The sequence below is a fragment of the Lewinellaceae bacterium genome (assembly GCA_020636105.1).
In the GTDB taxonomy this organism is placed as follows: Bacteria; Bacteroidota; Bacteroidia; order Chitinophagales; family Saprospiraceae; genus BCD1.
Map to the genome: position 1 here is coordinate 1,038,089 of JACJYL010000002.1, position 115,343 is coordinate 1,153,431.

Annotated in this window: 83 protein-coding genes, 1 tRNA gene and 2 pseudogenes; 29 read left to right on the forward strand and 57 right to left on the reverse strand. The window is 43.2% G+C overall.

Annotation, left to right across the window (positions count from 1 at the left end):
* Positions 1-277: 277 nt before the first annotated feature.
* From H6571_21220 to H6571_21230, 3 genes are all read right to left on the reverse strand, one after another.
* Positions 278-1,045 carry a hypothetical protein gene (locus tag H6571_21220; GenBank protein MCB9326276.1) on the reverse strand — a complete coding sequence of 256 codons (768 nt, stop codon included), beginning with the start codon at positions 1,043-1,045 and terminating at the stop codon, positions 278-280.
* A 711-nt stretch (positions 1,046-1,756) separates the two neighbouring features.
* The gene (locus H6571_21225; GenBank protein ID MCB9326277.1) at positions 1,757-2,194 is read right to left on the reverse strand and encodes a hypothetical protein; all 438 of its coding nucleotides are present in this window, start codon (positions 2,192-2,194) and stop codon (positions 1,757-1,759) included.
* Between the two features lie 12 nt (positions 2,195-2,206).
* A complete protein-coding gene (locus H6571_21230) occupies positions 2,207-3,712 on the reverse strand; it encodes an RHS repeat-associated core domain-containing protein (GenBank protein ID MCB9326278.1) in 1,506 nt (501 codons plus the stop codon).
* 904 nt (positions 3,713-4,616) lie between these two features.
* Here H6571_21230 and H6571_21235 point away from each other — a divergent pair.
* Genes H6571_21235 through H6571_21245 form a run of 3 tightly spaced genes read left to right on the forward strand, consistent with a single transcriptional unit; the run spans position 4,617 to position 6,147 of the window.
* Positions 4,617-5,210, forward strand: a complete 594-nt coding sequence (locus H6571_21235) for a type IV toxin-antitoxin system AbiEi family antitoxin domain-containing protein (protein ID MCB9326279.1) — start codon at positions 4,617-4,619, stop codon at positions 5,208-5,210.
* Positions 5,207-5,545, forward strand: a complete 339-nt coding sequence (locus H6571_21240) for a nucleotidyl transferase AbiEii/AbiGii toxin family protein (protein ID MCB9326280.1) — start codon at positions 5,207-5,209, stop codon at positions 5,543-5,545. Before H6571_21235 ends, H6571_21240 begins: the two co-directional genes overlap by 4 nt.
* The gene (locus H6571_21245; protein ID MCB9326281.1) at positions 5,545-6,147 is read left to right on the forward strand and encodes a nucleotidyl transferase AbiEii/AbiGii toxin family protein; all 603 of its coding nucleotides are present in this window, start codon (positions 5,545-5,547) and stop codon (positions 6,145-6,147) included. Before H6571_21240 ends, H6571_21245 begins: the two co-directional genes overlap by 1 nt.
* Here the strand turns inward: H6571_21245 and H6571_21250 are convergent.
* The 15 genes and pseudogenes from H6571_21250 to H6571_21320 all read right to left on the reverse strand — a co-directional run bounded on the left by H6571_21250 (position 6,144) and on the right by H6571_21320 (position 19,312).
* The gene (locus tag H6571_21250) at positions 6,144-7,010 is read right to left on the reverse strand and encodes an IS3 family transposase (protein MCB9326282.1); all 867 of its coding nucleotides are present in this window, start codon (positions 7,008-7,010) and stop codon (positions 6,144-6,146) included. The two genes, H6571_21245 and H6571_21250, sit on opposite strands and share 4 nt — an antisense overlap.
* Positions 6,980-7,276, reverse strand: a complete 297-nt coding sequence (locus tag H6571_21255) for a transposase (protein MCB9326283.1) — start codon at positions 7,274-7,276, stop codon at positions 6,980-6,982. Before H6571_21255 ends, H6571_21250 begins: the two co-directional genes overlap by 31 nt.
* Positions 7,277-7,753: 477 nt before the next feature.
* Complete coding sequence (locus tag H6571_21260; GenBank protein ID MCB9326284.1) at positions 7,754-8,812, reverse strand: hypothetical protein; 1,059 nt, start codon at positions 8,810-8,812, stop codon at positions 7,754-7,756.
* Positions 8,813-8,940: 128 nt separating this feature from the next.
* Positions 8,941-9,327 (reverse strand): hypothetical protein, encoded by a 387-nt coding sequence (locus tag H6571_21265; protein ID MCB9326285.1) that lies wholly within the window; start codon positions 9,325-9,327, stop codon positions 8,941-8,943.
* Positions 9,328-9,401: 74 nt separating this feature from the next.
* Complete coding sequence (locus H6571_21270; GenBank protein ID MCB9326286.1) at positions 9,402-10,016, reverse strand: HNH endonuclease; 615 nt, start codon at positions 10,014-10,016, stop codon at positions 9,402-9,404.
* Between the two features lie 147 nt (positions 10,017-10,163).
* The gene (locus H6571_21275; GenBank protein MCB9326287.1) at positions 10,164-10,799 is read right to left on the reverse strand and encodes a hypothetical protein; all 636 of its coding nucleotides are present in this window, start codon (positions 10,797-10,799) and stop codon (positions 10,164-10,166) included.
* A gap of 350 nt (positions 10,800-11,149) precedes the next feature.
* Positions 11,150-12,178, reverse strand: a complete 1,029-nt coding sequence (locus H6571_21280) for a DUF3427 domain-containing protein (protein MCB9326288.1) — start codon at positions 12,176-12,178, stop codon at positions 11,150-11,152.
* A 120-nt stretch (positions 12,179-12,298) separates the two neighbouring features.
* Positions 12,299-13,240: a hypothetical protein gene (locus H6571_21285; GenBank protein MCB9326289.1), complete on the reverse strand. Its 942-nt coding sequence runs from the start codon at positions 13,238-13,240 to the stop codon at positions 12,299-12,301.
* Between the two features lie 47 nt (positions 13,241-13,287).
* On the reverse strand, positions 13,288-13,488 hold the full coding sequence (locus H6571_21290; protein ID MCB9326290.1) for a hypothetical protein: 201 nt from the start codon (positions 13,486-13,488) through the stop codon (positions 13,288-13,290).
* A 421-nt stretch (positions 13,489-13,909) separates the two neighbouring features.
* Entirely contained in the window at positions 13,910-14,470 is a 561-nt protein-coding gene (locus H6571_21295) for a hypothetical protein (GenBank protein ID MCB9326291.1), read from the reverse strand.
* A gap of 337 nt (positions 14,471-14,807) precedes the next feature.
* The gene (locus H6571_21300; GenBank protein MCB9326292.1) at positions 14,808-15,854 is read right to left on the reverse strand and encodes a hypothetical protein; all 1,047 of its coding nucleotides are present in this window, start codon (positions 15,852-15,854) and stop codon (positions 14,808-14,810) included.
* Positions 15,855-16,039: 185 nt separating this feature from the next.
* A pseudogene (locus H6571_21305) lies at positions 16,040-16,237 on the reverse strand (site-specific integrase).
* Between the two features lie 470 nt (positions 16,238-16,707).
* Positions 16,708-17,883: a phage integrase SAM-like domain-containing protein gene (locus H6571_21310; protein ID MCB9326293.1), complete on the reverse strand. Its 1,176-nt coding sequence runs from the start codon at positions 17,881-17,883 to the stop codon at positions 16,708-16,710.
* Between the two features lie 190 nt (positions 17,884-18,073).
* Positions 18,074-18,147, reverse strand: a tRNA-Ile gene (locus H6571_21315).
* 355 nt (positions 18,148-18,502) lie between these two features.
* Positions 18,503-19,312 (reverse strand): mechanosensitive ion channel, encoded by an 810-nt coding sequence (locus H6571_21320; protein MCB9326294.1) that lies wholly within the window; start codon positions 19,310-19,312, stop codon positions 18,503-18,505.
* A 155-nt stretch (positions 19,313-19,467) separates the two neighbouring features.
* Here H6571_21320 and H6571_21325 point away from each other — a divergent pair, with 155 nt between their 5' ends.
* Complete coding sequence (locus H6571_21325) at positions 19,468-19,953, forward strand: RecX family transcriptional regulator (GenBank protein MCB9326295.1); 486 nt, start codon at positions 19,468-19,470, stop codon at positions 19,951-19,953.
* Positions 19,954-20,103: 150 nt separating this feature from the next.
* On the opposite strand, the gene H6571_21330 is transcribed toward H6571_21325, so the two are convergent.
* The 6 genes from H6571_21330 to H6571_21355 all read right to left on the reverse strand — a co-directional run bounded on the left by H6571_21330 (position 20,104) and on the right by H6571_21355 (position 26,180).
* A complete protein-coding gene (locus tag H6571_21330) occupies positions 20,104-21,375 on the reverse strand; it encodes an alpha-hydroxy-acid oxidizing protein (GenBank protein MCB9326296.1) in 1,272 nt (423 codons plus the stop codon).
* Positions 21,376-21,499: 124 nt separating this feature from the next.
* Positions 21,500-22,300 (reverse strand): FkbM family methyltransferase, encoded by an 801-nt coding sequence (locus H6571_21335; protein ID MCB9326297.1) that lies wholly within the window; start codon positions 22,298-22,300, stop codon positions 21,500-21,502.
* Positions 22,301-22,573: 273 nt separating this feature from the next.
* Positions 22,574-23,698, reverse strand: a complete 1,125-nt coding sequence (gene hppD / locus H6571_21340) for a 4-hydroxyphenylpyruvate dioxygenase (GenBank protein MCB9326298.1) — start codon at positions 23,696-23,698, stop codon at positions 22,574-22,576.
* 297 nt (positions 23,699-23,995) lie between these two features.
* Positions 23,996-25,150 carry a homogentisate 1,2-dioxygenase gene (locus H6571_21345; GenBank protein ID MCB9326299.1) on the reverse strand — a complete coding sequence of 385 codons (1,155 nt, stop codon included), beginning with the start codon at positions 25,148-25,150 and terminating at the stop codon, positions 23,996-23,998.
* A 1-nt stretch (position 25,151) separates the two neighbouring features.
* Complete coding sequence (locus H6571_21350) at positions 25,152-25,613, reverse strand: MarR family transcriptional regulator (protein MCB9326300.1); 462 nt, start codon at positions 25,611-25,613, stop codon at positions 25,152-25,154.
* A 144-nt stretch (positions 25,614-25,757) separates the two neighbouring features.
* Positions 25,758-26,180 (reverse strand): OsmC family protein, encoded by a 423-nt coding sequence (locus H6571_21355; protein ID MCB9326301.1) that lies wholly within the window; start codon positions 26,178-26,180, stop codon positions 25,758-25,760.
* A 170-nt stretch (positions 26,181-26,350) separates the two neighbouring features.
* Between H6571_21355 and H6571_21360 the strand changes: the two genes are divergently transcribed.
* The 4 genes from H6571_21360 to H6571_21375 all read left to right on the forward strand — a co-directional run bounded on the left by H6571_21360 (position 26,351) and on the right by H6571_21375 (position 35,166).
* Positions 26,351-29,110, forward strand: coding sequence for an insulinase family protein (locus H6571_21360; protein ID MCB9326302.1), 2,760 nt, complete (start codon positions 26,351-26,353; stop codon positions 29,108-29,110).
* 191 nt (positions 29,111-29,301) lie between these two features.
* Entirely contained in the window at positions 29,302-30,939 is a 1,638-nt protein-coding gene (locus tag H6571_21365; GenBank protein ID MCB9326303.1) for an NAD+ synthase, read from the forward strand.
* A gap of 401 nt (positions 30,940-31,340) precedes the next feature.
* Positions 31,341-32,327, forward strand: a complete 987-nt coding sequence (locus H6571_21370; GenBank protein ID MCB9326304.1) for an AAA family ATPase — start codon at positions 31,341-31,343, stop codon at positions 32,325-32,327.
* A gap of 127 nt (positions 32,328-32,454) precedes the next feature.
* Positions 32,455-35,166, forward strand: a complete 2,712-nt coding sequence (locus H6571_21375; GenBank protein ID MCB9326305.1) for a bifunctional YncE family protein/alkaline phosphatase family protein — start codon at positions 32,455-32,457, stop codon at positions 35,164-35,166.
* Positions 35,167-35,712: 546 nt separating this feature from the next.
* Here the strand turns inward: H6571_21375 and H6571_21380 are convergent.
* The 11 genes from H6571_21380 to H6571_21430 form a co-directional block, all read right to left on the reverse strand.
* Positions 35,713-36,948, reverse strand: a complete 1,236-nt coding sequence (locus H6571_21380; protein ID MCB9326306.1) for an imidazolonepropionase — start codon at positions 36,946-36,948, stop codon at positions 35,713-35,715.
* A 323-nt stretch (positions 36,949-37,271) separates the two neighbouring features.
* A complete protein-coding gene (locus H6571_21385) occupies positions 37,272-38,726 on the reverse strand; it encodes a glutamate synthase subunit beta (protein MCB9326307.1) in 1,455 nt (484 codons plus the stop codon).
* Positions 38,727-38,845: 119 nt separating this feature from the next.
* Positions 38,846-43,372, reverse strand: coding sequence for a glutamate synthase large subunit (gltB, locus tag H6571_21390; GenBank protein MCB9326308.1), 4,527 nt, complete (start codon positions 43,370-43,372; stop codon positions 38,846-38,848).
* A gap of 517 nt (positions 43,373-43,889) precedes the next feature.
* Positions 43,890-44,531 (reverse strand): peroxiredoxin, encoded by a 642-nt coding sequence (locus H6571_21395; protein ID MCB9326309.1) that lies wholly within the window; start codon positions 44,529-44,531, stop codon positions 43,890-43,892.
* Positions 44,532-44,570: 39 nt separating this feature from the next.
* Entirely contained in the window at positions 44,571-45,818 is a 1,248-nt protein-coding gene (locus tag H6571_21400) for a 50S ribosome-binding GTPase (GenBank protein MCB9326310.1), read from the reverse strand.
* Positions 45,819-45,858: 40 nt separating this feature from the next.
* Positions 45,859-46,764 (reverse strand): sulfate adenylyltransferase subunit CysD, encoded by a 906-nt coding sequence (gene cysD, locus H6571_21405; GenBank protein MCB9326311.1) that lies wholly within the window; start codon positions 46,762-46,764, stop codon positions 45,859-45,861.
* A gap of 11 nt (positions 46,765-46,775) precedes the next feature.
* Entirely contained in the window at positions 46,776-47,405 is a 630-nt protein-coding gene (locus H6571_21410; GenBank protein ID MCB9326312.1) for a phosphoadenosine phosphosulfate reductase family protein, read from the reverse strand.
* Positions 47,402-47,656, reverse strand: a complete 255-nt coding sequence (locus tag H6571_21415) for a DUF2061 domain-containing protein (protein ID MCB9326313.1) — start codon at positions 47,654-47,656, stop codon at positions 47,402-47,404. Before H6571_21415 ends, H6571_21410 begins: the two co-directional genes overlap by 4 nt.
* A gap of 176 nt (positions 47,657-47,832) precedes the next feature.
* Positions 47,833-48,240, reverse strand: a complete 408-nt coding sequence (locus H6571_21420; protein MCB9326314.1) for an Rrf2 family transcriptional regulator — start codon at positions 48,238-48,240, stop codon at positions 47,833-47,835.
* 320 nt (positions 48,241-48,560) lie between these two features.
* Positions 48,561-49,985, reverse strand: a complete 1,425-nt coding sequence (locus H6571_21425; protein ID MCB9326315.1) for a Glu/Leu/Phe/Val dehydrogenase — start codon at positions 49,983-49,985, stop codon at positions 48,561-48,563.
* Positions 49,986-50,367: 382 nt separating this feature from the next.
* The gene (locus H6571_21430) at positions 50,368-50,619 is read right to left on the reverse strand and encodes a 30S ribosomal protein S20 (protein ID MCB9326316.1); all 252 of its coding nucleotides are present in this window, start codon (positions 50,617-50,619) and stop codon (positions 50,368-50,370) included.
* Between the two features lie 204 nt (positions 50,620-50,823).
* On the opposite strand from H6571_21430, the gene H6571_21435 reads away from it, so the two are divergent.
* Positions 50,824-53,565: a 2-oxoglutarate dehydrogenase E1 component gene (locus H6571_21435; protein ID MCB9326317.1), complete on the forward strand. Its 2,742-nt coding sequence runs from the start codon at positions 50,824-50,826 to the stop codon at positions 53,563-53,565.
* Positions 53,566-53,728: 163 nt separating this feature from the next.
* On the opposite strand, the gene H6571_21440 is transcribed toward H6571_21435, so the two are convergent.
* Together H6571_21440 and H6571_21445 are read right to left on the reverse strand one after the other, a co-directional pair.
* Positions 53,729-54,283 carry a thioredoxin family protein gene (locus H6571_21440; GenBank protein ID MCB9326318.1) on the reverse strand — a complete coding sequence of 185 codons (555 nt, stop codon included), beginning with the start codon at positions 54,281-54,283 and terminating at the stop codon, positions 53,729-53,731.
* Between the two features lie 94 nt (positions 54,284-54,377).
* Entirely contained in the window at positions 54,378-57,041 is a 2,664-nt protein-coding gene (locus H6571_21445; protein ID MCB9326319.1) for a S8 family serine peptidase, read from the reverse strand.
* A 219-nt stretch (positions 57,042-57,260) separates the two neighbouring features.
* Between H6571_21445 and H6571_21450 the strand changes: the two genes are divergently transcribed.
* From H6571_21450 to H6571_21480, 7 genes are all read left to right on the forward strand, one after another.
* Complete coding sequence (locus H6571_21450; protein MCB9326320.1) at positions 57,261-57,500, forward strand: hypothetical protein; 240 nt, start codon at positions 57,261-57,263, stop codon at positions 57,498-57,500.
* Between the two features lie 54 nt (positions 57,501-57,554).
* The gene (locus H6571_21455; GenBank protein MCB9326321.1) at positions 57,555-57,938 is read left to right on the forward strand and encodes a hypothetical protein; all 384 of its coding nucleotides are present in this window, start codon (positions 57,555-57,557) and stop codon (positions 57,936-57,938) included.
* Between the two features lie 1,034 nt (positions 57,939-58,972).
* The gene (locus H6571_21460; protein ID MCB9326322.1) at positions 58,973-60,268 is read left to right on the forward strand and encodes a hypothetical protein; all 1,296 of its coding nucleotides are present in this window, start codon (positions 58,973-58,975) and stop codon (positions 60,266-60,268) included.
* Between the two features lie 27 nt (positions 60,269-60,295).
* Positions 60,296-61,510 (forward strand): gliding motility-associated C-terminal domain-containing protein, encoded by a 1,215-nt coding sequence (locus H6571_21465; protein MCB9326323.1) that lies wholly within the window; start codon positions 60,296-60,298, stop codon positions 61,508-61,510.
* Positions 61,511-61,627: 117 nt separating this feature from the next.
* Positions 61,628-63,352 (forward strand): PorP/SprF family type IX secretion system membrane protein, encoded by a 1,725-nt coding sequence (locus H6571_21470; GenBank protein MCB9326324.1) that lies wholly within the window; start codon positions 61,628-61,630, stop codon positions 63,350-63,352.
* A gap of 203 nt (positions 63,353-63,555) precedes the next feature.
* Positions 63,556-64,422 carry an RNA polymerase sigma factor RpoD/SigA gene (locus H6571_21475; protein MCB9326325.1) on the forward strand — a complete coding sequence of 289 codons (867 nt, stop codon included), beginning with the start codon at positions 63,556-63,558 and terminating at the stop codon, positions 64,420-64,422.
* Between the two features lie 70 nt (positions 64,423-64,492).
* Positions 64,493-65,578, forward strand: coding sequence for an SH3 domain-containing protein (locus tag H6571_21480; protein ID MCB9326326.1), 1,086 nt, complete (start codon positions 64,493-64,495; stop codon positions 65,576-65,578).
* A 198-nt stretch (positions 65,579-65,776) separates the two neighbouring features.
* Here H6571_21480 and H6571_21485 read toward each other — a convergent pair whose 3' ends face one another.
* Positions 65,777-67,633 (reverse strand): tetratricopeptide repeat protein, encoded by a 1,857-nt coding sequence (locus H6571_21485; protein MCB9326327.1) that lies wholly within the window; start codon positions 67,631-67,633, stop codon positions 65,777-65,779.
* A gap of 430 nt (positions 67,634-68,063) precedes the next feature.
* Here H6571_21485 and H6571_21490 point away from each other — a divergent pair, with 430 nt between their 5' ends.
* Complete coding sequence (locus tag H6571_21490) at positions 68,064-71,108, forward strand: PD40 domain-containing protein (protein MCB9326328.1); 3,045 nt, start codon at positions 68,064-68,066, stop codon at positions 71,106-71,108.
* A 211-nt stretch (positions 71,109-71,319) separates the two neighbouring features.
* Here the strand turns inward: H6571_21490 and H6571_21495 are convergent, their stop codons facing one another.
* Complete coding sequence (locus H6571_21495; GenBank protein ID MCB9326329.1) at positions 71,320-73,362, reverse strand: T9SS type A sorting domain-containing protein; 2,043 nt, start codon at positions 73,360-73,362, stop codon at positions 71,320-71,322.
* Between the two features lie 159 nt (positions 73,363-73,521).
* Complete coding sequence (locus tag H6571_21500; protein ID MCB9326330.1) at positions 73,522-73,713, reverse strand: T9SS type A sorting domain-containing protein; 192 nt, start codon at positions 73,711-73,713, stop codon at positions 73,522-73,524.
* A 389-nt stretch (positions 73,714-74,102) separates the two neighbouring features.
* On the opposite strand from H6571_21500, the pseudogene H6571_21505 reads away from it, so the two are divergent.
* Positions 74,103-74,195, forward strand: a pseudogene (locus H6571_21505) (isocitrate dehydrogenase).
* Positions 74,196-74,285: 90 nt separating this feature from the next.
* On the opposite strand, the gene H6571_21510 reads toward H6571_21505, so the two are convergent.
* The 3 genes from H6571_21510 to H6571_21520 all read right to left on the reverse strand — a co-directional run bounded on the left by H6571_21510 (position 74,286) and on the right by H6571_21520 (position 80,191).
* Complete coding sequence (locus tag H6571_21510; GenBank protein MCB9326331.1) at positions 74,286-76,643, reverse strand: T9SS type A sorting domain-containing protein; 2,358 nt, start codon at positions 76,641-76,643, stop codon at positions 74,286-74,288.
* 388 nt (positions 76,644-77,031) lie between these two features.
* Positions 77,032-78,954, reverse strand: coding sequence for a PQQ-dependent sugar dehydrogenase (locus tag H6571_21515; protein ID MCB9326332.1), 1,923 nt, complete (start codon positions 78,952-78,954; stop codon positions 77,032-77,034).
* A gap of 247 nt (positions 78,955-79,201) precedes the next feature.
* Positions 79,202-80,191 carry a DUF547 domain-containing protein gene (locus H6571_21520; GenBank protein ID MCB9326333.1) on the reverse strand — a complete coding sequence of 330 codons (990 nt, stop codon included), beginning with the start codon at positions 80,189-80,191 and terminating at the stop codon, positions 79,202-79,204.
* 389 nt (positions 80,192-80,580) lie between these two features.
* Between H6571_21520 and H6571_21525 the strand changes: the two genes are divergently transcribed.
* The 5 genes from H6571_21525 (at position 80,581) to H6571_21545 (ending at position 88,907) form a co-directional block, all read left to right on the forward strand.
* A complete protein-coding gene (locus tag H6571_21525; GenBank protein ID MCB9326334.1) occupies positions 80,581-82,326 on the forward strand; it encodes a CHAT domain-containing protein in 1,746 nt (581 codons plus the stop codon).
* A gap of 116 nt (positions 82,327-82,442) precedes the next feature.
* Entirely contained in the window at positions 82,443-84,314 is a 1,872-nt protein-coding gene (locus tag H6571_21530; protein MCB9326335.1) for an ATP-binding protein, read from the forward strand.
* A 74-nt stretch (positions 84,315-84,388) separates the two neighbouring features.
* On the forward strand, positions 84,389-86,800 hold the full coding sequence (locus H6571_21535) for a hypothetical protein (protein ID MCB9326336.1): 2,412 nt from the start codon (positions 84,389-84,391) through the stop codon (positions 86,798-86,800).
* Positions 86,797-87,909, forward strand: a complete 1,113-nt coding sequence (locus H6571_21540) for a hypothetical protein (protein ID MCB9326337.1) — start codon at positions 86,797-86,799, stop codon at positions 87,907-87,909. The genes H6571_21535 and H6571_21540 overlap by 4 nt, the downstream gene beginning before the upstream one ends.
* On the forward strand, positions 87,909-88,907 hold the full coding sequence (locus H6571_21545) for a DUF1028 domain-containing protein (GenBank protein MCB9326338.1): 999 nt from the start codon (positions 87,909-87,911) through the stop codon (positions 88,905-88,907). Before H6571_21540 ends, H6571_21545 begins: the two co-directional genes overlap by 1 nt.
* A gap of 6 nt (positions 88,908-88,913) precedes the next feature.
* Here the strand turns inward: H6571_21545 and H6571_21550 are convergent, their stop codons facing one another.
* The 3 genes from H6571_21550 to H6571_21560 form a co-directional block, all read right to left on the reverse strand.
* Positions 88,914-89,480: a DUF1572 family protein gene (locus tag H6571_21550; GenBank protein ID MCB9326339.1), complete on the reverse strand. Its 567-nt coding sequence runs from the start codon at positions 89,478-89,480 to the stop codon at positions 88,914-88,916.
* Positions 89,481-89,646: 166 nt separating this feature from the next.
* Positions 89,647-90,942: a hypothetical protein gene (locus H6571_21555; protein MCB9326340.1), complete on the reverse strand. Its 1,296-nt coding sequence runs from the start codon at positions 90,940-90,942 to the stop codon at positions 89,647-89,649.
* A 31-nt stretch (positions 90,943-90,973) separates the two neighbouring features.
* Complete coding sequence (locus tag H6571_21560; GenBank protein ID MCB9326341.1) at positions 90,974-91,570, reverse strand: hypothetical protein; 597 nt, start codon at positions 91,568-91,570, stop codon at positions 90,974-90,976.
* 293 nt (positions 91,571-91,863) lie between these two features.
* On the opposite strand from H6571_21560, the gene H6571_21565 reads away from it, so the two are divergent.
* The gene (locus H6571_21565; GenBank protein ID MCB9326342.1) at positions 91,864-94,704 is read left to right on the forward strand and encodes a VCBS repeat-containing protein; all 2,841 of its coding nucleotides are present in this window, start codon (positions 91,864-91,866) and stop codon (positions 94,702-94,704) included.
* A 173-nt stretch (positions 94,705-94,877) separates the two neighbouring features.
* On the opposite strand, the gene H6571_21570 is transcribed toward H6571_21565, so the two are convergent.
* Entirely contained in the window at positions 94,878-96,827 is a 1,950-nt protein-coding gene (locus H6571_21570) for a T9SS type A sorting domain-containing protein (GenBank protein ID MCB9326343.1), read from the reverse strand.
* Between the two features lie 167 nt (positions 96,828-96,994).
* Between H6571_21570 and H6571_21575 the strand changes: the two genes are divergently transcribed.
* On the forward strand, positions 96,995-97,465 hold the full coding sequence (locus H6571_21575; protein ID MCB9326344.1) for a nucleoside triphosphate pyrophosphohydrolase family protein: 471 nt from the start codon (positions 96,995-96,997) through the stop codon (positions 97,463-97,465).
* 38 nt (positions 97,466-97,503) lie between these two features.
* Here H6571_21575 and H6571_21580 read toward each other — a convergent pair whose 3' ends face one another.
* From H6571_21580 to H6571_21605, 6 genes are all read right to left on the reverse strand, one after another.
* Positions 97,504-98,496 carry a glycosyltransferase family 4 protein gene (locus H6571_21580; GenBank protein MCB9326345.1) on the reverse strand — a complete coding sequence of 331 codons (993 nt, stop codon included), beginning with the start codon at positions 98,494-98,496 and terminating at the stop codon, positions 97,504-97,506.
* Positions 98,486-98,857, reverse strand: a complete 372-nt coding sequence (locus H6571_21585) for a 6-carboxytetrahydropterin synthase (protein ID MCB9326346.1) — start codon at positions 98,855-98,857, stop codon at positions 98,486-98,488. The genes H6571_21580 and H6571_21585 overlap by 11 nt, the downstream gene beginning before the upstream one ends.
* Before the next feature lie 129 nt (positions 98,858-98,986).
* On the reverse strand, positions 98,987-99,943 hold the full coding sequence (locus tag H6571_21590) for a zinc-binding alcohol dehydrogenase (GenBank protein ID MCB9326347.1): 957 nt from the start codon (positions 99,941-99,943) through the stop codon (positions 98,987-98,989).
* A gap of 88 nt (positions 99,944-100,031) precedes the next feature.
* Positions 100,032-100,973, reverse strand: coding sequence for a RibD family protein (locus H6571_21595; GenBank protein MCB9326348.1), 942 nt, complete (start codon positions 100,971-100,973; stop codon positions 100,032-100,034).
* A gap of 79 nt (positions 100,974-101,052) precedes the next feature.
* Positions 101,053-101,643, reverse strand: a complete 591-nt coding sequence (ribA, locus tag H6571_21600) for a GTP cyclohydrolase II (GenBank protein MCB9326349.1) — start codon at positions 101,641-101,643, stop codon at positions 101,053-101,055.
* 200 nt (positions 101,644-101,843) lie between these two features.
* A complete protein-coding gene (locus H6571_21605; protein ID MCB9326350.1) occupies positions 101,844-103,604 on the reverse strand; it encodes a hypothetical protein in 1,761 nt (586 codons plus the stop codon).
* 192 nt (positions 103,605-103,796) lie between these two features.
* Here H6571_21605 and H6571_21610 point away from each other — a divergent pair, with 192 nt between their 5' ends.
* The 3 genes from H6571_21610 (at position 103,797) to H6571_21620 (ending at position 106,744) form a co-directional block, all read left to right on the forward strand.
* Entirely contained in the window at positions 103,797-104,801 is a 1,005-nt protein-coding gene (locus H6571_21610; protein MCB9326351.1) for a zinc-binding dehydrogenase, read from the forward strand.
* 140 nt (positions 104,802-104,941) lie between these two features.
* Positions 104,942-106,144, forward strand: coding sequence for an ATP-binding protein (locus H6571_21615; GenBank protein MCB9326352.1), 1,203 nt, complete (start codon positions 104,942-104,944; stop codon positions 106,142-106,144).
* Positions 106,145-106,147: 3 nt separating this feature from the next.
* Positions 106,148-106,744, forward strand: coding sequence for an RloB domain-containing protein (locus H6571_21620; protein ID MCB9326353.1), 597 nt, complete (start codon positions 106,148-106,150; stop codon positions 106,742-106,744).
* Position 106,745: 1 nt separating this feature from the next.
* Here the strand turns inward: H6571_21620 and H6571_21625 are convergent, their stop codons facing one another.
* The 4 genes from H6571_21625 to H6571_21640 all read right to left on the reverse strand — a co-directional run bounded on the left by H6571_21625 (position 106,746) and on the right by H6571_21640 (position 111,925).
* Positions 106,746-107,678, reverse strand: coding sequence for a M48 family metallopeptidase (locus H6571_21625; GenBank protein MCB9326354.1), 933 nt, complete (start codon positions 107,676-107,678; stop codon positions 106,746-106,748).
* 466 nt (positions 107,679-108,144) lie between these two features.
* Positions 108,145-108,855, reverse strand: coding sequence for a M23 family metallopeptidase (locus H6571_21630; protein MCB9326355.1), 711 nt, complete (start codon positions 108,853-108,855; stop codon positions 108,145-108,147).
* 22 nt (positions 108,856-108,877) lie between these two features.
* A complete protein-coding gene (locus H6571_21635; GenBank protein MCB9326356.1) occupies positions 108,878-109,225 on the reverse strand; it encodes a helix-turn-helix transcriptional regulator in 348 nt (115 codons plus the stop codon).
* 183 nt (positions 109,226-109,408) lie between these two features.
* Entirely contained in the window at positions 109,409-111,925 is a 2,517-nt protein-coding gene (locus H6571_21640; protein ID MCB9326357.1) for a PIG-L family deacetylase, read from the reverse strand.
* A 315-nt stretch (positions 111,926-112,240) separates the two neighbouring features.
* Here H6571_21640 and H6571_21645 point away from each other — a divergent pair, with 315 nt between their 5' ends.
* Positions 112,241-115,228, forward strand: a complete 2,988-nt coding sequence (locus tag H6571_21645) for a pyruvate, phosphate dikinase (protein ID MCB9326358.1) — start codon at positions 112,241-112,243, stop codon at positions 115,226-115,228.
* Positions 115,229-115,343 lie beyond the last annotated feature (115 nt).

The following is a 115,343-nucleotide window of genomic DNA, read 5'->3' on the forward strand; positions in this document are numbered from 1 at the left end:
TTTTGCGACAAAAAATGACTTTTTTCCAAAACCCAAACACTTTTAAATTTTAAATTCCTTGTTTTACATTTTACATTTAAAAAATACTTCAAATAATCAAAAAATTTCTATTTCAGACAGTTTTTGATTATTCGGGATGAACTCATGTTTTGTGTTTCTTTGTCAATGTATTTGATAACGCCCGGACTACAAGTCCTACAAGCGTAGCCCGCTTAAGCGATGACGCTTAACCGATCGACAGATTTTTTTTTATCGATACGCTTCGGCCATCAGAGAGTTATCTATTTAGGTGTAATTCTACGATTTCATCATCTTCTGTTGGAATCAATCCCATAATATACTCTTTTCTATCTTTAGCATCATTTTTGTTATAAATATCAATATAACCATAAAACGCTTCCCATTTCTTTGAACTCAAAAAATAATCTGAATAAGCCAATAATCTCAAATTATAATAGATAGTGTCATTATTAATCACCCCTACATATGATTGAAAAAAATTATATGAAAAACTGCATTTAACCCGAGAACATTGGGTGATTTTTACTTGATTGTCAGCTTTATATTCTAAGGTATTTGCCATATTCCATCGATTTAATGGTGTATAATCAATACCTTTATAAATCCCCTTTTCTTTTGAAAAACACCCTAAATGAAAAAAAATAGTAAACAAATTTTTAAAATCATGTCTAGCTGATTTTGGATTAACATTTCCATATTTATCCATTTCAGCTCGAATGATTTCATACCTATTTGCTCCTTTCAAACTTAAAATATCAGAAACAATTGATATTAAACTTATATCAATTGTACCATCCCCTCTTTGACTTAACACAATATATTGTTTAGAATTGCTGATTTTCTTATTAATGATATCTTCTAATTCTTCTAAGCTAGGATCATTCATTAATTCAATACTATGATTATACACTACTTTATAAACTAGAGCTTTAGAACTAGGAATATGCCATTCAAACTGCCTACAATTAGAGGCAAAATAACATGAATTCAGCAATAATATCACGCCAAAAAAAAAATATTTCATGCCCTAATTTTTTATTATTTCAACATTTTGTTTTTGCCCGTCAGGGCTAATAAACTTTGTATTAGTAGATACCCCCCGATGGCCAAAGCATGCCCCCCAAAAGAAAAAAGTCGATGGTCGCAGCCTGCCTGGTGACGCAGGAGACAGGCTTTTAGCTTCGCCCGAATGCGCTCATCCTATCACCTGATCAAAAATAACCAATTCCCAATCACATATCAATATATCCAATATTATTCCGGAAATCCAAAATTTCCACATTCTACCAAAGCACAAAAATCCAATGCCCAAGGTGGTCAGCCTTATGTTTTTGTTTCAGTATAAAAGGAATTCAGATCGCCCAGGTTTACCTGGCTTTAGACAGGCTGCAAGCCTTACATGCATATTCCGGTCAAAGCTATAAGCCTTGACCATCGACTAGAGCGACATGCTTCGGCCATCAGGGGTCGGTTGCTCTAACTGATCCGATAATGATTTAATATCGGCTATAACAGCCATCCCGAAAAAACGGGCCGTTGTATAGCTTGGCCATTATACCTCATGCACCAGACGCAAAAAGCCCGACGCGCGGCCAGGCTTTTTGCTTTCGTTTCTTTGTCTGTGTATCTTATGACGCCCAGGCTGCAAGCCTTACAGGCATATTCCGGTCAAAGCTTTAAGCCTTGACCATCGACCTTTTTTTATTTTTTGTCGACATGCTTCGGCTATCAGGGGTTATAGATTTACATAATGGTAATGTAGTTTGCATTTATTTACATCAAAATATGCTACTAAATATTTAGTTTTATCACCTCTAAATTTCACCCATTCTCTGTCTAAAGAAAGAATACCATCTAAATTTAGATCTGACATATAAAACTCATAAAAAGTATCATCAGGTTCAATTGAAGATTCTAATTGGAGAAATAAGTCAGCAAATCTTTGACATCTTTTATTATCGAATTGCAAAACAACATCATCATCATAATCTCCAGCAAAAATTGAATTTTCTTGATAAGAAAGTACCTCAAATTCACCATAGATTGTTTCTATTCCTAAAAACTGAGATATATGTTGCTTAGTCCAAAACAAATGTCTATTAAAATAAAACAATGTGACGACAAAAACCAAAAAAAGGCTAACTATTCCAGAAATAATGATTGCTCTTTTCATGTATCATCTTAGTTAATCGGAAAAATACCCAGTATCGTTATAGGGTATCTTTTCAGAATTAATAATAAAATCGCGTCCCTTATCTGTAAGAATTTGGAACAACCTTGCTTTCCTTACAGCACTTTCACCACTTCTACTTCTAAGGTCTTTTAAATTAAATACTCTGACATCAAAATCATATTCATCATAAAAACTAAACTCCCCTTCAAATGAATAGCCATTCTTGGATGTTCTTGTCAAGGTTCCCGAAATTTCAATTGAAAATTGTCCCAAAGTTCCAGAAGCTTTAGCTCCTCCACTTATTATTGTGTTATAAGGGGCGGATTGCCCAACTTCCATTTTAGATAATTTATCTCTTAATTTTTTATAAGCTTCAGATTTTACATTTTTAGTTCTTTTTTTCCATGAAACATCATTTTTCCCTCCTGAAGATTTGGGAAATTCAGTTCCCTTTAAAAAAAACGGATAAATATTTACACCTTTCATTTCTTCTTTCGTCATCATATATTCATTCCCCATTCCTTTTAACCAATGAGAAAAAAACCTCTTTGCTACATAATTTTTATTTCTTGCATTTGCTTTGTCTGAAGCCCATTGTTCTACCCAATCCAATTTTCTTTCTTCAACTGCATCAGACTCTAAATATGCCAAAAAGTATTTATATGGTGAATTATTATTTCTTTCGTTTGCATCAATTATTAATCTTGTATCAGTCGGAAATGTTATTATACCAGGCTCCAATTTAGTATCTCCTTCATCCACTGATTCCCACGAATATGAATATTCGACTTCCTCCAACCCATCCAAATCAATCGCCCAAATCGGCCTATTCCCCGCAAACTGATAAGGCGTATACCAGGGATAACTACCCGTCAACGGATCAATAGAAAGGAACCGTGCTATCCCCGGATTATAAATCCTAAACCCATAATCATAATGCGTCAAACCACCCCATTCCCCCTCCTCATCTTTCTCCTTGCCATTAAACCCAAACCGGTAACGGTCTGCATTTGCAATTATGCGTTTTGGCATCTCCTGACCGAATGGGAAATAATCAGTTGCAGAAACAGCTTCAGCCTCGTAAAACTCGACAATACTTCCAGAACTCACTTGTCCAAGGCGACGATCTGTATAGGTCGTTAAAACATTTCCAAGGTGGTTAGAAGACTCAAAGAACTTACTACCTCGTCGAGATTTATGCAATATAGGGATATTCTCTACAAAAAGATCAGGGGATTCCTCGGAAGGACTTAATTTATCTAATCCTAAGCGTGAAGAACCATAAATTGGTACTTCTGTTTGGAAAATTACTTCAGGTTCATTATTCGGAATATCTTTTTCATATACAGACATAACATTCCCGGAAGCATCTCTCACATAATAAGTTTGATGGATTCCAGTGTCTGTTGCTTTTTCTTTTATTACCCTATTACCACTACCATCATAATAAAAGTTAATTTCACTATCATTCAAACCAAAACCACCAGTCTTTGCTACTTTTATTGGTTTTCGATACACATCCCACTCAACTGTTACATTTTCTGCCTGGTCAGCAACAAGATTACCAATTTCATCATAGGGGCTGAAAGCTTTGACGAACGGTTGTTTTTTATTTTTTGGTCAGTATGCTTCGGTCATCAGGGGATTTTTTTTATCGATACGCTTCGGCCATCAGAGGCCATGCACCAAAACGCAAAAAGCCCGACCTTCCGGCCAGGCTTTTGTTTTAGGCCCAGGCTGCAAGCCTTACAGGCATATTCCGGTCAAAGCTATAAGCCTTGACCATCGACTTGAGCGACATGCTTCGGCCATCAGGGTGGCTTTTTGAATTGATTTGACTTGCAGTTGGAGTGAATTTAATTTTTTCATGGTTAGAATTTTTTTAGTAAGCAGGAAGGAGGGGATTTAATAAAAATTTTAAATTAATTTTCTGATCCTCTTCCGGAAAGAATCGAAAAGGATAGTTTTTTCTATCTGTATCGGCCAAAGGAACCCCATGGAAAAGCCAATAAAAAACTCAGGATCAATAAGGAAAAGAGGATGGAAATATGGTTGGAGGATTTCATTATGGCTTGACATTTAATATAATAATCTACCTGCGTCAAATGGTGATCTTTATTAATGTCAAATCGGGGTTTATCAATCAAACCAATATGGTAAATTATTCAGTTTTAAAAAACAATGATATTTGTCAGAGGAGACGCAAATATTGGGAAAAACAGGAGCATTATATATTAAAACCCAGGTTAATATCATCCATCTTTTGATTTCAGAAACCACCCAAAATTTCAGACAGATTTCAGATAGTTTTTAGACGAGAATTTTCCAAAAAACTGGCATTTAAGGACTTAAAAAATAATATTTGATTCACAATAAAAAATTTCATAAATTTACGGCTATCAAATCTAATGGCCGTTAATTTGTGAAAAATAAATTAGACATAAAACAATTATTTGAATCCAACCATGGAGTTCTTACCATAAACCAGTTACAGGACCGGGGAGTCACTTATTATGCCCTGAATAAATTAATTAAGGCAAATAAAGTAGAGCGAGTCAAGCCCGGGCTGTACCGCTGGACAGACTTTATAGGAGATGAGTTATTTGAAGCACTGAAAATTGTTCCAAATGGCATTATCTGCATGTATTCTGCCGCAGCTTTTTTCGAATTAACAACTTTTATTCCTTCTCAGATTCATATTGCAATTCCCAAAAAAAGAAAAATCAGGTTACCGGATTACCCTCCCATAAAATTATATTACTGGAGTGAGTCACAACTTTCCTGCGGTCAGGAGCAAATAAAAAATAACCTGGGAAACCCGATTACCATTTACAATAAAGAAAAGGTTGTATGTGATTTCATTAAATTCAGAAGCAAAACAGGCCAGGATCTTTCCAAAGAGGTTTTGAAGAACTATTTGAATCGGGAAGATAGAAATATAACAAAGTTGATGGCTTATGCCAGGGAATTAAACATTAACTCCCCTTTAAAAAAATACTTAGAAGTACTCCTATGAATGACAATACACAGTCTATCCAGATGAAACTAAAACATCTTTCGAAAACCCAAAACAGGAACCATCAATTAACCCTGACCCGTTATTTTCAGGAGCGATTATTGTTTCGATTATCCATTTCGAAGTACAAGAAAAATTTCTTTTTAAAAGGCGGCGCATTAATATACGCATTGGAAGCAGAGTTGAGTCGTCCGACTTTGGATCTGGATCTGCTTGCCAAGAAAATAAAATCGGATACCCTGATAATTCATAATATATTCGAAACCGTTTGCAATATTGAATTCCCGGAAGACGGAGTCATTTTGATGCAAAAAAAATTGAAACGTCTGAAGTAGTGAAAGAAGAAAAGTATTCGGGAATAAGGATTAAAGTACCTGTAAGCTTGGGCAAAATAAATCAAAGAATGCAAATTGACATCGGCTTTGGAGATATTATTTTTCCGGCACCGGTTGAAATGGACTACCCTACCCTTCTGGATATGGAGTCTCCGGTTATCAAGGCCTATTCTATAGAATCGCTGGTTTCAGAAAAATTTGAAGCCATGATCGATCTATCGGAATTAAACAGCAGGATGAAAGACTTTTACGATGTCTTCAGAATTCTCAGCAAAGGAAACTTTGACAAGAACAACCTCAAAATAGCTATCGCCCAGGTGATACAAAAAGTGGATGCAAAAGTCATTGATATCCGGAAAGAGCAAAACAAACCTCCCGGAGCTTCTTATGATCTTTTGCACAAAGAAATCCATATTCTTTTCAGGAAAAAAGAAGATGAACCAAACGGCTTTCTTTTTGTCCGCCAAAATCTGAAATACATTAAAAATATTTTGGAAGTGGCCAAAAGGGATAAGGTTCAATTCTCAACTTCTGATGTAATAAAGTTGGGTATTATCATCCAGCCGATTTTACAAGGCGATAAAGCTGTCCTCTTCCCCTAAGCCGCAACCACTGAAAAGTAGAGGTTTTGATTTAAGTCCTCAAACTCATTCGGAGTTTGATAACCAATTGAACTATGCGGTCTGATGGAATTATAAATCTGCCACCATTCCTGCAGCTGTTCATTGAGTTTTGGAATGCTTTGGAACCATTCCAGGTTAAGGCATTCCTTTCTCAGTGTTCCATTCAATCGTTCAATAAGTCCATTTTGACTCGGTTTGCCCGGCTGAATAAATCGTAACTCAATTCCGTTTTTTTCTGCCCATTCTTTCAATTTCTCCGAAATAAATTCCGGACCGTTATCACAACGAATGTAAGCTGGGCATCCGCGCCACTCAATCACTTTATCAAGTACCTCAATCAAGGTTTTTGCTGTAATGTTGGAATATGCCTCTGTCCAAAGTGCCTTGCGCGAGGATTCGTCCATAATATTGATGATCCGGACTTTTTCCTGCCCCGGACCTACAACCCAATCGCTCACAAAATCCATCGCCCAACCTTCATTGACACCATCCGGAGCAAGTAAATCCTGATACTCCCGCCGGATCTTTGATCGCTTGGGAGGCAACCTTAGATGCAAATCCTCCTGCTTCCAGACTCGATACACCCGTTTATGATTCCAACCATGGCCCTGGCGACGCAAAAAATAAAATACCATCCAAAAACCCCACGCAACAAAACGTTTGACCGTCCGGTGCAACAACTCTGCAATCACCGCATCAACCGCTTCCGGACGATGGCCTTGTTTGCGTCGATAATAGGTCTGGCGTCTAAAGCCCAGTATCCGACATCCTCGTCGTATACTTATCTTATCCTCGTTATTGAAATGATCGATCATTTCTTCCTGGCGTCCTGGGCTTGCCACTTTTTTAGCATCTCATATCCTTCGGACAGAATTTCATGGTCTAATCGCAATTCGGCATACATCTTTTTGAGCCGGGCGTTTTCTGCTTCCAGGTCTCGTAATCGACGTTTTTCGTCATCCTGCTCAATGGCAAGATCTTTTTTCCACTTATAAAAGGTCGCCGGACTGATCTGATACTTCCGGCAAATGGCTTCTACTGTCTGACCCGCATCCTGCTCTGCCAGGATCGCCATGCGTTGGGATTCGCTAAAACTACTTTTACGCATCTCTAAATTTTTTGAAAGTTAGTAAATTTTTGCCTAACTCTCTACTTATCTTTGGGTGCGCGATTTGGGAAGAGGACAAACGATGTAGGGCGCTCCAATAAAAGGACACTGGCTCCTACATTCAACAATCTCCTTCGCTGGACGGGAAACCCTGGCAGGTATGACTTGATAGGTGTGGATACTTTTAAAAATGAGAAGCCGACCCTCCTGGCACGCAAGGTCAAAAAAGCACGAATATTTAATCTTTTAGGAATAAAATAAAATTGATATTATGAATACTGAATTATCTACGGGACAGGCTTTTATGGCTTATTTGATTTTGGTGATTGTTATTGCTGTGGGGGTGACGGTTGGGATTGGGGTGAGTAATAAATTGCTTTAGATAACGGCTGCATCTAAGCTATTTGCGACTGCGTTGGGGTTGCGGGTTGGGTTTGCCGCAAATAGGCGCAGATGCTTTGTTGGGCATGGTATTTTCTAATTACTTTGTTCAAAATTAATTCCTCTTTTAATTAATAAAGTTCGTATAGCGTCATCATTAATACTCACGTCATACAATTCACTTTTATAATTATTGGCGGTATCTAAATTCAAGTCCATATCGTTAAAAATATCTGTAATTATCTCTTTATTTGGTGCAAATGAATTAAAATATATTTTTATAGTTCCTAATGCATTGTTCAAAAGGGATTGTTTATCAATGTTTAAGTTTGGAAATAAATCTACAATTTGATCGTAAAAGCCATCAATAATATTAAGTAATCTAACAAGTGGATGGGGATGCGAGTATTTTTTTGTATAAAAATCAATTTTTTGTACCTTCTGCTTGAAATTCCAAGCACCAAAATATGACAATGTCTTTGTTATACAAACACTTCCTAACCCTAAAAATAGTAAACATTTAAAGATATTATCATCTTTAATTTTGTACTCTCGCTTAACTTCAAAAATATATTTCAGAACTTCCCACATTGCAAACCAATCAGCGTCTAACTCCCAAGCGTGCCTTTTAATATCAAATTCAGATAAGTCCAAATTTTCACTTCTATAACTATCAACAATAATTTTTGAACTATTAAACTGTAATATATGCTGAAATTCGTGTCCAAAAGTGAATTGAGTTGAACAATCTAACATAAATTTATTAACTCTAAAATTATTGATTTCGTGTAAATCAGCATACCCATCAGTAATACTCACCTCATTTAGATTTACTAATGAAAGTAGTAATATTGATATAGATGAGAAGTACTTTTCGTCAAATGCTTCAAACATTTGAATAGCATATCCATTCGTAATTCCTATTATGTTATAGCCTCTTTTGTTTCTGGCAAAAGCATTGCAAGAGAAATCATTTTTTATATAAAAAAAACAATCCTTCAACTTGTACTGATTTAATTTACCTAAGTATAACCTTTCAAATTCATCCTCAAAATGTTTGTACTTGGTTAACAACTCATCATCTAAATCTTGATAATCAAAAGGGTCATCTATGATTTTATATTTTGCGAGTTTGTGTATGTGTTTTGAGTCCATAATCTTTTGCGTTGTTTTTTTGTTTGGTCTTCTCATTATCATGCCAAACGTGGGGCTTGCCGCCTGTGCCGCCCAGCGAGGGTAATATAATAAGCGTATCGGGTCGAGTGAGTAATCGGTTCTTGTGATCAGTTAATCCGGGGATCAATATCACCAGATTGCTCAAACATCACGGTTTCATCCAGGTATTCTATGACCGTCCTATTCTGCCGGAACTCAGACATAAATGATTTAGCGAGATCCTCAATTTCATTTTTTAACTGACTTACAGGCAAGGGGAACTTGGGATAATTAATAAAACTCAATTTTAAATGTGGTTCAACCTGACCACTTAAAACAATCTTACATTCAGAAACGGAAGCACTCAAATAGATGCCTTTATTTTTTATCAGATCTTCCTGATAATTTTGAACAAACCGGATTATTTGAGGCTGACTTATTTTAACCTGTTCGTAGCCGGACTCTAATCCAATGGTGATGGTTGCCGAAAAAGGGTTTATGGATTTTTTTATCATAGCCTTATATCAAATGGATTTTTAAATAATCGCCCAAAATAAATCCAGGAGTTGCTCACTTTTAATTAGTTTCCCTAAAACAATTTACCTTGATTTGAAGAATCATTTTTTAAAAGGCTCAAGTCTCCAAACGTTTCCCTTTTTATTTTGGGAATTAGATTTTTAAATATTATCCTTTGTTCTTTTTGAAATTGTTCAATATTTCCCCAGCGTATTATTCTACTTTTGTAGCCATGATTATCAAACCAAAACTCCTTCATAACTTCCTTTGAAAGTAAAAAATCAAGGCATTTATTACAAATCGGAAAACTTCCCCTTCCGTGCGTTACCCCTTTATTCAATTTGAACCAGGCATGCCAACTAAATTCATTACAAATTGCACAAAACCCACTATGCTTTATCCTTAGATCCACCTCCTCTCGATTAAGAGCAACATGCTTTTTTTTATGGCAATTTTTGCACAACCATTCAATTGCATTGTCGGCCAAAAGTTTTTCTAACGGCTTTTCATAATCATTTCCGGTGTATTGCCTGTGATGAATTACCCCTATTTTGGAATTCGCATCAGAACCACACTCTTGACATTTTTCATTAAATATTTTGGACATTACAGGAGTATTCTCCTTGTGCCATTCAGCCTTTTTCTTGTAATGCAGGTTACTCCTTTTTTCAATATCCTCATTTTCCATATTTGGGTTATTTAAAAAGTTTTGCGTTATTATTCAAGATAATCAATACCTAATCTGTCACTAAAAAAATCTTGTCCCCCCTTCAATGAAAAAATTTCAAATCCATCACTTATGTCCAAAAAGGTAAAAAGAGTCTATGACCTCCTATCATATGTTTTCTAATTTTCCGTTTTTCACCATAACATAACTCAACCAAGCAGGCCAGCCTGTTGCATATTTTCCATCGGGTGCTATTTTATCATTTAGGAAAACAAAATCTCCATATGTATAGCCACTTTCAAGTTTCGTTCTAATCTCAAGCTTACCTTTGTCCGTATCAAGCCATGTGGTATTGTAAAGATTTTTTATTCTATAAATTTCGTCTAATTGTTTTCCTGCAATGTTTGGCAATAAATATTTTTTTGTTAGAAAGTTATCAATTTTTTCTATTGAGTTAAGTTCTCCTTCATATTTGTTTTCGTTTACTAAAAAGGCATATTCATTTTTACTATCAACTTTAAGGGCTAGAATATTTTCATCAAGGAAACCATGTTTAAAAAGATAGCTTTCATCTTTTTTGTCAATTAAGAGCGAATTATTCCCTAAGTATTCCCACTTTGCCTTCTCTACCCTTCCATTTTGGGAGATAAGCAAATCACTATTTGCTCTAAAAATATAGACAATTTTGGAATTATCTATTTCATCAACCACAACCCAATGTTGATTAGTTAAAATTGTTAAGTCATCAAGTTTCTGAGAAAATCTTTGTAGGCTTGGAATTATATCTAAAATGTAAGTTCTCATATTTGTATTTCATTTATACCAGACGAATTTATAACCACTTTAAATAATCTATTCCCCATCTAAAAGGCTTGCATTTCAAAAAAATTTAAATGTTATGATATTTCGTAAGGAGATTAAATCAATATTTCTATAATAGGGGTACGAATTATCCACCTAAATGTTTTGAATTTTTCATAAAATTTGAAGCAAAGATTTGAATAGATACCAAGACTAATAAAAAAAGATATTTCCTAAAATACTCCAAATCCTTAGCCACTAGCGCCGAATCCAGTCCCGAAGCCCGCAAATAACTCCTCAAGGTTCTAATATCCGTCCATCCCAAGGAATACACTAATATTCCTGAATGAGTTTTAATTCTTCATCATAAAAACCTGATAACTCAAAGGCTCAAATAAAAAATACGGATCCAAAGTTGGATTCGGGATAATTTCAACCTTAGGCTCTTTGCCCAAACAATCCGCTACCAATAATATTTTAAAATTTTCTTTTATTTTTTTTGCAGCCCTCAGTTCGTTGCTGGTCATTATAAAGTTATTAAATCGCTTTCCCGCTGTCGATTTAACCTCTATGCAGATTTGTTCTCCTGCAAGGTTTTCATAGGAAATATCGTAGCCTGGAGTTTCTCCGATATTTGCATGCCAAACAAGCGTTTCAAGTTTGATATCATTAATGTTTGATCTAATAAATTTTAAGGCAATTTCTTCACCTCTGTCACCTACCTTTTTTGATTCTTGGGAGAACCGGGGACTACTTGATGAGCTATCCCTTACAAGTTGGTTATTCTTTTCATACCAATTCATCAATTCAACCTCCGATTCTTTTGGGATTATTTCTTCTAAAACCGGATATTCAGCAAGTGGTTTTTTAATTTCATCCCAAGATTTAGTTGTGAATTGATCGGCATCAAGTCCTGGATCACCAAGTTTCAAACCTATATTTTCAAATAAATCTTCATTAATTTCCCAATCAAGTATTTGCCATTGAAATTGTACTGGCTTTTCTGCATCTGGATTATGTGATTCATAAGCGAGTTTTCCGAGATAGGTATACTTATCATTTGAGTTTGTCCTAAGCAGTAAGAAAATGTTGTTTTTGTTATGGTCGTGATTTATGAATTGGCTGATCTGAGGATCTTTCAGTTTTTGACCTGGTTTGCTTTGCCAAGTTAAAATTCCATCTTCAGTAATACCTTCTTTAAAAGTATGCCCTGCCTCGGTAGTGCCAAAAGTTACAAAAAAAATAAAGTCCCCTTTTTTTTCAGGGATAGAAACTATCCCATGTAATCCCCATTTTCCAGCTCCTCTCACAAAGAGGGAATCAGGAGAATATAAATTGTGTATTTCTTCCCTGGTGTAACTTTTATATCTTTTTAATTCCATAGATAGTTATCTACAATTATTTGATAAAGAATCAATTTAAACAATTAATTCTAGTTTTGATTGATCTCATTTTTCGAGAGTGGCCACATCCAAATCAATAAAGAACTAAAGATTTGGGTTTTATATTGAACAATTATCTTTCTCCCAATCATAATTATCAAGGGAACTAGGAGGTAAATACTTTTCGTTATCATACCATATTGGTTCCCTTTCTATAATGTAGAATCTTTTCACTCCTTCCTCATATAATATGTTATACCCATATTGTGCAACTAATATAATTACTAACCCTCCGATAGAGTTTATTAAATTTTCAATAGAGGCTGAAGGTAAATGTTTCTCTCTATCATGTTTTATATGGTTATAGGAATTATACCATTCTAAACTTTTAGTAGGAGCTGATGGCTTCCATTTATCGAAGGGGCTGATCACTCCTAGATCAGGGAAATTTCTAAATCGAATCTTATATTGATCTAGTTTTAATATTGGATTTAATTTCACATAATCCTTTGTTGTATATGTTTGTACATTCGGACTATATGAATTAGAGGTCAAAATACCTTTCCATTGCGCTTCTAGTTCTGTACAACATAGTATTATCAAATTTCTTATTTCATTTCCGTAAACAGGCAAATTCTTTAAATCAAATTGAATCACACGTGATAATTTCAAAAGTGCATCTGTAATGAAAGAAACTTGGTTAATAGAATCAAAATAGACCTTATGATCAAAAGGTGGGGTAATATGTGGTTTGTCTTCAATGTAAGGAAGCAAAAATAAAATATGCTGTATTTCAAGAACTGGCCTGAAAATTCTATCAAAATATTTTCCAGGTGACAAACTAGACTTAACTATAGTGAATTCAATTTCATCCTTTGTGAATAGTAATTCATGTCTATGGATATTGACCAACTCTTCTATTTGGGTCGAATCAGGATCATTTACATCGAGGTCAATACTTGCTTTTCCAGTTTGATTGTATGGCTTAGAAATTCTACTTTTCTCGACATTTATTACATTCCTTATTTCAGAATTACTGGCAATAATTATATAGCTTTCCATTTACCATGTTTTTATTGTTCCGATTAAGAAACTGAACATAAAAAAAATTACATAAAAAACTCCAAATCCTTAGCCACCAAAGCCGAATCCAACCCCGAAGCCCGCAAATAAGTCCTCAAAGTCCTAATATCGGTCCATCCACCGAGATCTGCAATTATTTTAACCGAAGCATTTTGCGGGGCTAAATTTGTGGCAGCGCTGCGCCTGGTGTCTGAAGCATGTCGCTCTATAATAGCTTTGACCGGAATATGCCTGTAAGGCTTATTGCCTGAACGTTTGGAATTTTTTCACCTTGGATCTTCGGAATAATAATGGATATATTGATATGTGATGCGAAGTTGGGTATTTTTGGGGGGGGGATATGATGAGAGTAATGGGGCGAAGCTTCAAGCTTCATTCATCGGCCTTTTTTGAGGGTTTACTTCGGCCATCGGGAGGTAATATACCAAAGAAGCATTGCTAGTAAATAGAAGGCACCAACAATAAAATTTTCAGCAATCAAATTTGAACTATTCATTTAATTTTTAATTATGGAATAACAAATAATGTACATATTTAGGCTTTAATCTTAGTCCCTTTTCCAGTCTTCTATTGACATAATTACAAAAAAATATTCGTAATTTTGTCTTAATCCTTAGCTGTTTCAGAAAGGTTGCTTTGATCAATGGCTCAAGATTGCATCATCCAGTATATAACAACCATTAATATGTAAGCCAAAAAAAATCTGCCATTTTTACTTATTACACCATCTTCATCATCAAAATAATTTTTCTCTGGAAATTCTTTTTGCCATTGGTATTTAACTAAATAAGTAAAAATAAAAATAGTAGAAACATTAACAATTAAACCAATTACTCTTTTACCCCAAATTGTAATATTTGTGAATTCTGCAAGAGGACTTTTTATTAACCAGTCAATATTGAAAATAAATATCCATGCAAAAAATAATGCAATTGTAAAAGAATAAATCATTGCGGGGCCTTCCCCATAAGAATCCACAATTACGAATAATTTTGCCAAAAAATTGCCTACAAATACAACCATTAATGTTAACAAAATAAATGAAAAACCTATATTTGAAAAACTAATATTTTGATGTGCTAATTCGAGTCCACTAGGAGTCATTTCGCTCCAAAAAGTGATTGCGAAATTAATTATTGTTAGTAGACTTGCAATTAAATTTATTGGAGACTTAAATTCTGTTTTTATTGATTCATTGAGGTAATTCATAAAGTATCATATTCACATGTTTTTAAAGAATCACGAATTAGAAAAAAGACTACAAATCCATCTACGAAAACCACTATCTTTCAAGCTCCAAAATAACCATGTTTTATTTGCATTCGTCAACTTTATCTAGGATAATAAATTAATAATCCATTATAATATCCGTAGCCTACATTCCCATTAACTAATATTGGAAAAACTCAAACATAAGACCATCCCAAGAAGTTTTTTCACTCTTTTTCTAAACCTAGAAAGGTTGGTTTACATTATTCGATTATTTTGAAAGTTTTTGGTAATAACAGCCTTTTTGTATAAACTTGATTTATTACATTTCCCATAACTATCTACCCAACCATGTCATTACATCATCAATACTTCCATTATAATCATCATAGCTACCAAGTTGACCGTCTGTTAAAGCATTAAAGGTATCTCTATCATAATCATGATTATCGTAATTCTCTCTCGAGTCTTCATCGATATATTCAAAGTCATCATTATCGTCACCTATTTCCCATTCATCAGTTATAAGTTTTACATTACTTAAGGATCTTTTGCATATTTCAATATTTCTTTTTGCTGCCCAATTTTCAGGATTTTCCCTTAAATACTTTTGAAAATGATAAATAGCAGCATCAAAGTATTCTAATCTTGCATTAAAGATTCCTAAACGAAATAAATATCTTTCATTAGAAGGATGATATTTTGTAGCTAATTTTGCATACTTCAGAGCTTCATAATACCTTCCCTGATTATCTAAATACCGTAAAAGAGGATCGTAAGCCCAATGGTTTGGATCAATTTCTACACAGCGCTTAAAGTCATTAATCGCATTGTTTATTTTCTTTAATTCTAAAAACCTAATTGCCCTGTTGTTAAATGCACATGCAAAGTCAGGTTGAAGCTCAATTGCTTTTTCAAAAAAGAGAATAGATTTTTGTAAATCCTTTTCATCCTTTTTATCAAAGGAATTTGCCAATACAAAGTAATTTCTTGCTGAAGGATTAAGTAAAACTGCATTTTTTGCATCTTCAGAAAAGGCCGAATTAATTTCAGGTTTTATTAATGCTCTTATCGAATATGCTAAGTCAATTGAATCATCTAATTCTATAGAATTTGTTAAATATTTATATGCAGCTTTTTCATTATTATTCCGAAGGTAAACAAATCCTTTCACAAGGCTTAAGTGGAAGTTAGATGAGTCATCTTCAATATTTTCAATGGTATTCAAAAGATTTTTATAAATTAATTGTTTTTGACTATTAAGGAAACAATTACATGTCATTGTTGAATACAATTCAACCAAAGCATTATAAATATTTACAACTCTACCTTCTTCAAAAATTTTAATTTCTTCAATAAACCTGGACTCGCTTTTATTATACATTTTTCTATTCAAATATATTATTAAAAATACTAAAGACTTCCCATGCGGCGGGAACCAGTAGATGTAATATTTCGAAAATTTATTCTTTTTTAATTCATGATTTTTTTTGTATTCAAATATTCTCTAATTAGGGTTTCACATATTTCAAGTGAAAGCAACTTACAAGCTTCAAAAAAGAATACCCCTCACCTAAAAAACTCCAAATCTTTAGCCACCAAGGCCGAATCCAACCCTGAAGCCATTAAATAAATCCTCAAAGACCTAATATCAGTCCATCCACCCAAATCTGCTATAATTTTCACAGAAACATTCTGTAAAACCAGGTTGGTGGCCGAACTGCCCCGAGCAGTGTGAGTAGTGTGAGTAGTGACAAATTTACATTTTGCCCTTTTTAATCCCCTTGAATCTCTTCTTTATCTATACGGACCAAAGCACTCAAAAGTTTCAAATCTCTGTTAATTTACTGGCTGCTGCTATTGTTGAAATCGAAATTCCTTTTTCGAAGGATTTCCCAAGTTTCGATCTTAACTGTAAGTATACATTCCTGACCAGTTTTCTGTTGTTTCTACTTCAGGTAATGCCTTCCAGATTGTTCGAAAAAAATTTCCTGTTTCTCCCTACTAGAATATTGCTCCTTGAGCATCTTGATAATTTGACTTTCTGTGAATTTACTTTTTTTCATAACAGCTCAGTTTAGGATTTTTTTCTCTATTTTTGAACTGACCTTTTTTCGGGGAAGCTTACACATATTGAATTAAAATACGAATGGACTTATATAATTGTTTGAAATTACCTTTAGAATCCTAAAAAATAAGTAAAATAAATAATTAGTCTAAATAATTTCAAAAAACAATTACTTAAAAAACTCCAAATCCTTAGCCACCAAAGCCGAATCCAACCCAGAAGCCCTCAAATAAATCCTCAAAGTCCTAATATCGGTCCATCCACCGAGATCTGCAATTATTTTAACCGAAACATTCTGCAAAGCCAAATTTGTGGCAGCGCTGCGCCTGGCGGTGTGGGTGGTGACAAACTTCCATTTAGGCAATCTTTCTTCTCCCTGGGTTACTTCCGTATCTATCCGGGCCAGGGCGCAAATGGTTTTTATATCCCGGTTACTTTGTGGGTTGCTTCCATAGTTCAAATTAAAACCTCTTTTATTAAGAATCTCCCAGGCCTTATCCTTGACCGGAATAATACATTCTCTTTCTGTTTTTTCCTGCTTGTATTTGAGATAATGTTTTCCTTCTTGCTCAAAGAAAAAGTCTTTCTGGATTGTTCTGGAATCTTCATACCGCATCAAAAAATAATAACTGACCAAAAAGCGATCCCGCTCTCTATCCAATGCCTTGTCAAAGGAAAGATTCAATTCTTCAATGGCTTTTATTTCATCTTCTGTCAGGTAGATTTTGGTGGAAGGTTTGGCGTTGTATCTTTTAAACAGCCTGGTTTTGTAGATATCGTTATGATGCAACCCCAACTCCTGGGCATTACGCATCACCGTTTTTATGACCTTGATATGTTTTCCAAACCCTACCAGGCCGCAATTGCATTCATCACTCAAAAACTTTTGAAAGTCCTTATAAAAGTCCATATCGATATCCTCAAAGGAAATGTCCTTTAACTTTCGATCATCCCGGTATTGGGTTATCCGGGTAATCAGGGAAGTATAATTTCTTGCGGTGCTTTGTTTAAGATCCGTGAAGCCGTTTTTAATTTCATTCCGGTGTTCCACCAGGAAGTCAATAAAACTTTCCTTCTTTTCCTTTCCTAAAGTCCTCAGGTTTTCACCGGGTTTAATGATATGATCCAATATTCGCTTCTTCTCCTCCCCTATTGCCGCATTGATCCGGAGGTGATTCGGGTGGGTTCTTTTGACCAATCCTTTGTTTTTATCAAATTGGGAAGGCAAAACGTGGAATTTTGTCTTGAAGTATTTTTTATCTCCTTTATAGCCGGCATAGATTTTTATATTGCAGGTGCCGTCTTTGCGGGGTTTGTAGGTCCAGATCATTACCTGAGCTCTCATAGGGTAAATTTAAAAAGTTAGAAATCTGTGAAAAAGTTAGAAGAAAGTTAGGAAAAAAACCGCAATTAACCGCAAAAAGAGGCAATAAAACCCAAATAGAAGGTAAAAAAATAAGGCGTGTAAGTCGTTGATAACCAATAAAAAAGCCCTTATGCATTGATACATAAGGGCTTACGCTAAAAACGTTCGGTGGTTCCACAAGGGCTCGAACCTTGGACCCTCTGATTATGAGTCAGATGCTCTAACCAGCTGAGCTATGGAACCTGCTTTTTTTGAGTCTCATTCGACTCATTTATTTAAGCGGATGCAAATTTACAGATAAAACCAACTTTGTGCAAGTTTAGTTCGAAAAAGTTTTGGGTTACTTGTTACTCGTGCTGGTTGCTCGTTATTCATTTTTTTTAACCAGCAACAAGTGGAATTAAATGACATCCCGATACGTAGTGTCGGGGCAACCAGCAACCAGTGGAATTAAATGACATCCCGATACGTAGTGTCGGGGCAACCAGCAACCAGTGGAATGAAATGACATCCCGATACGTAGTGTCGGGGCAACAAGCAACCAGTGGAATGAAATGACATCCCGATACGTAGTGTCGGGGCAACAAGCAACCAGCAACTAGTTCTTCCCCATATGCACATCCATCTGCGGGAACGGGATGGAGACACCTCCTTTGTCAAACGCTTTTTTCACATGCTCATTCATGTAGAAAAATGTATCCCAGTAGTGCTCACTTTTGCAGAATGGACGGGTGTTGAGATTGACAGAACTGGCACCCAGCTCCCCTACAACTACCCCCTGGGCGGGATCGCTCAATATCCAGGGACACTCCTCCCCAACCTTGAGAATAATGGCGCGGGCCTTATCTATATCATCTTTATAGCCTATTCCAAAAGTGAGTTCCACCCCAATGATCCCCTGACCGGATATGTTGGTCATGACATTACTCGTGACGACAGCGTTGGGAATGATGATATGTTTGTTGTCTAATGTTACCAGCACAGTGTTGAAAATTTGAATTTCCTTCACGGTACCTACATTGCCTCCGGCCAGATTAACGAGATCGCCAACTTTATAAGGCTTGAAAATTAAGATAAGTATACCGCTGGCGAAATGCCCGAGGCTTCCCTGGAGGGCCATTCCGACGGCAAAGGCTAACGCCCCAAAGATGGCCACAAAAGAGGTGGTCTCAATGCCAAACATCGAGGCGACACTCAGCAATACAAGGACTTTTAGTCCTACCGAAACCAGCGATTTTAAAAACGGATGGACAGTGGCATCCACCCCCCTTTTTTCCATGGTCCTGCCCAGGAAGGTCGTCAACCTACCGATGATCCAAAAACCAATGACAAAGGTTAAAATCGCCCCCGCAACTTTTGGGGCATAAACAGTGAGTAACTCTGAAAATTTTTCCAAATCAAAATTCATAAGGCTGATTAGTTTTAATAAGTGAGTTAATATTAAATGGTTGAAAAAAATTAGCCGATTTAAGAAGTCTTACAGGAAGACTGAGTGTTTTGCCGAAGAATAACTATTTTTGTTGACGAAAACTTTGGCAGAAAGGTACAAACAAAACATAAATCTTGCATAAAAAGAAACGATATATCTCTAAAGAGGATGCCCTGAAAAAATTGGAAAATTACTGCGCCTACCAGGACCGCTGCCATTCGGAAGTTCGTACCAAACTACTGGACCTGGGCATCTATGGCGACGACCTGGAAGAGATCATCGTTGCCCTCATCAGTGAAAATTTCCTGAACGAAGAACGTTTTGCAAAATCATTTGCCCGCGGCAAATTCCGCATCAAACACTGGGGACGCATCCGCATCCAACAGGAGTTGAAATTCCGCAAAATTTCGGCCTATTGTATAAAAAAGGCCATGGAAGAAATCCCCGATGAGGATTACCTGGACATCCTGACACAGGTGATCATCAAAAAGAAAAATAGCCTCCCGGAAACAGATCCCTACAAATTAAAGGTAAAACTCATCCAATACGCCCTAAGCAGGGGCTTCGAAATGCCATCCATCCAAAAAGTAATCGACCAACAGAATTTATCCACCCTATAATCCCCCCCCTCCTGAAATCGACCGAAGAGAGATCCTCGTTCACGCAGTGCCGGAACCTTTGAACTCCTTGAACAATTTGAACCATTTGAACCATTTGAACTCCTTGAACAATTTGAACTCCTGAAACAACCTGAAACAACCTGAAACCCATTACCCCCTCCTCACACACCCTCTAATCTCCCCCACATTCACACATCCCGACAACCGCATCGTCAACTCAAACTCGGCCAGCATATTTTTGATCACTTCTTCCACCCCGCGCGCACCCGCCAGCGCCAACCCATACACATAGGGTCGTCCAATACAAACCGCCGAAGCCCCCAGCGCCATAGCGATAAACATATCCGCCCCGCTACGGATGCCGCTGTCCATAATCACCGGCACCTTTCCATCAACCACCTTCACGATATCCGGCAAGGCCTCAATGGCAGCAATATTGTGATCGATCTGCCGGCCGCCGTGGTTGCTGACAATGATCCCGTCAACCCCATGATCAAGGGCCTTTTGAGCATCCTGGGGATGTAAAATACCCTTGATCAGTATCGGCAGTTGGGTAGCTTGCCGCAGTTTGGTTAGATCTTCCCAGTTCAGGGCCGGATTAGTGAAAATATCCACAAATTTTCGCACAGCTTTCAGCGGAAGACCAGTGAAAAGGTTTCTGAAAAAATTACCCTCATACCGCCAGTTGAGCGCTATTAAGGTGGCAATGGCTCCAAGACTGGGAGTCGGCTTATCAATGGGAGCCGACAAAGGCTCATCGATAAGGCTCCGGAAAACAGGATCACTCGTATATTGCGCAATGCCCTTGCCCCGCAGGTAAGGCAGGTGCCCCAGGTCGAGATCGCGCACGCGCCACCCGGCCATTTTGGTATCCACCGTCAAAACGATGGCTTCGCAACCCGTGGCCTCAGCTCTTTGCACAAAACTCTCCATCAGGGCATCGGATTTCCCCCAATACAACTGGAACCAACGGGGAGTATCGCCCATTTCAGCCACAATCCGCTCCATCGGAAAAGAAGCCTGACTAGTGATGATCAGCGGAGTACTGGTTTGGGCCGCAGCCTTCGCCACCGCCACATCTCCCTTCTTATGAGCCAGTTCGAGCACACCCACAGGAGCCAGCATCAAAGGCGAAGCCAGTTTCCGGCCGAATAATTCTATGGACAGATCAACGGTAGACACATCCTGGAGCACCCTGGGTACGATTTTCCAGTGGCGGAAAGCCTCCGTATTATTGGCCACCCCCTGCTCCCGCCCGGCCCCTCCGGCTATGCTGGCATAATTTTCTTCAGACAATACCTTTTGAGCCTCAGCTTCCAATTGGCTAAAGGCTACGGGCACGAGAGGTTTTCGGTTGCCCATGCCACGCATGAATATTTCTTTCTGTCGGTCGAGGGCGGAGAATTTATAGGGTTTTTCCATGGACGTTTATTGTAAATCTAAGAGAAGATAATTTCAATCATTAAGCATCATGCCTTCCACTACGTGTTGGCACCGGGCTATCCGCTCTGCTCCTATCCCTTGCTGTCCTCGTCCCTGCGGCGCCCTACGCTTTACGCTCCGGCCACCGTCCACCCTGCACCGCCACCGTATCCGCATCAAAAAAAGTCAAATCATATCCCAGTTCCGTCAAATATTGCTTACACGAACGGTAATCAGCATCCGACAAATGAGTATGTTCGAAAGCCACGACCCTCGGTTTGAATAAATTGAAATCAAACAACTTGATGACCTCATAATCAAACCCTTCGGTATCAATGTGGAGTAAATCTACCTTTTTAACGGCAAATTCTTTGAGCAAGGTGGGAAAATTGATGCATTCTACCTCATCATAGGTAATATAATCTTCCTTGTTTTCAGGCGGGATGATCCCGTATTTTTTGCACTGCCGGTCCACATGCCCGTCAGCAATGCGATCTTCCACATGCTGCCGGAGAAAAGAGCTGATGCCGCTGGCCCAACGCTGATCGGTGAAGGCTATTTTGTAGAGTTTTTTAGGTTCGTTGTTATCCGAAATGGCTTTGTTGACGAGATGGACATTGCCTTTTGGATAGGCGTAAGAGAGCTTTGAGAAAGCTGTTTTCTGAGGTTCCATCATAATCCCTTTCCAGCGGTCCCTTTTGATAAATTTGTACAACGGATCGTGCTGAATGCCATCGTTGCTGCCGACCTGGATGAAAAATATACCCTCGTTTTGGCGGGAAAATCTGTCAAGGAATTCGACAAAGGAACCTGGTTGGGGTTTCCATAACTTTAAGTAATACCAACGTACAATAGCCGGATTGGCAGCCAGTAATTTCACCCTCAGCCCGGTCACAAAGGATTTTACGAGTCGTTTTGCATTCATGGGGCAAAAATAGGGATAAGAATTGATAATTGTTTCACAGCGAGGTGACATCTTAGCGCGAAAGCAAATGTAGGGAAGCAAAAAGGTGTCATCTCGAACACATGCGAGGTGACATCTTAGCGCGAAAGCAAAAGTAGGGAAGCAAAAAGGTGTCATCTCGTGTTGCATGTCCTAACGGTACCGATAGCAAAAAGGTGTCTTCTCGCGTTGCAGTAGGGCGCAAAGTTCGTTGCGTACCTTGCGTAAAACTTTGCGCCCCTTGCGTTTAAATCCTTAGAGCGTCCCCCTCAATTCCTGTTCGCGTTCAATAGACTCAAAAAGAGCCTTGAAGTTTCCTTTTCCAAAAGATTTTGCGCCCGCCCGCTGAATGATCTCATAAAAAACCGTCGGGCGATCCTGAACAGGTTTGGTAAATATCTGAAGGAGGTAACCTTCGTCATCGCGATCGACGAGAATGTTGAGCCTTTTGAGTTCGTCCACTTCTTCCTTGATCTCTCCCACCCTTTCCTTGAGGTCATCGTAGTAAGTCTCAGGCACGTACAGGAATTCAACACCGTTCTTACGAAGCTGGTCCACGGTATAAAGAATGTCATCGGTAGCCAGAGCCACATGCTGTACTCCGGCCGTTTTGTAGAAATCGAGGTATTCCTCGATCTGGGATTTCTTCCGGCCATCGGCAGGTTCGTTGATCGGAAATTTTACATACCCGTTGCCATTGGAAACCACTTTGCTCATCAGGGCAGTGTATTCGGTAGAGATATCTTTATCGTCAAAAGAAAGCAACAAATTGAATCCCATTACTTTTTTGTAAAACTCGACCCATTCGTTCATTTTACCCAGTTCCACATTGCCTACACAATGGTCGATGTATTTCAATCCAATCGGCTTGATCTCCATCAGGCTTTCTTTGGCCACAAAACCCGGCATAAAGGCACCGGTATAGTTTTTACGCTCTACGAAAGTATGGATAGTCTCTCCATAAATATGAATGGAAGCCGTACGCACTTCGCCAAATTCATCCTTCAATACCTTCAACGGTATCGCAGCCTTGGCGCCCCGTTCTACTGCCGTATTGAAAGCCATTTCTGCATCTTCTACTTCAAGGGCAAGTACCTTCACACCGTCACCATGGAGTTTCACATGCTCGGCGATATAGTGATCCGGGGTCAGGGCGGAGGAAAGCATAAAACGAACTTTCCCCTGCTGCAAAACGTAGGATACCTTTTCCTTATTTCCCGTTTCCAGCCCACTATAGGCTACCAGATTAAACCCAAAAGCCGTCTGGTAATAATGAGCCGCCTGCTTGGCATTGGATACATAAAATTCAACATGATCAGTACCGATCAGGGCCATAGGGTCCTTTTTTGTCTCCGGCCTGTTTAATGTTTCTGTCTGCATGGTTTTATTTTTTAGTATTAAAACGATGAATTTTAAAAACACAACATTGAAGATTTGCTTAGGAACAGTTCAAAAAAAAATTGACAATTTTAATCATGTAAATCACTGAAAATCAACACTTTTACATTTTTAATTTATCATTCTAAATTTTACATTTCCCTTAGGTATTGGTTTTTAATTTTTTGTGTTTTCAAAATTCACCGCTCATTAGATTAATAATTAATGAAATAGAGAAAGATTTCCGAACAATTGTAATATTCAATTAAAAATAATTCCGTCTAATAACCGTCTGCCGTTTTATTCCAACCAGCTTTTATAATAATCCGGGTCTTCGATATCAAAGGCATAATTCGTCAGTTGCAGCGGTGCGAAGGCGTCGATCATTACAGCAAGTTCCCTGGTTTCCTTCTGTCCGATGCTGCGCTCCACGGCTCCCATATGCGGCCCGTGGGGAATGCCTGCCGGATGAAGGCTCAGCATACCGGCTTCTACATGGTTCCTGCTCATAAAGTCCCCGTCTACATAATACAAAACCTCGTCACTGTCGATATTGCTGTGATTGTAGGGGGCCGGGATCGCCAGCGGGTGATAATCATACAACCGGGGCACAAAGGAACATATAACAAACCCTTTGGTGGCAAATGTCTGGTGAATCGGAGGAGGTAAATGCACCCTTCCGGTAATCGGTTCAAAATTATGAATGGAAAAAGCATAAGGATAAAGGTAACCGTCCCAGCCCACTACCCCAAAAGGGTGATTGAGATAGGAATAGGGATACATCATATCCTGTTTTTTGATGTAAATCAGGAATTCCCCCTGCACATCATGAGTTTCCAGATCCTGCGGCTTGCGAATGTCCCTTTCGCAAAAGGGGGAATGCTCCGTCAGTTGTCCAAACTGGTTTCTGTACCTGCGAGGCGTAGTGATGGGGGAAGAAGACTCCACGATCAAAAGCCGGTTGTCCTCATCCTTAAACTCCAGTTGATAAACCGTTCCTCTTGGGATGATCAGATAATCACCATAACCAAAGGGCAATTGCCCGTACATGGTTTTCAGGATGCCTTCTCCCTTGTGGATAAAAATCATTTCATCGGAATCCGCATTCTTGAAAAAATAATCGGTCATGCTGCTCTTCGGAGCAGAAAGTATGATCTTGCAATCACTGTTCACCAAAACGGCTTTCCGACTTTTGAGATAATCATCCTCAGGCTTAATTTTAAACCCTTTGAGGCTTCGGTGTTTCAGGTCCTTGCTATGGATCACTTCAGGAGCCACAGAATATGGATCGCCCACCTGCAGGATCTGTGTCGGCGGATTGGAATGATAAATCAAAGAATAGAGGTCATCGAATCCAATGGTGGAAAACAACTCCTCATGGTAAAGCGTACCGTCTTCCTTGCGGAACTGAGTATGGCGCTTCGGTGGTATTTTGCCAAGGCTGTGGTAATGCATTTTATGATTGGTTAGGTTGTTTAATGTTCTCAAAAACCTGGTTCAGGCTTTCGATCAATTGTGAAATGGCCTCATCATCAAGGCCTGCCCAGGCTCTTTCTCGACCAGCCTTCATACACGGCCTCACGGTCTCCACTTTTTCCTTTCCCTGTGGGGTCAATACAATATTGAACCGGCGTCGGTCACTAACATCGGGAATCCTGGCTACCAGTTCCTTATCCACCAGGAGATCGAGAATGCGGGTCACCGTGGGCGCATCCTTAAAAACAGCCTTGGCAATTTCATACTGGTTCAGGCCGTCCTCCTTGTCCAACTGTTGCAGGATCACCCATTGGTCGACCGTTATGCCAGCCTCGTCAGCTACAAGCTGTTCCTGGAAAAATCGTTTCATCCGCTTGGCGGTGCGCTCCAGGATAACGGCAGAAATGGCCACTTTTTTATCTAACAGTACAGCGGTTTCCATAAGTCAGTCATTTTGTTAGTGCAAACATAGTTAGTATACTAATTATTTGCAAACAAAATCAAACTTTTAACTTCAAACGCGGCGGTCAACCGTATTCCGTCCACCGTCTCACCGTCTCACCGTCAAAATACTCCAGCCTAAAAACTACTCCTTCTCATGAAAATTAACGACGATCTCGATTTCGGCAAATTTTCTGAACATTTCCATCACACCGCAATATCTTTCCACAGAAAGATCCACTGCTTTTTGAATTTTATCTTTTTTCATATCCGCCCCGTAGAAGTCGTAGACTACTTTTACGGTTTTATAAAATTTAGGATGTTCGTCGGTCAAATCTCCGCTGACATCAATACTGAAGTCATCCACCTCAGCGCGCATCTTTTTTATCAGGGAAGCTACATCCATTGCGGTGCACCCAGCCAGAGCGGCAAGCATTAAAGGTTTGCTCCTGGCCCCTTGACCTTCCCCTCCAACGGCTTCGTCTGCATCGAGCGGAATGACACCCCCTGGAACGGTGGCATCGAATTGCATTTTTTCCTTCCAATTAACATGAACTGTGTTTAACATTTTTTTGTTGTTTATTGTTTGAGAATGAATTTTTTATTGATCCGGGTATAATTGTTGTCATTTTTTATACAAAAGCCAGGCTTCGCTATATTAAATTGTTTTCTACCTTTGGAATTATCTCTACTTTTGCCCCTGGAAATCATCTTTTAATCATAATAAAAATATTTCAAATGAATTTAACAAAGTATGCTTTTCAAGTGTTGATCGGAATGGCCGTTTTTTTATTACCGGGCTCCGCTTTTTCACAAGAAAAGGAAATAAAAATTCCAGCCGGCATTAGCAAAAGAGCCAGCGTGGAAGGCATTACCGAGTACAAGCTTAAAAACGGGTTGAAAGTATTACTTTTCCCTGACCAATCCAAACCTACGACCACTGTAAATATTACCTATCTTGTAGGTTCCAGGCACGAAGGCTACGGAGAAACGGGCATGGCACACCTGCTCGAGCACATGGTATTCCAGGGCACGTCCAATCACCCGGACATTCCGGCAGAACTCACCGAACATGGCGCCTCACCTAATGGTACGACCTGGTACGACCGGACCAATTATTACGAAACTTTTAAAGCTTCTGATGAAAATCTAATGTGGGCGCTCGACCTTGAAGCCGACAGAATGGTCAATTCCTATATTGCCAAGAAGGACCTTGAAAGTGAAATGACGGTAGTGCGCAATGAATTTGAATCCGGTGAAAACGACCCCGAGGGTGTTTTGATGGAACGCGTTTTATCGACCGCATTCCTGTGGCACAACTACGGAAAGAGCACCATAGGAGCAAGAGCCGACATCGAAAATGTGCCGATCGAACGCCTACAGGCTTTTTACCATAAATATTACCAGCCAGACAATTCGGTTTTGTTGGTGGCCGGCAAATTCGATGTGGAAAAAACACTCGGACTCATCGACCAATATTTCAGTAGCATCCCGGCTCCGGATCGTACCAAAGATCCATTGTTCGAAACTTATACCAAAGACCCCACCCAGGACGGAGAACGCCTCGTTACACTTAAAAGAGTAGGCGACGTTCAGGCCGTTTCGTGCGCTTATCACACACCTCCCGGATCCCACCAGGATTACGCCGCCGTGGCCGTACTTGATGAAGTGCTGACCAATGAACCTTCCGGCCGTTTGTATAAAACTTTGGTGGAAACCAAAAAAGCTTCCAGCCAGTGGGGTTTTGCTCCAGGTTTGAAAGAAGGGGGCTTTGTTTATTTCAGTGCCACCGTGAGGAAAGAAAACTCCCTCGAAGAAGCCAAAAACACCATGCTGGAAACCCTGGACAACATCTCCAAAAATCCACCTACCGCGGAAGAAGTGGAACGTGCCAAGTCCAGGATTCTCAAAAACTGGACTATGCAGTTTACCAATGCCAACCGGGTGGGACTCCTGCTGAGCGAATACATTGCCCAGGGAGACTGGAGATTGTTATTCCTTTTCAGGGACAATATCGAAAAAGTAACCGTGGATGACGTTTTGTATGTTGCCGAGCAATATTATAAGCCATCGAACAGAACCGTGGGTATTTTTATCCCTGAAGAAGCACCGGACCGTGCTGAAATTCCAGATGCTCCAAATCTTATTTCACTCGTAAGAGGATATAAAGGAAAAGAAGCCATCGCCACGGGAGAAGAATTTGATACTTCCCCGGCAAACATTGACAGCAGAACAAAAAAAATAACTGCCGATGGCGGAATGGAAATCGCCCTGTTGAAAAAGGAAAACCGCGGAGATGCCGTTGATGCAAGGATCGTTTTGCGTTTTGGAACCCTCGATGATTTTAAAGGAAAATCTGAGATCTCCAGCATGACTGCTGAAATGCTGACTAAAGGAACGGAAAATCTGAGCCGCGAAGCCATCCAGGACAAACTGGATAAACTGAAGGCTACTGTTAATATTTCCGGTTCATTAAACACCGTTACCGCTACCATAAAAACAGAAAACCAGTATCTGCCAGAGGTGATCAAACTGGTAGGGGAAATGTTGAAACAGCCTACTTTCCCTGAAGAAGAATTCAATAAACTAGTGGAAGAACAACTGTCTGGCATTGAATCACAAATGTCAGAGCCGCAGGCCGTAGCCGGTACGCTTTTCAGCCAGTTGCTTCGCCCTTATGACAAAGAAGATCCTCGTTATACCAAGTCAATGGAGGAATCCATTGATGCCATTAAAGCTTTAAAACTGGAAGAAGTAAAATCTTTCTATAAAGACTTCTATGGCGCTACCGACGCTACCATGTCAGTAGTAGGTGATTTTGATGAAGCGGAAATTGAAAAACTTGCTGTGGAAGAATTCGGTGACTGGAAAAGCCCGAAAAAATTCAAACGTACCGTTTCTGAATATAAAGAAACAGAACCAGCCAATAAAAAACTGATCACTCCGGATAAGGCCAATGCCATGTTCCTCGCAGGAATCACCATGCCCATCAGCCAGGAAAATGAAGATTACCCCGCAATGGTGCTTGGTAATTTCATGCTCGGCGGAGGTTTTCTCAATTCCAGGCTCGCGACCCGTATCCGTCAGGACGAAGGACTGAGTTACGGCGTGGGGTCTTTCTTCAACGCAAGGGAAGAAGATGAGAATGCTATCTTTGGAGCTTACGCCATTTACGCTCCGGAGAACGCCAAAAAACTGGAGCAGGCTTTCAAAGAAGAGATTGCCAAAGTCATCGAATCAGGCTTTACGGCAGAAGAACTCGAAGCCGCCAAAACAGGATGGCTCCAGCAAAGCGAAGTGGGCCGCTCTAACGACAGAAGCCTCGCCTCTTCACTGGAAAACAATCTTTACCTGAAACGGGATATGCAAAAAGCCGCGGAACTGGAAACCAAAGTTTCTAATCTTACCGTGGAACAAGTGAACGCAGCCATGAAAAAATATCTCAAGGATCCGGAAAAATTCATTTACGTGAAAGCCGGTGATTTTGAGAAAAGTTAAATCGTAACCGCCGAACCTGCCTGGCTCCAGGCAAGTTTCATTCGGTTAAAAAATCGAACGGACAGTTTCCCTAAGAGGCTGTCCGTTTTATTTTGGAAAATAAATATACAAGACTTAGTTTTGTTTTTAAACTAAGTGTTGTATATTTGTATCACGATCCCTTTTTTGTAACTCAATGACACGCTACTTGAATGAAAATAGCCATTGCTCAACTCAACTACCACATCGGTAATTTCGAAGGAAATACTGAAAAAATAATCCAGGCCAGCCGCCAGGCCAAAGCCGCCGGTGCCGATCTGATCTGCTTTTCCGAACTCGCCATTTGCGGTTACCCGCCGCGGGATTTCCTGGAATTCGACGACTTCATTCACCAGGCAGACAAAGCCATCCAACAACTGGCGGAAGAGGCCAAAGGAATTGCCATTGTGGTAGGTGCTCCCCGAAAGAATCCTGTCATCGAAGGCAAAGATCTTTTCAATTCAGCCTTTTTCCTGGCCGACGGTGAAGTGAAATTCATTCAGAACAAAACCCTCCTGCCTACCTACGATATTTTTGATGAATACCGGTATTTCGAACCGGCCTCGGAATTCGGGGTAGTTACCTACAAAGGCAAACGCATCGCCCTCACCATCTGCGAAGACATCTGGAACATCGGCAATGAAAACCCTTTGTACACCATTTGTCCGATGGATGAAATGATGCCTTACCAGCCTGATTTTATGCTCAACCTCTCGGCTTCTCCTTTCAGTTACAAACAGGCTGCTGAACGCAAACATGTCGTCAAAACCAACGTGGAACGCTACCGGTTGCCTATTTTTTATGTCAATCATGTGGGGGCCCAAACGGAACTGATCTTCGATGGAGGTTCCCTGGTTTATGCACCGGATGGAAGGCTTTACGATGAACTGCCCTATTTTGAAGAATGCATTCAGTATTACGACCTCGAAGAAGTTCAAAAAGGCAGAGAAAATGCCGGCCAGCAATGGTCCAAGACAGCTTTGATCCATGATGCCCTTGTCTTGGGGGTAAAAGATTATTTTGGTAAACTCGGTTTCAAAAAGACCATCCTGGGCTTGTCAGGAGGAATCGATTCTGCGCTGGTCGCTGTTTTGGCTACCCGCGCGCTCGGTAAAGAAAACGTCAGGGTATTGCTAATGCCTTCCCAGTTTTCCAGTGACCACTCCGTGAACGACGCCCGCCAGCTGGCTGAAAACCTGGGCATTGAATACGACATCATCGAGATCGAACCTATTTACAAAACGTACGAAAAAACACTGGAGCCTTATTTCGAAGGACTACCTTTCAATATTGCTGAAGAAAATCTACAGGCCCGCGCACGTGGAATGTTGCTCATGGCCTTCTCCAACAAATTCGGACACATCCTGCTCAACACCACCAACAAAAGCGAAATGGCCGTTGGCTATGGCACTCTTTATGGCGATTTGTGCGGTGGATTGTCGGTCATAGGCGACGTGTATAAAATGGAAGCCTTTGAACTGGCCCGATATATGAATAAAGACGGAGAAGTGATCCCGAAAAACATCATCACCAAACCGCCTTCAGCAGAACTCCGACCCAATCAAAAAGACAGCGACAGCCTGCCTCCCTATGAAGACCTCGACCAGATCCTTTTCCAGTATATCGAAAAACGTAAAGGGCCAAAAGAGATCATTGCAATGGGTTTTGAAGAAAAACTGGTGCGCAGGGTATTACGTTTGGTAAACATCAATGAATTCAAACGCTACCAGACGGCCCCGGTTTTGCGGGTTTCGCCGAAAGCTTTTGGCATGGGAAGGCGGATGCCTATTGTGGGGAAATACCTGGCTTGATGCGGTGATTCGATGATGAAATGATTCGATGATGAAATGATTCGATGATGAAATGATTCGATGATGAAATGATTCGATGATGTGATGTTACGATGATTTGATATTATGATGGTTTAAGAATTGAGCGTGAAAAAAGGTAGCTGATGGCCTCCAATTACCTGCAAAAATTACAGCCAATAGCACGAAATCTCTCTTTGCTTAGGGCCGGGGCGGAGGTGTGGCAAAAGTGTAAATTTATTTTTACCGCAGAACGTGCTCAAATAACTGTGTCCGATAGTATCTGGATCCTTGATAATCAACAACCATCCCGACAATTTTATCGAGGATGTCGCGATGCTCCATTTGAACCTGCTTCCTGATGTTGTCAGGCAGGTTTTGAACCTAAAACCTTGAACAGTCCTATGATTCATGCTTTTGTTTTTGGAAAATTTTTGCCTTTTCACCTGGGCCATAAGGCTTTGATCGATTTTGCCCTGGAACAATGTGACCGGCTATCGGTGTTGGTTTGTGCCGGGCAGCTCGAAACCATTGAAGCAAAAACGCGGGCCAACTGGATCTCAGACACCTACCCTGCCGCAAAACAGATCAACATCATCGAATTGCCTTATGATGAGAATGAATTGCCCAACACATCCGTTTCCTCCAGGGAAGTATCCAAAATATGGGCTCAAAAATTTAAGGAATTGTTGCCGGATACTGATTTGTTGATCACTTCCGAACCTTATGGAGAATTCGTCGCCGGATTCATGGGCATCCGGCACATCCTTTTTGACCAGGAAAGGACGGGAATGCCCGTTTCCGCCACCGATATCCGAAAGGATGTTTACCATAACTGGCATTTTCTTCCTGATGCCGTCAAACCCTTTTTTCAAAAAAAGATCGCCATCCTGGGTACGGAATCCACCGGAAAAAGTACGCTGACCGAAAAACTACATCGACAATTCAACAGTTCCATCGTCCGGGAAGCCGGGCGGGAAGTAGTCGCCGATTCCAATTCCTTTGACAAGGAAGACCTGTTGCTTATTGCCGTAAAGCATGCTGAATACATTAAATCCGCTGAAGCAGAACGGCAACCTTTCATTTTCATGGATACCGACATCCATATCACCCAATCCTACGCAAAATTCCGGTTTGGAGAATATCTCCAGCTTCCGGAAAACATTTATGAAACCAACCGGGCCGATCTTTATCTTTACCTCGACCCCAATGTCCCCTACCTCCAGGACGGCACCCGGCTCGCCGAAGCGGAACGCAATCAACTGGATGAGATGCACCGGGAAACTTTATCTTTTTTTGGCATCAAATTCGAACATATCACAGGTAATTGGGAAGAAAGATTTAAACAAGCCAGACAGCAAATAAACTTGCTTAAAACCTTAAATTTGTAAAAATTGGCGTAACTATACATACAAATAAACCCAACAAAAAATGCCTTTCAAAATTATTTTCATTTCGTTTGCTCTGCTCCTTTCTGGCTGCAAAAACCTGAATCCTGCCAATGAAGAATCCATATGGATAACCACTGCTCCTGCCGGGGATGAATTCGCTGCCGTCCGTCCTGATGGTAAAACAGTGATTCCCAACGGAAGATTTATCCAACCGCTTGGCAAAAGCATTCTCACCGCGCCTCATCCTTACGGACTGGTGCTTAGCCCTGACGGCAATACCGCCGTTACGGCCAATTCAGGAACCAATCCCATTTCAATAACCATCATACGCCATTTATTATCGGATCATCCGGAAGTACAACAAATTCCGCCTGGCCCCAAATCTGACGAAGGGGTTTTAGCTTCCGTTTTTATGGGATTAGCCATTTCCCCCGACAACCAGACTGTTTATGTTTCCGGAGGGCAGGAAAATAAAATTTACCTGTTCAATTTGTCAGATGGAGCCCCCAAAGGCACCATTGATTGTTCCGGCATCACCCCTGAACAGGATTATAGCCATGGTTATCTTGGCGACCTGAAACTCTCCAGGGATGGAAAAACGCTTTTTGTCGTTGACCAAATCGGTTTCAGACTGGTCATCATAGATACCGATCAGAAAAAAGTAAGCCATTCCGTTTCCGTAGGCCGCTATCCATTTGGCGTATGCCTCTCTCCTGATGAATCCAGGGTATATGTGGCCAATGTAGGCATGTTTGAATATAGCAAGATCAAAGACAGCCGGGATACGACGCAATTTCATTCCGTTGATTTTCCCGCCTCGGGTTATGGCACCGAAGCCATGAAAAGCGGATATATGAACGACTCTGTTTATGTAAAAGGATTGGGTGACCCGAATGCCATTGAGGCTTTTTCTGTTTTTGCGATTGATCTGACGGAAACCCCAACAGTAACCGCTAAGATCAAAACAGGCCACCTGGTAGGCGCCTTGATTGAAGGCATTCCCGCTGTGGGCGGCGCGAGTCCCAACTCTATAGTGGCCACGGATCAATACGTTTTTGTAAGCAATGGAACCAACGACAATATTTCGGTCATTTCACTCGAAAAAGATACCGTGATAAAAACCATTCCCTTAATCCCGGAGGCAAGGCTAAAGCATTTCCGTGGCGTCATTCCATTTGGACTGGCCTTGAGTCCGGACCAAAAAAGATTGTATGTTGCCGAATCAGGAATCAATGCGGTCGGGGTGGTTGACATAGAAACAATGAAAGTTTTAGGCCATCTCCCCACGGGATGGTTCCCATCGAAAGTGGAAGTCAGCCGCGATGGAAAACACTTGGTCATTTCAAATGCCAAAGGATTTGGAAGCGGCCCCAATGGCGGCCAATCTTTCCAAATAGGCCCGGAAGGCAGTTATATCGGGTCATTGATGAAAGGGACGGTCCAGGTTTTGGCCATTCCTTCAGATGATCAACTGGAGCAGTTGACCCAACAGGTGATCGAAAACAACTTTTCATTTGCCCGTTCTTCAGATCCCGTTTTCCAGGGCAGACAAAACAACCCCATTCCCCTTTATCCCGGGGCCACTTCAAGTCCGATCAAACACATCGTTTTCATTTCCAAGGAAAACAGGACCTATGATGAAATTTTTGGCCAAATAGGAAAAGGAAAGGGTGATCCCACCATTGCCCGGTATGGAACAGGAGCCTCTTTTAGAAATGATGCCAAAACGGACTCCGTCGAAAATGCCACCGTTATGCCCAATCACCTGGCGCTGGCGCAGGCATTTGCCATTAGCGATAATTTTTACGTCGATTCAGACGTGTCGGCCGATGGCCACCGGTGGTTGGTGAATACCTACCCGAATGAGTGGGTGGAAACATGCACGGCAGCCAGCTATGGCGGGAACCGGAATTACAAAGAAGGCTCAAAAGCTCCCGGCGTTTATGCCATGAACGGTTCCGCAGGAGCCATTTACCCCGAAGATTATAATGAGGCCGGATCCATGTGGGATCATTTGGAACGCCATGACAAATCCTTTTTCAACTTTGGATTTAGCGTCATGTTTGAACCGGCCTTTTACAAACAGGAATACAAATACACAGGCATCAATCAACAGGTGAACTATCCTTTGCCACAGCCTGTTTACAACAAAACTTCGCATACTTATCCTACCTACAACACAGGCATTCCCGACCAATTCAGGGTAGACCAGTTTCAAAAGGAATTTACAGAAAAATGGATGACAGGCAAAGACTCCATGCCCGAATTGATTACGGTGATCCTCCCGAATGACCACGGCGCCGGGAACCGCCCCGAAGCGGGTTACCCTTTCCGGGAAAGTTACATGGCCGATAATGACCTGGCAGTCGGGCGTATTGTGGAATTCCTTTCTCATACCCCCTATTGGGGAAATATGATGATCGTCATCACGGAAGATGATGCTCAAAACGGCGTGGATCATGTGGATGCGCACAGAAGTGTGCTGATGGTCATTTCCCCCTGGGTAAAGCGAAATTACGTCAGCCATACTCACTACAGTTTCGGCAGTATTTTCAAGACCTTTTGGAATGTGATGGGCATGCCCTACCTGAATCAGTACGATGCAGGAGCGACTGACCTGGGGGACTTCTTTAATGATCACCCGGATCTCAGTCCTTATAATGCGCTGCCGGTGGATGAAAGGATTTTCAACCCACAATTGGCTCTTGATCCTTTTGATGAAAACTTCAACTGGAAAGCGGTGGAAGAATCTCCACAAATGGATCATCCCGGCGATATGCTGAAAGACAGTAAGGAACAGGACAAAGACCGGCTGGAAAATCGGGAACGGAAGCAATAGTTATTTACTGACGTTACGCGGACAGATCCAATAATAAATTATTTTGATTCTTTTTGGAAAATGGTTCTCGCCCGAATATCAGATAGGCACGTTGCTTTTAGCTTTTGAAATGCCTGTTTTAGATGTGTTCATTTTGAATCCTTTATCTTTTTTTCCGGCCAAAAAAAGATAGAAAAAAGGCCTGGAAATGCAAGGCGGCAAGCTCAAACCCGGTATTATCGGATGGCATAATCGAAGATTTTATCAGGCTCTTTCGTTTGATATAAGGCGATTTTCCCGTTAAGTGGCACCGATATCCGTTTACTTGGGAATTGAAATAACTTAAACATCCGCAGATAAGAATCATTTTTTGTTTTTGCCACTTCCCGAAGCCATCTGACGCCTTATATCTCTTTGGGCCGCTGTGCATTTCCAATTTTTGAATTAATCAGAACCCTTCCCGGAATTAATTTAAAACAGAGTTAACGCGTAACGTCAGTTATTTATATCAAATTTGAAAAATTTGGATTGCCGGTCCCCGGGGAAAAATACCTTCAGGATCCGGGTTTAAACCTCCATGCCCCTGACAAAAGCCCGATCCACCACATCACTGCCAAAAGCATAAGGCATATAGGCTACCGAAGGCATAGGTTTTGTGATAAAAAAGTTAGCGAAATTACCCCTTCGGATACTGCCGTGTTCAGCTTCCAGTTCCATGGCGTAAGCCCCGTTGATGGTGGCTGCATTGACGGCTTCTTCCGGCAACATTTTCATTTTGATACAGGCCAGGGAAAGCACAAAAGACATCTTTCCGGAAGGCGAAGACCCCGGGTTGTAGTCAGTAGCCAGCACCACCGGCAAGCCGGCTTCGATGAGCTTGCGGGCCGGGGGAAAAGGATCGTTCAGAAAAAAAGGCGCCGAAGGCAGCAGGACAGGAAGAGTGTTGCTGCCGGCCAGGCAGGCAATTTCCGCCTCGTTGATCACTTCCAGGTGATCGACAGAAAGCGCACCGCCGTTGACGCTGGCTTCAATGCCGCCCATGGAATTAAACTGGTTGGTGTGAATCTTGGCTTTCAGTCCATACTTTGCTCCTGACTCAATGATCCTCGAGGTTTCTTCAGGAGAGAAAAAGCCCTTTTCACAAAAGGCATCAATGTAATCAGCCAGCCCCTCCCCGGCAATCACAGGCAATATTTCCTCAAGGATCAGTTTTATATATCCTTCTCTGTTTTCCCGGTATTCCATGGGCAAGGCATGGGCGCCCAGGAAAGTGGCCTTAATCGTCAACGGTGAATTTTCCTTTAACCGGCGGATAACCCGCAACATTTTCAACTCTCCTTCCACACTCAGTCCATAACCGCTTTTGATCTCAATGGCTCCGGTGCCGTAATGAGCCACCTCTTTCAATCTGCCCATGGCACTTTCAAACAAAGCCTGCTCCGGCATGTCCCTGAGCCGGCGGGCAGAATTGAGAATACCACCGCCTTTGGCGGCTATTTCAGCATAACTTAGTCCGTTGATCTTATCCACAAACTCACCTTCCCTGCTTGCTGCAAAAACCAGGTGGGTATGCGAATCACACCAGGACGGAAAAATCATGCCTCCTTTTGCATCGATGGAAACATCAGCACGTTCCGGGCAAGAGGACATCGGACCAAAGTCTTTGATGCGATCCTCTTCTACCAGGAGCCAGGCATTTTCCAGTTGAGGCAAATGCTTCATGGCTGCCCCTTTCACCACGGAAGGTATTTCATGGTGGACCTGAACGAGCTGTTTGATATGATGAATGAGGGTTGTAGACATGGTGGAATGGTTATTTGGAGGCAAATTTAGGCTTTCTGATGTAATTGCCCAAATTCGTTTAATCTGGGCTCTATTTCACTTCAGGAAGTAGAATGGAAATTCTCCAGGGTACACTTTGGGGGGAAGTCCTGAAAAAACATGGTTGGCTCTCGCAGATGGAAAAAAGTGACATGCCGTATCTTTGGTCTGAAAAACAAGACAATATAACCGAAAATGATCAGCGAAAATCAGCGGAATCAGCGTGACACAAAATAGTGTACGGTAGCGAAAATAGAAAAAGAAGGAGAAGGATCAAACAAATAAGAACCGATTATTTTTACTTTTCACACCTCACCCTTCGTCTCCAGCATACTCTCTCCCATCAGGTAAATATCTACGGCCCGGGCCGCTTCGCGCCCCTCGGATATCGCCCAAACCACGAGTGACTGCCCGCGGCGCATATCGCCTGCGGTAAAAACCTTCTCTATATTGGTCTGATAATTTTTCTCGTCGGCTTTTACGTTACCCCTGTCGGAAAGGTCAATGCCCATTTGTTGCAATACACCGTCCTGCTTTGGGTGCATAAATCCGATCGCCAGCAAAGCCAGGTCGCAGGGAATTTGACGCACGGTACCCGGAACCTCCGTGAACGGAGCCCCGGTGACTGGATCCCTTTCCCATACAATATCCACGATTTCAATGGCTTTTACATTGCCCGCTCCGTCATCGATAAAGGTCTTGGTAAAAATGGACCATTGCCGCTCGCATCCTTCCTCATGGGAAGTGGAAGTACGCAAAATAGTAGGCCAGTTGGGCCAGTTGTTCGGACCACGCTCTGTGGGAGGCTTTGGCAGCAATTCGATCTGGGTGACCGAAGCAGCTCCGTGTCGGTTGGAAGTGCCTACACAATCTGATCCTGTGTCTCCCCCGCCGATGACAACGACGTGTTTCCCTGCGGCATGGATCACCTCAGATTCAGGGATGGTGTCCCCGGCGACCCGTTTGTTGTTCTGGGCGAGGAAGTCCATCGCAAAATGGACGCCCTTTAACTCGCGTCCCGGCATATCCAAATCCCGCGGAATGGTAGATCCGCCACACAAAATGATGGCATCAAAATCGTTGAGCAACATTTGTGGGTCAACATTCCTCCCGACATCCGCATTGGTTTCAAAACGGATGCCCGCAGCTATCATCAGGTTAATCCTTCGGTCAAGGACTTCTTTTTCCAGTTTAAAATCAGGAATGCCATATCGGAGCAATCCCCCTACCCTGTCGGCCCTTTCGAAAACGATGACCGTATGTCCCACCTTATTGAGCTGGGCAGCAGCAGCCAGGCCTGCAGGGCCTGATCCTACAATGGCCACCCTTTTTCCACTACGGGCAGAAGGCGGTTGAGGCCGGATAAAACCTTCTTCAAAAGATTTTTCGGCGATGGTTTTTTCAATGTGCTCAATAGCTACCGGAGGCTGATTGATCCCCAGCACACACGATGATTCACACGGTGCAGGGCAAATCCGACCGGTAAATTCCGGGAAATTATTGGTGGTTTTGAGAATTTTATACGCCCGGTACCAATCTTCATGATATACGGCGTCATTAAATTCAGGAATGATATTGCCCAATGGACACCCGTGGTGGCAAAAAGGTACCCCACAATCCATACATCGTGCAGATTGTTGCAAAGTGCGTTCAATAGGAAACGGACTTTCGATTTCTTTATAATCATTTAGTCTTTCCTCTACCTCCCTTTTTCCAGGAAGTTCTCTATCGTATTTTAAAAAACCTTTCGGATCTGCCATGAAAATATAAAATGTAAAATGTAAAATGTAAAATGTAAAACCTGCCTGCAGAAGCAGGAAGGTAGGTGTAAAATAAAAAACCTCAACAAGTCAACCAGTAACGAGCAACAAGCAACCGCCTACCCCTTCACTCCGATAATCTCCTTCGTTTTGTTGTTTTCGAGTGCTTTTCTATACTCCTCCGGCATCACTTTGACAAAACATCTACAGTATGCTTCCCAGCCGTTGAGCATCCTTTGTGCCTGTTTGCTTCCCGTATATTTTGCATGATTGCCGATCATTTTTTCCAACAAACGGAAATCCTCCTCCAGCATGGGATCCAAAGAAACCATCTCAGTATTGAGGTTCTTTTCAAATGAACCGTCCGGGTTGTAAATATAAGCCACGCCCCCGCTCATTCCTGCAGCAAAATTCTTTCCTGTTTCTCCGAGTACGATGACCAACCCTCCCGTCATATACTCACATCCGTGGTCCCCGATGCCTTCAATAATTGCTGTAGCGCCGGAATTTCGGACACAAAATCTTTCTCCCGCCATCCCGTTGATATAAGCCTCTCCGGAGGTAGCCCCGTAAAAGGCTACGTTTCCAATAATAATATTCTCACTCGGCACGAATTTAGCAGTACGGTCAGGCACGGCGATCAGTCGGGCACCCGAAAGCCCCTTGCCGAAATAATCGTTGGCTTCCCCTTCGACGGTCAACTTGATGCCCTGGGCACAAAAAGCCCCAAAACTCTGTCCTGCGGATCCGCGAAAGTGAAAATCGATGGTATCTTCCGGCAATCCCGCACTTCCGTATTTTTTGGAAACCTCGTTAGAAAGCATAGCGCCCACCGAACGATCGGTATTTCGGATATCAAAGTTTAACTTCACCTGATCCTTGTTATCCAGGGCAGGCTGAGCCGCTTTAATCAGTGTTCTGTCCAGCACATTTTCCAATCCATGATCCTGTTCTATGGCTTTGTACTGCACCACATCAGGATTTTCAGTTTCTTTATAGAGTATCGGGCTGAGATCAAGCCCTTTTAATTTCCAGTGTGGTCTATCCTTTTTAAAACGAAGCATCTCCACTTTTCCAACCATTTCATTGATGGAACGAAATCCAAGTTTGGCCATATACTCTCTAAGATCGTTGGCCAAAAAGGTAAAGAAGTTGATGACGTATTCCACTTTACCGTCAAACCTTTTCCGCAGGTCCTCATCCTGGGTGGCAATCCCCACCGGACAGGTATTGAGGTGACATTTTCGCATCATAATGCATCCCTCAACCACGAGGGCTGCTGTAGCAACGCCCCACTCCTCAGCGCCCAGAAGGGTCGCAATGGCCAGGTCGCGGCCCGTTCTGAGCTGACCGTCGGTTTGGAGTACCACCCGTTCCCTGAGGTTATTTCTCACCAAAGTCTGGTGGGATTCGGCAACCCCCAATTCCCAGGGCAATCCGGTATGCCTGATGGATGACAAGGGAGAAGCTCCGGTTCCTCCGTCATGGCCGGAGATCAAAATAGCATCCGCGTGGGCTTTCGCCACTCCGGAGGCAATGATTCCAACTCCTGCTTTGGAAACGAGTTTTACGTTAATGCGCGCTTTACGGTTTGCATTTTTTAAGTCAAAGATCAGTTGAGCCAGGTCCTCAATGGAATAAATATCGTGGTGCGGTGGCGGTGAGATCAACCCTACGCCTGGGGTAGAATGCCTGACGCGGCCGATCCAGTCGTTGACTTTGTGCCCCGGCAATTGTCCGCCTTCTCCCGGCTTGGCGCCTTGAGCCATTTTTATCTGCAATTCCCGGGCATTGGAAAGGTAATTACTCGTCACGCCGAAACGTCCTGAAGCCACCTGCTTAATGGCTGAACTCTCGGAATCCCCATTTTCGTGCCATTCAAAACGACTTTCATCCTCTCCGCCTTCTCCGCTGTTACTTTTCCCCCCAATCCTGTTCATCGCAATAGCCAGGGTACTGTGTGCTTCATGAGAAATGGATCCAAAAGACATGGCTCCCGTGGCAAATCGTTTGAGAATATTTTCAACACTTTCCACCTCCTCTATCGGAATGGGATTGCCTTTACGAAACTCCAGGAGACTGCGTAAAGTGATGGCTTTTTCACTCTGATTATTGATGACTTTGGCGTATTGTTTATACGTTTCGTAATCATTGGTGCGGGTTGACAATTGCAATAGATGAATGCTCTGTGGGGTAAACAAGTGGGCTTCTCCCCTTCTTTTCCACTGGAAAACGCCCCCTTCATCCAGCATGGGGGTATCCGGCAGGCTCTTTTTGGGAAATGCCCTGTTGTGTCTTTCCAGTGCTTCCCTGGCCAGGTCATCAAAGGAGAGTCCGTTGATCCGGGATACTGATCCCCGGAAACAAAAGTCAGTGACTTCTTCGCTCAGTCCCAATACTTCAAAGATCTGTGCTCCCTGGTAAGACTGAAGGGTTGATATCCCGATTTTAGACATTATTTTCAACAACCCTTTTTCTACTGCTTTTTTATAAATATAAATCAGGTCATCCAATGATTTTCCGGAGTCAAAAATATTGTTTTTCTTCAACCCCGCAATCCCTGAAAAAGCCAGGTATGGGTTAACGGCCGAAGCCCCGTAGCCAATCAAGGTGGCCACGTGATGGGTTTCATAAATATCTCCGGCTTCCACCACGATGGACGTTCTGCTCCTCAGCCCGGCACTCACGAGATGATGGTGGATGGCTCCTACCGCCAGGAGGGAGGGAATCGGTGCATGGAAAGCATCGGCACTTCTGTCGCTCAACACCAGGATATTGCTGCCGTTCCTGACGAAGTCCTCGGCACTGGCACAAATATGATCCAGTGCAGCCTTCAAGCGCCCCTTTTGTCCATCGGCATTAAAAAGAATCTTGATGGCATTGCTCCGGAAATTATTATGGTAAATGAATTTCACTTTAGCCAGGTCGTGATTCGTAAGAATCGGGCTTTCAAGATGGATATAGGCCGCATGTTCGGTCTCCGGGCGCAGAATATTTTTCGATCCTCCAAGCATACTGAACAACGACATCACCGAGCGTTCCCTAATGGGATCGATAGGCGGGTTGGTGACCTGGGCAAACAATTGCTTGAAGTAATTGGCTACATGCTGTGGTTTGTGAGACAAAACCGCCAGGGGAAAATCTGCCCCCATTGAGCCAATGGGATCCGTTCCACCTTTGATCATCGCTTCGAGCATGATATCAATGGATTCCCTGGAATACCCGTGCAACAGCTGGTTTTTGATCAAGGTCTTCCGATCCACTTCCACCTGGCTCTCATTCCTGATGACAGGCAGATCCTTTAGCAATAAACGATGGTCTGCCAACCAGTCGCGATAGGGCAATCTTCGGCAAATCACATTCTTGAGTTCTTTATCACCGATGATGCGATTTTCATTCAGGTCGGCAATCAATATTTTACCCGGCTGCAGCCGGCCTTTGAGCACAATTTTCGACGGATCAATATCGATGACTCCGGCTTCAGAAGCAAGGATAAGGGTATTATCTTCTGTGAGCAGGTATCTCGAAGGCCTCAGGCCGTTTCTGTCGAGTGTTGCTCCAACAAGGATACCATCGGTAAAACAAATGGAAGCCGGACCATCCCAGGGTTCCATAATGGTTTTGTGGTATTCGTAAAAGGCTTTTTTGTAGTCCTCCATATTCGGATCATGCTCCCAGGCTTCGGGAATCATCATCATCATAGCGTGAGGAAGGGAATAACCGTTAAAAGTCAAAAACTCCAGCGCATTATCGAAATTACCGGAATCGGAAAGGTTTCCGCCACAGATGGGCTGCAGCATTTCAAATTCATCATTGGAAAAATAATTAGACTCCAGCTGAGACTCCTTGGATTTCCACCAATTGAGATTACCGGTTATGGTATTGATTTCCCCATTATGGGCCATATAACGGAATGGCTGGGCCAGTTTCCATTTTGGCACCGTATTCGTTGAAAAACGAGAATGAACCAGTGCCAGGCAAGAGGTAAACATAGGATCATCCAGATCCCTGAAATAAGACCTGAGTTGAAAAGTCGTCAGTTGCCCCTTGTAAATAATGGTTTTGTAAGAAAATGAGGTGATATAATAGAGATCCCTTGATTGAGGAAGGATCTTGAAAATATTGTGCGCAGCATATTTCCGGAGGATGAAGAGTTTTCGTTCTAATTCACGGGGCTCCAGGTCTGTTTTGGGTTTTACAAATACCTGCTCCATATTCGGCTCAGTATCGAGAACGGCCTGACCCAGGTTTGAATTATCCACCGGAACGGGGCGGTACCCCAATAATTCAAATCCCACCTCGTCAATATAATCGTTCAACAACAACCGGCACTGCTCGGTAAGGTTTTCATGTTTTGGAAAGAAAACCATCCCAACACCATATTTTGAATACTCCGGGAGTTCAAAGCCCAGTTTCTGACATTCACTCACAAAAAATTCATGAGGGACCTCCAGTAAAATCCCTGCTCCATCTCCTGTATTTGGATCGGCTCCCAGGGCACCGCGATGCTGCATATTGTGCAACATGGTCAGGGCATCCTGCACCAGTTTATGGCTTTTCTTTCGCTCCAAATTCGCAATAAGCCCTATACCACAGGAGTCTTTCTCCATTTGTGGTACGTATAAGCCCCCCTTTTCAGTAGTCATATCAATCAATTTAGTATTGCCGTATCATGCGGAAGCTGGCAAATATATTCAGGCTAAAGGATAAAATCCAAGTCAAAAAACTTAGTTTTATACGAAAGCTAATTATTAAAAAAATAAAGTAAACTCATCAAATGGTTGATGAAATAAGGTAGGCTTTATTTGATTAGACCGGATCCATATTAAAGAAATAATATTCTTAAAAATCCCGATCCGTCCCCAAAGATAATTTAAAGTAGTGCAGTTTGTGAAATATTAAGAAAAATAATTTTAAACTTTCCAAATAAACTACAGGATAAAAGAATGGCACAAGAAGGACTCAATCCGCATTTTCAATTAATTTCCTTGTTACCTCAATAACAACAATTTAAATCAGCCCATAGTTGCGGGTTGCAGGTGAATTCACCTGCAACCCGTAACGTATTGGATGCCAGTCCCTAACAATCAACCCTTTTTGACGCTGCCTAAAAATAAAGAAATTTTGACCTGATTGATGTTTATGCCCTGAAATGAGAGAGGATTAATCCAGGTTGGGCTGTGGAGTGATTCTTAGGTATGGTTTTACCTCAACATGCCCTTTGGGAAAGAGCGCCGGTATTTCTTCGTTTGTAACTGAAGGGGAAATAACGCAATCCTCTCCGTTTTGCCAGTTAGCAGGGGTGGCTACCTTATGATAGGCCGTTAACTGCAATGAATCAATGACCCTTAGGAGTTCATCGAAGTTTCTCCCTGTAGAGGCCGGGTAAGTAATAGTCAATTTCACCTTTTTGTCTGCCCCGATGACAAATACGGATCGTACCGTCAATTTATCATTGGCATTCGGATGGATCATATCATATAAAGTGGATACTTTTTGATCCTCATCGGCAATAATAGGAAAATTGACCGTTGTGTGCTGGGTCTCGTTGATGTCTTTGATCCAGTTATTGTGAGATTCCAGGCCATCCACACTCAATGCCACCACCTTGACATTTCGCTTATTGAAGGCTTCTTTATATTTCGCAACCGTTCCCAGCTCAGTGGTGCAAACGGGAGTGTAATCTGCCGGATGGGAAAACAACACCCCCCAGCTGTCTCCCAGCCATTGATGGAAATTGATCTCTCCTTCAGTCGATTGGGCAGTAAAATTCGGAGCTTCATCTCCTAATCTGATGGTAGCCATAATTTTAAATTTTGTATGGTTAAAAAAGTGTTCAATTTTTTAATGAATAAATCCTACTCCTGCAGTATTTTTTGTTTGTGGATCAATCAAAATGAAGGCCCCAGTGGATTTATGCTCTTCATAGGAATCGTAAAACAAGGGTTTGCTCAATTTCAACCGGACGTTCCCGATCTCATTGAGTATCAGGCGCCCGGGAAAAGGTTGTTCTCCTGAAAAATCAGTATTGATTACCGTTTCAATTTCCTCTACCCTGACAAGTACGTCTTTTACTCCGTGTTGTAAGATATATTTTTCCGCCTCCTGCAATGGCTTTTTATCCATCCAGCAAATGGTCGCTTCTATATCTTTACCCATTTTAGCAACTTCTGACGATTTTACAATCATATCTCCACGGCTCACATTAAGGTCATCCTCCAGGGTCACGGTGATGGAACTTCCCCTTTCTGCGGTGCTGAATTTTTCATCAAAAAAATGGATCCCCTTAATTTTAGAGGTGGTTTGAGAAGGCAATACGATAATCTCATCCCCCACCGAAATTTCTCCACCGTACAATTTTCCTGCATAACCTCTGAAATCGTGGTAACCGGCTGTTTTGGGCCTGATCACCGTTTGCACGGGAAATCGCATGGGTGCCTGTTCATAAACATCCTGTACATCTATCTTTTCAAGGTGTTCCAATAAGGTCTTGCCATGATACCAGGGTGATTTTTTCGACTTACTAACCACATTATCTCCATGTAGTGCACAGATCGGGATGAAGGTTATTTTCTGACCGCGATAGGTGCTTCTTCCAGCGAGTTCCTCTATTTCTTCTTTTATTTCATTGAATTTGTCTTCCGAAAAATCGACCAGGTCCATTTTATTGATCGCCACCACGACATCTTTTATTCTCAACAAGTTATTGATAAAAAAATGACGGTAAGTTTGTTCAATCACCCCGTTTCGGGCATCGATTAAAATGATGGAAACCTGGGAAGTGGAAGCCCCGGTCACCATATTGCGGGTATATTCGACGTGGCCGGGAGTGTCGGCAATGATATAACTCCTGGTTTTGGTGGAAAAATAAATATGTGCCACGTCAATGGTGATCCCCTGCTCTCTTTCTGCCACGAGGCCATCAGTCGCCAGGGAGAAGTCGAGGTAATCAAACCCTCTCAACCTGCTGCTTTGCTCAATGGCCTGCAATTTATCGTCAGTCAGTGAATGGGTATCATAAAGCAATCTGCCGATAAGGGTACTTTTGCCATCGTCAACACTGCCTGCCGTGGCTATTTTTAATACCTCCATAATATTGAATTTTTATTTAAAGCCTGTTTAAACCCAACCCTCAAAAATATCCCTGCTGTTTTCGTTTTTCCATGGCGGCTTCCGATCTTTTATCATCGATCCTTGCCCCCCGCTCTGACAGCGAAGACACCCTGATCTCTTTGACCACCGTTGAAATGTCACTGGCCTCGGAAATTACGGCGGCGGTACAGCTCATATCTCCTACCGTTCTGAACCGGACCACTCGTTCCTCCACACTTTCATGCTCATCACGGTGAACGACAGCATCATTGGCTGACCAGATCAGGCCATCCCTGATGAAAGTAGGTCTTAGATGGGCAAAATAAATAGAAGGAATCTCAATTTTTTCTTTTTCAATATAAGTCCAGACATCGAGTTCTGTCCAGTTTGAAATAGGAAAAACCCTAACATTCTGCCCCAGGTCAATCCGGCCGTTCAGCATATCAAAGACTTCCGGGCGCTGATTTTTTTCGTCCCATTGTCCGAAATCATCTCTGACCGAAAAAATACGTTCTTTTGCCCGGGCTTTCTCTTCATCCCGGCGGGCTCCCCCAATGCAGGCATCAAAGCCAAATTCTTCAATTGCATCCAGTAAGGTTTCCGTTTGCAGCATATTACGGCTGGCGTAACGCCCCGATTCTTCTTTCACTTTTCCGGCATCAATGGTATCCTGTACATATCGAACGATCAGTTCCAGGCCAAGTTCCTTCACCAGCTTATCCCGAAAAGCGATCGTTTCCGGAAAATTATGTCCTGTATCAATATGCATCAGCGGGAAAGGTATTTTGGCAGGGTAAAAGGCCTTTTGTGCCAGGCGTACCAGGGTAATGGAATCTTTGCCCCCTGAAAAAAGCAACACGGGTTTTTCAAACTGGGCCACGACTTCCCTTAAAATATGGATGGCTTCGTTTTCCAGCGGATTTACTTTTAGTATCGATTGAGTCATATGCTGTGGATTTAAGAATGTAAGCCACATTCTCTGTTCGCTAATACTTTTGTCGGATCATAATATTTGAATTCATTCGGCAGGCCGTTTGCGACAAGGTATGCATCCAATTCACTATCTGACCAATGGTAAAAAGGACTAATTTTCAATACGCCGTCACGGCTAACCGAGGCGATGTCAATCTTATCCCGAAATGCCGTTTGACCTTTCCTGAGATTGGTAAACCAAACATCCGGAAGGTGTTCCTTCATCGCACGGTTAAAGGGTTCCAGTTTTACCTGTTCCGTAAATATTGAGTGCCTTGGATCATCGATATCCGGAATGCCAAGCACGACATCCCTATGGGCGACCGTTTGTCCGGGGACATACAGGAACACATTCAGTGCAAGCAGCTCTTTAAGCGCTTCAGCATGTCGATAGGTATTGGGAGTGTTGTATCCCGAATCGCACCAAATGACTTTAATATCTTTTTTACACTCTGCGCAAACATGCAGGATGGCCGCTTCATAGGGTCTGAAATTGGTCGTTACAAGAGGGTGTTCCGCCACAGACAGTGCCCAATCCACGATTTCCCGTGGTGATTTATCTCTTAACTTCTTATTAATGGCTTCCAGATCAGGCCATTGAGTTTTTGCTTTCATGTTTTTCCCCATTTTATATTATTCCACATTCTTTCGTGAAAAAAGTACAATACCATTTTTGAGCACAGTTCTACGGCGCCTATCGAAAAGGCAATGCTCAGCGTCCCGGTGATCAGCCACGAAATGATCACGGTATCCATGGTGCCCAACATCCTCCAGCTAATGGACTTGACAACACTCCGTACCGGTCTTTCTGAATGCTTATCTAAAAGAAAATCCCTGTCGTTTTTCACGGCCTGGTTAAAAATCATTGTCGGTCATTTTACTTAAAACTTAAATCCCATCGGATTAGTAGGAATAAAGTGCAAAAGTATCTTCTTTTTTAACCCGTGCAAATTTTTTTACATTAATTTTTTAGAAAAAATCCGATATGAAAAATCCATTGATAATGAAAATAACATAAAAAGCCAGCATGGAAAAGGAAGATTTAAGTAAGGTCAGCCAGCGTATTATCACGAAAAACTTTGAGGGTATTGTCCCTGACTTTGATCATTAGTTTGTTTACCCTGCATTCATCCTCATCCGGGCAATCTTTACATTTTTCATAATAATTCAGGCTTACACAGGGCAACATAGCGATGGGACCTTCAAGGATGCGGATGACATCTGCCATAGGAATTTCCCCGGGAGGTTTTAGCAGATAATACCCTCCGCCTTTACCTTTCCTGGAGCTTAAAATACCTGATTTTCTCAAAGTCAGCAATATGCTTTCCAGGAACTTTGGAGGGATATTTTCACATTTAGCAATTTCTGAAACGGCAACAGGGTCTCCGCCATAACGGCGGGCAATAAAAGCAAGTGCTTTTAACCCGTATTTTGTTCTTTTTGAAAGCATTAGGCTAAGTTAAGCAAATAACAAAATTTTCCAATTAATTCCTTACGTTTTGTTACGTAAGTATCCGGGCCTTATGAATTTTGATATTTTTGCCGCAGCAATCCCACGAAAACAAGCTAAGGGAAATGTAAAATTTAGAATGATAAATTAAAAATGTAAAAGTGTTGATTTTCAGTGATTTACATGATTAAAATTGTCAATTTATTTTTGAACTGTTCCTAAAGCATGCGCTAGGTGTTTTTTCGTTTTATAAAATTAAGAAGCCGAGACTTCTCGATGAAATTCCGGCTTCTGATTTTATTTATATGTTTTACTAACCGCTATGGGAAAATACCCATGGCGTTGTAATCGTCTGCAATTTTCAGTAAGGCAGTAACGAAGGCTGCCGTTCTGAGGTCTTCGATTTTCTTTTTACGCTTTTGCGTATCGCGTACCTCATTATAGGCAGTGATCATGGTTTCTTCCAACCCTGAACGAACCAGATCTATCTCATCGGCCCCTCTCGCCAGAATATCGCGATCACGATGGCTTACCGTTTTGCCGGTCATTTCTTCCACTTTCGCGAGAATGCCATCAAACTGGTTCTGCTGAAAACGTTTTTCCATTCGGCCAAAACGCATATGAGAAAGGTTTTTCAACCACTCGAAATAAGAAACCGTCACCCCTCCGGCATTGAGATAAACGTCAGGGATAATGAGTTTTCCTGCTTTGAGCAAAACTTCTTCAGCCGCTGCCGTGATAGGCCCGTTTGCCGCTTCAGCTATGATTTTAGCTTTTATACGATGGGCATTTTCTAAAGTGATTTGGTTTTCAAGAGCAGCAGGAACCAGGATATCACATTCAAACTCAAGCCCCAGGTTTCTGTCTTTTTGAGCAAAAGTCTTCGCCCCTGGGTAATTGAGAATGGAGCCTGTTTCTTTTCTGACTTTTAAGAGCTGCTTGATATCGATCCCATCTTTTTTATAAATGGCCCCTTCAAACTCTGTTACCCCTACTATTTTCAAATCTCCTTCTTCCTGGGAAATAATGCCTGAATAAGAACCCACGTTACCCAATCCCTGGATCACCATTGTTTTCCCGGCCACTCCTTTTTCCAGTCCGAGTTTTTTCATATCACTTTCATGGCTGCAAGCTTCGCGAATACCATAATAAACGCCTCTGCCTGTAGCTTCCGTTCTTCCCTGAATTCCTCCTTGAGTAACCGGTTTGCCGGTGACCACTCCTGCCGCGTCAATATCATCCGGATGGAAGGTTCTGTAAGTATCATAAATCCAGGCCATTTCTCTCGGTCCTGTTCCATAATCAGGTGCCGGTACATCAATAGCAGGCCCGATAAATTTTCTGCGAATCAACTCCGTAGTGTAACGCCTGGTGATTTTTTCCAGTTGGCTGGGGGTATATTCCCATGGAGTGATTTTAACCCCTCCTTTAGCGCCGCCAAAAGGAACATTTACGATTGCACATTTATAGGTCATCAAAGTAGCCAGGGCCATTACCTCTTCCTGATTAACATGATTACTGAAACGAATTCCACCTTTTGTGGGAGCCCGGTGGTGACTGTGCTGCACCCGATAGGCTTCAATTACTTTAACTTCTTTCCCGAATTTTACAGGAAAGTACATCTTATAAACGGCATTACACACGTTAATTTGTTCTAACAAACCTGCCTGTAATCCTGTGTGTGCAGCAGCCTTATCAAAGTAGTGCTGAACACTTTCATAAAAGCTCATTGTTTTGTCACTCATGATCTCTAATTAAGTTCAATTAAATGGTTAAGGCTAAAATACTATTTGGATTTTCATCCTTTCAATAATTCGGCCAAAAGTCGCTCTTTTTTTTAAAACAACATACATATTTGATGGATTAATTGGAGACATTGTCTGTTTTTTAACAGAATTGATTTTACCCCTGTCACCCCATTTCTTATTGTCGAAAACACACCAAGACCAAGGAAAATTTTGATATTTCAGTACGTATTTTTTTATTGGAAATAATAAAGATTCAGAACGAACCTGAAGGGAGGTGGCATCCAAGCGGAAAAGGAAGGAAGATTGCACAAAAAAAGTGTATCTCTGATGATCAATTCCAGAGATACACTTTAAAATAAGCAATAAAAGGACAAATGGCCTACAGGCTATTTGTATGTTTCATCAACTTACTTTTGAGGTTAGAAGCTTTGTTGTCATGCCAAATGTTACGCTTGGCTAACTTATCGACCATGCTCAAAACTTTTGGCAGATACGAATCAGCTTCTGTTTTATCAGTCATGCCACGCAATTTTTGGATCGCGGTACGAGTTGATTTTTTATAGTAGCGGTTACGCAGACGTTTTATAGCGTCCTGGCGAATTCTTTTCTTAGAAGACTTATGTTGTGCCATATAATACTTTCTTTTTCTATATTTTTAATGATGGCTAATTTTTCGGAGTGCAAAGTTATGTTTTTTTTGGTTAAAAGAAAACATCCCGCGAAAAAAAAATGTTTTCGAATTATTTTTTGACATTGAAACCCTAATTTTGACCTAAACTTATTCAAACTAAGCCTATATTTGCAGACTTTTTAAAAGAAAATCGGAAAATAAAAAATGAGTGATTATTCATTTATATCAAATGCTCATCCATCCTTCATCGAAGCGATGTACCAACAGTACAAAAATGCCCCGGAAAGCGTGGAGGAAAGCTGGCGCACTTTTTTTTCAGGGTTTGACTATGCCGAGCGTGGAAATGGCATGGAAAAAGGCGTTTATGAAGGAGAAATAGACCCCAAAGAACTCAGAGTTTTTAACCTCATCATCGGTTATCGCAATCGCGGACATCTTTTATCAGATACTAATCCTATCCGTGAAAGAAGGGATCGCCGTCCTAAATTGAGAAAAAGAGATTTCGGCCTTTCAGATGATGATCTGGATATTGTATTTCAGTCCGGGGCGGAGATTGGCATGCCCAACGCCACCCTCAGGCAGATTATCGATAAATTGCAGGAAATCTACTGCGGCCATATCGGTTTTGAATACAATCATGTTCAGGATAGTGAGACCAGGAACTGGATCCGCAATTACGTAGAAACCCATCAGCCTAAAAAAGATTACAATGTTCCCCTTGAAAAGAAAAAGAGGATATTACAAAAACTGAACGAAGCGGTCGTTTTTGAAGAATTTTTAGGCACCAAATACATTGGCCAAAAGCGATTTTCTCTTGAAGGGGGAGAAACGACAATTGTCGGGCTCGACGGGATCATCAATGAGGCTGCCGGATTCGGTGTGGAAGAGATCGTGATCGGCATGGCTCACCGTGGGCGATTGAATGTACTGGCCAATATAATGGGAAAAACCTATCAACAGATTTTTAACGAATTTGAAGGGATGGCTGTACCCGAGCAGATATACGGGGATGGCGATGTGAAATACCATTTGGGATATTCATCACAGGTGGAAACCCTGTCTGGCAAAACTGTGCACCTAAAGCTTGTGCCAAACCCCTCCCACCTGGAATCCGTGAATCCTGTGGTGGAAGGTTTCGCCCGTGCGAAAGGCGATTTGCTTTACAATGGAGAACACAATAAGGTGTTGCCGATCCTTATTCATGGAGACGCTGCCGCAGCGGGCCTGGGAATCACTTACGAAACGGTGCAGATGAGCAAGCTGGCCGGCTACCGCACAGGAGGCACCATTCACTTTGTCATCAATAACCAAATCGGCTTTACCACTGATTTCGACGATGCGCGTTCCTCTACTTATTCGACGGCTGCGGCCAATGCCATCCAGGCACCGGTTTTTCACGTCAATGGGGACGACCCTGAAGCCGTGCTGTTCGCCGTGGAATTTGCCGTAAAGTTCAGACAAAAGTTTAATGAGGATGTGTTTATAGATATGGTTTGTTACCGCAAACACGGGCATAATGAAGGCGATGACCCACAGTTCACACAGCCTGAAATGTATAACTTTATAAAAACCCATCCCAATCCACGCCAGATGTATTCGGAGACATTGATCTCCCGAGGGGACGTAGAGATGGAAATGGCCAATAAAATGGAGGAGGAGTTCAAAGGACTTCTGCAAAACAGGTTGGAGGAAGTTCGTGAAAAACCCCTGCCTTATACCTACCAGGAACCTGAACTTGCCTGGAAGGGGCTTCGTTTCGCCACTCATTATGATGAATTCGAGTTGTCTCCCCCCACGGGAATTTCCAGTGATCGCATGCAAAAAATTCTCGATTGGCTGATGACACCCCCGGCAGGGTTTAACCTGGTGCCCAAAATGAATCGTTTGCTAAAAGCCAATCAAAAATTACTGGACGAAAATAAGCTCGATTGGGGATTAGCCGAATTGATGACCTATGGGAGCATACTCCTCGATGGTAAGGATGTAAGGCTGAGCGGTGAGGATGTTAAAAGAGGGACTTTTTCCCATAGACATGCAGTGCTGTCAGATGCAAAAACCTTCCGGCAAGTCAACCGGCTGGATGGAATGTCTCCTGACCAGGGAAGGTTTCATATTTACAATTCCCTGCTTTCTGAATTTGCTGTAATGGGATTTGAATATGGTTATGCCATGGCTTCCCCTGACCCGCTGGTCATTTGGGAAGGACAGTTTGGAGACTTTTTCAATGGTGCTCAAACCATTGTAGATCAATATATTGTAGCCGGAGAAAGCAAGTGGAGAAGAATGAATGGATTGGTACTTTACCTGCCTCATGGATATGAAGGCCAGGGACCGGAACACTCAAGTGCCCGCCTGGAAAGATTCCTGCAAAGTTGTGCTGAATTCAACATGACAGTGGCCAACCTAACCACTCCGGCGAATTTGTTCCACATCCTGAGAAGGCAGCTCGAGAGACCGTTCCGAAAGCCTTTGGTGCTCATGACCCCTAAATCATTGCTTCGTCATCCTGAAGTGGTTTCTGATCTTTCCGATTTCGAAACAGATACCTGTTTCAAAGAGATCATCGATGATCCGGAAGTCAACACCGCTAAGGAAGTAAAAAAAATCAAAAGGGTTTTACAGTGTTCAGGGAAGGTCTATTTTGACCTCCTGCAGCGCAAACGGGAAGAAAAACGCGACGATATCGCCATTGTGCGTTTTGAGCAATTGTACCCGTTCCCGAGCAAGCAGGTAGATTTGCTTAAAGAAAAATACAAAGGAAAAGAAACCTTCTGGGTACAGGAAGAACCTTCCAATATGGGAGCCTGGCAGTATGTCAATGCTTTTTTCCTCGACCACGATTTTAAACTGGTGGCCAGAAAGTCCAGTGCTTCGCCCGCAACGGGATATAAAAAGTTGCACGACAGACAACAACAGGATATTGTGGATCGTGCCTTTGATGTATAGACAGATGACGGTAAATAGTCTTCTGACCTGTTTCTATTTTAATATTTTGAAATAAAATTTAAGGGTTAAAATAGATGTCAGTCAGTATGTTACGGGTTTCATGTTCATTAATCATGGACATGAAACTCGTAACATAAATATTGACTCAGAATAAGAATTCCCTCTACTTCCACTTAATATTACAGCCGCCGCTGGGGTATTGTTTTGCGGTAACCGGTGTGCCTGAAAGTACTGCATCGAGTGCCGCCCTCAGGTCTGCTCCGTTCAAAAGCACATCATTTCCCGGGCGGGAACCGTCAATCCTCCCGCGATAAACAAGTTTCAGGTCGCCATCAAAAACATAAAAATCAGGCGTGCAGGCCGCGTCATAGGATTTGGCCACTTCCTGGCTCTCGTCATATAAATAGGGGAAATCATACCCCACCGCCCTGGCGTGAACCGCCATTTTTTCGGGGCCGTCCTGAGGATATTTTTCGGCATTATTGGAGCTGATCCCTACGAAACCTACTCCCTTGGCCTTGTATTCCTTTACGATCCTGACGATCTCCTCATTGACATGTATGACGTAGGGGCAATGGTTGCATAAAAACATGATCAAAGTCGCCTTGTCAGACCTGACGTCCTCCAGGCTTACGTCTTTGCCTGAAACGGTATCCGGGAGTTTAAAATCTGGTGCTTTGGTGCCCAGAGGCAACATATTAGATTCGATATAAGACATTTTCTGTTTTTGTTTATTTGTTATTGTTGAAGACAAGATGTTCTCATGGTAAAAATCAACGTAATTCACTATATTGATTGAACCTCAAATCCACCTAAAGCTTCACTACTTTTTTTACAGCATTATTTCCTGCTCCGTCATGAATACTTATAAAATAAAGTCCGGGGGGTAATTGTTCAAGATCAAGTTCAAAAAATTGCTGCCCTGCGCCTGTTTGTCCCTGCACTTTCCTGTAAAGTTCCCTTCCCGTTGAATCATGAACTTTAATGGTAAAAAATTCAATAGGCGTTTTAAAATCCATCTTCAGACTTATATGGTCAGAAAAAGGATTGGGCACTACCTCCCAGTGATTCAAAGGTTTTATATCTTCAACAGCATCGGGCAGCGTGATGATGATACAATAGTCTTCGACCTCTCCGTATTCCTGGAATCCACCAGGACAGGGGCCATCCACCGACTGAAATTGCATAACGATCCGCATTCTTGTAAGTCCGGCAGGTGCATCAAGAGGTATTACTACCGTGGTACTAAAATTACTGTTGAACGTCTGTTCCGTTTCGTAGAAGAGTTCGTCTTCTTCAAATTCTCCATCGTGATCATAATCTATATAAATATGAGCATCCTCACTATATGCAAAACCACTGTAGGCAGGGGTGATACTCATTTCATATGATTGGCCCTGTTTTAATTCAGTAGATTCCAGGAGGGTATAATTCCCATAACTTTCGTTATTGCCGGAAGTGTTTTCCAGGTTTCCGAGAGAAAAATAAGCGATCCATTCACTGCTTCCATTCAGGTCCTCGGGAATACAATAAGGAGTATCTGCACACTCGCCGCAACCGGAGGTCATGAAGGTCCGGATCTCACCGTTTTCCCCATCTGAACTACAATGGGTGCGAATCCTGTACTCGTACTCGGTACAATTTTCCAGCCCGGTAAGCACGATCCCATTATTAAAAGCCTGGGATGAAAACCAGGTGTCCCCTCCGGGCTTCCTGTATTCGATAATGTAACCGGTAGCGGTAAGGACCTCGTTCCAAACCAGGGAAACAGTGCTTTCTGTGATTTCGGAAATTTCGATCACGGTGGGAGGTTCGCAACATCCTCCTGTCCGGAAGACGAAACTAGGAGTATATTCGAGGGTATCCGACTGACAAAACCCTTTCAACTGGATTTCATAATCTGTACAAAGTTCCAGTGCTGCTAAGGCCAGGGGAATACTCACCTCTGACGCTTCTGTCCATATTACTTCATCTGTCTTTTTCCACCGCGCATCAACCCTTAAAATACTATCCGATTGTGCCCAGTTGATATTGGCATTGGAGATGCCAATATTATTGGCTGACAAGGTAACGGGAGGAAAGCAGCCGCTACAGTTTTCCATGAGCAACAAGAGACTGTTGTTAACGTTGAGCCTGCCGCCCGTAACGGTTATGCCATTGAGGGATTCATTGGGGTCCGTGCCGTCGAGGATGACCTGTTTCATGAGTAATGCCGCCGCCGCCGGGGCTGCTTTGGCGAGGGAGATAAAGCCATCACAGGGTACGGAATACAGCAATCCGATGGTTCCACTGACATGAGGAGTGGCCCCGGAGGTTCCCCCGAAGGCATTGTAGGAATTACCGATGGATGTGGTCCAGGTATCGGTACCAAAAGCGCCCAGGTCTATAGAATTCAGTCCATAACCGGCAGCAGTTACCTTTTCGTCGAAACGATTCATATTGGTCACTGCAATGAGAAAATCACTGGTACAGGAGGTGGGCAGATCCCCCATCTCATCGACATTGACTTCCAGGTTGGCGGTGGCCCCACAGTTGAGGATACCTTCATGGCCGAGGGTGTCGTACATGGCACACCAAAGCGGAGCGTCTTCAGGTTGTCCGAAATTGGCGCCCCAGGAAGCGTTGGTAGCTACGACAAAAGCACCTTTTTGGCCATTGGTTTCATTGTATAACCTCCTTTGAATGAGGGGATAGGAATAGGCAGCCAGTACATTGGATTCAGCGGTTGAGCTGTTTCGCACGACCATCATTTTAACGTCCCAGCTTACGCCGGTAACTCCTAACCCGTTATTTCCTTTGGCCCCTACAATACCGGCTACGGAGGTCCCATGACTGGTACCGGCTATATCATCATTCCCGGCTGCCGGATTCCACCCCCGGTAATCATCAACGTAACCGTTTCCATCATCGTCGATATCATTATCGGGTATTTCCTGGTAATTTATCCAAATATTGTCTTCAAAATCCTGGTGGGTAAGGTCTATTCCCCCATCAATCACACACACGACGATGGTATCGCCAAAAGCAGTAAGCCCTCCGGTGGTAATATCCCAGGCCAGGTCGGCATCAATATCCGCACCGGGCAGTCCGCCCCCCTGCCCTGTATTGATGTATTGCCACTGGTTATTAAACTGGGTATCGTTAGGAACAGTCGACCTCATCTCAATGAGGTGGTTAAACTGGGCCAGTTTGACTTCAGGGGTCCTTTTTATCGCGTCGAGGATATTGTATTCGTTGATCGTATTGTGATCAAAAGTAAAAGACCAGATATTCATGGGTTTGGAAACGATTCCATTGACCTTAAAATCTGACTTTTCTCCTTTAAAAGTGTTGAACTGAACAGCCCACGCCCTGACATCGGTTTCCGACTCAAACATAACGAGTACTTCCCCCTGGATGCGATCGAGTTGTTGGGAAAAAAGAGGGAAAAAAGAAAGGCAGAGGAAGAGCAGCGTTGCTAAATTCTGTTTGTTCATACTATCAATTTTGTTTTTAACGAGAGAACGAAATTGCAAATTATTGTTTAATATTTAAAATGGTAAATTTTGCTGCTTAAAAAATGAGAAGTGTCGGTCAGCAGAGCAACGAGGTGACATCTTCGCCGGGTAGGCAAAGCGGGAAAGCAAAAGGTGTCATCTCGCCCCTCAAATGGAACTATTCTTCACAAATAACCGTTGCCGTAAAAAACCAATCCAATGAAAACAAAATCTTCTATTAATTTTTTTGCGCCTTTGCATGCCGGAAAATATTACCATGTTTACAACCGGACCAATAATAAGGAATTACTCTTCCTAGATGATTATGACCGAAGTTCCTTTTTGAACCGGTTGAACAGGTTTATTTATCCCTACCTGGATATTTTTGCCTATTGTTTAATGGGAACTCACTTTCATATGCTTGTCAGGATAAAAAGTGTGGAAACCTTAACTGATTAGGTTAAAAGTTTTCCAGCAAATACCAGGAAAGAAGCTCAAAAAAAATTCCTGGAAATGCCCATAGAAACCCGAACAACCGATGGTTTATTGGAAGGTCAATTTATAAGATTCTTTACTTCTTATGCCATGTATTTTAATAAGAGACATAAAAGGAATGGCAACCTTTTTACCCGCCCCTTTAAACGTGTCGAGATCGAAAACGACGGGCATCTGTTGCATGGTGTCTATTATATTCATGCCAATCCGGTAAAGCATAAAACAAGGAAAGAGTTTTTTACCTACCCATGGAGTTCCTATCAAATTTTACTGTCGGAAGAACCTACCAGACTGGCAAGAACAGAAGTTTTGCAATGGTTTGATGGAAGGGATGGATTTATCAAGTACCACCGGGAGGCATTTGAAAATGATAAAGACGACATAGAATATTTTTTTGAATAACAAAAGCGAGGTGACCTCTTCGCCGGGTAGCTGGAGCGGGAAAGCAAAAGGTGTTATCTCGTTCCTACAATGAATCAAGATGACACCTTTAAGCCCCTGCACAAGCCCTGCACGAAGATGTCACCTTGAACTACAAACGAGGTGACATCTTCGCCGGGTAGCTGGAGCGGGAAAGCAAAAGGTGTTATCTCGTTCCTACAATGAAGCAAGATGACACCTTTAAGCCCAGCACATGCCCTACACGAAGATCTCACCTTGAACTACAAACGAGGTGACCTCTTCGCCGGGTAGCTGGAGCGGGAAAGTAAAAGGTGTTATCTCGTTCCTACAATGAATCAAGATGACACCTTTAAGCCCCTGCACAAGCCCTGCACGAAGATCTCACCTTGAACTACAAACGAGGTGACTTCTTCGCCGGGTAGGCAAAGCGGGAAAGCAAAAGGTGTTATCTCGTTCCTACAATGAATCAAGATGACACCTTTAAGCCCGGCACATGCCCTGCACGAAGATCTCACCTTGAACTACAAACGAGGTGACATCTTCGCCGGGTAGGCAAAGTGAGAGAGCAAAAGGTGTCATCTCGCCCCTCAAGCCCTGCACGAAGATGTCACCTTGAGCCTGACGCACAAAAAACACCCCATTAAAGGTATTTTTTTTCCAGGGGACTGGACACGCATTGAAAAATACCGTACATTTGCGCCATTGAAAACACAAGTCTGTCTTTTTTTGCCAAATACCGATTAATTTGGAACAAAGGTTTTGCCTTGGCTTTATGCCTTGGCCTGTTATCTTTAAGGCCTTATTCCGTTTTGGCAACTTATCTAAGATGAGGAAAATTCATCCTCCAATTTCATTGTTCAAAGGGATTAAAATCTGATTTCACCTCAGTTTTATTCGGAAAAGCTATACTCCCGGGTATTTGGCTTTATTCCGCAACCTTTGAGATTAAGCTATCTACATCCTTTTTCGGTTTCAGGGCATACCTGTCGGTATGGCCTTGTGCATTATTATTTTACCAAAAGAATCATTGAGCAATGAATTACTTAAAACCTGTATTATTATTTTTTGGACTATTCCTGTCCGTTGTATTGATGGCACAAAGTCCCCAGTCTTTCAGTTACCAGGCGGTGGCTACTGATGTCAATGGGGATGAATTGACCGAGCAGGACATTGCCCTCAAGGCTGTGATCCTCAGGGGATCCATTACCGGAACGGTGGAATGGGAAGAACTTCATTATGTGACCACTGACCTATTCGGATTGTTCACCATTAATATTGGGGAGGGCAATCCCAACGGAGGAGCCGTCAGCCAGTTTGCTGATATCAACTGGAGCAACGGTCCTTTTTTTCTGAGAATTGAAATGGATGTTACGGGAGGCAGTTCCTTTGTGACCGTGGGAACCAATCAATTGCTAAGTGTCCCTTTTTCATTATATGCTGATCAGTCAGAAAAGGCCATTACAGCCACCTTTGCCGATAGCGCAGCGGTGAGCCAAACGGCCATTCAGGCTACTTATGCAGACAGTGCCGGCGTTAGTCAGTCCGCTTTGACAGCCCATTATGCTGACAGTTCGGGAGTTACCGGCATTGCCAGCCATGCCCTTACTGCTGATACGGCTCAATTTGCGCAGAATGCTGCATTTGCGCAGAATGCATTTGCGGCGACCAATGCCACGAATGCCATAAATGCCCAAAGCGCTGCATTCGCCCAGGCGGCTTATATCGCCATCAACGATCAGGATCCGGACCCGACCAATGAAATTCAATCCCTTACTTTTTCAGGGGATACGCTGAGCATTTCGGAGGGCAATTTTATTACGCTTTCCAGCAGCAGCATTTTTAATCTTCCCGGGGCTACCCTGAATTTTCCTCAGGGGTATCCCGGAGGCGAAAATTTCATTTTCATTCCCGATCAATATACCGTACCGGCGGATAAGGTTTTTTATATGGTGGCCGGAGAAGATTTGATCAGACTTCCCGGAGTGGGTAGCGGATTCGGGAATCACATCACCCGTCCACACCTTCCTATGTTACCGCCCAACTCAATGATCGACAACTGTCACTGTATAGGATTTCTGGCAGACGAAACTTATGCGATTAGCCCCGTGGTATTGGTACTGCTCCCCAATGGAGGCAGTACTTATACGATCCCAACAGGAAGTTACCTGGTGATCAAAAGCGGCCTGGATGGCAATAACTTCCTGGCATTGAACAATATTGCCATCGACTTTTTCAGTACCGAAATTGAAGCTATCGTTATTCCGGGAGGGATACAAATCAAAAATACCGGAAGTGAAGAAATGATCCTAACCGGTTATCTCGGCGGATAATATTGTTGAACGATCTCAAACATTTTTATGAATAAAATATTTACTTTTCTAATCATAATTGCCGTTTCAGGGATGAGCCATCTGGCCTCGGGGCAGTCGGTGCGCCGAAGCGTGATTTGCAGCATAGGAGCCTCCGAGACTGCAGGTTCCGCAAGGATTCGGAGTACGGTTGGGCAGCCCCCGAATGCAGGGACAATTTTCACCGCCCAAAATTACCTGCGACAAGGGTTTCAGCAACCTTCCTCCTGCGCAACGGCCCCCAAAGCGGCTTTTGCCATTGATCTCCAGGGACAGGAAGTTTGCGGGGGCCCTTACCAGTTTTTTTACCTGGATGATCCCCGTGCAGAGACGACTTTCAACTGGCAATTCGGCCTAGGTTCTATCCCGGATTCGGCGATGGTTCAACATCCACAGGATGTGACTTACCTGTCGGCCGGATTCAAAACCATTACACTAACCGTGACTACAGGCGAGTGTGTGAATGCTGCAAGTTTAAACCTGAACGTTATTCATACCCCTCTCCAGGCTGAAGTGGTTACGATGGATCTTTTGTGCCTTGAAGATGCTGACGGCAGCATCAATTTATTGATTGAAGGAGGAACCGAGCCTTATCAGACGACATGGTCAAATGGAGCTTCCGGAACTACACTGGATAACCTCTATCCCGGAAATTACGCTTATACCATTACTGATATCAACAATTGTGTTATGGAGGATGAAGCTCAAATTTTCGGACCGGCGGATAGTTTACAGGCAACCTTTGAAATTATCGACGAAAGCTGCCACGGCAACCAGGACGGCGCCATCGATGTGGCGGTCACCGGGGGCACTTCGCCTTATGCCTACAGCTGGCCGGGAGGAGCCTCGTCTGAAACCTTATCCCAGTTAAGTGCCGGCATTTACATCCTTACCCTCACCGATGAGAATAATTGCCAGCACATTGAACCCGTGGTGGTTCAGGTGGCCTGCGAGGCCTTGGAATTTTATGACGTCATTACGCCCAATGGCGATGGCCAAAATGAATATTGGGTCGTGGAAGGCCTTCAAAATTTTCCGCAAAATGAGCTGGTTATTTTTGATCGTTGGGGCAGGCAGATTTTTGAAAAGAAAGCCTATACCAACGACTGGTCCGGGACAGGGAACGACGGAAGCCCCCTACCCTTCGGCACCTATTATTTTATTTTGAAACTCAACGATGCCGGCGGAGCAAAATATACCGGGGCAATAAGTGTAGTAAGATAATGACCTGCCTAACTAACATATTGACCCTTGGAACCTGCGGCGAAACAGGTTTGAATGAAGATATTTTACATGAATTTACCGGTTTTCCGGTGGTAAACAAGTTATAATCAAAACGACATGAAAAAGATTTACCTAATATCCATATTAATGATCACCATGGGAATTGGTGTCCTTTGGAGCCAACAATATCCCCTGTTTACAAACTACCTCACCAATGAATTCGGATACAATCCTGCCGTGACGGGGGAGGTAACCGGCATGCAATTCAATTTTTTATACCGTGCTCAATGGGTAGGTATTGAAGATGCTCCGGTGACACAAATGGTGAGCTTTCGCTCACGACTCAATGCCCTGCCGCTGGGCTTGGGAGGCTATTTTTTCAAGGACGAAGCCGGTGCGCTCAAGCGCACCGGTGGCTCCCTGCTGTTGTCGTATTCCCAACAGCTTGGAAAACGATCCTTTCTCTCTGGAGGCGTGGCAGGAGGTTTTTACAACCTGCGCCTGAAAGACGACATTTCCGTCATAGATGAAATGGACGATGTCATCATCAACGGCCGGAACGGAAGTTGGTTTCCTGACTTTAATGCCGGTGTGCAATTGAGGATCGGCGACTTCTTTCTCGGGTTTTCTGTTCCCCAGATCCTGGAGCGGAAGATCAGCTTCGGCAATCCGGAGATAGGTATCAATTCATTAAAAAGGCATTATTATTTCAACACGGGTTATGATATTCCCGTGACCAATGGTTTTAGGATAGAACCCTCCGTATTGGTCAAACTCACGGAAGTGACGACTCCCCAGGTCGATGCTTCTTTGAAAATGACCTTCCTGAATTTGTTCTGGATCGGGGGAACTTACCGGATGGAGGATGCAGCATCTGTCATGGCGGGATTTACCATCCGGGAACTGTTGGATATCAGCTATTCCTATGATATGTCTACTTCTGCCCTGAGGAACGTCAGTGGCGGCAGCCATGAGCTTTCTCTTACCCTGCGCCTGGTCAAAACTACGGATAGTGACGGGGATGGCGTGGCCGATAGTTACGATAAATGTCCGCAGGAACCCGGCCCTCAAAAAAATAACGGATGTCCGCAAGATCTGTTTACGGACAAGGGAGTAGAAAAAGAAGGCAATGACCAGGACGGTGACGGCATCTGGGATGACCTGGATGAATGTCCGGATATTCGTGGGCCTTATGAAAACAAAGGTTGTCCCTGGGCAGACCGTGATTTTGATGGAATAAGGGATGATGTGGACGAATGTCCCGGACTTGCAGGAGTGGAAAGCAACAACGGTTGCCCCGTGGACGACCGTGACCGTGACGGGATCGTCGATCAGTTCGACAGATGTCCCGACCAGGCTGGTTCTTTTGTCAGTCATGGTTGTCCGGACACGGATACTGACAAGGACGGGATTGTCAATGCCATGGACAAATGTCCCAATACCTTCGGGCCGGCAACCAATGAAGGATGTCCTATCGTTTCCACAAAAGAACTGGAAGTCATCCAGGTCGCCATGAGGAATCTTTATTTCGATACCGGACAGGCATCGGTATGGAGAAAATCATATCCCCATCTCGACAGGCTGGCCGAGCTGATGAAAGAACGCGCCGACTGGCAGTTGCGGATTATTGGTCATACCGATAATAAAGGTTCTGAAAAATCAAACCTGGAGGTTTCTCAAAGACGTGCAGAAGCTGTAATGTTTTATCTGATCAACCAGGGGGTACCCAGACAACAACTGATGGTAGAGTATTATGGAGAAACGCGGCCTTTTGCTTCGAACGACCATGAATCCGGTCGTCAGCTCAACCGAAGAGTTGAATTGGAATTTGTTTTTGATTAAATCGGGTTTTATGAAACTTTTTTTTAGCTGTAGTTGTATAATGTAGTAAGCTATATAGTTTTTTTATGAAAAAGTCAAGTTTATTTTTTGGCAGGCAACATTTTTTTTAAAAAAAACGTATATCTTAGGTCTTTCTTTTTAAAAATCATCGATTTTTGATTTTAAAGGCTATTTAAAAATCTGTTATCTCAAAATCCCTAAGTATGCGTCAGCTAAAAATAACGAATAAAATTACCTCGAGAGAAAGTCTTGCATTAGACAAGTACCTCAATGACATCGGGAAAATTCCCTTACTCACCCCGGATGAGGAGGCGGATTTGGCCAGACGCATTCGTGAAGGTGATCAGGAAGCCCTGGAGATTTTGACCAAGTCAAACCTTCGTTTCGTAGTTTCTGTAGCTAAGCAATACCAGAATCACGGGTTATCCCTGAGTGATCTCATCAATGAGGGAAATGTCGGGTTGATGAAAGCGGCCAAACGTTTTGACGAAACAAAAGGATTTAAATTTATCTCCTATGCCGTTTGGTGGATCCGGCAGTCTATCCTGCAGGCTATTGTGGAATATTCACGTATTGTAAGACTACCTTTGAATAAAGTGGGTTCCTACAATAAAGTGAATGAAGCTTATGTGAAATTCATCCAGGATTTTGAAAGAGAACCGACCAATGAAGAATTGGCAGAAGTGCTGGGGTTGACGACGAAGGAAATTTCTAACGTACTGAAAGGCAACGGGCGACACCTAAGCATGGATGCCCCCTTGAGCGGAGAAGACGGTAATTCAACTATGCTTGACGTTATGTCCAGCGAGGGAGATATGTCCCCCGACGGTATGTTGATGGATCAGTCTCTGAAGGAAGAAGTACAGCAAGGATTGTCGATCCTCGCACCTAGAGAATTGGAAGTATTGTCTTCTTATTATGGGCTGAACGGTAAAAAATCACTTACCCTGGAAGAAATCGGAGATCTTTACGGACTTACCCGGGAGCGCGTTCGCCAGATTAAGGAACGAGCCATACGAAGGTTGCGTAAATCTTACAATCGAAATAGTTTAAAATCCTATCTGGGATAAAAAATATCATCTTTTAAATCCCTTCTTCTTGAATAAGAGGAAGGGATTTTTTTATTTTAACCATCTGTTTATGAAAAAATACTGGATTCTTTTTTTGATAGTTACAATAGGTATGCAGTCCTGTAAACCCGATCAAGCCAATGGAAGCAAGGACGGAAAGGAAAATTCTGAAGCACCAAAATATGTTTTGGCCATGGATAATCTGCGGTTGAGGAATGCTCCAACCCAGGAAGGATCAATCCTTGCCACCTTAGCAAAAGGAAGTATGGTTTCTGACCTGGGAGAAGTCAGCAAAAAGCTGGAGGTGATCCAGATAGATTCCCTGGCTTATTGTGAACCATGGATCAAAGTTAAATCAGCTGATGGAATAGAAGGATGGATTTATGCGGCAGGCATTGACTTTAGGGGGGCTATGGATAGTTTATGGGATAAACGACTCATCGCTTTGGTTGGCAGGGAGATGAGAGATTCGGTGATCTCTTTTCAAAAAAAAATAACAAACGTTCAGTTTGATGCAGGCCTGGAAGGCTTATTCCGAGAAGGTCAGGCTCTCAGAGATGAAATCAACACCATTCTCGAAAAAGCCTCTTTTGAACTAAGCGATGCATCCGGATTACCAGACCTTTTCTGGCTGAAGGAAGTCTTCCCTTGTTTTGTCCCACAGGTGGTGGCCGAAGGTACGAGTTACTATTTATTTACAGATTTTAAACAGTTTTTAAAACTCAGCAAGAAGACCACGGAAAAATATGATGATGAATTTATGGATATCTGTACCCATATCTATCCGGTGGATAGTATTGAATACTTTTTCCCCGCATGGAGTATCCAGACCTGGGACTATGGCGGAAATAGCCTATTAGGCCGGGATATCCACCATGACATCCTGGGCAAACTTGACCATTTTCGGAAATCCTATGACTTTTTTGGGCCCGAAGTTTTGGGTTTCAAACAAATGATCGTGGATGATATAACCAATGCGGATGTTTCCTATTGGGAAAGCCAGGAAAATATTCTCAAAGAAGTCAATGCTATCTTAAAGGAAAATTACGCCTTGTTGAATGATTCAGACCGGATTGCGCTCAAGGTACGAAGGGACCAGTTTCTCGAGCCTGCCAGGTTCAATATTGTGTTGAATTTGAGGTCAGGAGAGGAGTGATAAAAACAGAGCGAAGTCAAAATTAATTGCTTCGCTCGTGTTAGAAATCACCCGACTGTTATTATTAGTAATAATAATAACTTTAGACTTGCAAGATATGCGTTTTTTAGGAATATTTCAAAATTATGAGTTCTTACTTTGAACAGAACAAAAAAATTGACAAAAAGTCTGCTAATTTTGATTGATTAGGTGCAGTTTCTAATTTTTTGCCGACAGAGTGAAATGAAATGTTGAACCTTTTTTCTCCTCAGATTCCAGCCAGATGTCGCCACCGTGTTGTTTCACGATTTTATCGCAAATAGCCAATCCTATGCCGGTGCCGGTATATTCTTCCTTTTTATGGAGCCGCTGAAAGATTTGAAATATTTTATTCTCAAAATCCTTATTGATCCCAATACCATTATCCGTGACAGAAAAATGGTGTTGGCCATTCTCACGAACATAACCAATGTGGATCTTTGGATCAGGCTTATTGTTAAATTTTATCCCATTGCTGATCAGGTTCTGTAACAACTGGTACATCTGTATGGTGTTCGATTGGACCACGGGAAGCTCATCAGCCGTAATGTTTACATGTCTTTCTTCGATTACTTTGTCCAGGGTGGCCTTTACAGAACCTACCACCTCGTTCATATCGACCTCCTCATCCCGGGAAAGGGTATTTTGGGTAAGCCTGGAGTAAGCCAGAATATCTTCGAGCAAAGCACTCATGTGACGAACGCCCCCGGTAATGATGTCGATATAATCTTTTCCTGTCACATCCAGCTTGTCTTCAAAGTTTCTTTTTAAAAGGGAGGAGAAGGAGCTGATATTACGCAAGGGCTCTTTAAGGTCATGAGAAGCGACGTAAGCGAATTGTTCAAGGGCTGAGTTGGAGCGTATTAGTTTTTCGTTTTGAGCCTCGATCTGTTTATTCTTTTCTGTCAGCATTTTGGCATTACTCAACTGCAACCGGTAACGGGTAAAAAGTGCCAGCGCCACAATAGCGATGGTAAGGAAAATAAGCACGAAAATGAATATGGTCAGACGGTTTACTTTTTTTTCGTTTTCCAGCAATGCGGTTTTTTGACTCAGGATCTCTGCTTCTTTTTTCGCCGTTTCGTATTTGGAAGTGATCTCAAGCATTGCTTTTTCCTTGGCTTCTCCCGAAATTTCTTCATCCAGTTTGTAGAAATTTTGCATTTCGCTGAAAGCCATTTCATAATTGCCCAACCCGGCATGGGCCAGGGATAAGATTTCACAGGCATCTCTAAGTTTATCCTTCGCCCCGGCCTCTGTGCTAAAAAGGTAACTTGTCTTTCCAAGCTCCAGTGCTTTTTGGAAGTCCCGATTGTCCAGTTCGATCCTTGCGATCTGGTTCAGCAAAAAGGAAACTTTGTTCTTGTCTTCAATAGCCTCTGCGAGGGGCAATGATCTGTTGAAATAATAAAGAGCAGAATCGATTTGAGTCTTTTCTTTATAAAGCAACCCCATATTCTGCAAAACAAAACTCAACCCGCCCTTGTGCCCGGTAGCTTCACCGTATTGTAAAGCGATTTTGTAGTTCAGCAGGGCGGCATCAAAATCCTGTTTTTTGAGGGCCACATCGGCCAGGTTATTATAGGAATATATCAACCCAACACTATCTTTTAGCTCTTTTCTCATATCCAGACCCAGACTATAGTATTTATTAGCCTGGTCATAATCTTCCTGGTGAAAAAATACGTTTCCGATGTTGTTATAGGAGCGCGATAATCCGAGTTTGTCCCCAAGTTTTTCACGTTGGGCAAGGGCTTCAAAAAAGAACTTTGAGGCTTGTTCGTAATCGCCCTGATACCAGTAAACCATGCCTTTGTCATGAGTGATATCGGCTTTTCCTTTGGTCAGATTTAATTTATTGGCAATATCAAGAGCCTCATTTACATACTCTAAAGCTTTGGCAGATTCTTTTGCTTTTATTTCCCAGGCGAGATCACTGAGCAACCTCATTTTTATACTATCCTGAGGCATTTTAGCGAGGTCCTCATCCGTTATTTGGCCCAATGATTGGCCTTGAAGCAGTGTTAGACTGTTCAAACAAGCCAAAAATAAGGCTATAAAAAAAATACGTAAATACTTTTTTTTCATAAAAAGCGTAGGCACCTGATTCTTCAGGTGATTACAAAAATAGAAAAAAATGCTAAAAGTTTTCTTATGTTGCTGAGTTTGTAATTATATTTTTCAATCCTTGTCGGAAACGAGGTAAAATATTTCATTAAAGCGCATTATCTTACCTTACCGCAGAATATAAAATTTTAAGAAAACATTAAGGCCTCTCTGATACTTTTTTAGACCAAAATGTCATTTTACTATTGAACAAAAAGGCGATTAACCTCATTATATTTAAAAAACAGGAGGCTCCATTCTATATCGAAACATTCAAAAAAAATTAAGTTATTGCCCCTGTTTGATTCATAATAGACACCCTGATCCCTGACGTTTTTTATGGATTAAAAAACTGATGATTATGAGAACCAAAACATTCATTCTATCCCTTTTATTTGCAACAATTTCCTTTTCCAGCCTTCATGCACAATACTTCGGAAAGAATAAGCCTAATTATGAAAAAATAGATTTTAAAGTCCACGAAAGTCCGCACTTCAGGATTTACGAATACATTGGTAACGACACTCTCCTAAATGATCTGACCTTTTGGAGTGAACAATGGTACCAGGCGCACCAAAATATCCTTCACGATACCATCAAAGGAAAAAATCCCATTCTTTTTTATAATGATCATGCCGATTTTCAGCAAACTAATGCCGTCAGCGGCTCTATAGGAGCTGGTACCGGTGGAGTGACCGAAGGGTTGAAAAACAGGGTAATTCTGCCGCTGGCCATGTCCAATGCCCAAACCAACCACGTTTTGGGGCACGAGATGGTTCACGCCTGGCAGTACAACATGATCTTAAAAGGGGATTCCACCTCCATGCAAAGTCTGAGTAACATCCCCCTGTGGATGATAGAAGGCCTTGCCGAGTATATGTCTCTGGGCAGCAACGATGCCCATACGGCTATGTGGATGCGTGATGCCGTGCTTAACAAGGACATCCCCGAAATTAAGGACCTTTCCAACCCAAAATATTTTCCCTATCGATACGGCCATGCCTTCTGGGCCTTTTTGACCGGGTGGAAAAGCGATACCATCATAACCCCTTTTTTTAAAAGTGTGGCAAAATACGGTTTTGAAAAGGCCTGCGTTGAACAACTGGGCATGGGAAGTAAAAACCTCTCTGCCCTGTGGGTAAAAGCCCTTGAAAATCAGTATGCCCCATACCTGAAAGGAGGAGAGGAAAAACCTTTCGGCAAAAAACTCATCAGCAAGGAAAACGCCGGAGAGATGAATATTTCCCCTTCATTGAGCCCCAATGGACGGTACGTGGTTTTCATGTCTGAAAAAGACCTTTTTACCACGGATCTTTTTGTGGCAGATGCCCAAACGGGTAATTTGCTCAACAAACTGGCCAGCACCCTCAAAGAAGGACACATCGACGATTACAACTATTACGAATCCGCCGGAACCTGGTTGCCAAACAGCAAAGAATTTGCCTTTGTCGGGGTAAGCAAAGGGCAAAATATTCTCATCATCAAAGAAGCCCTTACCGGGAAAACTTTGAGAGAAATTTCCCCAAAAGGATTGCCGGCTTTTTCAAGCCCGACATGGTCGCCCGATGGCAAAACCATCGTGTTGAGCGGAATGGAGAACGGCCAGTCCGACCTCTATGCCCTGGATCTCAAATCTGAAAAACTTACCCGACTGACCAATGATTCTTATTCAGAGATTCAGCCGGAATGGTCCCCTGACGGTGATCAACTGGTTTTTGCCACAGATTACCTCAGCATGGGATCCCAAACCGCCTATGGCCCCTGGAGGCTCAATATCGCAAGGATGGATATGGCCAGCGGTGTGATTGAATATTTCGATCTTTTCCCCGGCGCTGATAACCTGAATCCGGTGGTGGATACCACCGGAAACATCCTTTTCCTGTCGAACAGAGACGGTTACCGCAATATCTATAAATATGTGCCTCAAACCGGGGCCGTTTATCAATTGACCGACCTGATCACCGGCGTCAGCGGGATCACCCCTTATGCTCCGGCGATTACCATTGCCCGTAATCGGAACAGATTGATCTATACCCATTATTTTAAGAACAACTATACGCTCTACCGCACAGATTCTGAAGAGATGCCGGCCATGGAGGTCAATCCTAAACAAATTGAAACAGGAGCGGCACAGCTTCCTAAAATCGACTCCACCGTAATCAGCCTGGTGGATCAGCAACTGGATCATTTTCAAGGATCTCCTACCGACTCAACAGTGGCCCTTGAGAATGTACCCTACAAACCTAATTTCAAACTCGATTTTGTCGGAGGAGGAGCCGGAATGGGGGTAGGCACCAGCCAGGCTTTTGGCACCACTACAGGTGCCGTAGGTGGGGTGGATATGCTGTTTAGCGACATCCTGGGCAACAACCAATTATATACCAGCCTGGCCCTCAATGGCGAGATCGCTGATTTTGGCGGAGTAGTCGCCTACCTGAACAATCAGAAAAAAATCAATTGGGGAGCCTCTTTCTCGCACATTCCTTATAGAAGCGTTTACGGAGGGTTTACCGGATTTGAAAACCTGGAAGTCACCAGCGGCGGTTATATTGAAACGGCTAAATACCAATATCTGATCAACCGACTGTTCGAAGATAAGGTCGGATTGTTTGCCCAGTTGCCATTTTCCACCACACTGAGAGTGGAGGCCAGTACTTCTTATTCAAGGTACAGCAACAAAGTGGTGAAACTTGAAAATTATTACGACATTTATAATCGGCTGGTGCTCCAGAATAAAACCAAGCAGGAAGGAGACCCCGGTTTCAATCTTTGGACGGCCGGGGCGGCACTCGTTGGAGACAATTCCTACTTTGGCCTCACAGCACCACTTCAGGGATATCGCTTCCGCGTGGGGGCAGAACAATACATGGGCGAATTTCACTTCACCGCTCCGACCCTTGATTTCAGGGTTTATAAATTCTTTAAGCCGGTAGGTTTTGCTTTTAGGGTTTTACACTACGGTCGGTATGGAGGCAACAGTGATGAGCTGTACCCGCTTTATGTAGGCAGCCCATGGTACGTACGAGGGTTTAATTCCAACAAAGCCATCGATCTGTTCGTCCAGAATGATAAATCATTCAACCAGTTGATCGGAAGTAAGCTCCTGGTCTCTAATTTCGAGGTGAGAATTCCGTTTTCCGGACCGGAAAGACTGGCGCTGATCAAATCAAAGATTTTCTTCACCGATCTGAACTTCTTTATTGATGGAGGAATGGCCTGGACCGACTACAAACAATTTAAACCAAAAAATGACTCAGGATACCTGGATGTAGTGCCCGTTTTCACTACCGGGGTTTCCGTGAGGATCAACCTGTTTGGCGCAATGATCCTGGAGCCTTATTACGCTTACCCGCTGATGAAAAATAGCAAATGGACCTTTGGGTTTAACCTTTTGCCGGGGTGGTAAGAGGATGGATGGATGTGCTGATGTGCTGATGTGCAGATGGATGGATGGATGGATGGATGGATGGATGGATGGATTGCCGGAGGTCTTGACATCAAAAAAACAATCCTGCAAATCTTAAAATCCTGAAATCCTGATCCTGCATTAAAGAAGGGGCAGCAAAATAAATTTGCCGCCCCTTTTTTGATCCTCAGAAAGATTTTCTGAAAATTTACTATTTCACAACCACCTTGGAGGTGATCACCTGGCTGTTCGTTTGCAAACGAACCAGATAAGTACCCTGTGGAAGGTTATTTACCTTAATATTTTTTGATTGAGATCCTGCTAAATAATCCATTGTCCCGGCAGAAGCCACGCGGCGACCGGTTAGATCAAACAGATCAATGGCCACTTTTGAATCTTCGAGCAATTCAAAATTGACCCAACATTCGTTGGTAGCCGGGTTAGGGAATACTTTTAAAGCCGCAGCATTAAATGAAGGCTCGTCTGTATCTTGGATGACTCCGTCAAACTCCCCTTCATCAAAACCGGCACCGTAAAAATACCAGTATTCGATCGGTGCGAGGTCATTTCCCAAATCTGAAGGCACACTGTAAACGATAGGCAATTCATGATCCCAGTTCTCTCCATCGGTGATGGCTACCGGGGAAGTCATATGCAGATAAGATTGAAAAGCCGCATCGGTAAACTCGAAATCGTCCCAAACGTAACCCGGAATGACCCCAAAGTTCTTTTCCTTAATAACTGCCCCATCACTGGTTCGGAAGGCATATCCGAAAATATCAGGGTTGCTGTTCGGTCTGTCTGTCGCTGTATCATCGTAATGGGTTAAGGCATACGTAAAGAAAATGTATTGCCCGTCTGCAGAACGTGAGGCCTGCAATCTTTCATCAATGGCAGCGGTGGTGCCCACATCCCCGTCGGTGTTGTAGTAACCTCCTACCCTTCTGTAATCCCAATCGACTCCGTCGGTAGTAAAATGGAACAATTCAACGGTAAATACACCTATCCAGACAAATCCGAACTGAGCGGCACTGGTATCTGATTTGCTCAACATACTGGCCACGATATGAAGCTTGCCTGCTGCATCAACGGCTATATCAAACTGGCTCATATAAGGCACTTGTGGAGAACCCTGGGCAAGTGAATCTGCCTGACCGTCTCCATCTCCGTCAATAGGAATGGTCCATTCAAGCAAAGAATCCATGGCCTGGTAATGCACACGTGGTTGTTTTACCCAGGTATCTCCTCCGTCCGTTGTTTTCCAGATGATGGGTTTCACACTTGGATAGATTTCGTCATCATCAGCGTCAATGCCTGTGAGCACATAATATCCGGTTTGTCCGTCAGGGCTAAAAGCAATGCGTGGATTGACCACAAAACTGTCAATGGCGCCGGTATAATCAATATCCAGTTCATTTACTGTTCGGGTAAAACTGTTGCCGTCGAAAGCAAGTTTGGTGGCCAATCCGGGATTCCAGAACTGGGCAGCAAAAGTTGTCGCTCCGGGTCTGGCTTCTCTCTTGTTGTTGGCATACCAAAGGGAACCATCAGGATTGGAGACAAGACCATAAGGCAGATAAGCTGCCGAATCAGGAATGGTGGTATAATAATCCTCTGTAGCATTATTTCCGTCAAGGTCAGAGGTGGTTACGAATTCCCATCCCCATGAGCTATCGCCATAATCGGGGTTGACCCATAAAGCCGGCCCTACGCCTACAAATTTGGCATTGGCAATATCCGTATTGCCCGGAGGGTTGTAAATGGCTCCGTTAGGGTAACGATTTCCGTCAAAAGTTGTACCCTCGCCATTAGCGAGCGCGGGGGTAACCTGCTTATTGGAATAATCCCATGTGGCCCCTCCGTCGGTAGAAACATCAAAACTGATGATGCCGCTGCCGCCGGCTTCCCCTGCGTTTTGGCGGTGACAAAATACCAGGGCATCGAGGGCAGGTTCGTAGGTCAGTGAGTTTGGACTTCCTGATACCACGGAAAAAATGTTAGCGGAAGAACCCAGTTTGATAGAATAAGGTTCACCTGATCTGTAACCTACTTCTTGTTCTGTTTCATTATTGTTTAGGGGTATTTGCCAGGCAGGATCAGCAGCCGGAATATCTGCAGGCATTGTCGCTAATGCCTTTAATTTCCCATCCGCTTTTTCTCCAAAGCGCATTTGCGCTTTTCTCGCCAACTCAGATTGCGCAGTCATCACTCCGGCAATCATCAACAAGATCAATACTGGTAACAGTCTTTTCATACTAGTAAAAATTTTTATGATTAAAAAACAAGGGATAAATATATTATTGTTTTGGAATTAAAAACCCTAACCATACCTCTTTTATCATTTCAAAGACAAAAACGGGCAGTAAAAATGAATTCCCCCTCGTTTTTGACTGAAAAGAGACTTAACTCAAGATTATTTTATAATTACTTTGAACGTTTCCACCTGGTTTTCTATTTGCAGGCGAACCATGTATGTTCCTTGTGGTAAATTATTCAATTCAATATTTTCACCATGTGCTCCTGCAACTAAATCCTTAGTTCCTCCAGAAGCTACCCGGCGTCCCGCCAGGTCAAAAAGATCGATGGCTAATTTGGAATCTTCCAATAGTTCGAATTCTACCCAGACATTATTGGTTGCCGGGTATGAATATTCTTTGATGGTTTTTTGATTAAATACAGGCTCTCTGTTTTGTTTACACCATCAAATTCCCACTCATCAAAACCTATTCCTTTAAAGTACCAGTATTCGATCGGTTGAAATTCATCATCAATATCAGTAGGAACACCATAAACTTCTGGTAACTCATGATCATAGTTATTTCCATAAGTCAACCACCATCTTCTGAGAAGGAGGCTTGACACAAAGGCAGAAGGCAGAGCTTTCTATCCCACAAAGCTATCCTTCCAACCTCCCCCAAACATTGGGAGAAATATTGAAGGCATAGCCTAATGAACATCCCCCCCGAAGGAGGTGAGTTTCTAAATTTACCTGGAAAACAGGTGACTTATGACTTTTATCGTCTGATGGACGGAACTACTTTATTAAAGTGTTCTGAGTTTGGTGGTGCGGTAATTGCCAATATGTAATCCGTACCAGAACTTCTTCTATATGAATTAAAAAGGGCAACTTCTAAAAAGAAGTTGCCCTTTTTAATTCAAAAAACAAAAAACAAACTTTTATTTCACAACAAAAAGCTTGGTACCCATTCCTTTGTCTGTTACAACTTGTACCTTATAAGTACCTGCTGCAAAATTATTGAGGTTATAGGTTAAGCGTTCTTTTTGGATGTTGTCGTAAGTCTCTTGCATGATTTGACGACCGGCAATGTCATAAATTCTTACCGTTGCCGTTTTCGCCAATTCTTTCAGGTTCATTTGAATACTAATCTGATCGCTGGCTGGATTAGGGAACAATTTGAATTCGTTTTTCAATACCTGAACATTAATACCATCCAATACAGAAGGAGTAACATTTAAACGAACTACGGGAACCAGGTCTCTACCAAATCCTACTGAATTATAGTCTACTCCAAAAAGGTCTCCATCAGAAGGTACCCCAAGAAAACTGCCAAAACGAGGTGTGCCTGCCAAATTAGAGGTAAAGATGGCGGCTGAATAATCAATAACATCACTGGCACCTAAAACTACGCTAATTTGTTCGGTTGCCGAATATTCAACCATTAGAAGATAATGAGCACCTTCTTCCAGTACAGTGGGTCCATCTTCAAATGGAAGCGTTATAATATCCGTTTCAACTTCATCCCCCTGGATGAGGTAAATGGCATAATTGATAAGCTCTCTTTCTTCTGGTTCTGCTTGAGGGGTAATGGCATCAGGGTCTGTGTCTTCCCATTTGTACAGAATTATTACTAATTCCTTACCCGCAGATTCCGGAGTGCCTTGTAGCGCAAAACTCATACTCCGAGATACATATGGATTGCCATTTGCATCCGTACCATTGGCTATATAAAAATGGTTGCCATAAGCATAGGAAAAGGGTGCTCCATCATCATAATTTGAAGCCGCAGGCAGGATAGTCCGGGTAGCGCCAAATTCTTTGGCAAAGGTGGTATCCGAAACCATGAATTCGAACGCTTGGGTATTATTGGTTGGATCATCATCTTCCGCATCGGCAGAAATGCTGTATGTGCCATTGAACAAACCTTCGGCAGTTGGTGTATAAGTATCCAGAAAAAGAACGTTTTCTACAGCGGTATTCGCTGGAACAGTACCATAATCATTATCCGCACTAAATACCTCATTATTATCCTGATCCGTGATACTCATGTTTAATATGACGTTGTTCTGATCAACAGCACCAACGTTTTCAACATCAGCCAGGAATAGCAAAGGTTCTACCTGGCTTAGTGGTGTCATAGCGTTAGCAGGGGTGGCATAGAAATTTTCGTTTACTCTCAGGTTGTTGGCTTCCTGCTCTACGATTTGGACATCGTCGATGATCCAGTAGTAATAGTTTGCTTCGTAACGGAATTTTACTCTTACGTCAGGTTGGCCAACAGCTCCTACTAAAGGAATTTTTATAACTGGAGTCCCCACATTTGATTCATTTACAGCAATTTCTTGATTAATTTCTGTACTATCCCAAGTAACTCCTCCATCAATACTATAACCGACAAAAAATGTACTTTGATACTGTCGTACCGATTGATAAAACCTTAGACTTACACCGGCAGCAGTTGAATTACTCAAATCAATAGGAGGAGAAATCAATTCGCCAATCTGGATAGCAGAACAAGGCCCTCCACCAGTTCCACAATCAGCACCAGGAAGGTTGTCATAAGCATCTGAAGCAAATACAGCCGCACCATTACAACTACTAGGAGAAATAATATTATTGTCTCCACAACTACTTCCGGTAGTATTTCCAAAAGCAGACCATCTCCATAATTGGAAGGTGTCAGTTGGGGTTCCTCCACAGGAAATATTATTCACTGTCCAATCACCAAAACCACCATCAAATTGGTCCTCCCAAATTACTGTTTCGCCAGACATGTCGATGAAGTCATTCCGGACAATAGTAACCGTTGCGCCTTCTAATTCTGGGCGGATGATATTGCAATCCTGTAAGGACATCATCAGAGTAGGAATGGTAACCAAATCACCAAAATCGCCACCGCCCATAGAAAAAATGGCATCCGCCACATTGTTGCAAACCACAACAGCTACGGCTCCCTGCTCTTGAGCATGATAAGCTTTTAAAGAAAAATTACAATCACCCCGGTCGAGAAAGGCAATTTTACCGGTCAAATCATTGGTGACAGTATCGCAGGCCAGGGTACCACCGGTACCATCAACAACAAAATTGGCCTCAGCTGTAATATTATTAATACTACATGAAGCAGCACCAAATCCTCCGGCGAGCATTTCATATTCTCCTGCAATCCCGGTAGGTTCAGTGATAATTAGTCGGTGGGACTGTGCATTGACAATCTGGACAGCCATCAGCAACATGATTGTAAGTATCAATCCACCTTGGAATTTTTTGTTATAATTTTGTAGCGTAAAAAAATACATAATCTTTATTTTTTGGTTAAACAAACATAAACCCACTCTCCTGTGGTTATTTTTAATAAATTATAGGAATCGATATTATTAATATATGCCAAACTGAGGAATGACTTGAGTGTTTTGGTGGGTGATCTCTTAATATTAAAAAACGAAACATAGATAGACTTGCCATTGATGTAGTTCAAAATTTCGAGAGCACTTTTTGCCATTTTTCAGTCGGGCAGTCTACACAATATCTATCCTTAAATTTGACGACTAAATATATAGTTTTTTTTGTACAGTTTAGCCATAGTTTATTTAAATTCTTGTTTGATTTAATATTAAAACCCGGAACTGTTTTTAAACGATCAATGGACTCAACCTTCACCATCAAAATTGTTCCTTATTTTTACTATTATTGTCTGGTTAATTTTTTAGTAACCTCCAGCCCGTTTCGCTCAATGGAAAAGAGGTAGACACCTGCCGGAAGATTTTTGAGGGAAATGTTTTTTTCAAAAATAAGATTTATGCTTTCGCGACTTTCAAATAGTTTTTTACCATTTAAATCCCGGACTGTCAATTGATAGTCACCCGGTCTTTTGGCATCAACCTCCACATGAATGTTGTCCTTAAAAGGATTGGGACTCACTGTTAAGTTATTGATTTGCAGTTCATCCAGTGTATTCACCACGATCTGAACCGCTTCTGAAACAGCGATGCAACCTGCTGCCGAGGTGACTTCAACGCTATAATTTCCGCTGATTTCAGCCTCATAAGCTGGTTGATTGGCCCCTGAAATGGCGTTGCCGTTCCACAACCATTGATATTCAGCATAAATATCCGGAACACTCAGACTATTGTCGACCACTCCGACAACTGGCGCAACGGGTGAGCCATTGGTAACCTCAAAAGTCTCGGAACGTTCGCAGCCGCTATTGTCCAGAACAGTCACGTTATACGTTCCACTGGATAAGCTTGAATTATTCACTAAGGTAGATCCATTCGACCAGGTAATATTGTAAGGGGAAGTCCCGTTTTCCACCGATAAACTAATGCTGCCATCGCTATCTCCTGCACAGGTTTCGTTGGTTACCTGTCCCGCCACGGCAAAAGTGGAACAAACATCTACAATGCTATAAATTTTTCCACTCGTGCGACCGGCAAGGTACAGTTCGCCTGCAACATCCTCTCCGAAACTGCTGAACTCATTGTTGGTGGAATTCAATAACTCAACGTCGTTCCATCCACCGGCACCATCCGGAGTGATAGACCAAATTCTTCCAGAACAAAAATCGGTAAAAAGATAATGGCCATACAACTCGGGAAAAGCTTCTCCCCTGTAAACGAAACCGCCCGTGACTGAGCAGCCGGTGGTAAAATCATTGCTGTACACATGAATAGGCATAGTGATTTGGCTGACATCCGGACATTGATCAGGATTGTTGTTATAAGGAACCAAGCCTTCGTAACAACGCCACCCGTAATTTTGTCCCCCCGGACTACCGGCCGGCTGAAAATCGATTTCTTCCCAATTATTTTGCCCTACATCGGCGATCCACATATCCCCCGTAACTCTGTCAAAGGTGAAACGCCAGGGGTTTCTAACGCCCAAGGCCCATATTTCGTCCAGGGTAGAATCCTCAAAAGCAAAGGGATTGGTGTCCGGGATGCTGTAAGGATTGCCGCTGTTTATATCTATTCGCAAAATTTTCCCTAAAAAGGTCAGCCTGTTTTGTCCATTGCCATTCGGGTCTCCACCCGAACCTCCATCCCCTAGGCCGATATACAAGTAACCGTCGGGGCCGAATTTTAACGACCCTCCGTTGTGATTGGAAAAAGGCTGGGTGGCTTCCAGGAGGATGAATTCACTGTTGGGATCGGCAATATTAGGATTGGATCCATCTACCGAAAACCTTGAGACGCGTGTATTGCCATTGTTTTGGGTGTAATACACATAAAAATATCCGTTCGCTGCATAATTGGGATGAAAAGCCAAACCGAGTAATCCCTGCTCATTACCATTAGATCCCACCGCCGGATCTATATCGAGAAAAGGAGTGGCCAGCACCTGCTGATCTCCGTCAATGATTTTGATCACGCCATCCTGCTCTACAATAAATAGCCGTTCATCTCCCGCATTGACAATATCTACCGGAGAATCAAACCCGGTGGCAATGGTTTCAATGGAGATTTCAGGTTGGCCCCAAAGCGGACTAAAATGACTTCCCCCTAACCAAAACAGGAACACATAAAAATAAATAAGTGGCTGATTTGAATAAAAGAAACATCCGGAAAGCAGCTTTTCGCTTCCCTTATTTTGAAGTAGACAGAGGTTCATCTCAAAGTTTTTATTAAAAAAATAAAGTTAATTTAATTTTCAAGAAAGCCTCAACCTGCAACCCTGTTTTTGCAATTTAGGAGACAGAATGATGCTGTGATGATACGATGATACGATGATACGATGCTATGATGATACGATGATACGATGATACGATGCTATGATGATACGATGCTATGGTGCAAGACTGTTCAAAACATTTTAGCATCGCAGCATCAAAAAATCGCAGCATTGCAGCATTTTGGCATCACTCATTCAACGCCCAGTCATATTCCAGGTAGGTTACCTTTGCATTGGCATTGATTTTCAATTTGGAATATTTATTCAGATAACTGACTATATCTCCAAAATCGCCGGCGTACCATTCAAATATTTTTGAGAGCTGAATCTTTTTTTCGGCGATGACATTGAATTGTGGATTGTTGACGAACTTAACGGCCTGGGCTTCAAAATTTTGTTCCAGGTTATCCGCTGTCCAGGCGCGATTGAGCAAAGGAGGACAGGATTTTGCGGCACAGTTTACTGCAAAATGGATGCGCGAATCTCCAAATTGGGGTCTCAGGATCTCGTTTTCAATTTGATTCAACGAGTAGGTTTTGTCTCCGAGTTTTATCCATTTTTTATCCCAGGGTTTGCCTCCTTCTATTTTTGTAATACTCGAAACCGGGTAATGGTCGACGATTAACTTGATGGTAAAAGCATTGTAAGCATTGATCCAGTAGGCCATTTTTTCATTGCGGGTCCAGGAACTTTGCACAGGGTTGGCAGCCAGGAGATCCAGGTAGGATTGCAGTTTGGCATTATCGGCTTTTAATCCTGAATAATTGACTTTGCCGGTTGCCGTCACATATTTCTGGAGCAATTCATTCCACGCGTCGTGAGATAGTTTTTTTACTTCTGCGACCGGGAGCTTTTCTATTTCTGAGGGTGTTGTTCCTGTTGTCAATTCGGGATCTTCAGCCGGTTTGGGTTGATCCGGGACTTCGATAATCGTGGCTTCAGGCTCCTTATTCGTTTTATCCTTTTGGGGCAACTCCTTTGCTTCTTTTTTTTCGGGGGAGACTTGGGGAGATGGTATTTTTATGACAACCTGATCAGGACTGTTTTTTTGCTGGATTTCAGGCTCCTGTTTATCCACGGGAATCACTGCAATGGATGCCGTATCATTGTGCTGCGACACTTCCCCATTATCAGCATCGGATGTTACCGGGGAGGGATTTGCCTGACTGCAAGACATAAAAAGGAGCATAAAAAAGAAAAGTGACAATTGTTTTGGAAACATTTTTAGCGTTTTAATAATGGTGATAAAAAGTGAATGGGCAAAAACAATCCCGATTTTTGTCCGTAACTTCCGGATTCTACTTCTTAACAAATGAGGATACCTGAAAATTGTTCACAAAAATAATTAAAGTTGTTTGGCTGCGGACAATTAACTTTAAGGATCAGAGGTTAAATGTTGCTTTTGACAAAAAATACGTTAGGAAAATAAATTATGTTATCTTTTAAATTATGAAACAATAATTTTTATTTTAAATTTACCAAACAAGCAAGTGATCCAATAGCATTACCAAGTGGTCATTTCGAAAAATTGATACTCAACTTTTAAAAAATTATCATTATTCAAAAATGAACTCCCCTGTAATATTTCTGGCTTTTTCCAATGACAACGACGACCATCTTGCTTTGCTGGATGATGAGCGCCGGGCCATAAGCGATCACCTGATCCCTTTGGAAAGCCAGCAGTATGTACAGTTGCATACCGAGCCCTCCGCACGGATCAAGGATCTGAGTAAATATATTACGATTTTTAAAGACAGGATAGTCATTTTTCACTATGCCGGTCATGCCGGAATCAAGAGTGTTTTTTTAGAAGAGGGAGCAGCTGATTCCGACGGGCTGGCAAACCTGCTGGCGCTACAGCCGGGGTTGAAATTGGTTTTCCTGAACGGATGTTCTACCAAAGCGCAAGTCGAAAAACTGATCAGTCTGGGGATTCCGGCCGTAATTGCAACCAGCGTTCCCGTGGCCGATCCTGCTGCCAAAGACTTTGCAGATACCTTTTATAAGGCACTGGCCACAGATCATACGATTGAAGAAGCCTTCAAATTATCTGCGTCTTCCTACCAGATGCAATCGGGCACTGAACCAAAAATCCATCGCGGCCTGGATATCGATTTTGAGGACAGTGCTGATATCCTGCCCTGGGGGCTTTATGTAAAAAAAGACAAAGAGGACATCCTGCAATGGAAACTTCCCCGGGAGAGTGCTGCCTCTTTTATCATTCGGGATGCCAAATTCAAATACCAGTCCGGGGACAGCCTCAATAAAAAACTCGTGGAGACCATTGCCAATGCGATTGTGCCCTATGCGGAAACTGTACGCGATTTGATCGAAGAGGCCAAAAGAAAACGACGGGAAACCAAAATGAGGGATCTCCGGGTGGCCGTCATCGATGCCTTTCCCACTCCCGTGGGAACCCACCTTCGCAAATTATTGCAATCCGAAGACGTGAGCACCGACCGGTTGACCAAGATTGTCAATGTTTATTCCATTGCTGCCCAGTTTCTTGCTTATATCATGCTCGCCCAACTGTGGGATGAAAAACACCAGAACAAACAAATGCTGATCGATGACCTGCATCGCGATCAACTCAAACTTTTTCTTTCCCTCAATCCGGATGAGGTGAAGAATTACAACTATATCGAACTTATCCGGACGCTCGGAGACATCTTCGAAGCCAATAACGTCAAACCTTTTGTGGCCGAATTCGATGACCTGCGGAAAGAGTTTTACGCCGACAGTGATTTTAGAAAGGCCTGTGCCTTCCTGGAAGAACTGAAGGAAGTACTCAAGGGAAAGGTTTCCAGCGATGAAGTGGAAAGTTTTTGCGTCCAGGCAGAGAACCATTTATGTGAAGTTTTTAAACACATTGGATTCTCTACCAAATACACCCTCATGACCATCAAGAGGATCGATCTGATCAAAGAAAGGCACAAGGATCCTGAATATTTACACAACCTCGTTATACTTGACAAGCTGACTGCTGCGTTTGGAGAGTTAGATGATGTCCTTTATTCAACTTCCTTTACTGAAAACGAATCGGTCATTTTACTTTATGATGAAGATGATGTGAAACCGAATCTCAACTTGTCTCCCTTCCTGATTGATGAAAATGCGCTCAGTGGCCAGAAAAACTCTAAATTGTTTTTCTACAACCACCAGCAAAATGCTGAGGTATGTTACCTGTTGACCGACAATCTTAAAGATACTATTGCGATCAATAAAGATAAATACAGCCATGTGAAAGACATGTTCGACCGGTTTTACCGGGAAGTCGTGGAAGGAGATTCCTCGGTGGCTGATATTGTGTAGGGAAATCTGGTTGCCGGTTGGAATTCTGAATAGCATAAATATAATTAACCCCTAAAAGCCCCACGGAGAACTGTAAAGAGAAGACTGAGAACATACTGTTGCTAAACTGAAAAAACATGCAAAAATCGTCACCATTCAAATTTCTGGATGCTTATGAAAAAGAAGATCAGGATATCTTCTTTGGCAGAGATACGGAGGTAGAGGTTTTGTACCAGATGACTTACCAGTCTAATCTGTTGCTGGTGTATGGCATGTCAGGAACAGGAAAGACCAGTATCATCCGGTGCGGATTGGCCAATCGTTTTGAGAAAAGTGACTGGTTTGACATCTACGTCAGGCGACAGGAAAACATCAACGATTCACTGGTTCGCGAATTAAACGCACGGGACTCCTTAAATTCTTTTGAAGACGGAAATACCGTCCCCCAAATGGTGCATTCGCTTTACCTGGATCACCTGCGTCCCGTTTACCTCATTTTCGATCAGTTTGAAGAGTTATTTATCCTCGGTACGGAAGAAGAACAGCAGCAGTTGATCATCACCATCAAAGCCATACTCGACACTCAGGATCTTCCCTGTAAAATAATCATCGTCATGCGGGAGGAATATCTCGCGCATATGTCCAATTTTGAGAAGGTGGTCCCCACTCTTTTTGACAAAAGGCTGAGAATTGAACCCATGACCCGCGCCCTGGCTAAAGAAGTGATCCTGCGTACTGCCCGCAATGAAAAATTCAATATAGAACTCTGCTACGATGAAATTGCCGATGACATTATCGACAAAGTAACTGAAGGGAAAGGGCGTGTACCCTTAACCTACCTGCAAGTTTTCCTGGATAAGATGTATCGTGAAGCTTATGAAAAAGATCCGAATCAGATTGTTTTTGACAATGAACTCGTTGAAGAAATCGGGGAGATCGACGATGTGCTGGAAAGCTTCCTCGATGAGCAACTGAAGATATTTTCCAGGGAAGTAGACGGCTGGGACGAAGCCCTGCGCTTTCTGAAAGTTTTCGTCTCGGACAAAGGCACCAAAATTCCGGTACATCGGTCTGCGCTACCTGACCTGCTGCCCAATTTCAGCCTGATAAGGATCAATATCCATCTGAATTTCTTTGTCAACCGCCGAATATTGAGGCCACTCGATGATGATCAGTACGAAATGGCCCACGACAGCCTGGCCAGCAAAATTTTCAGGTCCAGGACAAAGGGCATCCCGATGCCTGCTGAACTGAACATCAACGAATCCCATGAGACTCCTTTCCTCGGCTTTGAACCCTATACCGAAAATTTTGCCGATATTTTCTACGGCAGGGACGAAGAACTTGAAGACCTGTTTTATAAAATCGTAAACGACATTGATATACGCACCACCCTGGTGATTGGTCCGATGGGAGTGGGAAAAACTTCCCTGATCCGTGCAGGATTGCTGCCACGGTTGAGAATATTATTCAACACACAATACATTCGATGCAACCGCGCTTTTATCGACAGCCCGGAAGTCCAGCAAATCCTGTCCACCGAACCCGTAGCAGGATCAGAACCATTGCTACTGAAACTGGCCTTTAAGTGGGAAAAAAAATTACCCGATCCGGGGGAAAGAAAAATCATCGTTTTTGACCAATTCGAAGAATTTTTCATTTGGATCAAACAACAAAAGGAACTGACTTATTTATTTTTACATTTTGGCCATCTTTTGGAATCCAGGCTTAATATCGACCTGGTACTGGTGGTAAGAGATGAATTCTTTTCGCAGCTCCAGGACCTGGAAGCCTTCGTGCCCGCCTTGCTGGAAGAACAGGTCCGGGTGAAACACATGAGTTTCAGAAAAGCTAAAGAAGTGGTGAAGAGTATGATGGAAAAAGCAGCCATGCAGGTAGAGGATGAAGGGATCATCGATAAAATAGTGGGCAACATACTCGAAGACAACGGCAAAGTTAACCTGACATACCTTCAATTGTATTTGGAACGTTTGTATAGGGAGGTGTGATGGTATTATGCAGCATTTTCAGGGTGCTACAAGGGTGTAATCATTTTATATAGATAATTCGTAATTAATAAACCGTGAAAAAAATAGACCTCAATTTATTGCAAAGTATCGGTAAGCCGCGGGCGATTATCGATGGTATGCTGGACAGGCAGATCCAGGCTTTGGAAGCAAAGTTGGGAAGTCGGGCCGGTGGTACCGGCAATAAATTGTTGTCTTTACTGGTCAAAAACGGATTCCGGGTTCAGCTATCCAAAGCTGAAATCATGGACCGGATGGGCAAGATGTCCAATTTGTCGGACATCCAGATAGACGCCCTGCTCAACGACATGCTCGAATCAGGATTACTCCGCCAAACCCTCACAGAACAATTTGAACTGGCCAACAATTTCATTGCCCGAAAGGCCCATGAAAAGGTAGAAGCGGAAAACAGGGTACTGAGCACCATCAAAACGACTATCCAGGACCGGATGAGCCGCAATCAGCTGCTCGACCAAACTTACCTGAATTATATTACCCCTTCTTTAGACCAGCTTAACCTCAAAACAGAGGAAAGGAAATTTGTCCGGGCATCGGAAGCTGCCGTTCGCCGGAATCGTAGGTTGATCAATACTGTCTTAACTGTCTTGTTTTTATTGATGGCTATTTTTGCCATTGGTGCGTTTTATAATTACAAACGGGCCACCTTGAACCTCAAAGAAGTAAATGAAACAAACAGCAAACTCGAGGCCGAAAAAAAGAAAACGCAGGAAGCCATCGCCATGGAAATCATTGCCCGGGAAACCGCCGATTCTCTCCGGATCGAAGCCGATTCTGCCCGGGCCGATGCAGAAAGAAAAACGATCATTGCCCTTCAGGCCAGGGATACCGCCGACCAATTGCGGTACAAAGCCATTGCTGACCGCGATAGCATCAATTCACTAAGGAAAGAAGCCCTTTCTCTTGTAGATCAGCTTGACCGGTTGAGAAAAAAAGCGGAACTCAAAGCAGATGAAGAAATTGAATTGCGGAAAATTGCCGAAGACAACAAAAATATTGCCGACTCTATCAGGTTAAAGGAAGAGCAACTCAACCGTGTCATTACTTCCCGTATCGCCGCCAACAGGAGCCTTCAGATCGAAGACCCGCATATGCGTTCCCTGATTGCCCTGGAAGCTTATAAGATCAATAAAAACAATGCTGAGGTCGGGGACATTCACCACCCCAGCATCGTCAAAGCCCTGTATGCGGCCGTGGAAGCCGGTGAGGAAGATTTCTTCAGGATCAAAGAGATCCTCGGAACCGTAAAAGACATCGTTGTGTCGCCCGATGGTAAAGCCTTTTATACGGCAGGCAGCGACGGTAAAGTCAGGAAATGGACTGTGACCGATTGGAGGTATCTTGGAAAACCAAAGGTCTCTATCAAAGAAATGAGCGCCCAGGCAGGAGGCGTTGTCAACACCATCTCCCTGAGTCCCGATGGCAGCAGACTTCTGGTGGGCGGCGAATCCGGTAATTTCCAGGTACTGAATACTTCTAATGGCAATTTACTTTCTACTTACAAGTTGCCGCATTCCGGGGAAAAAATATACCAGTGTGCCTTCGACGACGAAGGCAACTTTTGCGGACTGGGGCGCGACCATGCCTATTTCTGGTTTGAAGGCATCCTCGGTGATGTGACCCAAAAATATTTCAACTATAAAAGAGGAGACAATCGAAGCCCGCTCATCAGCCTGGACAAAGTCCCTTCCAAAATTGGCATGATCCGGAAAAAGAAAGATGGTTTTATCGCTTACAGCATTACCACCGCTTTCAGGGATTATTCGTACTGGATTTATTCCCAAAAACTGGATGGCCTGTCAAAAGGCCCGGAAGAATATTTATTGGAAAGGAATTTACCCGAAAACATTTACGGAAATCTGACGACAGTGGCATTTCACCAAGTGGATGAGGCCAATGGTTACCTGGTTTATGGTTTTAGCAGTGGCCGGATTATGATTTTGACTATCAATGAATTGAATGTATCTAATGATCCTTTTTTCTTTGATGAAAACAATCTTCTCAAGGCTCATCAGGCTTCCATCTCGGCGATTACCTTTAGTGATAACGGAAAGTATCTGGCGGTGGCCAGTTATGATGGCAGTGTCAGTATTTGGGATATGAGCAAATACCAGGAGGCTTCCTACCAACCCATGCTCTTTGACGGTATGTCCTCCTGGGCCACAACCGTAGCCTTTGCCCAAAATGATAAAACGCTGATAACAGGTTGCCGGGACGGCAGTTTATATTTTTGGAACACCAACCCGGAAGATTACGCCAACTATCTATGCCGCCACCTGGATGCTAACCAGGAGAAGTTTTTCGCGCAGCAAAGAGAGATCAACGATGTCCAGAATAAGTCGGGTGTGCTGGGTATCAGGCACAACGAACTGGAAAAAGACGATTATATAAAATATTTCGGGGCCATGGAAGATCCCACTCAACGAAAAGTAAAGGTTTGCGAACAATGAAAAAAGTGATCCGGATAATAGTCTTTCTGTTTCTTGGCATTCCCTTTACCGTTTTGGGTCAGACAGGTATAGACGAGGATTGTTATGAATTGCTGCAGAAGGCCAGACATGATTTAGAGATCGGGAAGATCGAACGCGTCGAAGAACGGGTCAAGGGATGTCTGAGGAGAAAGGATCTTTCGAGCGATCTGCGGGTTCAGATCCTTGAATTGCTTATTGAAACCTCCCTTTTCCTCGAGGAGGATGAAAAAGCAGAAAAATATTACAAAGACCTCAAATTCATCGATCCCTTTGCCACCCTTGACTATAATATACCTGAAACGAAGTACCTGCAGGAAAAATTCGAAACCTATCCCTCCACCACCTATAGCTTTTTTGCGGGAGGCTCGCCTAATTTAAAGGGTATCGCCATGGATGGAACTCCTGAAGGGGTTGGTCTCCTCGACCTGAACCTAAAAAGAGAAAGAGGCGACCTTTTCGGTTGGTTCGCTGGTGTTGAAGCAGCTTTTAACATCAACAACTCTCGCTGGGATGCCAGTATCGGGTACACTTTTCATAAAAATTACCTCCATTATTCTGCCGACCTTGAAAATGCCTTATTCGATGCCGGGACAGGGGAACGCGGACCGGCCACCCTTTCGTTCACGGAACAGGTTCACTGGTCACAAGTGGCCCTTGGCCTCGTTTACCAGTTCAAAAAAAGGGACAGGTTTGAAAAAATTATCTCCCCCTGCGTTTTCATCAAACTCGGAGGCATGTATGCCCATAATAATGCTTCAAAAATCACCTCTCCTGTTATTGATTTCCCCATTCAGGATGTTTTAAAAACCCGCGATGCTTTTGAGACCGGCCCTTTAAGGAATGATTTTCTTCTGTCGGCCAAAGTTGGAGGAGCAGTAAGAGTACGCCTCTACCGCCATTTTTTTGCACAAGGCGGGGTGGTTTATCACCGGGTACTGACCAATATGGCCAAAGGGGACTCGGCCAATGCCACCTACAACAACCTGGTCACCAATTTTAACTTCCAGGACGACGAGTTCACGGCGCATCAATTGGGCTTTTTTGCCGGCTTCGGATATTATCTGTTTAAAACGAAAAAGATAAAATAATGTCAAAACGTATTTTTGCCTCCATAACATTCCTTGTCCTGTTCCTCCAATATTCACCGATCATGGCCCAACAAATTTACGGAAACAATCCCCTGGTTCATACATACTCCATTGTCGCCATAGACCGGGAGACCGGTGAGATGGGCGTCGCGGTGCAATCCCACTGGTTCTCCGTCGGCTCCATCGTGATCTGGGGGGAAGCCGGAGTAGGAGTCATAGCCACCCAGTCTTTTGTCAATCCTGCTTATGGTCCCAACGGGCTTGAGTTGATGAAGATGGGCTTTTCTGCTGAAGAAGCACTGGAGATGTTACTCAAAAAAGACGAGGGCCGTGAAGTTCGCCAGGTAGCTTTCCTGGATGCCGGCGGAAATGTATCCACCCATACCGGCACCGGTTGCATCGACTTTGCCGGATCACAACAAGGCGACGGATATTCCGTCCAGGCCAATCTGATGGCCAGCGATCAGGTGTGGCCCATGATGGCCAAAGCCTATGAAGGTTCAAAAGGCAAACCCCTGGCGGAAAGACTCATCATTGCTTTGGAAGCGACCCAGGCCGCTGGCGGTGACCTGCGCGGCAAACAATCGGCAGCCATTCTCGTGGTGGCCCCCGAATCCACCGGCCAATCGTGGGTGGATCGCCTCATCGATCTAAGGGTGGAGGACCACCCTACCCCGGTAAAGGAACTCCGCCGACTCCTGAAAGTCCATACGGCCTATACCCATATGAACAACGGTGACTTGGCCATCGAACACGGCGACGTCCCCAAAGCCCTCGAAGAATACAGCACGGCCGAAGCCATGTTTCCCGATAATATCGAAATGAAATACTGGCATGCCGTCAGCCTGGCCAACCTGGGTAAAATGGAAGATGCCCTCCCTATCTTCGCCTCCTGCTTCAAAGCCAGTGACAACTGGAAAACGGTGACGCGGCACATTGTAAAAAACGGGATGCTGGCCGTTTCAGTGGAAGACCTGAAGCGGATTTTGAAGGAATAATAAACTTTACTCCTCCTTCAAAAACTCATCTGTAAAGTGGGCCTTGCCTTTGGGTTTGGAAAATTTTTCTTCATTAAAGGATTGGGATCCGCCTTTGGGAATGGACAGGCTTTGCCATGCTGTTCCACAGATCATTTTGCCTAGAAAGACGATCTGGCCGACATGGTAAGCATAATGAGCCAACTGGCGGTTGATGGCTTCGGTGACCGTATGTCCCTGGTTGCGGATGTAGATGATTTTGCCGAGGTCTTCGTCCGTCAGCGGATCAATGGCTTGAAAAAGACAATCCCAGCCTTCGTTCCATTGCTGTTCCATTTCCTTCCGGCTACGGATATCAGCCTCGAATTCTTCCTCTCTTTTTCGCCATTGCTTTTCGCCATCGGCCGTCAGGAAATCCGTCCATCTGGAAAGCATATTGCCCCACATATGTTTGACGATAATGGCAATGCTGTTGCTGTCGTCATTGTATTGCCAGAAGAGTTTATCGTCAGGTACCTGGATCATGGTTTTGGTTCCCAGCATTTTGTAGTATTCAAATTGTTTGCGGATGCTGGTAAAGTAAGCATTTTGCATGGTTTGAGTGTTTTTGTTCAAATGGAGCTTCACGACATCAGTACCGTCAGGTCGGGGTTGTTTCAATCTTCCTCAATCTCTTTCAATCTCCCTCAATCTTCTTCAAGGTATGCCGCCAACTTACGCCAAGGGTTTTATTTTTGAAACAAAAATTAAAAAAAAAAGATCAATTCGGCAAGGCAGAACCGTTTACGTCACCGATTTTTATGGCGATGAAATTTACATTCAATTGATCCGCAGAAGAATTATTAATATGTATCACCTCAGGAAAAGCCTCTGCCCAAGGAAAATTTGGATCTGGAAAAACATAACTTGCATCGACAAAACGCCAGGAATTGTTTTCGGGAAATTCATCATAAATACCCAAAATGAGTTTCCGTAGCTGGATGATGTCTAAAATCGAAACATGTCCTGAATGATTCACATCCGCCGCTATTATTTTATAAGGAGAGTCTAATGTTTGTAAACCCAATATGTGTTTTTGAATCAACACAGCATCAAAGGTGGAAACCCCGTTATTGGGATTTCCATTAAAGGAAGGGGAAATGGTCAATTCTTCTCCAAAATAAATATTATACATATAATAACTCCCATCCGTTGCCGTAAAACTAACCTGTTCAGCTTCATTGGTAAGAACCACTTTGACATTCCCCACCCCTTCATCATCTTCTGTTCCTATGAACCCAGCAATAACAGGATCCCCTTCTGTAACACAAGTGGGCCAAATTTGAAGAAAAACGTATAACTCACAGGAGCTGTAATTGGGTCCGCCAAGCATTCCATCTGGCTGAAGGGCATAAGGATTGAAAGTATTATCCCAGATAAAAACAGTTAGTGATATTGTCGATTCGTCGTTACAATCAAAAAAGATACTGTCCTGTTCCATGGAAGGAATATCCTCCCCTGAAATGATTTCACTTGTTCTATGGATAGAATAGGTCAGCGGTTCAGAACAATAATCTAATGCATTTGTGACAAAACTTGAAGCAAAAACCAAAATACCGCAACAATTGACATTGGATTGGGGCATCAGGGTAACGGCAAGCCCGTTTACACACTCCAACACAGGCGCCACACAATCCACCACACTAAAACTCACATCCGCCACCAGGGTATCCACCCCACGGATCGCCGTCACCTCAAAAGTATATTGACCTATGGGATAATTTCCTGAAATAAAATAACCGGGGTACACACCACTCAACGAGCCATACAAGTCTTCTCCTGGCATCGCTCCGTTTACGGACAGTTGATGCGTAACCGTCAGGCCTTCCGTTTCATTGGCCGAAAGGCTGAAAGGAAAACTGACCACTCCGGTACACCCTAAAGTGTCAAAACTGCAGATGCTTTCCAATGGGGTGTAATTGATGTTGAGGTTTTGACCGTAGAAAGTCGTTTGCGACAGGAAAAGGCCGGCCATCAAAAGCTGAATTTTAAAAATTGGGAGAGTCGTTTTGTTCATGGGATATAGTTTACAATTTGATAAAAAAAGATCAGTTCGGTACCGCGGAACCATTGACGTCACCGATTTTTATGGCAATGTAGTTAATTTCCACATTACCCTGGAGGTTTCCAATATTGACCACCTCCGGGTATTCTCCGGGATTTCCGGGATCTGTAAAAATATAATCCGCATCAACAAACCGCCAGGAAGTATTGGAAGGAAAACCCTCTTCCATTCCGGTAAAGACCGTCTGAAGGTCAAGCAGATCTGCCTCGGTGATTATGCCGTTATGATCCACATCGGCTGCGATCAATTGATAAGGGGAATTAAAGGGGGCTTGCCCAAGTATATGTTTGGAAATGAGCAACAGATCAAAAGTAGAAACGCCATTTAATACATCACCATTCATACTCACCGAAAGCTCACAGGCACTTCCTTCCGGAATTCCTTCAAATACAAAAATCCCGGCGGCATTCGTTTCAGTGACAAAACCTGATGCACAGGACAGCGTGACGACCACTCCCTCCATGGGTTCATCATTCACGTTGGCAATCGTTCCAAATATAGTTTGACAAAAAATGGCGGAAGAATGGATAAATAACAGACACAAAAGTCCCCAAAGTGGTTTTAGGTTGGTTGAATTCATGAGATTTGAATTTAAAGTTATTACCAAATATACGGTTCTTTGAGCATATTCGCAAACATGTTGTTTGGGCAGCATGGACGTAAAATGGGGGTAATATGATTTGAGTTTGATTTCTTTTTTAATTTGAGATACCAGATTCCGGAGGCGAAGATCCCTCATTCCTGTCTCCCAAATTACCAACTGCACATACGGGCTTCATTTTTTGGAGCGATTTTTTGTAAGAATTGATCTTTGGTCTATCTTGGGTGGCATTTCCGTGCAAAACCATTTTTCCTCAATTACAAATCATAAAAATGCAATCATTCTACACTTCAATTAAAACGGCATTGTTCGTCCTGCTGGCCGTACAACTCAGTGCACAAATTTCTTTTACCAACCGGAACGACCTGCTCACCAACAGCAATTTTCACAGTGGTGTGGGGATCGCTGTACTGGACATGAATAACGACGGACTCGATGACATCGCCCGTATGGATAACGGGCATACGGTTGAAATCCAGCACCAGCTTCCCGGAGGAAATGGTTTTTCCAGTTTGTCGGTCATGACGGTAAACGGCGGCAGCCAGTGGAGCATGTGTGCCGGTGATGTGGACAATAACGGCTACAACGATATCCTGGCCGGCGGGTATTACGACAAAATCAAAATACTTAGCGCCAATGACGATGGTACGGCTTATACCAACCAGTTTGCGCCCGGAGCCAATATTTTCGCACAGTGCTCCAATATGGCCGACATCAACAATGATGGCTTTCTCGATCTTTTTGTTTGTCACGATGACGGGGAAAGCCGCATTTGGGCCAATAATGGAGATGGAACTTTTTCCGAAGCAGACTACTGGATCGATATGACGACTACTCCTGCTTCCGACAATTCCGGGAACTACGGCAGCATCTGGACCGATTTTGATAATGATGGCGACATCGATCTGTACATTGCCAAATGCCGGGGTGGTGTAAGCGACCCTACGGACCCGCGTCGTATCAACGCCCTTTTTGTGAACGACGGCAACAATAATTATACCGAGGCCGCTGAAACATACGGTCTCAAGATCGGTGCCCAATCCTGGACGGCGGACTTCAATGATATTGACAATGACGGTGACCTCGACTGTTTTGTCACCAACCACGATGTATCCAATATGCTGCTGGAAAATGACGGTACCGGCCATTTTACAGACATCTCCGTAACGGCAGGTATCAATGGTACAGGGGGATTTCCCATTCAGGGGGTCATGCGTGATTTTGACAACGATGGCTTTGTGGATATTATGATCGCCGGAGGTTCTCATCAATTGTATCGCAACAACGGGGACAAGACTTTTTCCCTCGTCAATGGATTATTCGATAATAACGACATGGAATCCTACGGCATCGGGGATCTGAACAATGACGGTTACCTCGACATTTATGGCGGTTATGCCCAAATTTATACCAACCCTTCCAATATTGATGATGTGTTGTGGATCAATAACGGTGGCGACAATCATTACCTTTCGGTTCATCTTTCAGGCAACCAAAGCAATAAAAGCGGGGTAGGTTCCCGTGTGGAAATCTACGGCAACTGGGGAATCCAGGTGCGTGAAGTAAGATCAGGGGAAAGCTACGGCATTCAAAATTCCATGAATTGCCATTTCGGGCTCGGGCAAAACGACATGATCGATTCCCTGATCGTGCGCTGGCCTTCAGGAATTGTCGATAAATTTGAAAATGTGGAAGCGAACCAGCTGATCACCGTAAATGAGAACAATTGCATCAGCCCCAATGCAGAACTGACGGTGGATGGATCAACCACCATTTGTCCGGGGGACAGCACCACCCTGGTGGCTCCGGAAGGATTTTTCTACAGTTGGTCCACCGGCGATACCACCCAGACGATCAATGTGACCGACCAGGGAAGTTATAATGTGACCATCGACGACGGTTCCGGGTGTAAAGGCATTTCTGCTGTCATCAACATCCTTGTCAATCCGGAAATCACCCCTACCATTGCCATGGAAGGAGACCAAACCCTCTGCCAGGGAGAAACCATTACCCTTACTGCCTCAGAAGCAGAAAGTTATTTATGGTCCAACGGTGAAACCACCCAATCTATCGAAGTATCGGGAGAAGATAGTTATCATGTTACGGTTCCAGGGTTATGTCAGGATTTCACCTCTCCGGACTTCTATCCCGGGGTAACGGTTTTATATCCTGAGGTTCCTGAAGTGGAAAATGACACGCTTTATGAAATAGGTTCTGCCACATTGACCGCCGTTGGAGACAGCCTTAACTGGTTTGATGCCCTCGGCAATCTGGTCGGTACTGAGAATACCTTTGAAACTCCTGAGCTATTGGAAACCACGTCTTACTTCGTGACCAACACCCAGACCTTTGAATCCAGCTTCTTTACAGGAATGGAAGCCCCCAATGCCAGCACCCCATACAGTGGTGGCCAATACAACGGTGAAACGATTTTTGATGCTTTAGAACCTTTCGTCCTCAGAAACGTAACCGTTTATACCGATACCCCGGGGGAACGGATCATTGAACTGCGTAACAGCAACGGCGACGTGTTGCAATCCCTCAGTTTCATTGCTGTAGAAGGTGAGCAGATCGTTTCTTTGAATTTTGAAGTACCTGCCGGAGAAGACATGGTTCTTACTACCAATACAGAAAAAAACCTGGAAATCTTCGGCACCAATTCCCCCAGATTTCAAAGAAGTAATATGGGGGTTGCTTATCCTTATATTGTAGATGAAGTATTGAGTATCAAAAACTCCAACCTGGGCATCGAATACTACTACTATTTCTTCAACTGGGAAATCAAAACCATTGGAAAAATATGCTCCAGCGACGCCGTGGAGGTTACGGTCGAACTCATTTTGACGGCCACCAATGAAGTAAATGCGCAGGGAAGCCTCACGGTTTCCCCCAATCCTTCCACCGGGCAGTTCACCATTCAGCTAAAAGAAATACCACAGCAAGGTGACGTAATACATATTTACAACTTTGCAGGGGCCTTGGTACAGACCACCACTGTGCGCGATCAATCACTCTCGCAGAAAGTTTCCATAAGGAACCCCACCAGCGGCTTTTACCTGGTGGAAGTCGTAAGTGGTAATAAAATTTATACTGGAAAAGTGGTCATTGAATAAGCATTGAATACCTTAAAAGGAATTAGCTGCTAATAAAAATGCTGCGAGATACGGGTTGCGGATGGAAAATCCGCAACCCGTATTATTTAAAAAAATAATGCTCGTCACGACATCCTGTCGGCAACGGTAAAGGTGGCGGACTCCTGTCCTCCAGGAAAATACTCAAGGTTGGATCAGAAAACAATCCTCCGTGAAATAACCCCATGATCGGTTTCCACCCTGATCACAAAAAGGCCTTTACCCTCCAAATGGATCTGGCGCCGATTCCCTTCAAAAAATCTCACCCGTTGTCCGGCCAGGTTGAATACTTCCACTTTCAATACCCGCACCTCGTTTGGAAGATCAAACAATACCGTGCCTTCTGCAGCCGGGTTTGGGTAAAGCAAAAAATCATTGGTCGAAGGTTCGTTCACGGCCACATATTCCGGGATAAGAATATTGGACAACAGTTGTTCTTTCACCACCACCGGCAGACGATCGGCATTAAGGAACATGCCTTTGAACAATTCGATCTCGGGGGTACTCACTGCAAACAACTCACTCACCCATCTTGGAGGCAGCGTTTGGTAATGCACTTTCGCTCTTACCTTAACAATGCCATTGTATCCGTTTAAAGGAACGTGATAATGAATGATGTCTTTTCCCGTGCCTTCTACTCCCAGGTCATTCCTGTTAAAATCAGGATCGATTAAGGCTGTTCCGGCAATCACCGTGGTATCATAAACCACATCATCCGTGGTAAATCCAAGGGGCGGCAGACGATTGTCCTTGGCCGGGGTATTGGCCCGCTCCAGGATGGTGGTAAAATTGCCATTTACATCTACAGGCACTAACTGGTAAATTTGCACCTGATCTTCCTGGTTGATGACATTATAATGGGGTTCATAATTCGGATCCTGCCCCACTATTTCATAATTTTCACCCATTTTCCCGGAATGAAAAAGGGTATCTCCAGCTTCAGAAATCATAAAAAATTCGACATAAGCACGGCGACTCGGATATCCGGAAGGAAATTTGTGTCCCGCTTTATTGGTGAGCTCAAGGTTGAAAAAGGCCGTATCATTCTGAGCTTCTACAAAACTCAGCGAAATGTCCAGTGATTTTGATTTGAGCATCGTAAACGTCTTGGCAATCGTCTCATTGAAAGCCGACAATTTGGCGTCAAGTCCCAGGGTATCCCGGTTATTTTTCATCAACTGCAACATAAAAGTATTGGCCCCGGTAAGTTCGTGAAGGCCGAAAGGAACCCTGCCTTCAATTTTCATATTGTCGGAAGAAATGATCACGGGTTCCTCCAGTCGTGGCATATGACAACCCTGGCAGGTGATGTTCTCATCATTATATGTTGAATTGAGCCATTCGTGGTAAGTGGCCTGTTCCACAAACTCATTGCCGGTAGGCTGTCCTTCCAGATCAACAGAATGAGTGATCAGCGTATGGCAGGAAGCACAAACTCCCGCATCATTGATGTGGGGGCCATAAGTTGGCGTGAACCCCGTATAGAGTTGCATGGGGGCTTGAAAAGGACCGGGATAAGGCCCGTATAACACCCTCGCCGTATCAAAAACCATAAACCCGCTATTGTGCTCGCCAATATCCGTGGAACTCAACTTATGGCAAACCGCGCAGGAAACGCCGTCAAGGGCAATGGTATCGGTCAGCATTTCTGCAATAGTATAGTGTTCGGCACCGGCGTACATGGCATTGTAGTGACCCATTGGCGCATGGCAACTGGTACATACCGTTTCCAAAGCATCTGCATGACCAGGGTTGATGAGCGTTTCATGACTTACCTTGGCCCGCCAAAACGGATCTTTGGCAGACATTCCCATCATGGTCGGACGCCAATCGTCATAAATATTCACATCGTTCCCGAAAAAATCCACCAGTGCATTTCCATTGGGATCAAAACCATGACAAGCCACACAATCAGAAGCTGTCGGAAATATTTTTGTGCTGTCCACATTAGGAGGCGGGGGTGAAAAAAAACCGGCATGACCAACAGGCATCTTCAGCTTTTTACCCATTACATAATCCGCTTCGCCATTATTTTTAATCGACAAAAACAAAATGGCAAAAACCAAAATGGTTAAAGTGTATTTCAAGGAAAGTTTAAAGTTCATGTGTTTATGTTTTTTTCGTTGCTAACTTCTTACTTCAATGGGAACGGTCTGCCTCCATCTCATTCAATCTCATTCAATTTCTCTTCAATCATAAATTTATTATATTTTTGTCCTTTATTTTTAAAAAACCATGACAATATTTGTCAGCCATCATCGTAAACAGAACTATGGAAAAACTCGACGCACTTAACCAGGTAGCAGCCTTTCACCGGACCTTTAAACATCCCGTCGAACCCAACCCCATCATTCCTTCCGAAAAACGCTGCAACCTGCGTGTGGCTCTGCTCTCGGAGGAGCTCAACGAACTCAAAAAAGCCATTGAAGATAAAGATCTTGTGGAGATCGCCGATGCCCTTTGTGATCTCCAGTATGTTTTGTCCGGTGCCGTACTCGAATTCGGCCTCGGGGAAAAATTCAAGGCCCTTTTCGACGAAGTTCAGCGTTCCAACATGAGCAAAACATGCCATACCCTTGAGGAGGCCGAAGCTACACAAAAACATTACAAAGCAACGAGAGGATTTGAAAGTTTTATCGAAAAATCCGGGGATCACTACCTCGTTTATCGCAAGGAAGATCGTAAGACTTTAAAATCCATCAACTACTCGCCTGCGGACCTGGAAAAGATTCTGGGGGAATAACGGTGGACGGTGGACGGGAGACGGGAGACGAGGGGCCGTTATTTTAGATGATTGATCAGGAGTTTTGCGGCATCTTTCCAGGAATAATGGTTGTTTTTGGCAAGCCGGGCTGCATTTTCTCCCAGCCATGATAATTTTTTTAAATCTTTCGCCAACACATTTAATTCCTGCACCAATTGGGGGATGGTTTCGAAAACAAGTCCATTTTGACCTTCAATGACGTGATTGCCTGCATTGCCCCCCTTCATCACAAGTAAAGGAAGACCGGTGGCTGCGGCTTCCTGCAGTGCCATGCCGTAAGTTTCCATGAAAGCCGTTGAAATAAAAAGGTTTGCCTCCCAATACAATGCCCGGATTTCCTGCGGAGTTTTGGCTCCTTCATAAAAAACCTTGCCTCCAAGGTTGGGCTCGCTTTCCATAAAGTCCATACACTTTTTTGCGTAACCAGGCTCCATAGCTGCACTGCCGGCGATGGTCAACGAAAAATCAAAACCAGGTTCATGAACAGCGAGGGCCTCCAAAAAAGGGAATATTCCTTTTCTTTCCTGCAGGTTCGCCACCATTAAAGCCCGGATGGATTTAACTTGTCGTTTTGGCGTTTCAAGCTCAAATAGAAGGGCTGGCTCGATCACCAGGATGTCCTGATCCCCTAAATTTTTTCCCCGGAGATATGCCGCTGTAAAAGGGCTACTTACCAAAAAACCGTCAAATTGCTCCAACAACCGGCGTTCCTCCTGCTCAAACCATTGCGCAGATGAAAAGCCTTCAGGAGGATAAAGACTTTCGAGATGATGAACGATAAGCCAATTGCTGGCAGAAGAATCGAGATATTCCAGCCGACCCAGGAAAAGGCTGTCCCAAAAGACAGTGCCTTTATTTCCTGTAGTTAGTTTTTCCGGTTCCGTCAGAGAACAAGCCACCCCTTCTTCCTTCAAAGCTTCGATGAGGAAAGCATTGTACAAATTCCCCCCGGAATGGAAGGACGCCGGTGGTGGCACCACAAAAGTCAACGAATGATCCTTATGATTCATAAGCTGCCCAGGCCACATGAGATTCCCCTAAAGTGACTTTTATTTTACCAGAAAAGAATTCAATAACCCCTTCTGTCACCTTGTCGTGAATATATTTGGCCAAAAATTCCGTTGTGGTCAGTTGTCCTTTAAACTGGGGCAACTCATCCAGATTCTGATAATTCAGTGGCGTCAGCACTTCCTTCAGCACCTCATGAGCGAGGGCTATATCAATGACTACAGCCATTTCGTTCAGTGCTTCCGCAAAAAAACTTACATCCACCACATAAGTGGCTCCATGCATCTTTTGAGCCGGGCCGAACCCCGGGTGGGCAAATGAATGGGCAATCATGATATGTTGCCTGATTTTTATACTGTACATATTGCGTGTTGCTGGTTACTGGTTACTGGTTGCTCGTTACTGGTTGCTGGTTACTGGTTTGGTTGGCGGAGGTGACATCTTCGTGCAGGGTAGAGCGGGCAGGCAAAAGGTGTCATCTCGGCGGGCAAATCAATACTTCAAACAACAGCCCAATCCTTCAAATGTACCGCTTCTCAATTGTTTGAAAAATGCAGGAGCATGATCAAAAGCAATCACATCCGATATATGCTGATCAAAATCGGAAGATTGCAGCAATTTAAAAACCGTCTCCTTCCGTCGTTTATAATCCCAGCGTGCGCGCCGGCTCGCCGGGATTTGAGATACCTGTGAACTGATGATCTGTTTCCTTTGATAATGAAAATCTCCTCCCAGGTGGAGCACGACTTCTTTTGTGCCATACCAACTCAATTCCACCACTTTCCCTTCCCTTCCGACCGACTCAATGCATTGCTGCAAAGCAGCTCCGCTGGAGGTTGTATTAAAAGCTAAATCAAACTCCTGCATGGAAATATCTTCCACTATGTCAAATCCCATGCTTTTGCCCAACAACCTCTTTTTTTCATCCTTTTCCAGCACTACCAGATCCACCGCCGGTATCATGGCAATCACTCTGGACAGCAAGGCCCCTATCATTCCAAAACCGGCTACCAGCACCTTGTCACCGACGTTCAGCCCGGCATCCCAAATCGCATTCACTACCGTTTCCAAATTGCTGGCCAGGGTAGCCCTTTTTGCAGGCACTCCTTCCGGAATGACAAAAACAGCGGTTTCATCCACCAGGCAACCGCTCTGGTGCGGATGCAGTATATGCACCATTTTTCCCTTATACGGTCCTGCTGTCGTCACCTCTCCGACCAGGGAATAACCATATTTCACCGGAAAGGAAAAATCCCCTCTCATATAGGGCACCTTCATCGCTTGCCGGGCCGAGTCCGGCACTTCTCCTTTGGCGACAAGTCTTTCTGTACCCGTGCTGATGAGAGAATACAAACTTTCCACCTCTAACATTCCTTCAGCCACCCTCTTTTTTTTCTCCTGCCGGAGTGCTGAGTGGTGTGCCGACTCGTGCCATAAGGATGATATCATATATTTTTGATTTAAAAAAAGCCATCTAACTTTTTTAAACAATTCTTAATCCTGATTGAAGAATAGTGCCAAAGCAGTAATCTCTCCATCAAACAAGGCATCCGGCAAACATGATGGCATCCCCCATTTTCCAAAAGCGGAAAGACTCGAATTGCAACCCGTCGGCGACCTGTTCTATATGGGGAAGGTTAATGGCCTGTATGCCCGACCCAAATAACATGGGAGCCAGGTGTAGCTGAAGCACATCCACTTTTTTGTCCTTTATAAAATTAGAAGTTGTCCGGGGGCCCCCTTCAATGTAAACACCATAAATACCTCGGGAAAACAAAAAACGTAAAATGGCCTCTGAATCGATTTGCTGCGCTCCGGTATCCATTTTAAAATAATCGATCCCTTCAGGGAAGGAACAGTCCTCCCGACCGATCACTGTTATCCTATCCGGGCAGGCTTTGAACAGGCTTGAAAAATCCTCACACGAATGCCCCAGAATGACACGGTGCGGATCTTTTCCCGGCACCAGGCGTACGGTCAGCCGGGGCTGATCGAGCTTGACGGTTCCACTCCCCACCATTATCGCGTCACATAAAGCCCGCATTCGGTGGGCGTGGATGAGGTTTTCTTCATTACCGATCCACCTGGAATGACCGCTGGTGGTGGCGATCTTACCGTCGAGGGTTTGTGCGAAATGAGCTACCGTGACCGCTCTTTCACTGGAAATGGCCAATAATTTAAAAAAGCAGAATGGGAGATAGATTTGCAGGAACTTCAGATGCTTCTTTTTCAAAAGCCCTTTCTGCTTCACTTCGATCTCAAAATGGCTCTCCATCGAAAAGACGGTGCTTTTGCCGGCATCCAAAGCAGATTGTTCATCCATCAGGACGAGTATTGAGCGGTTTTTTTTATCAATTCGTTGAAGATGATTAATGGAAACATCCCCATCCATAAGTATATGACAAAAAGCGATTTTTCCTTCATAGGAATCTATGAGTGATTTTAACTCAAGTAGCTTTAGCCATAACTTGTCCTTCATAAACGGAAGAAAGTTTATTCCCTTTTGTCCAAATGATATTAAGGTTACCTACAACCGTAAGGCAGGCGTTCAACAGATTTTACAATTTGAACAAATGCCCCATCTCATCCTGCTTGGTTTTCAGATAACCCCAATTATCCTCATTGGGCTGGATGATGATCGGTATTCGGTCGGTAACGGTAACAGGCCCTTTTTCGAAAGCTTCGATTTTTTCAGGGTTATTGGTCAACAGTTTAATTTCGAAAATACCAAGGGAAACGAGCATTTCAACAGCAATATCGTATTGGCGGGCATCGCGCTCCAGGCCAAGATGAAGATTGGCATCTACCGTATTGAATCCTTTATCCTGGAGATTGTAAGCCTTTAATTTATTGATGATTCCAATCCCGCGGCCCTCCTGTCTCAAATAAAGAACGATCCCCCCCTGCTCAGCAGTCATTTTCAAAGCCATGGTCAGTTGCTCTCCGCAATCGCAGCGTTTTGAACCAAAAAGATCCCCTGTGATACACTCGGAATGTACCCTGGTCAGCACAGGGCCCGCCGTAATATCACAGGATTTATGAACCAAAGCCAAATGTGGCATCCACTCTTCCTCTTTCTCTGCAAACGCGATCATATTGAATTCCCCCCACGGAGTAGGAATAATGGCTTCTGCCTGTTTTTTCATCAACTGTTTATTTAAAAAAGGAGACTAATCCTTTTATTTGTTAATGCCAAAACCAATTAAATGGTTTATGTTCTCATGCATGAATGTACAACATACAAGAGTAAATTGTTTTATTCCACCAGGATTTTGGTAATAAAATTGGCAAGCTCTTGCTGCAAATTTAATAAATTCCTCCCAAAGAATTTTATTAACCTGCAATTCCCTTAAAAATCCATCCTGTTTTTAGCAATATTCATTCTCACCCCTGCACCGAAGTAAAGCAGGTTTTGATCCAGGTTATTGTTCTCACTGTTTTTATTGCGATAAAACATTTGCGCATCCAGGAAAATATTATGCCTCACCATATAACTTACCTCAAAACCTGCCAACAGAGACCGGGCTTTTACCCCTTGTCCTAATTCATTGCCATAATCCCGTACCCTTGACTCGTAGGAAAGCAAAATGTTGTTTCCCCAGTTTTCGTCAGGGGTGTCTTCTCCATAGTTGGAGCCTATAACCCTGCCTTCCAGCAACCATTTGCTGTTGAGCCGGTATCTCCCCAACAAAATCCATTCCCGAAAGTTCGCTCCAAGGGGATGGGCCAATGGCTGGTCGTAATGGGTATAAGTAGCCGAATTATCCCTGAAAGTATAGGTATAAGGCTGTACTGAATTGTATTCCGCCTGGAGATCAAAATGGTCTATTCCGAACACGTCATAATACTTAAGGCCCAATTGAATACCATATTTATTAGCCCACCAACCGTTGCGATCTATAAACAATTCATTGAATTTAAATTCGTCGAGCATTAATTGACCATACAACTGGAAACGATGCAAAAAGTTCCACTTCGCATTCAGACCAATCAGGATATTGTCCGGGCTGCCGATACTGTGTTCCACCAAGCGGTAAAGGATCACCGGGTTGAGATACTGGAACTCAAAGTGGTTCGTCCGGCTAAAAATAACTGTTTCATAGAAACCCAACTCCAGATTTGGCAGCAGCCGAAAACTGAGGTAATGGGCTGCCATGTATTTTTTATTGACCAAAGTGCCTCCTGGAACAGACTTATGGGTCCCTGCCGTCAATTCTGCAAAAATATTCTGGTAATGAAATTTCCACACCTTCCAGTTGATTTTGAGGTACAGGAAATTATTGGAAAAATCAGACAGGAGAAGCGAGCGGTAACCGTTCCCGATAAAATGTTTCCCGTATCCGAATTGCATCCCTACATGACGGGTAATATTGTATCCGAGATATCCTTGCCCGTTTAAATAATCGTGGCCGTTTTCCACATCAAACAATCTGCTCTGATAAGGCTTCACAAATCCCTGGCCCGGGATGTATTTGTAACGATCAAACCGATCATTGACGTAATCGGGAAAACCTGCCTGGGTTTCCTGTATATTCATAAAAAAATACAAGCGGTCATCTACTCCCCCCCTGACTTGCAGTCCCCTCATGTTCATAAAATACAACCGATCTTCACTTTTGGAAACATTGAGATCCAACAAGGGATTCACCCTGATGTGAAAGTATTTGTCATTGATATCAAAAAAATTGGCGGGTGTCTGGTAGAAATACTTAAAAATTGGACGCCGGCTGAGGACAAACCTGGGGTCCGCCAGACTCGCTTCCATCTGCGTGGTGCCCCCCTGGGAAGTGGTTTCTTTTGTGCCCAGCAAAGTGGTCGCAAATTGACCGATGCCGAGCCATTCGTTGTTATCGAGAAAGAGATAAAGCAGATCACTTTCGTCGAGGGAGGAACGCTTAAAATCAGCCGAATCCAACCTCAGCGCATACCGGATCGCATCGCTTCTGTTCCACCCTTTGACGGCGGCATGATAGGGCGCTTTTATGCCCGTTTTTACCTCAAGCCGGTCCAGGATATGGTAGGCTTCGTTGCCCAACGGAATCAGGCTTCCCTGACCACAAAGTAATCCGGAAAACGAAATCGACAAAAGAAAGGTTAACAGTTTGTTCATCAATATTCATTTTGAGGAACAAAGGTAGGGAAATTGTCATTGTTTTGTACCTTAGCGAACTTCGACAGAGGACTCCTTAAAAAGAATATTAGACACAAATCTCACAAAACTAAAGAGATAAGTTTTTAATTTTCAAACCTTTAGGTGCACTATCGGAGCGCAACAAAGGAACGATCAATAAATACAGCTGCCATGAAAGCATTTTTTCTCGTAAAAAACGGAAGTCCTGAAGTGGCTTTTGAATTGAGGGACCTCAAATTGCCAAAACCAGGAAACCTGGAAGTAAGCATTGAAGTCGAAGGATTCGGTTTGAATTTTGCGGATGTAACGGCACGGCTGGGCCTTTACCGCGACTGCCCGCCTCTGCCGGCAGTAGTGGGTTATGAAGTAGTAGGCCGAATAACTGAAACGGGAGCCGATGTAAAAAATGTCAAAACAGGAGATCGGGTTATTGCCTTCACCCGTTTCGGCGGATATGCCACTCATGTGGTGACCGATGCCCGGGGCGTAGCCAAAATAGGAGAAGAATATCCTGTCGGAAAAGCTCTTGCCCTCGGGGTTCAATATACTACCGCGTATTTTTCGGCAGAGATCGCCTCCAGTGTTTATCCGGGAGAAAAAGTGCTCATCCAGGCCGCTGCCGGAGGAGTGGGAACGGCCCTCGTGCAATTGTGCAAAACGAAAGGGTGCAAGATCTATGGAACAGCAGGGTCGGATGAAAAACTGGAATACCTGAAATTACATGGCGTGGATGTGCCCATCAATTACCGCACCCACGATTTCAGCCAGGTGATCGATGAAAAAATAGACGTGGTTTACGATTCCATCGGGGGCAGCACCTTCAAAAAGGGATTTAAGCTGCTGGGAGAAGGGGGACGAATGGTTTCCTATGGAGCCGCCTCTCAGCTGGAAGCCAGCAACTTTTTCGGCAAAGTTAAATTCGGCCTGTCTTTCGGTTTTTACCACCCGGTTCAGTTTATCATGAATTCAAAATCGCTCATTGGCGTAAACATGCTGCGCATAGCAGATCACAAAAAAGATTTACTGCAATATGCCATGGAGCAAGTCGCCCAACTGGCTGCGGAAGGGAAGATCGATCCTCATGTTGGAGGCCTCTATTCAGCAGATCAGCTGAATGAAGCGCACAGTGCCCTGGAAAACAGACTGACGATGGGGAAGATCGGGGTGGTTTGGTAGTGAAAGAGGAGAAAAGACAACATTTTATCTTTTTAATTGTTATTTTTGTATAAAATTGACGAAATACAAGATTAAATACAATGTTGCTAGAATTTAGATTTCAAAATTTCCGCTCCTTCCGGGATGAACAAAACTTCTCTATGCTGGCTGATGATCATAAAGATGAACAATTACAAAATACCTTTTATGACGATAGCAGCAAACTTTTGATCTTAAAATCTTCCATCATTTATGGTTCAAATGCCTCTGGAAAAAGCAACTTTATGAAGGCCATTCAGACATTTCGAATGATGATCCTGACTTCTGCCAATAATTCTCCCGGAGATTTTTTTGAAAAATACGAACCCTTTACTTTCAGCTTTGAATTTAATAAAGCACCCGTTCAATTTGAAGCCGATTTCTTAATTGAAGAAATAAAATACACCTATTCTTTCTCTTTTTCAGAGAGCAGGGTTGAACAAGAAAATCTGTATTATTATCCACAAAAAAGAAAGGCGCTGTTATTCAGCAGGGATCATCAAGATTTTGTTTTTGGAGATCATCTGAAGGGGCATAAATCCGTTGTAGCGGAATTAACCACAGAGAATCAACTTTTTTTATCTAAAGGAGCTCAAAATAATATTCCCCAATTAAAATCACTATATTCCTTTGTAAACCATGATTTTATGGCTATCCCATTCCTTGATTCATGGGTAGATAATTATTATTCGGATAGAATTGCAAAGGAATTGCTCAATGACAATAATGATGTCTTTATCCAAAATTTTAAAATATTGCTCCAGAGTTTTGACACGGGAATTATTGATTTCAGCGTAAAAGAAAGTGAGCTTCCGTGGGAGAAATATGAAATTTTTGCTGTGCATGATAATTTTGATGAAAATGATAATAATATCGGCTTTTCCGCTATGCCTTTGGCAGAGGAATCAACAGGCACTCAAAAATTATTTGTCCTTGGAGGCTTAGTCCTTAGGGCTTTAATGAATGGCCGCACCATTTTATTTGATGAGTTTGAAAGAAGCCTTCATCCTATTATCAGCCAATATATTATTCAATTATTTAACAATCCTGAAGTCAATACAAAAAACGCTCAACTAATTTTAGCGACACACGATACAAATCTATTAGGCAAAGAAAATAATTTACGGAGAGATCAAATCTGGATTGTAGAAAAGGATGAAAAAGGAAGATCTGAATTGTTTTCAGTTTCAGACATTGAAGGAATACGAAAAGATACTCCTTTTGAAAAGTGGTACTTATCAGGAAGATTCGGTGGAATTCCAGGAATTGAATCCCTTAATTTCAAACTAAATTTCCAAAACAACTTCAGCAAAATAAACGATTGATCTATGCCCCGGTCAAAAAGAAAAAAAAGAAAACTTATCCCTAGGATTCTTATAATGTGTGAAGGAGAAACGGAACGAAATTACTTCCAGGCGATAAAGGAGGATAAACAATTTAAAAGAAAACTTTCCGCATTAGTACCATATGTTGTCAAATCAAAACACCCTACTCCTGAAACAGTTGTACAAGAAGCGCTGAAAAAAGCAACCGAAGAAAAAATGCAAGGAAATGATTTTGAGAAAGTATGGGTAGTATTTGATCATGATAATTCTCCGAAAAGAAAAATTGCCTACAATGAAGCTTTGAAAAATAATTTTGACATTGCTTTTAGTGCAATTTCTTTTGAAGTATGGTTTCTAATTCATTTCCTTAAAACTTCCAAAAGTTTTAAAAATTCTAAAGAGGTTGTTGGATCCTTAAAAAAGTATTACCCAGAATACAAAAAAGCTTCAAATAATGATTTTGCTTTTTTAAAGAAATATCTTCAGACCGCTTTTAAAAATGCGGAATGGCTGCGAATTCAAAATTCTGCCTCACCACATCCAACAGATAGAACAATGTGGGTTGATGTAGATATACTCGTTCTAGAATTAATTACATAGTTTACAACAAAATCCCACAACCATCACAGGAAATGTCATTTTCAGAAATTTTGCTCCCACAATTGTAGCAAACAAGGGTTTTGGGTACCATATATTTAAATTCCGTCTTGCGATCCACCACCCTTTGATAGTCTCCTGAATCCACCCATTTATACAATTCTTTGGCGCGGTCGATGACCCACTGTTGTTCCCCGAACATGAGGCTGATGTATTTGATGGCCTTATTGTAATTGCCTGTATCAAAACCTTTAAACTGCCGGGCTTGTTTGGCAAAATGATTCGGATTAAAGGTGCCGTAATGCGTGGCGGGCAGTCCGGCTATTTTGGTGAGGGCTGATGTAGCGGCATCCACATTTTGACAAGCCAGTAAGCCAGCCCGGTCAGCCGTGTACTCCGCCATTCTTTTCCAGTTCATCAGGGCAATTTGCAAACCCATTGAAATAAGAGAACTCAATCCCAGGGTGACCCCGGAAAAAACATCACTCAACAAGGGTAGTACGGCCCCGATTTCATAATACAAAATATGCTTGCTCTTGATATGGCCGATTTCCCGTCCAATGATGAACATCATTTCTTCTTCAGAAAAACACTCAACACTTCCGTTGCTCAGGGATACAATGGGATGCTCCATGCCGGTGGTAAATCCCTGTAATTGATCATCACTTCGATAGATGTATACCTCCGGTTTCATGGTCAGGTACATGACCTCACAAACTTTTTCGAAAATGTCGAATAACCCGGGAAAACTTTCCGGAGTGACCTGAATATTGCTGCCCGTGATCTGGATGGTAAAGATCTTTTCAATGCCGTGCTCGTGGAACTTCCGGACCACCGTATCGATTCCACGGGTCGTCTGAAGCGCATCCAGGGCTTTTTTGTCGAGCGGATGCTCGTATTCACCGGGAGCGAGGTTGTGCAGGGTTTTGAATTCCATGTAGATGGATGTTTATATTTAGTTTCAGCAAGTTTCAAAGTGTAAAGATAAACAATCCCCGGCAACAAATTATTCGTGATCTTCCTCCCAGGCCCATAAAAAACGTGAGTTCATCCCGAATTTCATCTAATCAGATTAAATTCGGGATTTTTCTTTTACAAAAGAAATAAACCGCAAAATTTAGAAGTGTTTGGGTCGTGTGTTAGGTGTTTTGCGACAAAAAATGACTTTTTTCCAAAACCCAAACCTTTTGCCCACTCACTTTTACACCTGCCTTCCTGCGTCTGCAGGCAGGTTTTAAATTCCTTGTTTTACACCTGCCTTCCTGCGTCTGCAGGCAGGTTTTACATTTAAAAAATAATTCAAATAATCAAAAAATTTCTATTTCAGACAGTTTTTGAAAATTCGGGATGAACTCATGTTTGTCTTTTCCCTTTAGCCTTTTGTCTTTTCCCTTTAGCCTTTCTTAGGGTTTCATAAACTCTGCCGGGTCAACATACTCGCCGTTTTTGAGCACTTCGTAGTGCAGATGCGGGGCAGTAGAAGCGCCGGTATTGCCCACGGCTCCAATGATATCGCCTTTGTTGATCTTCTGACCATTTTTAACGTCAATTTTTGACAAATGGCAATAGGCGGTTTGGAATTCCTCATCGTGTTTGATGACAACCTTTAAACCATTGAGGCCATCAGTTTCAGCAAAGACAATAACGCCGGCACTGGTAGCTACAATAGCGGTTCCAATCGGCGCCTTGATATCAATACCGCGATGGAGCTTTTTCTCCTTGGAAAAAGGGTGTACTCTCATCCCATAATCACTGGTGACCTTAAAGTCTCCCTTCAACGGAGCGATACTCGGCGGGTCGTTTTGTATGGCTTGAGAAACAGAAATGCTAAAAAGCAAAGCAATGAGTGTAAGAACGGGTAATTTCTTCATGATCAGGTACTTATTTTTAATGGTTAACAATGTTTGACGTTCAATGGTCTCAAATTCGCCCTCCCCAAAATGACGAAAAGCGGCCTCCATGGCTTCGGGAAATGCCATGCCCATAGCCATGTTTTCTTCGGCCGCACAACATAAATGATCGAGTAATTCCTCCTGTAAGGGACGGTACTTTAGATGACTCTCTGAAAGCCTCTGCTCTACCAGGAGGGTCTGTAACGATGTTAGCTCTGACATTTTTCTGATTTTTTAATAATGGCTATCCCGTAATCGGGCTGATCTTTTTCGGACTGAGGATCAATTGCATCATTTTGACAAATTCCGCGAATTCCTGTACCTTAATGTTGGAGACCTGAGCACCTGAAGGCGTAAGGGAGTAATATTTTCGGACACGCTTTCCGATGCTCTCTTTTTCGGTGACCAGAAATCCTTCCGCTTCCAGTTTATGCAGTGTCGGATACAATGCCCCTTCTGTCAATTCAAGTTCACCATCAGTAAGCTCCCTGACGTGTCGGGTGATTTCATAACCGTACATGCGGCCGTTTTCTGCCAGGAGTTTTAATACGATGGTTTGTAAGGTGCCTTTGAGCAGTTCTTTTGATTGCATAATGCCTGTTTTATTATTACCTAAGACAAAGATACATAATATTCTTATGTATACAAATTTTTGACAAAAAAAATAACCGCAACTTATGTAAAGGAATCGCTGTGGGTACAAAATTTCTCTGTGACCACTGCGATTCCTTTGCGCACATTGCGGTTAAAAAAATTGAAAAAAGGTTACCTACTCCTATGGTCTTGTCTGTTTGCCAATAGAAATCATGTTGGCAAACAAACGAAACGCTCCCGGCACTCCTGCGGGCAATTCCCTGAAAAAGGAAAGTCCGGTATAGATGTAATATCCTTCGCCGTATTTAGCCACCAGCAAGCCTCCGTCTTTAGGATCTTCACCCGGATCGTTGGAAGACAGGATGGCGGTGTACTTTTCGTCCCATTTGTCGGGATAATAGAGGCCGTGTTCCTGGATCCAGCCTTTAAAGTCATCCGTAGTGATCTTGTTGGGGAAATTAAGCACTTCATGCTGCGGAGCAAGCAAGCGCATTTCAGCATCTTCCACCGTCACCCTGTCCCTTGACAATTCAAAAGGGTAAGGTCCCATTTCATTGGAAGGCACATTGGTACCCCGACTGGTATTGTACTGCACGATCAGGGTGCCCCCGTTTTTCACGTATTCGAGCAGTTTAGGATTTTGGAATTTTATCCGGTCATTGGTATTGTAGGCACGGATACCCACGATCACAGCATCAAATTTTTTGAGGTTTTCCGGCGTAATATCACCATCTTCCAGCATGGTCACATTATACCCAATTTGGTGCAAGGCGGTCGGCACCTTATCTCCGGCGCCCATGATGTATGCCACATTATCCCCGGCTTTCCGCAAATCGATGTGAACCACTTTGGCACTTGCGTCACGGAAGACAGTTTGAAGTGGAATATGATCGTAATCAATGGTAATTTTTTCCTTTGTATAGGCTTCTTCCCCAATACGCACCATGGGCAACAGGAAATCTTCGTTCTGCTCTTCCGGAGGCGTTACCATGAAGGTAAAGGTCTGTTCTTCTCCTTTCTGAGTCATTTGAAGCGGATAATTCAGCGGCTCCACCTTCCATTCTTTTCCATAACATAATTCTACCGTACCCTGGATATCGTTTTTACCTGCTTTGACGGTTACCTGTACCTTTTGGGGTTCATGCCCTCCAAAAATATACACTTCTTCATTCAGTTCGGCCGAAACGGGAGGCGTGATCTCAAATGGATTAAACACCTCGCCGGCTACGGGATCTCTAAATTTATAAACCACCGTTTCTTCAAATTCCAATGGGATACCATTAATCTTCAACACGTAAGCCATTTTAAAATTATGCGGTGTTTCCGGGAGTCCCCGCAACAGCTGGTCAGTCACCTTATAACGACCTAACGGTCCTTTTTCATTGAGCCAGTATGGATTGGTAAGCGGTATATCCAGCGGCAACGTGACGGTCTTTTCGAGTTTATTCTCTTTGTTATTTTCAAGCTTACGGTTGGCTTCCACTTCCGCATTCATTGGCAAAAAGGAAACAGATTCAAGCGTCACCTCAATCGGAGAACGATTGGTAAACTCCATGTTCACTTTCACCTCCTGACCCGGAGTAGCAGATTGTTCGCTGGTCACTGCCTCCACATAAAGTGCCAGACACGCCTTGATCACCTCCCGAATATCGTCGAGTTTTACCTTCTTCCAATAACTGTCGGGCAAAGCCTGGATGAGTGTTGCGGCTTTCACCAGTTGAGGAACGCTTTCATAAGGCTTGTCAAATTTAAAATCAGCCTCCACTCTGGCCAGTATCTCGCCTATCGGTCCGCCGTTTTTTAAACGGGTCCAGGTGGTATTGATGCCTTCGAAAAGGTCATTTCCTTTGGGCATGGCCCCTTTGAGCAACTCCAAATATTCATCTTCGGAACCCCGGTTTCCTGTATTTCCCATGCCCTGGCATTTATGCTGGCTACGGCTCAACGCAGCAATTTCATTATTGGATTTACCCAATATTGGGTAATAAACTCCGACATCCATGGAGATCAGGTTGGACTTATCCGATTTGTCAAAATTTTCCCGGCTGCCATAAAACCACCAGGAGGTATTCATAAAGATCCGGGTGGGTTGCCAGGCATTGATATAATTCAACTGTTCTGGGAAGGCGGTCGGATCTCCGGCAGCAGAAAATGCTTCCAGCCCGATGATGGCGGAAGCCGTATGATGTCCGTGAGTCGTCCCTGGCGTCCTGTGGTCAAATCGGTTGATAATGATATCCGGTTGCAGATTCCGTATGTTCCAGACGGCATCAGACAGGATTTCCTTTTTACCCCAGATATTAAAGGTTTCGTCCGGGTCTTTGGAATAGCCAAAATCATTGGCCCGGGTAAATCGCTGGTTCCCGCCATCGATCCTTCTGGCGGCAAGCAGTTCCTGGGTACGAAGCAACCCCAGCAGTTCTTCGATCTCCGTTCCGATCAGGTTTTGGCCCCCGTCCCCACGTGTCAGGGACATGTAAGTGGTTTCCGCCTTTCTGTAATTGACAAGCCAGGAGATCAACCGTGTATTTTCATCATCCGGATGCGCCGCGACGTAAAGTGCCGAGCCCAGGAAATTGAGTTTCTGAATGTCTGCATAAATTTCCGCTGAAGTCAATTTTTCAGGCATCTGGGCCTGGAGGTTCAGCAAAGCAGTAAATACGAAGAGTAAAGTTAAAAAGAAGGGTGTTCTGGTCATGTTAAACAAGTTTTTTAAGCATGCCTCCGGTCTGAAAACCGCTGGCCGTAATTAGTTACAAGGATTGAATAATTGGAAATCCAATCGCTGAATTTGTAATTTTAAACCTGCCTGACGACATCAGGAGGCAGGTTCGTAATTGAGTAAACAAGGTAAGGAAAGATTTGGTTTCCGGATTAGGACTTGCTTTTTTTTAACATCACTCTTTCAAATTTCATTTCAAAGAACAACTCTTTCCCCAATACGCCGGACTTCGCAGGAAAAATATTATATTAGCAGCAAGGAAGCCCACTGAGTTCCACAAATCAAAAAATCATGATCCACCGGGAAAAACTGCTGCAGTCCTTCATGAATCGCGAGAGCAAACACCGCGATATTTATCACGATATGATGCCATTTAAGGTGAAGGAAATCCTGCTGGTGGCCAATCTTTACGATGCTTTTTTTATCGAGCAGGAAGGGCGTTTTTCCGAGATCATGCTGTACGATTACGGGAGCATGAACCTTTCTTCCTTCCCCAGGATCACCGGGGTATCTACCAGGGAGGAGGCCTTTGAGCAGCTGGAAGAAAAAAATATCGACATGGTCATTCTCATGGTGGGACTGAACATGATGCGTTCCTTGGACATCAGCAAAAAGATAAAAGAGGCTTTCCCTGGCATGCCGGTTTTTGTTTTGCTCAACAACAATCAAAATGTAACCCTTTTTCAGCAATACCAAAAGAAAAATGTGTTCGATCAGTTGTTTGTCTGGAACGGTGAATCCCGGATTTTCTTCGCCATGATCAAATACCTGGAAGACCTTAAAAATGCCAAAAACGACACCTCCATTGCCGCGGTCCGGCAAATCCTGATTGTCGAGGATTCTCCGGTTTTTTATTCCTCCTTCCTCACGCATCTTTACCGGATCATCTATAAACAAACCAATGAAATCATTAACGATGTCAGTACGGATAACCTTTACAAGGTTCTGAAACTACGGGCAAGACCCAAGATTCTCCTGGCTTCCAACTTCGAAGATGCCATGGCGCTTTTCCATGAATACAAAGATTATATCTTTTGCCTGATCACGGATGTTCAGTACGAAAAAGAGGGCAAGATGAACAAGGATGCCGGTTTCGAACTGATTGATGCCATTACCAAAGAAAAACCGGATATTCCAACCATCGTACTTTCACAGGATGAAAGCAAAGGGGTGATCGCCCGGGAAAGAGGGATTTCCTTTATTGATAAGAATGCCCAGAATTTATATAAAGATCTGAAACATGTTGTCACACAAAAGATCGGTTTCGGCGCTTTTATTTTTAGAAACAGGGACGAAAATGAAATTGCCCGGGCCCGGAATATCAAAGAATTTGAAGAGTGCCTCAATAGCGTACCCGATGAATCGATTTTGTTTCATGGCGAAAAGGATCATTTTTCACTCTGGCTCATGGCGCGTGCGGAGATACAACTAGCGACAGTGCTGGTTGGAAAAAAAGCGAGTGAGTTTAAAAATGCGCATGAAATCAGGGAATATTTATTGAATTCAATAAGGTCTTACCGGGATGAACAACCTTCGGGCAAGGTAGTCCCCTTTGATGTGGAGGCCTGTAAAACGGAAGAAAATATTGTCACCCTCGTGGCCGGGTCTTATGGGGGCAAGGGCCGTGGACTGGCCTTCGTACATTCGCTTAAAGACAAATTTGTTTTCGAACGAGCCGTGGAAGGAATAAAAATACGGATTCCCAAAACATCTGTTATCGGCACCGATGAATTCGAGTCTTTCCTGGAACGCAACAATTTCATCTCTTTCAAAGAAAACCCTCCGGCATACGAAGAAGTCAAAAGGTTGTTCCTGGAGGCCCAGCTTTCCGATCCATTGAACAGCCGGCTCAGTATTCTGCTCGATCACTACATTAAACCGATGGCCATCCGGTCTTCCGGAACTTTTGAGGACAGTTTTTCCCAGCCTTTTGCCGGCATTTTCGAAACTTACATTTTACCGAATAACGCTCCCCAAAAAGCTGTACGTCTCAAGCAACTCCAGGATGCCATTAAGCTGGTTTTTGCTTCCGTATTTTCAGAAAAAGCCATCAATTACACCCTGGCACTGGATCAAAAACTCGGAGAAGAAAAGATGGCCATTGTCATCCAGGAGCTGGTCGGCAATGAATTCGACGGGTATTATTACCCGCATATCAGTGGCGTGGGGCAGTCCTATAATTTCTATCCCTTTGCGCATATGAAACCCGAAGAAGGTTTTGTGACGGCGGCCGTTGGGTTGGGGATTTACGTGGTGGAAGGAGAAGCGGCGTTCAGGTTTTCACCCAAATATCCAAAAACGCAATTCCTTTCTCTGGAGGATCAGGTGAAATATACCCAAACCTATTTTTACGCCGTTGACCTGAACAAAGAAAACCTAAACCTTGCCGAAGGCTCTATGAGCAGTCTTAAAAAGGTAGATATCTTTGAAGCCCGGGATCACGGTTCACTGGCGCATTGCGTATCGGTGTACGACAACAACAACAAAGCCATTTATCCGGGCCTCAAACATTTTGGGCCCATTGTCGTCAATTTTGCTTCCATCCTGAAATATGAATATGTGGCTTTGGCCAAAACCATTGAGATCATCCTGGGGCTCATTAAGGATGCCTTTGGCTCACCGGTAGAGATCGAATTTGCCGTCGATCTGAACAAGGACGCTGACGGGGATGCTTCGTTTTATATCCTCCAGGTAAAACCCATCATCCGGGCCGCAGAAACTTATAGTTTCAATTTCGATAAAATTCCCAAAGAAGATACTTTCCTTTTTGCGAACAGGGGAATGGGGAACGGAATTATTGAAGATCTTTCGGATTTTGTCTTTATCAAAAATGATGTTTTTGACAAAATAAGGACAGAGGAAATGGCCGAAGAAATTGCCCTCATAAACAAAAAACTGGTAAAGGAAGATCGGAAGTATATCCTCATCGGTCCCGGCCGATGGGGAACCCGCGACCGGTTTATCGGCATCCCGGTCAACTGGCCGCAAATCTCCAATGCAAAAGTCATCGTGGAAACCGAGCTCGAAGGTTTCCCGCTGGATGCCTCGTACGGCTCCCACTTTTTTCACAACCTGACGACCCTCAACATTGCCTACTTCTCTATCTCCCACAAACACGACAGCGATTTCATCCATTACTCCCTGCTGGAGGAAGGGGAACTGGTGGAAGAAACCACTTTTTTCAAACACGTCAGGTTTAATGACCCGGTATTGGTCAAGATCGACGGAAGAAAACGTATGGCGGTGATTCATAGGGAAAGGGGAAAGGGAAAAGGCTAAAGATTAAAGGCTAAAGATTAAAGGCTAAAGTATTGGTTACTAACTTAAAGAGGTAGTACATGCTTTAGCTTGTATGCCAAGGCAGGCTTGATTGTGTGGCAATGCTTCGGATAAA

Bases quoted from the DNA above. Each gene is read 5' to 3' on its own strand.
- H6571_21220 (MCB9326276.1), bottom strand. From the start codon at position 1,045: ATGAAATATTTTTTTTTTGGCGTGATATTATTGCTGAATTCATGTTAT.
- H6571_21225 (MCB9326277.1), bottom strand. From the start codon at position 2,194: ATGAAAAGAGCAATCATTATTTCTGGAATAGTTAGCCTTTTTTTGGTT.
- H6571_21240 (MCB9326280.1), top strand. From the start codon at position 5,207: ATGAATGACAATACACAGTCTATCCAGATGAAACTAAAACATCTTTCG.
- H6571_21255 (MCB9326283.1), bottom strand. From the start codon at position 7,276: ATGCGTAAAAGTAGTTTTAGCGAATCCCAACGCATGGCGATCCTGGCA.
- H6571_21260 (MCB9326284.1), bottom strand. From the start codon at position 8,812: ATGGACTCAAAACACATACACAAACTCGCAAAATATAAAATCATAGAT.
- H6571_21265 (MCB9326285.1), bottom strand. From the start codon at position 9,327: ATGATAAAAAAATCCATAAACCCTTTTTCGGCAACCATCACCATTGGA.
- H6571_21270 (MCB9326286.1), bottom strand. From the start codon at position 10,016: ATGGAAAATGAGGATATTGAAAAAAGGAGTAACCTGCATTACAAGAAA.
- H6571_21275 (MCB9326287.1), bottom strand. From the start codon at position 10,799: ATGAGAACTTACATTTTAGATATAATTCCAAGCCTACAAAGATTTTCT.
- H6571_21280 (MCB9326288.1), bottom strand. From the start codon at position 12,178: ATGGAATTAAAAAGATATAAAAGTTACACCAGGGAAGAAATACACAAT.
- H6571_21285 (MCB9326289.1), bottom strand. From the start codon at position 13,240: ATGGAAAGCTATATAATTATTGCCAGTAATTCTGAAATAAGGAATGTA.
- H6571_21295 (MCB9326291.1), bottom strand. From the start codon at position 14,470: ATGAATTACCTCAATGAATCAATAAAAACAGAATTTAAGTCTCCAATA.
- H6571_21300 (MCB9326292.1), bottom strand. From the start codon at position 15,854: ATGTATAATAAAAGCGAGTCCAGGTTTATTGAAGAAATTAAAATTTTT.
- H6571_21310 (MCB9326293.1), bottom strand. From the start codon at position 17,883: ATGAGAGCTCAGGTAATGATCTGGACCTACAAACCCCGCAAAGACGGC.
- H6571_21320 (MCB9326294.1), bottom strand. From the start codon at position 19,312: ATGAATTTTGATTTGGAAAAATTTTCAGAGTTACTCACTGTTTATGCC.
- H6571_21330 (MCB9326296.1), bottom strand. From the start codon at position 21,375: ATGGAAAAACCCTATAAATTCTCCGCCCTCGACCGACAGAAAGAAATA.
- H6571_21335 (MCB9326297.1), bottom strand. From the start codon at position 22,300: ATGAATGCAAAACGACTCGTAAAATCCTTTGTGACCGGGCTGAGGGTG.
- hppD (MCB9326298.1), bottom strand. From the start codon at position 23,698: ATGCAGACAGAAACATTAAACAGGCCGGAGACAAAAAAGGACCCTATG.
- H6571_21345 (MCB9326299.1), bottom strand. From the start codon at position 25,150: ATGCATTACCACAGCCTTGGCAAAATACCACCGAAGCGCCATACTCAG.
- H6571_21350 (MCB9326300.1), bottom strand. From the start codon at position 25,613: ATGGAAACCGCTGTACTGTTAGATAAAAAAGTGGCCATTTCTGCCGTT.
- H6571_21355 (MCB9326301.1), bottom strand. From the start codon at position 26,180: ATGTTAAACACAGTTCATGTTAATTGGAAGGAAAAAATGCAATTCGAT.
- H6571_21360 (MCB9326302.1), top strand. From the start codon at position 26,351: ATGAATTTAACAAAGTATGCTTTTCAAGTGTTGATCGGAATGGCCGTT.
- H6571_21365 (MCB9326303.1), top strand. From the start codon at position 29,302: ATGAAAATAGCCATTGCTCAACTCAACTACCACATCGGTAATTTCGAA.
- H6571_21370 (MCB9326304.1), top strand. From the start codon at position 31,341: ATGATTCATGCTTTTGTTTTTGGAAAATTTTTGCCTTTTCACCTGGGC.
- H6571_21380 (MCB9326306.1), bottom strand. From the start codon at position 36,948: ATGTCTACAACCCTCATTCATCATATCAAACAGCTCGTTCAGGTCCAC.
- H6571_21385 (MCB9326307.1), bottom strand. From the start codon at position 38,726: ATGGCAGATCCGAAAGGTTTTTTAAAATACGATAGAGAACTTCCTGGA.
- gltB (MCB9326308.1), bottom strand. From the start codon at position 43,372: ATGACTACTGAAAAGGGGGGCTTATACGTACCACAAATGGAGAAAGAC.
- H6571_21395 (MCB9326309.1), bottom strand. From the start codon at position 44,531: ATGGCTACCATCAGATTAGGAGATGAAGCTCCGAATTTTACTGCCCAA.
- H6571_21400 (MCB9326310.1), bottom strand. From the start codon at position 45,818: ATGGAGGTATTAAAAATAGCCACGGCAGGCAGTGTTGACGATGGCAAA.
- cysD (MCB9326311.1), bottom strand. From the start codon at position 46,764: ATGACTCAATCGATACTAAAAGTAAATCCGCTGGAAAACGAAGCCATC.
- H6571_21410 (MCB9326312.1), bottom strand. From the start codon at position 47,405: ATGAAAGCAAAAACTCAATGGCCTGATCTGGAAGCCATTAATAAGAAG.
- H6571_21415 (MCB9326313.1), bottom strand. From the start codon at position 47,656: ATGATTTTTAACCAGGCCGTGAAAAACGACAGGGATTTTCTTTTAGAT.
- H6571_21420 (MCB9326314.1), bottom strand. From the start codon at position 48,240: ATGCTTTCAAAAAGAACAAAATACGGGTTAAAAGCACTTGCTTTTATT.
- H6571_21425 (MCB9326315.1), bottom strand. From the start codon at position 49,985: ATGAGTGACAAAACAATGAGCTTTTATGAAAGTGTTCAGCACTACTTT.
- H6571_21430 (MCB9326316.1), bottom strand. From the start codon at position 50,619: ATGGCACAACATAAGTCTTCTAAGAAAAGAATTCGCCAGGACGCTATA.
- H6571_21435 (MCB9326317.1), top strand. From the start codon at position 50,824: ATGAGTGATTATTCATTTATATCAAATGCTCATCCATCCTTCATCGAA.
- H6571_21440 (MCB9326318.1), bottom strand. From the start codon at position 54,283: ATGTCTTATATCGAATCTAATATGTTGCCTCTGGGCACCAAAGCACCA.
- H6571_21445 (MCB9326319.1), bottom strand. From the start codon at position 57,041: ATGAACAAACAGAATTTAGCAACGCTGCTCTTCCTCTGCCTTTCTTTT.
- H6571_21450 (MCB9326320.1), top strand. From the start codon at position 57,261: ATGAAAACAAAATCTTCTATTAATTTTTTTGCGCCTTTGCATGCCGGA.
- H6571_21455 (MCB9326321.1), top strand. From the start codon at position 57,555: ATGCCCATAGAAACCCGAACAACCGATGGTTTATTGGAAGGTCAATTT.
- H6571_21460 (MCB9326322.1), top strand. From the start codon at position 58,973: ATGAATTACTTAAAACCTGTATTATTATTTTTTGGACTATTCCTGTCC.
- H6571_21465 (MCB9326323.1), top strand. From the start codon at position 60,296: ATGAATAAAATATTTACTTTTCTAATCATAATTGCCGTTTCAGGGATG.
- H6571_21470 (MCB9326324.1), top strand. From the start codon at position 61,628: ATGAAAAAGATTTACCTAATATCCATATTAATGATCACCATGGGAATT.
- H6571_21475 (MCB9326325.1), top strand. From the start codon at position 63,556: ATGCGTCAGCTAAAAATAACGAATAAAATTACCTCGAGAGAAAGTCTT.
- H6571_21480 (MCB9326326.1), top strand. From the start codon at position 64,493: ATGAAAAAATACTGGATTCTTTTTTTGATAGTTACAATAGGTATGCAG.
- H6571_21490 (MCB9326328.1), top strand. From the start codon at position 68,064: ATGAGAACCAAAACATTCATTCTATCCCTTTTATTTGCAACAATTTCC.
- H6571_21495 (MCB9326329.1), bottom strand. From the start codon at position 73,362: ATGAAAAGACTGTTACCAGTATTGATCTTGTTGATGATTGCCGGAGTG.
- H6571_21510 (MCB9326331.1), bottom strand. From the start codon at position 76,643: ATGTATTTTTTTACGCTACAAAATTATAACAAAAAATTCCAAGGTGGA.
- H6571_21515 (MCB9326332.1), bottom strand. From the start codon at position 78,954: ATGAACCTCTGTCTACTTCAAAATAAGGGAAGCGAAAAGCTGCTTTCC.
- H6571_21520 (MCB9326333.1), bottom strand. From the start codon at position 80,191: ATGTCTTGCAGTCAGGCAAATCCCTCCCCGGTAACATCCGATGCTGAT.
- H6571_21525 (MCB9326334.1), top strand. From the start codon at position 80,581: ATGAACTCCCCTGTAATATTTCTGGCTTTTTCCAATGACAACGACGAC.
- H6571_21530 (MCB9326335.1), top strand. From the start codon at position 82,443: ATGCAAAAATCGTCACCATTCAAATTTCTGGATGCTTATGAAAAAGAA.
- H6571_21540 (MCB9326337.1), top strand. From the start codon at position 86,797: ATGAAAAAAGTGATCCGGATAATAGTCTTTCTGTTTCTTGGCATTCCC.
- H6571_21545 (MCB9326338.1), top strand. From the start codon at position 87,909: ATGTCAAAACGTATTTTTGCCTCCATAACATTCCTTGTCCTGTTCCTC.
- H6571_21550 (MCB9326339.1), bottom strand. From the start codon at position 89,480: ATGCAAAATGCTTACTTTACCAGCATCCGCAAACAATTTGAATACTAC.
- H6571_21555 (MCB9326340.1), bottom strand. From the start codon at position 90,942: ATGAACAAAACGACTCTCCCAATTTTTAAAATTCAGCTTTTGATGGCC.
- H6571_21560 (MCB9326341.1), bottom strand. From the start codon at position 91,570: ATGAATTCAACCAACCTAAAACCACTTTGGGGACTTTTGTGTCTGTTA.
- H6571_21565 (MCB9326342.1), top strand. From the start codon at position 91,864: ATGCAATCATTCTACACTTCAATTAAAACGGCATTGTTCGTCCTGCTG.
- H6571_21570 (MCB9326343.1), bottom strand. From the start codon at position 96,827: ATGAACTTTAAACTTTCCTTGAAATACACTTTAACCATTTTGGTTTTT.
- H6571_21575 (MCB9326344.1), top strand. From the start codon at position 96,995: ATGGAAAAACTCGACGCACTTAACCAGGTAGCAGCCTTTCACCGGACC.
- H6571_21580 (MCB9326345.1), bottom strand. From the start codon at position 98,496: ATGAATCATAAGGATCATTCGTTGACTTTTGTGGTGCCACCACCGGCG.
- H6571_21585 (MCB9326346.1), bottom strand. From the start codon at position 98,857: ATGTACAGTATAAAAATCAGGCAACATATCATGATTGCCCATTCATTT.
- H6571_21590 (MCB9326347.1), bottom strand. From the start codon at position 99,943: ATGATATCATCCTTATGGCACGAGTCGGCACACCACTCAGCACTCCGG.
- H6571_21595 (MCB9326348.1), bottom strand. From the start codon at position 100,973: ATGAAGGACAAGTTATGGCTAAAGCTACTTGAGTTAAAATCACTCATA.
- H6571_21605 (MCB9326350.1), bottom strand. From the start codon at position 103,604: ATGAACAAACTGTTAACCTTTCTTTTGTCGATTTCGTTTTCCGGATTA.
- H6571_21610 (MCB9326351.1), top strand. From the start codon at position 103,797: ATGAAAGCATTTTTTCTCGTAAAAAACGGAAGTCCTGAAGTGGCTTTT.
- H6571_21615 (MCB9326352.1), top strand. From the start codon at position 104,942: ATGCTGGCTGATGATCATAAAGATGAACAATTACAAAATACCTTTTAT.
- H6571_21620 (MCB9326353.1), top strand. From the start codon at position 106,148: ATGCCCCGGTCAAAAAGAAAAAAAAGAAAACTTATCCCTAGGATTCTT.
- H6571_21625 (MCB9326354.1), bottom strand. From the start codon at position 107,678: ATGGAATTCAAAACCCTGCACAACCTCGCTCCCGGTGAATACGAGCAT.
- H6571_21630 (MCB9326355.1), bottom strand. From the start codon at position 108,855: ATGTCAGAGCTAACATCGTTACAGACCCTCCTGGTAGAGCAGAGGCTT.
- H6571_21635 (MCB9326356.1), bottom strand. From the start codon at position 109,225: ATGCAATCAAAAGAACTGCTCAAAGGCACCTTACAAACCATCGTATTA.
- H6571_21640 (MCB9326357.1), bottom strand. From the start codon at position 111,925: ATGACCAGAACACCCTTCTTTTTAACTTTACTCTTCGTATTTACTGCT.
- H6571_21645 (MCB9326358.1), top strand. From the start codon at position 112,241: ATGATCCACCGGGAAAAACTGCTGCAGTCCTTCATGAATCGCGAGAGC.